This is a genomic window from uncultured Exiguobacterium sp., assembly GCF_964277885.1.
Lineage (GTDB): Bacteria > Bacillota > Bacilli > Exiguobacteriales > Exiguobacteriaceae > Exiguobacterium_A.
In genome coordinates this window covers 55,429-170,771 of sequence record NZ_CAXYJR010000005.1, presented here as the reverse complement: position 1 = coordinate 170,771, position 115,343 = coordinate 55,429, and the positions used below count along the sequence as shown (strand labels likewise).

Sequence of the window (115,343 nt, the reverse complement as noted above, 5' to 3'; positions counted from 1 at the left end):
TATCAATCCCGATTCGGACGATGTAAACGAAAACGTTCGCGATACAGAGCGTCCAAATCCATGGATTCGAGATGACGTACGTTTTAAAGATTTGCCATTTTGTCATGCTTTCAGCAGCGATATTTTCCGGTTCGATCGGTTCTTCGAAAATCTCCTCACTCCGATTCCATCCGAGTTCCTCCGGATCATCCTTCCCGATGAACAGACCGACGATCCCGATGACGAGCGCAATCGCAGCTGGGAAGATGAACATCCCGACGACACTGCCGTTAAAGAAGACGTTCGCTCCCCAAAGGGCGAGACCACCAGCAATCGCTCCACCGATGTTGTGCGAAACGTTCCAGAAGCCGAGGTAGCGTCCACGTTTTTCAAACGGTGTCCAGCGAGCAATCGTCGAATACGACGACGGTCCCCCAACCGATTGGAAAAAGCCACTAAGCCCCCATAAAACCATCAATAAACCGACCGGACTTCCACCGGCACTCATCAACAGTCCCATCGCGGTGACAATTAAAGAAGATAAGATCAATAAGAACGAGATGACACGTTTCGTGTTTTTCCCGTCAACGAAATAACCGAGTAACGTTTTCCCGATTCCGTATGTAATCGAGAAGGCGAAACCGATATATCCGAGCTCCGTCGTCGTAAAGCCAAGTTCTTCCTTCAAGAGCGGTTGCGCTGCCTTGAAGTTGTTCCGGATGAGATACATCGCCATATATGAGAAGAAGACGACTAAGAAGGCCTTTAAGAATTGTTGTAACCATTGTTTGCGTTGTACTTCGATTGGTATGCCGGCATTCGGCAATTTTTTGATGCTGAAGAAGCCCATCTTCCATTTCCCCTATCTGAATCAGAGTCTTCGCATCATTTGTCCTGGAGCTGATTGAATCGACGGAGATAATCTCGGTAATCGGCGACGATGTCCTGTCCAACGTTTTGCTGGATCGGTTGTGTCTTCGCGATCGCATAGGTCGGCGTACCGAACGAGACTTTCCGCAAGATGGCCTGACCGTCTGCTGAAAGCACGAAACGCATGAAGGCGTTCGCCTGCTTTTGTTGCGTCCGTCCTTTCAGCTTTGAAATCGCGTTGATCGAGTACGTATCGAGCGGAATGCTTTTGACCGGATAATACTTTTCGCGCAGCGATTGTTGATCCCCGATGAAATTGACCCCAAGCATCGCTTCCCCACTGGCGACATACGACGTCGGTGCAAAGCCGTTCGCCGTGAATAGTCGTGTTCGCTCGATTAGCTGGCGTAAGACATCTTCCGCTTTCGTTCCGTATCCGTCAAAGACCGCTTGCAGGATCGTCGCACCGGTACCGGAATGGTTCGGATCCGGCAAAATCAACTCGTTCTGATACTGCTTCGCCGTCAAGTCAGCGAGCGTTTTCGGATAAGCTACTGCCCCGAACCGCTCGTTCCAAACGTCTGTATTGATGACGATCGCGAGGCGTTCGACTTCGTAGCCGATCCAGTAGCGATCCGGATCCTGTAGTTCCGCTTGATCCATGTCGCTTGGGAACGGTGTCGACAAGCCACGTTGTTTGAGCGTCTGGTGGGCGTCCCACGTTCCACCGATGATGACGTCGGCGCGCGGATGATCCGCTTCCTTTGTCACACGTCGAACGAGTTCTTCTGTCGAGAGACGCACGAACTCATACGTACAACCCGCCTGCTCACAATATGACGATAGCAAGGCGCGACCGATATCCTCTTTCGCGGAAACATACGCCGTCAAATGCGGGACGGTTTCCCGCGCTGCGCTCCCTTGCTTCGTCTGTTCATTATTGCGGACGATCCAAATGCTCATGAGACAAATGATACTCAGCAAGAAGAGCATTCCTTTTCTCATCGATCTGCCTCCTTCCCGGTCGGCAGGAGTTGTCCTTTTAAATAGAAGGTGTTTCCATTGTCATCATCCATGTACTGAACGCTGAACAATGTCTCGTACACGGTGATGTTCAGCAGATTGGCACGCGTATTCTGCTCATTCTTGAACCGCTGAAGCTTGAGAATGCGCGGCTGCCGCTGACTCGCATCAAGTGCCTGACCGACTTCTTCGTAGTCCGTCATCGGCTCTGCTTGCGCCAGGCGACGCTTGACGTCTTCACGCTCGCGTGCGGTTAGAGTACGCGACCGTCCCGCTGCATACCATGTCACGACTTCCGCCTCAGCAAACTGACGCGCGAGCTGTTCCGGTTCGTGGTAAGCGTTTAAGAACCGTGCTTTTAATGTCGTCGTCTGGGTGCTGGGACGTTTTGCAACACATTGTCCATTCAGTATCATGCTTTCCCCGAGTGAGAACGTCCACGTCGTTCCGTTTAAGAAACGAAGCGTCCCGTTAAATGTCGCAGTATCTGCTGGACAGGTCCCGTTTGTCACCGTCTTCATTTGCTTCAATAGCGTCGTGATGCGCTGGACTTCCGTTCCGTCTTCTACCGTCTGCTCCCCCCATGCCCGGTGACGTAACGTCAACTCCGTCGGCAGCGAGTCATCGGAAGCATTCAGTCGTTTTGGTCCATCGAGGACATGTAAGCGTCCGAAGACCGTCTGCTGAAGCAAAAGAAGACCGAGGGCAAACAAGACTCCCATCAGGAAGAGATAGGCGATGGTCGATACTTTCATGATTCCTCTCCTTGCTTGATTCTTAGATTACGGGGCAATTGTTTCGTAAATCCGGTCGAAATGTTTCGTAAATGTATCATTTGTAAGCGATTACATCATGTTTGGTCGGCTAATCGGAAGGTGAGTGTGATACGTGTGCCACTCGCATCACTTTCCAGTGCAAAATCACCGCCTTGTTCCTGCATCAAACGCCGACAAAGCGGTAGACCAAGTCCATTCCCGCTCGCCGTCGTCAGACTATGTTGCTCCTCCTTCCATTCGGTCAGGACGGCTGGATCCATACCAATTCCGTCATCTGTCATGAGAAGTTGTAAGCTCGTGTCCGTACTGACTACTGCGAACGTCACCGTCATCGCGTCACTGTATTTGACGGCATTCTCGAGAAGATTTAACAAGACTTGTTTCGTCTGATCCGGTTGTCCGAGCACGTAAATAGAAGGAACATCTTGTTCGACTTGAATCCCTTGTCCGTCAAGTCGCAGTTGCATGATGAATAAGGCGTCTGCGAGCAAGGCATCGAGTGCGAACATCGTCGACGTCGCGTGGCGTTCGTTGCGTTGTTGTTTCGCCTGTTCAAGATTGTGTGAGACGAGTCGCAATAAGCGCTGGCTCTCGACTTCGATGTAGTGATAACAGTGTGCCGCTTCGTCCGGCGGTAGTTTCGGGATCAACTCGACATAGCCCATGATCGCCGTCATCGGCGTCCGGAGTTCATGGGTAATGTGATCAATGAACGTCTGTTGGTCGTTTCGTTGTTGCTCCAACTGCCCGATGTTGTGCTGGATCGCGTCAGCAAGCGTCGAGAAGTCCGCTGCCAGTCGATTTAGTTCTTCATATGGATAGGCTGGAAGGGCGTTTGCATAATGTCCTTTCGTCAAGGCATGCGAGACGCTGCGTAAATCGTCGATTGGTCCGATTAACGTCTTCGCCATCCGCCGCGCTGTCCAAACGGCAATCACGATCAACATCAGAAACACACCGGTGAAGACATAAGTGAATTGTCGAAGCAGTTCCGCTTCCGTCCGGAGATCGACGAGAAAGCGGACGGAACCGATGACGTCTGTCTTACCGTACAGCGGGCTTGAAAAGAACAGTACGGGAACATCGGTCTCTTTGAGGAACAGATAACTCGATTTTCCTTTTAAGGCTTGATCAATGTCCCCTGCGAGAAGCGGCAATTGATCGCGCTCCGAATCGGCAAGTAGTTCCGCGTTCGGTCCGAACAACTGGACGCGCGCATCGAACCGGTCTGCTAAGTAGGAAGCAATCGGGACTGCCGTATCAGCGAGCGAATCCGTCTCTTCACTTGCGAGGTAGTTTGTTGTATAGAGTTCCGCTTCTCGACTCAGTTTTTGGACAGACTCGACGGCGTTCTCATAGAGGTTCGATTGGATGAAGGCATAAAGAATCAAGAAGAGGACGAGCAGTGCTGGAACGAGGAGCAAAACGAAGTTTTCCGTGATCACTTGACGTAGCTTCATGCGTCGACCCACTTGTAACCGACACCGTAAATCGTCTTGATCCGCTCCCCTTGCGCTCCGAGTTTCTTCCGTAAGCGCTGGACCATGATATCAACAGCACGGGTCTGACCGGAGAAGTCAAAGCCCCAGACCTGTTCAAGCAGTTCGTCACGCTCAAAGACCCGTTTCGGATGCGCTAAGAAGAGCGCGAGCAACGCATACTCTCGGTATGTCAGTGGCAATGGTTGACCGTCGAGCCGGATAACGCGTTCTTCCGGATCAACCGATAAGAAAGGATCCGTCACGACAGGCATGGGTGGTACGACCGTCTTTACGCGTTTCAATAGATTTTTCACACGTAAGACGAGCTCTGTTCCATTAAACGGTTTCGTCATATAATCATCCGCTCCGAGCTGCAGACCGATGATTTTATCGTTCATTTGATCACGTGCTGTCAGCATCAAGATTGGTAAATCAGGTGTCGTCTTCCGCAGTTTGGGAATCAAATCGAAGCCGGTCGTATCCGGGAGCATCAAATCGAGAACGATTAAATCAAACGTCTTTGTCTCTTGCAATGCGAGTGCCGTTGCCCCGTCCGCTGCCGTCTCGACCGTTTGACCATCGAGCTCAAGTTGAAGTTTGACGAGATGCCGGATGCTCGCCTCATCGTCAATGACAAGAATATGCATAGGAATTCCTTCTTTCTGAACAGGTTTTTCTGTTCCCTAGCGTATCATGGAATCGTTTACACGGTCAGCTCACTTTCATCATAACTATAAATATACTTTGGATAATCAACGTCTCATCACTTGTATAAATGCTTGATAAAACACTCAAAATTTTGATGCTTATTTATACATTTTTAGAACATGTATACGCTCCCTCAAAAAAAGGGTATATAGATTACATCTTTATTATTCGATTAATCATTCCACTCTGTCGAGGTGACTTCGTCCATCATGCCAACCCACACGATGCATTCTCATACCGACTTTTTACTCATCACGTTGTCTTATCTCATTGCAGCGACATCCGCTTACATCGCGATCGAGCTCGCTGGTCGCGTCAAAACGGCAACTAATCGTTCAAAACATGTTTGGCTGATTGCCGGTGGATCGATTTTAGGTCTTGGCATCTGGTCGATGCACTTCGTCGCGATGCTTGGACACGGCACCTTGAAGGATGCGACCTATTCATTCCCGCTCGTCTTTCTGTCCGTCATCATCGCGGTGATTGGATGTATTTTAGGATTTTATCTTGTCTCACGCCAGATGTCCCGTGAGTCATTCGTCCTCGGTGGCTTTTTAATGGGAAGTGCGATCGCGGGGATGCATTATGTCGGGATTGCGGCTTTGCAAGGAATGACGCTTCAATATCACCTAGGATATGTTTTGCTATCGATTTTGATTGCGATTATCGCTTCTTGGACTGCGCTCTGGATTGGCTTTTTCTCTCGATATGCGAAGCAACAGATGATGATTCAGACAAAAGTTTTCTTTGCCTTTATCATGGGAATTGCAATTTTCGGAATGCATCACGTCGGTATGCTTGGTTTAAAATTCCGTATGATTCCATCGTTCACGAGTGATCGAGTGATCGAACCGACAATGCTTTTGACTCTTGTTTCGTTTGTCACTCTGTTTTTGTTCATCGTCTTCTTCGCTTCTGTTTTATTTGATCTCCAGCTACGCAAGCGGGATCTCGTCCAAGCGACGATTCTTGAATCAACCGAAGACGGTGTCGTAACGACGAATCCCGACGGAACAATTCAATATGCAAATTCACTATTCTATCAGTTCTTTCCTGAGCGTCATTTGTACTTAACGGAACATAGTGCTGCTCTATGTCTTGATGTTCCGGATCATACGCGTCAGATACTACACGTCGACGAATGTATTCTTGAAGTCGTCAATCATCCGCTCAAGGGAGAGAACTTGAATCAGACGCTTTGGTTCTTCCGAAACATTACGGATCAAGTAACATCTCAGCGTCAGCTCGAGTATCTCGCCTTTCACGATCGGTTGACGGATTTACCGAATCGAAACAAAGTCTCCCTGTTCATTGAAGAACAAATCAAACAAGCGATTCCGATTTCATGTCTGGCACTCAGTGTAGATCGCTGGCGTTTCCTCAGTGACATGCTCGGACATCAAGGTGTAGAGAGCCTATTACTTCAGATTGCAGAACGATTGCAATCGGTGATTCATGAAAAAGACGTCCTAGCGCGACTCGATTCGTCCGAATTTCTCGTCATCCTCAGCGACGAACGGAGTCAACTCGCGACACAGAAAGCTGAGAAATGTTACGCCGCCTTATCGCAACCGTTTGATATTATGGAACGGTCATCACGCTTACGATGCGAGCTGGCATTAGCCATTACCCGGAAGACACGACAATCGCACAAGAGTTGATCGAGTATGCAAAACTAGCACTGCACGCTTCGTTCAATGAAGCACAACATACGATTAAGGAGTTCAAGATTGAGAATCGAAATGATATTTTGCGAACCGTACAGATTGAAAAATTCATGACTGAAGCACTTGAAACAGAAGCGTTCGAGCTCGTCTATCAACCGAAAATTGCTGTGGCTACAGATCGAATGACTGGTGTTGAAGTTTTAGCACGTTGGACGCACGATGAACTCGGCTTCGTCTCCCCAGCAGAATTCATTCCGGTCGCTGAAAATACTGGAGCGATTCACGCCCTTGGTGACTGGGTGTTACGGACTGCCTGCCTGCGCTGGGTGGCGTGGCAAGACGTCATGCCTGAGTCGTTCTCGATTGCCGTCAACGTCTCACCGCTTCAGTTCGCAAGCCAAAAGTTCCTGAAGCGTGTTGAGGTAATCCTTGCTGAGACAGGGATGAACCCAGCCTACCTCGAGCTCGAAATTACGGAGTCTGCCGCCTTATCGTATGAGACAGCAATTTACGAAAAATTAGCTCGACTGCAACAACTTGGGATTCGCGTCTCATTAGACGACTTCGGTACCGGTTATTCCTCTTTTAAACAGCTTCGCTCATTGCCAATTCAGTTGTTAAAGATTGATCGTTCTTTCATCAGTTCCTTGTTTGAAGAGACGAACCAGCAAGCAATCGTCCAATCGATGATTCAACTGGGCCATAATCTTGATATCGAGGTCTTGATTGAAGGAGTGGAAACAGCTGAACAAGCTGACTGGCTTGCTCGAGAGGGATGTGACTATTTCCAAGGCTATTATTTTAGTCGTCCATTAAAAGAAGAAGATTTATTTCAATATGTAAGAATGCTTCGATCGAATGGAAGTGCATGACTATATTTTTGATTTTCGAAGTTACATTAGAATAGCCATGATCCTTATGAATCAATAGCCAGTACTCATTCACGCAACAAATAAAACATCTTTATTCGTAGACGAATTGTAATATTGAGTGTAACACCTAGCTGAAAACACAAAAAACTCATAACGATCTCGTGTAGAATCGAGTTACCACCCAAATTTTAACAGAGGATTCGTTATGAGCTATGTTCATCTTACAATATCAGAAAGAGTCAAAATAGAAGCTTATCTAGAGATTGGATTTTCAATGCGAAAGATCGCTCAGTATCTTGGACGACAGCCGTCTACGATCTCACGTGAGCTAAAAACGGAATCTTTCCTACAATGCGTAAACACCGAAACCGAAGTACGGTAGCAATCTTCAATTCATTTTTTTTAGATATGCTTCTTCGAGAATATCTTTCAAGTTTTCACCTCTTTTAGAAATAAAGGAAGTCCAAAATTTTTCTCCAATTTCAGCTAGTTGATTTGGAGAGTATGTTTCTTTATCGAACTTACCCCAGCAACCATCATTGGTTAATTTATCCCAAAAAATATAGTCAGCAAATTTTCTGTTTTCTAGAGGCACATCAGAACCCATAGATTCCAGCTTAACTAATTCCGGACATAGCCACATTGCAGCACAAACAGATAATAACCCTGCGTGCATCTCATTGTGGCCTTCTAAATTTACTTCTTCTAACGCTTCTTCCCACGCTAAATAACGATATGTAGTAATTACAAGTAGTTCTGGATATTTGTAGTTCATATGTTTAACGAATGAAGATTCCCAATATGCACCTCCGTGTCCATTACAAAGGACGAACTTTTTAAATCCTTGTCTGTTCAAATTAACGATTATTTCTTCTAGCATTGTTGTTAAAACTGTTGGACTTACTGTAATAGTACCTTTGCAATTGGCATGTTCTTCTGAAGTATTAAATGGAATAGTTGGTAACACATAAGCGTTTAATACTTCTCCGTAGTGTTCGGCATATTTTTCTGCGATCAATGTATCTAAATGCATTGGCAAGTATGGTCCAAATTGTTCTGTCGCTCCAACTGATAAAATAGCAATATCTGTTCCACTGTCACTAACTTCTGTTGTTGAATTTTTAAAACTTAACATAAGTACCCCCGTTGATGATTTTTATAAAAGTCTTATTTAGAAAGACTGAATAATTCGACTATACCACCAAAAAACCATTTATTGTTAATGCGATGCTATATAAATAGTATGGTGTTCTTACATATCTGAATAAAAAATTATCATTCTTTCGTGACATGACAATTTCTCGCAATGTTACAGTTGCTGCAGAATTAAGCACAAAAAAAACGGTCGATCCCGACCGTTTTCACAAACTTTATCTGATTGACTTTTAGTCGATTTCGTTACCTGATTCTTCTAACTCGTTTGCAATTTTGTATTTCCCTGCTCCTGATTCATCATATTCTTTGTAGATAACCCCTGATAGGTCATTAGGGAGATCTACGTCCCCTTTTTTTATGCAACCACATCCTCGATACCAAGTTTTGCTACAAAATATCAATGCTCAAAAATGACATTTTGTCGTGCATATGGTCTTTCTTCTTGGACACTTATAGCTCTTCCTAAATCACATGGAGTTTATAAAATAATAGCAAATCTTGCATCTGAGTGAATGGAAAATTTACTTATAATTGTTTGACCTCTATCTGATTCTTCATGGCAACTTGGCAGCAACTAGAATGCCAATAGTCTTCTCCGTGAGTTTTTCCCAAAGGGAACCAACTTCGGAATGAACAGAACAACAAGACAGAATTAAATCACGCACTTTCTAGAATCAACAATCGACCAAGAAAGTTTTTGGATTGGAAAACTGTATACGAAGTCTTTTCCGAAGAAGTGTTGCGCTTAATTTGACAAACCGTCGTAAAAACGATTCAACTCAGTTGTAACAAGGCTTCGATGTCTTGATTCATCCCTTTGTACAACTCATGAATCGAAGCGACGATTTCATCGTTGCTTGAAAAGGAGTCTTCAATAATTTGATTCGTATTATAGGAGTTCGCTTGAAGATGATTTTTGAATGCAATCAGATAGGATCGCTGCTTTTCATTAAAGTATTCTGGTTGATATCTAACGTGATGTCCTATGCTTTTCACTAAACCATTCATGTCATTCAATAATTGTAGTACGTCCGCTTTATGTACATCTTTCTCATTTAATACAGAAGAAGCGAGAACGTTCTCCACCTGAGCCCTTATTTTTTCATTATATCCTTCATCTTCCGACAGAGTCGGAACATGTGAAGACAATTTTTGAAGATTACTGTGATAACGACTCGTTGTTTGATCCGGATCCACTTCAACATTTTTGTTGATGCTGAGAGCACTGTACGGATACACGTAACGAATAGCTATGGCAGCGACAAATAGTACGATGATTGCGATCACCGTATACCTCATCGTATTCTTTTTCAAAATTTGCACCGTCCTTATTGATATAACTGATAGATTATTCAAAAATATACCATTCTTTCATCACTTAATAAAGCTAACCATGTTAATTTGTTTAAGAAATCATTCCTTCAAGAAATAAACCTATTTTCACCTCGTTCACTACAAAAAAAGCTACCAGACACCATCGATAGATGGCATCCAGTAGACTGATGACGTGTTCTATATTGTGTATTTTCCTTCATCGATCCGTCGCTGAAACACCAAATGCGCGGACATAGCCTTTAGTATCGTAGTCAAACCAAAGTAAGGCTTTTTTACTTACATTGTAATAGTACGTACCCTTTTGTTCGAATCGGAGATATTCTTCTTTTTTAATTTGAAAGCTCATCTTTGCTGGGACTTCATCCTTTTGTAACGTTTCGTGTTGACTCGGTTTCCCGAGTGCCTGTTTGACCTCACTCAGCTTGATTTTACGGTCGTTGAGCTGCGGTAACGTCATCAAGACTCCGACATGCTTCGGGTACTTCGCGCTAAACCGAAAATCGGAATACAGATACGTCCCTTTCAACTTCCCGAAGACGCAACAATCGGTCTGATCGACCCCATAGCTGGCGTCCTTCCCTTTGATCGTGAAACGATCATACAGCTTCGCCTTCGCCTCAAGCAAGGTTCCTTTTTCTGCTGCTGAGAATTGTTTCTTCAAGTACGCGGCATTCGACATCGTTTTCGCATCAACCGTCATTGGAACAAGTAATACAAGCACTAGTAGTAGTGCCATACATCCTTTCATCCATTTCATTCGATGTTCCTCCTTTGTCGTGGATTACCGTTACCCTAACACAACTCCTTCATTTTTCCAAATCCATCCATCTATTCAATTCACATGAATCAACCGTGCCGTCCCTTTTGCGTCAAAGGCGAACTGGCATGTCACTTGTCCGATCCGATATTCGTAGACGCTGCGGATCGCGTACGTCGCGCGTGTCGTTTTGCCTTCGACGACGTGTTGCGAGTAGGACGTCGCATACGTTTCCTTGAACGTTGGTTTCCCGAACACGGCGCTGACTTCTGCTTTCGTCAGCGTCCGTTTCTCAAGCGATGGTGCGAGCGTGACGAGATCAATCCGGTCGATTTGACTGCCGAAGCGCGGATAGCGGGCTACAAAATGACGACCTTTCCACTTTCCGTTGAGGACCTTTTCTCCTGTTTGAACGAGGCTACCGGACGTACCTGTCCACGAGACATAACTAGCTCCGACGCGTGGTGATCCTTCAAATCCTTGCTTCTCTTGCATCGCCTGCTTTTGACGTTTCAACCAACTGCTGTCGGAGACAGTCGAAAGCTTCGGTAACGGGATGACTTTTCCTTTGAGTGTCGCAGTGTAGCCTCCGTAAGATGCTCGTAATGTGTACGTTCCTGCTTTTTTCCCATACAGTTTTCCGGACGAGACGCTCGCGATCGTTGGTTGATCCGAGACCCACTTCACTTTTGCCGTGACTTGTTTTTTCTTGCCGTCTGCTTGCGTGACATTGAGAAGAAGTGGCTCAGGTGATCCGACCTTTACTTCTTTGAAGGAAGACGGGATCGAAAGTGCGACCGGTCGCTCGACTAACAGGCGACCATCGTACATGTTCGTCCGCTCACCACCATCGGCATTCGCGATGAGGTAGCGGGCGCCTTTCGTCATGCCGAGCACCGACGAGTAAATGATGGAATCATCCCGATCCAGTGATGTCTCGATCCGGTGACCGTTTTTCTCAAACAAGGAGAAGTAACCGTCCCGTCCCGTATACAAGGCACCGATGAACTTCCCACTCTCATCGACCGCGATATCTTTATACGTTCCGGTCATCCCCGTGATGAACTGCGAGGAGGTACTTTCCTTGAATTGATGCGCTCCATCATAGACATACAGACGGCGGTCATTCGCCTTCGCGAGTACGAGTGTGCCCTCGCGTCCCATCTCATAGGCGGCGTAGCCGGATGGATGCGCGAGACGTTTTGCGAGCGTTCCGTCTTTCTCGTAGACGTCAACGCTTGTCGCGCGGATGATCGCTAAATAAGCAGTCGACGTCCGGATCGCTTTTGCTCCTGTCGTCTCCTGGACAGAACGGACGGTTGCTGTATCTAAATCGTAGACGGCTGTCTGCTCGACTCCCTCTTGTTTCGCACTCACAGCAAGGAGATGTGAGTCTGGGAAGAATCGAGCATGAGTGAACGATTGGAGCGTTCCTGCAGGTGTCTTGATCTGGTCGATGACGCGCAGTACGTTCCCTGTCGCATCGCGTACCTCAAGCACTTGATCCTTCACAAAGACGAATCGTTGTTGATCGTCCGAGACCGTGAAGTCTTGTACCGGTACCCCCTCTTCAGTCGATAGCACCCGCACGTCGCGCGCTTGCTCGAAATCGAAGAGTCGTGGTGCTTCATAAGTCCCCCAGCGCCAGACACGCGACTCATCCGGAACGACTTGAAAAGCGGATGACGGAGTGAGTGACGTGACGAACGGAATTTTGACTTCTGCCGACGAATGGATCGACGTTGCAGAATACAATACGGTCGCAGCAAGACCGACGATCAATTTTTTCATATGTGGTTTCTCCTTTTTAGTAACGTCTTATTCATAAGTATAATGAAATTCTCAATCTTTCCCTTCTTTTTCCAAAAATAAATCTTTTTTCGAACACGCTCGAGGATAAGTAGAGTTATCCGATACAGAAGTCTGATTTCATGGGGTTTTTCTCGATTAATGAAGAAGATTCTTTCTACATTTAAGTATATACGCATCGTAAAAGATGAGAAAACCGTTGGCACGATTCAAAAAAGTGACGTTGAAAGCCGAGGATAACTCTACTTATACTGAAACTACCGCGGAATACATAGCAGATATGCATATCTCGTCAAAGGACTCCCTCCGATGAATGAACTTCTTCGCAACTGGCTCCCCCTCATCAACTCTCTGCTCTCTCGCCTGTCGATCCACCCGAATGAACAAGATGAATGCCGGCAAGCTGCCTTGCTGCGTCTATGGAAATCGATCGAGGACGGCAAGACATTGACCGTCACCTTCGTTCGGATTCGCGCAAAAGGAGCAATGCTCGATTACCTGGCGACCCGTAACCGGACGCTTGCGACCGAAGTCGTCTCCGACGCGTTACCGGAACGCCCGCGTACCCCGTACCTGTCGTTTACTTATCTTATGAATGAACTCAAGCGAGACTTATCAGCGACGGAGTTCACGTTTCTCGAGTCCTTGATAAACGGGACCGAAGAGACGCTCGGGTACTCGCACGCCCGGCTCCGATCCTTGAAATCCGAACTCCGCAAGAAAGTCGAGTATTTGCTCGGATGATGGTGTTCTATGAAGAACGATTATTAACGTTGATCGAACAAGGACCCTATAGTCCATTGACGAAAAAAGCTTACCGAAGCGACGTCCGTCATCTGTGTCGCAACGTGACCCGAATCGATGTTCCTTCGATGCAACGGTACGGTACCTTGCTGCGAACGTCGTATGCTTCGACGACTGTCGCCCGTCGTCTCCATGCCCTGTCGACACTGTTCGACCAACTCGTCACCGAACGCGCATTAGCACACAATCCCCTCGCGCAAACGAAACGTCCTCACCCGATTGCCCGTCGACGCCTACACTTTTCGTACGATGAGGTCCGGTCCGTCCTCGAACGGATTACGGACGAGACCATTTACGCATTCTGTTTCTTACTGCTCCATACGGGACTTCGTTTCGCCGAGGCACATGCCTTACGCCTGACGGATATCGATTGGGACACCAAGCAACTATTCGTTCGTCACGGAAAAGGAGGACGCATGCGTCACCTTCCGTTACATGACGAATTGTATCGCGTCTTATTGCGTTATCTTGAAACGACGTCCACCCCTTCGCAGGAATTGTTTTCAACGGAAACAGGTCGTCGTTTCCCGGCAGAACGGATTCGTTCGACACTACGCGAAGTGAGTCTAACGCAGCTCGGTCGGATTCTTCGTCCGCATGATCTTCGGGTGACCTTTGCGACTACGCTCTACCATGAACACGAGACGGACGTATTGACGATCATGCGTCTGCTCGGTCATCGGGACGTCCGGACGACCCAACACTATATCCTTCCTTCAAGCGACATTGATCGTGCCTCAGTCAACCGGCTCAAGCCGACAACGTATTGAGGACCTCCCGAATTCGGTTCGTACGACTCCGGATATAGCCGACGGTCGTCGTCGGATGCGCATGACCGAGTAGGCGCTGAATCTCAACGATTGTACAGCCCCCTTCGTGATGCAGATAGGTCGCATATGCAATCCGGAGCGCATGTGGTCGGAGCGGTGCGCCGCTCAAGCGCAGGGCGGTGTCCCGAAGAATCACACGTGCCGTCTGTTCATGCAGATGGCGTCCGGTCACGGACTGAAACAGAATGCCCTCTTTGCGCTCACCGAGGAAATGCAGGAGACGGTGCGACAGCATCATTCCGATCGGAATTGTCCGCAGGCGACGTCCCTTGCCGTAGCGGACGAATAGCGTATGCGTCTTGAAATCAATATCTGTAACAGATAAGAGGCGTGCTTCGGTGAAGCGAAGACCGGTCTGGCAAATCACTTCGAAAAACAAACGGTACACCGGGTCCTCGATGCTGCGGACGATTGACAGCCCTTCCTGTAAGTCATGATAGGTCTCGTCCGGAAAACGTTGGTGCGTAATCGGTGACACGTCGGTCAGTGGATTCTCTTGCAACCTCCCGGCTCGGACAAGCACATTCCCGAGTGAACGCAAGGCATGGAACCGCCGCAGGATCGTCGACGGCTGATAGGTCAGACGCATCTGATCGAAGTAGTGCTGGAGCGACGCGATCGACCACGAGACACCGGCACGTTCCATATGCCGGACGTCACTACGGTAGGCCTTGATCGTCGGTTTTGCGAATGTCGGGTGTGAGATGAGATAGTCGTGCAAGTACTCGCCATGTTGCATCGAAATTCCCCCTTCAGCCAAGTAGTTTCATCTGCTCAATTACATCAGTTTCTGACCTGCTTAGACAACAGGAGTCCATCTAGCAAAAGATGGACTCCTGTATGTATTCATAGTGACGTATGATCTGCGACTTTGAAGGTTTTTTTCTTATAGTCGTAACTCATGATGACCATCTTCCGTCCACCTGTCGAAGTCGGGAAGACATAAGTCTTATAAGATGACTTCTCTGCACCGATCGAAGCAAGTTCCGCTTTCGATTGAATCGACGACCAATCTGTTGCATCGATTCCTGTCCATTCTCCAAGCCCCGTTCCAGAAAGAATCGCATCGAGTTGTTTTGATGTCATACCGACTTTGACTTTCGCACCCTTTGCCAGCTTACGTGTGCTTTCACGCGCACCGGATTTCGTATTTTCACGATAAATATCGAACGTTTTCCCGATCAATCGATACACAGAGCTGTTCTTTTTCGTCATGAAGATGAGTGACGTATCGCTGTTTCCGTTCTTACCGTTCGTGAAGAAGTAGAACTTCGTTTTTTGACCATACGAGATTTCCGTCGATTCAGCTTTTTTCTTTAAAACCGTACTGCCACTCTTTTTCACCAATTGATTTTTGTAATCTTTACCGTATAAGACTTTTGCTGCTTCCGTCATCGTCATACCAGTCTTCAAGTTCGTGTACTGCGTCGTGTACTGCGTTTCCTCTTTCGTAGCAGCCGATGCACTTCCAGCACATACTGTTGCGCCTGCGATCATTGCTGCAAGTACCGTTGTTGTCATACGTTTCATTCGATCATCCTCTTTCTTCTGTTCATTTCATGAATGCATCATTCACACCTTATCTCATTATAATGGATTTAATGGTTTTTTCTATCTATTTTTCCTTTTTAGTTTTTATTTTTACATTTTTATTCAATTTTTATCGTTTTTTCATGACCTTTATTTCGAAATAATACTCAATTCATACGCTGGATGACCGAATTTAGTACTTTTTGAAAATAAAAGAAACAAGTATGTCATATATTTGAAATTTAGACCAAAATTACTATTCATTGAAACTTTATGAGTATATGTTCCTTAAATTGTTGAATATTAATTACATGTTTTAAACTAACCTATACCAATGATTCAGGTCAATTGACCTATATTAGATGCCTAATAAATACCATTTAATATAATTATGTTAAAAATATTACATATTTTCCATAATAAAAGGGTAATTTTATTTTATACACCTGAGATGCACGTTCATCCATGCACACTTTAGTCTATTGATTTAGAGGAGGTTGTATTGATGAAAAAAGGGTTGGCGATTGTTCTGAGTCTTCTTCTCATTCTGTCCTATGGGTTGACCCCATTGGGTGCTTCTGCCGCTTCTTCGAGTAGCGTCAAGACCGTCTACTCACCGAAGTATCTTGTTCACTACGGTGGCGTGAAGTATGCCAAGAAGAAATTGACGTATCCAAAATCCGTTAAGGTCAAGCTTTCGAATGGGAAGTATGCGTATCGATCCGTCAAATGGAGTAAGGTCAGCTTTGATAAGAAGTACATCGGAAAGAAACAGAAGATCAAGGGGGATGTCTACGGTACATCAAAAAATGCGTACTGGTATGTCAAAGTCAAAAACTATCCAGCGAAGGTGCTTGCTCCGAATGTCATGACCGTCGGAAAGAATCAACCAGCGAACTTGCCGACACGTCTTTCAACGATTTTCGAGGGTGGACAACGCTACTCGTATCCGCTCAAATGGAGTAAGGTCTCAACAGCTTCATTCGGTACGAAAAATCTGACGTATTCGACAGTCGGACGCAACCTCGAAATCTACGGGGCTGCTAAGCTAAAAGTATCTGATGTCGTCCAGTCGATGCAGAAGTATTATCTCGTCTCGTACGGGAAAAAGATTCGGGCAACCGGCAAAATTCTTTATGAAGCAAAAGGCGTAAAAAGCTACCTCGTCATCACGGACAAAAAGACGGGTGAGAGCACGAAGATGTACCTCAAACTCGATAAAAAAGGACATTACTACGTGACAAGTCAGGAACTCGCTCCAGGAGACTACACGGTCTACATCCTGTCGGGTTCGAAAAAGACGAAATCCGTCTCGATTACGATCAAAAAACCGGTTACGGAACCAACGGATGAACAAAAACGAGAACTGCTCCAAAAATTACTTCTCGTCATCAATGTCTCGAATCCCCTGTTAAGTGACATCGAGTTCCCAGAAGTCGATGGTGTCTCGTTCTCGGTCGATTCAGACAATCCAGTCGTCTCAAGCAGCGGGAAAGTCATGCGTGGCGCGACCGATCAAACGGTCAATTTCAAAATCAAGGCGACGTTTGATGGTGTAACGGAAAGTAAATCGTTCTCGAACATCCTCGTTCCACGAAAAGACTTATCGGACGAAGAGTTGATTGACTTCACGCTTCAGAACTTCACAATCGCCAATCCACTCAAAACGAATATCACATTGCCAACAGCTGAAGGAATCTCGTTCTCGCTGATTTCTTCGAATGAAGCCGTCGTCTCAAGCAACGGAATCGTTAAACGTGGCCTCGAAGACAAACAAGTCGACTTGACGTTACGCGCGACGAAAGGTAGCTTGACAAAAACGAAGAACTTCCCGAACATCCTCGTCCCGAAAGTCGACAATGCGACAGATAGCCTGTTGCAAGATTATCTCGATAAACTCGATATCAAGAGTCCGGTGACGAAAAATATCGTCCTTCCAGCACTTCCAGGTGCTACAGTCTCGATCACATCGACTAAACCTAGCGTCATCTCAGACACAGGTGTCGTCACACGCGGTATGACGGATCAAACGGTCTCGATCGTCGTCTCGGTCACAAAAGATGGTATCACAAAATCACGCGACTTCTGGAACTTGAACGTTCCAAAACGTGATGACGCGACAGCGATCTCATTGCAAGACTATCTCGACAAATTAACGATCGACAATCCATTAACAAAAGATCTCATGTTGACGCCACCAGAAGGTGCGACAATCGCTATCAGTTCTTCGAACACGAATGTCGTCTCGAATGCCGGTAAAGTCACGCGTGGTCTTACGGATCAAACCGTTTCATTGACGATTTCCGTCTCTAAAGACGATGTCGTTAAAACGCGGACGTTCTCGAACATCAAAGTACCGCAACGTGATGGTGTCACGGAAGAAGCGTTACAAGCGTACTTGGACGCACTCGTCATCGCCAACCCACTGACAACGAATCTCTCTCTTCCATCACTTGACGGTGGAACGGTCACGATCAGTTCTTCTGACACGAAAGTCGTCTCAAATGCAGGTGTCGTCACGCGTGGTGACGCGAACCAAACGGTTTCACTGACGATCATCGTCGCAAAAGACGGCAAATCAAAATCAAAAGTCTTCTCGAACATCCTTGTTCCAAAACGTGATGTCACGACTGGCGAATTACTTGATCTATATCTAGCAGGTCTATCGATCAACAGTCCGTTGACAGCAGATCTTTCACTGACACCACCTGCTGGTGCGAACTTGTCAATCAGCGCGTCGGATCCAAGCATCTTATCTAACACAGGTATCCTGACACGACCTGATGCTGATAAAACGATTTCCGTGACGGTCAACGTTTCTAAAGACGGTGTCACGAAATCACGGACATTCTCGAACATTCTTGTCCCAATCAGTCTCTCGGCAGAACTCGATGCTGCACTAGATGCGATCAATCTCAATCTCATCAACTTAACAGGTAACGTCAATCTGCCAAGTAGTTCTAAAGGAATTGCTGTTCAATGGACTTCGAACAACCCGGACGTCATCTCAAACGACGGTGTCGTAAAAAGTGCATTGAATCTACAAAACTTCTCACTCAAGGCAAGTGTCACAAAAGGTGGCATTACGAAAACGAAAACGTTCGCGGGATCAGTTGCGGCTGATCTTGGTCTATCCCTTAAAACGGATATCGCAAAAATCAAGTCAAGCGTTGGTACGTTGAATGTTGCCTATAACCTCAACCTTCCGACTTCATTGAATGGTTCAGCGATCGATTGGACATCTAGTGCACCATCGCTTCTAAACAATAGCGGGGTGATCCTAAGCGACTCGAGTGCGACACCATTCACACTTACTGCGAAATCTGGAGGAACAACGGAAACGTTAAATCTTGCTATCCAACGTCCTTCTGGTGGTTTGCTAAGCGGCGTCGTTGATTTACTTGGGAATGTATTAAATCCTGTCGTCAACACACTAGCTAGCGGTCAAGGAACAGCAACACTTCCGAAAAGTTACGGTGGTCTTCTTGGTATTGGAGCACGTGATATTACCGGCTGGAGTAGTTCACACCCGGATCTTGTGACAATCCAGGGGTATAACTTAACTGTAAAACGTGATGATGTTGATCACCTCGTCGTGCTCTATGCAGACTATGAGGGTCTCGAGAAACCTGTTCCGGTTCTTGTCAAAATCCCTAAACGTTAATTTTTCAAATCTGCGTTTCTGAATTTCATATGCGATGAATCTGACTTTCCTAATCAGGTTCATCGCATATTTTTCTAACTGATTTTTCTGCTACATACATCATGGGAACTTCAACACCTGAGAGCCAATCATTTGCCTGGACATTACACTTTCTAGGGAGGTTTGGTCATGCGAAAGAGTCTTATCGTTCTTCTCTGTCTGTTGCTTTCCTTCCCCGCCTCATTCCAATCCGTTGCTGCCGCTAAATCAAGCAGCGTCAAAAAAGTATACCGTCCTGCATCAACCGTCCATTATGGCGGCGATGTGTTTGCGGTCAAACCCCTTTCTCCACCAAAGACCGTTCATGTTAAACTTGCGAACGGTAAAAAAGTGAAACGATCCGTGAAATGGAGTAGTGTTCGTTTCGATAAAAAAATCATTGATCGAAAACAAAAAATTAAAGGGAATGTTGCTGGAACTTCTAAAAGTGCCTACTGGTACGTCACGATCAAAAACTATCCGAAATCGATTCTTCCACCTGTCGTTAAAACGGTTGGAAAAAACCAACCGACTAAACTTCCAGAACGGCTATCGACGATTTTCGCTGGTGGGCAGCGCTATTCGTATCCACTGAAGTGGACACGGACGACAACAGCGTCCTTTGGGAACAAAAGCGTGAAGTACACAGCCGTTGGACGCAACGTCTTGATTGCTGGAAAAAATACATTACGCGTTTCAGACGTCAAACATGAAAACGTGAGGTATACGCCGTTTGAAAGTGGTCGCCGACTACTCGTCACCGGTCGCATCCTCTATCCGGCAAAAGGTATGACACATCACCTGTATCTGATCGACGATAAAGACCGTGTATCGATGTATCCACTGAAACGTGATCGACAAGGATACTTCCGAATCGAAACGAATGTATTGCCGGTCGGACGCTATGACGTTTCGATTTTAAGCGGATCGCAAAATGCAGCTCCTTCCACTGTTACGATTCGTAACGTCGTCACGCCTCCAGCACCGGACGACTCACGAAAAATCTTGAAGGCATTGCTTGCAGGAATTACGATTCCAAGTCCGCTCCTACAAGACATTCAGCTTCCGCAAATGGATGGTGTCACATTCAGCATCCGTTCCACGGACGGCAATCTATCGCCTACCGGACAAGTCATTCGCACGGATCAAGAACGGGACGTCGCGTTCACGATCGTCGGGAAATTGAATGGTCTTGAAGAAACGCGCTCCTTCTCGGGCGTTACGATTCCGAAACGTGACCTGACGGACGAGGAGCTGATCGACTTTACTCTCGACAAGTTCAAACTCGGGAGTCCGTTGACGAAGGACATTCAGTTACCGCAAGCAGAAGGTATAACATTCCAATTGATATCTTCAAATGAAAAAATCGTCACACCGGACGGTAAAGTACGCCGTGACCTGACAGATCAACTCGTCACGCTCACGTTGAAGGCTTCAAAAGGTAGTCTTGAAAAAACACGTCTTTACTCGAATATCACTGTCCCGAAAGTCGACAATGCAACGGAGTTGTTCTTAGATGACTACCTGAGTCGTCTGACATTCCCGAATCCCTTACTAAAAGACCTGGTATTGCCTGCCGCATCGGGAACAACGCTCTCTCTGACTTCTTCGCTTCCGGACGTTCTCTCGTCGACGGGGAAAGTGACACGCGGCCTGACCGATCAATCCCTATCCTTCCTTGTCTCGGCGACAAAAAATGGCGTGACACGCACACGTAGCTTTTGGAATTATCAAGTCCCGAAACGAGATACAGCGATTGACGAACTGTTAGCAGATTACTTGAACAAGCTTGATATCCCAAGTACGTTGACGCGTGACGTGACGCTTCCGACTGTCGACGGCATTCGGACGACACTGTCTTCGACCAATACCTCGATTTTATCGAATGCCGGTCAAGTCACACGTGGTCTGACGGATAAGGTCGTCTCCTTGACAGTCATTGCGACAAAAGACGGCGTCACTAAATTGCGCACCTTCTCGAACTTGACGATCCCGAAAAAAGATGGGGCTACGAGTGATTTGCTACAAAACTATCTGGATGGGATCGCTCTTTCGAGTCCGCTTTTGTCGGATATTGTCTTACCGGAAGAGGATGGCATTGTTGTAACACTTTCTTCGGATGACACGTCTGTACTGACAACAAGCGGGAAAATCAAGCGGGGCTTAACGGATAAGACGGTTTCCGTGACGATCATCGCAACGAAAGACGGCGTCTCGCGAACACGGACGTTCTCCGGACTCGTCGTTCCAAAAAAAGAGGGTGCAACGGAAGAACTCCTCGACACCTACCTGAATACTTTATCGATTTCAAATCCGTTGACATCGAGTCTGTCGCTGCCCATCGCTTCGGGAATCACGACGTCGATTGCTTCGGACAACAATGCGATCTTATCTAGTGCTGGAATAGTGACACGCTCATCCGTTGATCAAACAGTGACGTTTACGATTACAGCAACGAAAGACGGCATTTCGCGGACACGGACGTTCTCGAAATACGTTGTCCCGAAAAAAGAGAATGCGACAGTTGATTTGCTCGATGATTATCTGAAAACGGTCGAAATCCCATCACCTTTGACAGCTGATTATTACTTGCCAACCCCGATGACACCGGGAATCGAGACTTCTTTCTTCTCAACGAACACAGCTGTCCTTTCGAATACCGGCAGCGTGACACGCGGTCTGACTGATCAGATCGTCTCTGTGACAGTAACAGCCTCAAAAGACGGAACCATTCGTAAGAAGGAGTTTCCATTGATCACGATTCCAAAACAAGAGGTGTTACCGGATGCCTTGATCGACACTTATTTGAATCAAGTCGAGATTGCTAGTCCGTTGAATCAAAACATTCAGTTACCTCCCGCACCGGAGGGACTGACCGTATACCTGACCTCTTCCCAGCCGGATGTCGTGGGAACGTCAGGCGTGGTTAAACTAGCAGATACTGCTCAATCTGTGACAGTCAGTGTGACAGCTGTGCTCACCGGTGTTTCAAAGACGAAGATGTTTTCAAATCTTTCTGTACCCGCACGTCCTCTGACAGTGACAGAAGAATTGACGAACTATTTAAAAGGTCTTTCAATCACAGGTCCACTCAAAACTAATCTTTCATTGGATCCACCTGCAGGGATAGACGTTCGGATTGAACCCTCGGTTACTTCACTGTTGTCTAGTACCGGCATTCTCACACGCGATATCGTAGATCGAACGACTGATATTACAATAATTGCCTCGAAAAATGGGATATCACTATCGAAACAATTTGAAAGTATTTCAGTACCGAAACGTGCATTGACAGATGCCGAAGAATTACAAAAATATCTCGATCAACTAACGCTTCCTTCTTTACTCACCGAAAAGCTTAATTTAATCGACGAAGCGAGTGCGAAAGGCATTACAGTTACCTTATCGTCCAGCAATACTGCGGTTCTTTTAAATGACGGATCCATCATTCCAGCTTCAACCAACACTAAGTTGTCATTAACAGTGACCGCTAAAAAAGGAGAGGCTACGGAAACCAAAACCTTTGATCAGCTAACGGTTCCGATGAAAGATCCATCTGCTGCTGATATTGTCCAGTCTTATCTTGATAGCCTGAGCATTCCAAACATTTTGACGACTAATCTGGTTCTTCAAGCGCCAACTGGAATCACTGTTTCGATTAAATCCGACAAGCCTTCTGTTGTAGCAAGTGGCGGAGTCGTCACCCAAGGTCTCACTGACGAACTCGTCGATATCACAATAACCGCGACGAAAGATAGTGTTACTAAAAATCGAACGATTACAGGTATCAAAGTTCCCTTGAGTCCAACAAAACTATTAGATAAGGCGTTACAAGATCTCTCCCTCAGTTCACTAACAGATTTGACGTCTTCCCTCAACTTGCCGACTCAAATCAACGGATTACCGATCACGTGGAAATCAAGCAATACGAACATCATCAGTAATACCGGTACCATCATTCCAGCCGTTTCTTCACAGGCGTTCTCTTTGACGGCATGGATTATGAAAGACGGCGTCCTAAAAAGCAAGACATTTGAGGGAACGATTGCTGGGAATCTCAGTCTGATCCTTAAAGAAGATCTCGCGCGCATCGCAGCCGTTAGTCCGACGCTGAACGTCTACCTCGATTTAAAGTTACCGACTACGTTAAACGGATCTCCACTTACCTGGAAATCAAGTAATGAAAGTCTTTTAACGAGTCTCGGTATCGTTAAGAATCGATCACAAATTACGCCGTTCACGCTTTCTGCGACAACTGGTAATACTTCAAGTATATTGTCACTCGCTACGCAAGATACTCAGACATCCTTACTCTCAAGTTTATTGAATGTCCTCGGAGGCATCGTCAATCCGATCGTCGATTCACTCACGTTAGGTAAGTCAGCTTCGCTTCCTCAAAGTTATGGTGGTGTTCTTGGTATTGGATCAAAATCTATAAGTGAATGGAAATCTTCTCATCCAGACATCGTAACGATTCAAGGGAGTCAAGCCGTCGTGACACCAGACAAGTACGAACACCTCGTCGTCTTGTTCGCAAAGTTCGGAGATGTTCCTAAACCGGTACCATTCCTCATAAAGGTTCCAGCAAAAAAATAAGATTTCTTTTCCCTCTGTATGTGTTTCGGTACAGAGGGATTTTTAATTTTCTCTATACTAACGTTTTTTAAAATCTCATTTCTTTATCATTTAAAACTGAAAATATATCCAGTAATTTCCTTGCTATACTACAGAAAAAGGAGGCGTTTTGCGATGAAAAAAAGTATGACATGGACAGCACTCGTGACGCTCGGTCTCAGTAGCGCAGTCTATCTTTCGCCTGTTGAAGCGGCGACGGACGAATTCACAGTAGAAACGAAAAACATCAACACACGGACGGAAGTCTTAAAAGGAAAGGCACCTGCCGGAGCAATCGTCGTTTTACAGTCGGACGACACAGAGGAAGAAGACTTACAAGAAGTCGCTCATGCAAAAGCGGATGCGAATGGGAACTATTCGATCGAGTTACCCGAAGAAGGATTGATCGGCGAGGATTTCTACGACTACCATCAATCTGATTCCGATGAGTATGACTATGATGAAGAGGACGAAGACAGCTCTTCCGACGTCACACCGAACTATTTCCTTGAAGTCGTAAGCGTTGATGATTACACAGGCGATGATGATGGAATGGATGATGGCTGGGACGAGTATTATGTAACGCGTGCCGCTTCTTACGGCGATGACGACGGAGGAGATGACGGCGACGAACCCGGTGATGGTGATGATGATGGATATGACGACGGCGATGAAGGGGACGAGCCGGGAGAGGATGATGGCGACACAACAGAAGAGCCACAAGATCCGATTTCGTATGACTTCGATCCAATCGATCTCACGGTGCGTACGTTCATTCCGAAAGCAGCAACTGTCGATACGAAAACACTGACACGTACGACTCGGACAGTAACCGGATCTGTTTCGAACAAGGATGTCCGTGTCGAAGCTTACGTCTACCATAAGTCGAGCAAATCATGGAAACTACTCGGTAAGGCGAAGCCACGCAGTAATGGTTCGTATAAGATGTCAATTAATAAGAAATTGTACAAGAAAGATGCGAGCGTCGATTTCTACGTCGTCGGGAATCGTGATGCGGACGGTTTCAGTAAAGCACTTCGTAAAAAATACAAGTAATCAAACTATAAAAAGGAAGTGCGACATCGTTACGTCGTACTTCCTTTTTATGACTTAATATAATTTTTCTACATGTGAGCCCATGAAGACTTGTACATTTGTTGTTCCACCTGACACATTCTCAAATGAAGATGGTCCGAGTGGCGCTCCCCAGAATCGGACCTCATCCTCTTCTAAAATATCCCCAGATCCTTTAAACAGAAGCACTTGATAGGAATCTCCCGCATCGTCGATGACATGTAACAACGATACCGTATCTTCGCTCTCTTCAAGCGGCATCTCTTCGATTGAGACGACACTCCCTTCAAACGATACGATCTTTTTATAGTACGGTGTCACATTTTTATTCAACATTTTAACACTGACCGAAGTATCTTCCATCTTCTTCACTTTAGAAATGTCTGCTTTTTCAAAAGCTGGAAACAGAGTGTAATGTTCATGGATATATACATAGGATGTATCGGATAGTTCGAGTGTCTCATCGGTCCACTTCGGTACGAAGCTCTTAGCAAAAGCTGCATACTTCTCTGTCAAATCAATTGTTTCTTCTTCCGTTTCTTTTACTGGTTCTTTTTCTTTTGTTTCAGACTGTGCTGACGTTTTTTCTGATGTTTCGTCATCTGTCGTCAATAATGCGACTGCAATGACGAGGAAGAATAATAACCCAGCGGCCATCAACAACCATTTTATGAATTTTTTCAACTAACTTCCCTCACTTATAAAATATGTTTCTTTTCTTAAATTAAGATACATTATATTACTATTATTTACAATATAATGATCAAATTTCTTTATATTCAAATAATTTATAGTCGCTTATTTTGATATGTATTTAGCTACATCATTTCTTTTCTTCCTACCTCTTTTATATCTAGATTTAAAAGAGTTATCTTAAATGTGAGTTAATCCAAAAACACATTTCCATAAAAAGTTAATCAGAGCCTATAATCAAAGACTTTTTCCTTTAAACTAAAGAAGGTTACATTATTTGGTTTTAAACCGAATTTAATTCCTCAATTTTCTAATTAAAAGGAGCTATTATTCATGAATCGTTTAACGCGTTACCTACCTTCTTTAGCTGTGATTATCTTTAGTATCCTTGTCTTCTTATTACCCTTCCGTTGATTCATTTTTCCCAATGTCAGATACAATAAAAAGCTGTCTCGACATACCGTCGGGACAGCTTTTTATTGTATCTTCACTTTTAAATTACTCTTACTTCACAATTTTTGTGACTGTTTTGTCGGAACGATTTTTCGTAGCATCTTCCGCATAAATGCTGATCGTCTCGCCAGCTTTCCAAGAGCTGATGCATAATACATAATTTCCTTTTGTATCTGCTTGTGTTCGATACGTTTTTTTCTTATAGGTGACGACGACATGTGCTTTCGCTTCTGTCTTTCCAGTAATACGTGTCGATTTTGACGTAATGCGTGAGACCGTTGGGGCTTTCGGTGCGATATCGTCCTTGATCTTCAGCGAGACGATGGACGTTTGTCCGAATGGATCACGTGAATGGATCGTAATCGTCTTCCCGATACGGAGCGCACGATATGCTTTCATCGAAAACTGTTGATCTTGATATAAGACTATCCCAGCTAGGTTCAAATCATTGTCGTCATATGCTTCTACTAAATGATAAGGCTGCGCGATCCCTTTAATCCAACCTGTCTTTGCAGATGCTGTTAGTTTCGTCACCTTCTTATTTTCGTAAGAAGTACGGATCGTCTTTTTCATCGTTGATCGTACCGTGCCATCTGTATTGCGTAACGTTAACTCAACTTGGAACGGTGCCTTCATCTTTGTTGGTAAAGTGAACACGGAACGAGGACGTGTACCTGTCAATTTGATTTCTTTCCCGTTGACCTTAAATGTATAGCGGCTCGGACGAAGATGTGTATCCTGCGTGACGAACCAAACCTTATTCTTTTTCTCATTCCAGTGAATGTCTTGTACCGGATAGTCGAGTGGTTTTTTTTCGATTGTCTTGGTGTCTCCTGCTTCATTTTTGAAGGTAAACGAGATCATATAATCTTCCGGAGCAATCGGACGTTTGAGACGCAGATCCACGATTCCAGATGTATCTGCTGTCGCATCATACGTTTGATTGCCGATACTCGCTTTGACTTTTAAATGTGGCGTTGTTTTGATCCGTATGGTTTTGTCACCATATAGAATTTCCGAAACGACGAGCGACGGGAATGTCGTACTGAGGACCGGCTTCTCGATCCAATCAGAAGTTAAGTTCGCCTTGTTTGTCCCTCGCATCTCAATTTTCGTAATACCATCTTGTTTGAGTGATTTTCCTTCCCAGACATTCGTATAGTAACGATCACTCGTATACCAATTTAACGTCTTTTTAACTGTTTTGATGAGTGTCTGACCTTGATAGTATCGTACTTCTACTGTTTTTAGGATATCGTCCGACTTGTACGAAAATTCACGAATCGTATCACGGATTTTAGGCATCGTAATGGTCGGTGGTGTCTGATCTTCTAGAGGAATCGAATAAGTTAAAGCATCCTGTGTCCCTGGTCGCGTGATATAAATCGTCATCACTCCCGAGTAGTGAACGGCCCATGATTTAGAGTTCGTTGTATAACGGGACTTCAGGACAAACGTACCATCTTTTGCAACCGTTCCTTCGAAGATTTCTGTCCCGTCGTTGACGTGAGACGCATAAGCAATCGGCATTTCGAGTTTGATGGCTGTGCCTGGCTCTCCTGTACCCGTCAGTGTCCGGTCATACGGTCCAAATGGATGTAATGTAATCTCTGTCAATGGCTGTAGTGTTCCCTCAAACGTTGCTTTTCGGACGTTCGTCTCGTCCGTCATCAATGTCATCGTATAACGGTCACCGGGCTTCACACCCTCGATGGAAATCGATCGTGTCTGTTCATAGATTGAACGCTTCAAGAACGTAAAGGACTGAGCATCGAAGCTCCCGTCCGTATGTTCGAGAATGATTTCTCCTTTGACCGTCGGTAAGTCTTTCATCGGATTCGTTAACTCGAGCGTGCTTCCACTTAAGCGCATCGTTGGTCGTAATAAAGGACGCTCATCTTGAATTGTCCACGTTCTTAAAGGATAATCCATCCCATTGAGCGATCGTAAGGAAAGATATACCGTTCCTTTGTATTGCTTCGGTAACGTTGTCGTAAATCGTCCTGTGGCATCTGATGTTAGTGGGAATGACAATCCATCAGCATTGACGTGAAAACGTCGGTTCGGTAAGGTCTTTCCTGAAAGAATTGGATGTTCCGATGAGATCGGACGATCGAGTGTCAAAGGAAAGTCCTGCAGATTTGCAGGCAATTCTACAAGAGTTGATACGGTCTCCTTCTCGCGTTGGAAACTTAATTCATGTAAGGGTTCCGTCATGCCCTGGACATCGCACTCGAAGTAACCAGCAGCATCACTCGTCGCACACATCGTCTCGTCTAGTAAAATTGTCGTATTCGGATAGGTCATCCCTGTGACTTTTTTCTGATCTGATTCAACGATCACATAATACGCGGCGGTGGCACTCGGATGATACGCCGGAAGCGTCGCTGTAGCTTCTACTGAAACCTTCCCTTTACTCACGATACGTAAGGTTTGCTCTTCTTGTAGCGCTTCTAGATTCGATGTATAGTCGAGCGTAAAACGACCCTTCTCATCCGCAAGCGTCGTCCATTCGCCGCCTGCTGCCTCATTCTTAAATGTCAAAATAGCATATGGCCACGCTGTTCCTGTAAATCGTTTCGTTTGAAAGTCGTAAGCATCGACGCTAATCTTGGGAGTCGTCGCTGTGGATAATACGACCGTCTCCCCTTTTATTCCATCGATCGACTTCGCATAGACTCGTAACTCTGTTGCCGTTCCTTTTGGAATCACTAGCTCCTGATTCCCTGTATACAATTTCCCTTCATACACAGCATAGATTGTCGCATCGTACGCCGTCGTTAAATAGAACGATCCATCTTCTGTTTGTCCCACAAAGTTCACTTTCGGGGCAGGACGCATCGCTTCTGTTGTCGGATTCTCAGGTCCGAATGTCATCATGCTCTCTTTATAGCCCCATTGATCCAGTAAGAGGATCGAGACGTTATTCATACCGATTGCTTGCTGAAGCGGTAAGGTGAACCGTCCAGTATCGTCTGCTTGAACAGTATGGATCCGTCCATCGAGATATAAGTAGATCGACTCGTTCGCTTCAGCCGTTCCTTGAAGTACACGATCTTCAATGCGATACGGCGAGAGCATCGGAGACGCTTTGGCCAGCGTTTCATTTGGGAACATGAGGATGACTAGCATCACCCCCAATAAAATTCCCCCTATGTATTGTTTCACTTCATTCGCTCCTTTTTTATGTATGTTGAAATTAATGACTCTAATTGATTTTATTACCATTAAAGGTTTATTTCAATAACATATTAAAAGGATATATTTTTATTTCACTTTAACTGATTTTAGTTTTTATTTTAAGTAAGTCGGGCTTTCAAAAGACAGACTTATTCATACTCTATCAGTGTTTCTAATCAATTCATGCTGTCTCATTTAGAGAAACTCTTAACCGACAAACGTCAAAACCCAGATATGTTATACTTACTGAAATACCTTTAAAAATCCCATATTCAAGGAGTGATCGTATGTCTTCCCAAACAAAAGACTATATCCTTTCCGCCTTGATTGTAGTAATTGCGGAAATCATTATCATTGCTCTTGATTTACCGAAAGGAACGAGTATCGCAGCTATTTTAATCGTTATTATACTATCTATTTTTATGCATAAAATTAAAATCTTAACTGATTAATAAAAGAGATAAGTAGATAGATTCAAGTATTCACATTATATGTAAACTCTCATTTTAATTACGAAATGAGAGTTTTCTGTACGGAATAGTCTTTAAAATACGAGCAAGACATGGATTCTCTTAGGGATTCCAGAATCGTTTTGCAAGCTTTTTAAGTTTTAGGGTAATGAAAGTAAGAATCGTTTGAAGCTTCATTTTTCACTACCCAATAGAAGGTACAGTACATGACTTGCTTTTCTTTCGAGTCTGCGAAAACATATAAGTTTTCGATGCAACGCGCTATTACATCTGTAAGTCTGAAATACTACATTTCGTCTATCGCTTCTTGTCCAAGATGACGAAGAATAAATTTTCTGTGGTCAAAGCTCTTAGTGCGCTTGCGAAAGTAGTGATTTTGTCTGACAAATACAAGGATTAATGCCACACTCTCCATATTTAGCCCCATTTGTCTCCTATAACCGAGTATCTAAGTGTTCTCATAAAGATAACATACATAAAAGAAGTCTTAATTTTTTACTATCCTTTCATTTACCCGTAGCATTTATAAAGCAAGATCGACGAAGACGACGTCGAAAGATCCCATAAATCTTTCTGTGACACTTTAAAGAAGTTAAGGAACAAAGAGACTATCGTAAATATTTCCGAGTTTTAAAACCACTCCAATCAAAATTTGGAATGGATAGAATTGATAAACAGGATCGAAGATTCAATAAATTCAGCTTCGACTTATTAGGCGAAAACACGATAAAAAATGTTCTCAAAGACGTTCATATTCCGAAAGCGACGGACGTAAAAAAATATGGTTCCTTCTCTTATCCAGCACAAGACTTAAAATCAATGTTTAGTCGTATGAGAGGATCACTAAATACATATTGAAGAAGCCATCCTAATTAAAAAGACGTGATTAATGCTAGTTCTAACGGTGTTTTCGCTATATAATTTCTTGACAGCATGACAAATGAAGTCGACATCGAAATTCTCATCGTTTTGTCGGACTAGATTCTCCTGAAGAACTCGTTGTCTCAATGCAACTTTAATCTTTCTTACTCATCGTAAAGAATTTCTTCTTTTCTTACTTAATTTTTAGGTTTTTATACATATAAGAAAAGAGTGAACTGCTCCCCGTCAAGTAGACAGGATAAATAATAAAAATCACTTAAACGGCTTGAGCTCTGTATTCTAATGGAGCCAAGCCGTTTAATCGTTGTTGGTACCGTTCTACATTGTAGAAATGAATATACTTTTGAATCGCAAGCTGGAGTTCGTCGAACTCCGTAAACTTATGTAGATCATAACTTTCGCATTTCAAGGTTCCCCAAAAGGACTCGATCGGACCATTATCAATACATTTACCAACCCGAGACATACTTTGTGTAATGCCTGCCACGCGTGTCATGTGACGGAACGCATGCGACGTATATTGGAACCCTCGATCACTGTGAAGCAAGGGACGGCTTCCCGGTGCGCCCTGAAAGGCGAGTTCGAACGTATCGAACACGAGCTGATTATTGTTAGAGTGTCCTAGAACGAAGGCACGGATGGATCCATCATATAGGTCCAGAATGGCACTCAAATACGCCTTCTGAGAAGCGCCATACTTCAATTCCGTGACATCCGTCACCCATTTTTGATTCGGTCCTGCCGCATTGAAATCACGGTTCAGAATGTTCTCGGCGGTCTGTTGAGGACGATTACGAATGTACAAAGGACGTTTCCGGCGTATGATGCAATGAATACCTGCGACATGCATCAGACGACGGACACGCTTGGCATTAACGTTTCTTCCGAAACGACGTTTTAAGTTCAATGTCATCCGTCGATAGCCATAGATTCCTTTCACCGAAAGGTGAATCTGGTTTATCTCTTCGATGATTTTCATGTTCTCAGTCTCATGTGCTTTCAGTATACCTATACGACGTAACCACTTGTAGTAGGCAGCGCGCGAGATACCCGCTAGATGACATAGAGCGATGATCGGGTAACCGAATTGCTCTACTGATGATTGAATGGCTTCGTATTTATCTTGAAGACGAATTTGACTTAACGTGACCTCCTCTCGATCTCCTCTAACTTTTTTAGGAAGTCGTTCTCCATGCGTAGACGTTCATTTTCTTTCTCCAATCGTTTCAGTTCCAACGCAAAACGCTCTGTATCCGTCAATTCCGCTACCGGCTTCTGACGTCCTCGACGATCCATCAGTGCGTCGAGGACGTCCTTCTCGAACTTCCTTACCCAGCTATAGATTTGTTGATAGGAGACCCGATGGGTCTTCATGATCTTTTGATAGTCTTTCCCATTTTCTATACAGTCCATCACTGCCTGGACACGTTCTTCGAATGTAGTGGCTCTACCTTTAGTCATAGTGAATCGCTCCTTCAATGGTTTCCCTTCTGTACTATGACTAGTATACTTATCAATCCATTTTAGGAGTACACTCATGTTCAAAATATTAAATCGTACCGTAGCACTGGTGACGGATTCCTCTTGATTGAGCACTGCGTGTACAGCTTTCATCTTTAGTGCGTCTGGATAACGTGTCCATTCTGTTCGATTCCGGAGCGCCGAGGAGCCGCCATTACGATATTTTGCCCTCCATCTATTCAACGTTGTGACTGAAAGCTCGAAGAGCGAGGCGATCGATGTTATCGAACCTGTTCCATCCTCGCACATTTTAATGATTCGTAGTTTTTCATCCGGCGAAAACTTAGATTTAGACATAGAAAAGGCTCCCTTCAAAAAGTAGACAGTTTTTGATATTTCAACTGTCTACTTTTTGGGGAGCATATCACAGACGCGTCTCAAGAAAATGATTTTGGACGAACAAAAAAGGGGCTGACTCATAAGTCGCCCTCAGATTAATTAAATGGCCGATGATTCCTGTTCTTCATGGAATCATCGGCCATTTCTATTCAAATTTCATTTATTCGTTATGATTGATCACGTACCTAAGGTACGAATGAAAAAAGTCCTCATTCCTTGTACAATGGAGCTGCGAAACAACCATGAAAGGAATGAGGAACATGCGAGAGCACACCGAAGTAGCCCTCTATCGTCACTATAATACGAACCTTCGTCAGAGCGCAATCGTGCTAGAAGAATATGTGCCTGAAAACCATATCGCACGATTGATCGATATCATAATCGAGGATATGGATGAGCATCTTTTCCTATCACATTGTAAGACGATGGGACGACCTCGTTATCATCCAAAAGTGATGACAAAGATTGTCGTCTACAGTTATGCCGTCGGCATCTATTCTGGACGACGGATGGAACGCCTTCTTCATGAACATCTTCCATTGATGTGGCTCACTGCATTCGAATGTCCTGACGCGAATACGATCAATCGTTTTCGTGTCGGTCCGATGGCTGGGCTTCTCGAGGAGGTCTTCCGCGCTGTGCTTTTTCTTTTGATTGATCGTGGTGAAATAAAGATTGAGGACTATTTTGTCGATGGAACGAAGATTGAGTCTCGGGAGAATCGATATACCTTCACCTGGAAACGAAGCATACACAATTATCAACGTCAGATAGAAGAAAAGTTCGATACATTAATGACGCAGATTTTTGAGGAAGATGACGGACGTATCAATATACCAGAGGCGCTCAATGAAAAACTCGATCTCGGACGTGAATGAATAGGGCAACGTCTCAATGAGGTGCCAAAAGATAAAGAATTAAAGAAAGCTGTCAAAAAGATCGATAGTTGGATTGAGCGACAGGTGCGCTATACCAAACAATTAGCCATCTGTGGTGAGGAACGGAACAGCTTTAGCAAAACAGATCCGGAGGCAACTTTTATGCGGATGAAAGACGATCATATGCGAAACGGCCAACTCAAGCCTGCATACAATATTCAAATGGCTACTGAGAATCAAATCATTCTTTTTTACAGTATTCATCAGCGTCCGACGGACGCTCGTTGTCTCATCCCTCATTTAAAAGAGATGGAAGCGTTTCTGTCGCCGCTCGGACAGCGACCAAGATGTATGATTGCCGATGCAGGATACGGTTCCGAAGAGAATTTCCTTTCCTTATCAGAACTTGGTTATGCGGGTTTAATTAAGTATACCAACTATGAACGCGAGCAAAAGAAACGATACCGTGAGAATGCCTTCGTGACAGAAAGATGGCCATATGATGAAATGAACGACACTCTTACTTGTCCCGCTGGGAAGACTCTTGTTCGCTCGGGAACGCGACAACAACGAACTGCCTCAGGATACATTACCGAGCAACAGCAATATGTGTGCCACGAATGTGCTGATTGCCTCTTCATCAAAGAGTGTCTTCGTCGCCGATCATCAGAAAGATCTTTTGAACATCCACGTAAAATTGTACGTCGTTCATCGAAATGGCTTGATCTAAAACAAAATATGAAAGCAGATCTTGACTCTTCAATCGGTAAGTCCGTCTTCAGCAAGCGAAAAGTCGAAGTCGAGTCGGTGTTTGGATCCATCAAACAGAATTGGAGCTTCCGACGATTTCGACTTGGTGGTCTCGAAGGGGCCAGACTGGAATTTGGGTTGGTAGCCATCGCTCATAATCTCCGAAAATTGGTCAAAAAACCACTTTTAATCTAATGCATCACTTGAATAAAGAAAGAAAAGGGAGGAAGATGATCGGATTTAATCCAATCATCTTCCTCCCTTCGTTCAGTTTAATCAAGAGGCATCCTTACTTTTGAGTCAGCCCCTTTATCTTTAGATACTTTAAATAAAGTCACATATTAATTTAAGTGATCAATATTTAGAGTGCGATGAATTATCAAACATCTCTTTAATAAAAACTTAAGCTTTTAATGCATCTACAGCATCTTTCGCTTTTTTAACTTCAGCTTGTGCTGCAGTTAAAGCTGTTTCCGCTTTTGTAACTTCAGTTTGTGCTGCAGTTACAGCCGCTTCTGCTTTTGTAACTTCAGCTTGTGCTGCAGTTAAAGCTGTTTGTTCATCTGCATTGTCTCCTACAGGAGCAGCATCGAAGTCTGTTTGAGCTTTTTGTTCTGCTGATTTAGCAGCAGTTAAAGCTAATTGAGCATTTTGTTCTGCTGATTTAGCAGCAGTTAATTTATTTTGTGCTAATAGTTCCGCAGCTGTTGCATCAGAAAGGTTTTTTTCCGCAAGAGTTAGCGCTGCAATATTAGAGTAAGCTTGTTTAGCAGTAACTTTCGCAATTGTTCCTGCTACACCTGAAACATTTACACGGACGTTGAATACTGAACCAGCACCAATTTCTTTAACAGCAGCTGTTGTAGTTCCGTTAGATGCAAACGTTACATCTCCAGACACTTTTGTGAATGTTACAGTAGCTTGTTGAGTAACATCAGTTTTAGTAAAAGCAGCAACTTCAGTGTTTTCATTCAATGCAACAGATACTCCATATTGATCAGTAACAACAACATCAGCCAATTGCTCTAGTTCATCAAGATTGAATGCACTAGATTTGTCGAAGGCTGAAACAGTTACTGTATCAACGTCTCCACCTGCGATAAATTCAGCTGCTTTATTGTTTTCAACGAGCTCTACTTTAGTTACTTTAGGAGATTCTTTAGAGAATTTAACTTCTTTAACGAACTCTTCACCAGTACTATTAATTGTAACAGTCACTTTAGCAGTTGCAGTTGAAGCGTCACCGTAATCAACATTTGTTGCATCTGTTGAGTCGATTTCATTATCAGAAAGGTTAACTAAAGTAGTTGACTTTACAGTGTAATCTTTCCCAGCGTCCAATGTTACTTTTTGACCATCTTTAGTAACTGCTTTAACAACGATTTCTTTTGCATATTTGCTATCAATAGATTTGGTTGCTGGAAGATAAATAGTTCCTAGATCAGCTACTTCATAAGAAGAAAACTCAGCATCTGGTACCAAGTTAAACTTAGTATCAAAAGCACTTGTTTTTAATTCAACATCCTCATCCGAGACAAGTGTAAATGTGATATTTTCACTTACTTTTGTAGTAACACCAGCTTTTGCGAGAACTTGAATTGCACTGTCAGTAGTTGTAATCGTTTTATTTCCAAGAGTGATATTAGCATTTTCACCAGCTGTAGCTTTAATTGAATAACCAGCTTTTAATGCATCTGCTAATGCTTCTTTAGACATAACACGACCATATTGGTCTTCGATTTTTAATTTATCATACGTAACATCAAGTGATTTACCAGGACGCAATGATTGAGTTGACAATGTAGTACCTGTAATTACTTTAGGCGCCGCTACCGCTTTAGGGATTACAGTTTGAGTAGCAACTTTGTTAGTCGATGACTGAACTACTACTGTGATTGGAGCATTTTCTTTAACGCTTCCTTTTACAACTTTAACATACAAAGCACCGTCGATTGCGACGATCGTACCATTCCCACTTGTAACTTTAGCACCTTTTACTACATCTGTAGCAACTTTAACGTCAGTGATAGCTTTTCCTTCTTTATCAGTGATACTGATTGGGAAAAGAATTTCTTCGTTTGCTACTACTAAAGCAGAAGGAGCTTGTAAGTTAACAACATCAGAACGCACTGATTCAGACACTTTAACTGAAGATTGTGCTGATTTACCGTTAGATTTAGCAATCAAAGTGACAAATGACTCTCCAACAGTTGCTTTGTTGTCTTTAACACCTTTAACAGGCAAGACTAGAGTATCCACATTGTTGATTTTGATTACTTCAAATGCTCCAAATTCAACTACTGTAGGATTTGCATTATTGAGGAGTACTTCAGAAGTTAATCCATTAAGGCGTTTAGCATCTGTTACAGCATTACCATATTGATCTTTAACAGTTACAGGAAGATAGAAGAGATCTTTTGAAAGATCAGTATCTTCGTTAATTGTTTTACCATCTTTGTTGTAAAGCGCTCCAATTGTTAAGTCAGCGATTTTAGATGAAGCAGAAATAGTAATGGTCTTAGTCACTGATTTTGCAGTAGACGGATGAATTAAAGTAATTACTACTTTATCTCCTTCTTTAAAATCAACATTTCCTGATGGAGTTAATGTGATTTTACCAAGCCCATCAATATCTGCTTTTGCTCCACCAGCACTCTTTTCAAGATTCGTTAATTTTGTAATATCTTCTCCATATTGGTTCACTACTTTGTAACCAACAGTAGCAGTTTTACCAACAGAATCTAAAGGTGCAGTTTCTGAGAGAATTTCGATATTTGAAACTGTTTCATCTTGAGTTACTACTGATCCAGTTAAAGCTGATTGCGTTAAGCCTGATACTGATACTGAGTACTCACCTTTTGTAATTTTGCTTGTAAGTTCGATAGTAGCAGTTTTCTTATCAGCGCTGAAACTGATAGTAGATGAGTTAACTTTAAAGCCATCTTTTTTAACTTCAAACATAGCTTTTGTATCGTCAACAGCCTTGTTAAATGTAACTTTTAAAGATTTAGAAGTTACTGCACTTACGCTCTCAACTTTAGCAGCGTTATCTACTTTGAATTCTTTCGCTGGAGTAACAACATCACCAATTTTGATTGAGTAAGAATGCGTTCCGTCTGGAATCATTTTACCTTCAGCAGTGAACTTACCGCCTTCGAGTTTACCGTCGATTGCTGGAAGTGCTTTGCTTTCGTCTTTACCTGGGAAGATGAGAAGCTGTGCTTTAGCATCTTTCGCTGGGAATTTTACGTCAGCAGAAACTGAAAGGACGTCTTCTTTAACTGAATCCATCACGTTTGTGATTTCAGCAGCTTTGACTTCATAAGCGATTGAACCCTTGATTGAAGAGTTGTTGCCCATGTAGTTATAAGACAATTTCATCAAGCCAGCTTTGTCTGTTTTTTCAGCCGTAAGGTTGAACGATTTAGCAGAACGAGCAACGACTTTACCGTCTTTGTATTTCACGTCGATTGTTGAAGGAAGGTTGAGTTTCTCACCAACTGCGACAGGAGCGAGTTTCGGCTCGATGACGTCAACTGGGTAGTTGTTCAACTTCACTTTGATCGAAGCTTTTTTCGTAGTACCTGAAACAGTACCAGAGATTGTTTGGTATTTACCGATGTATTTAGCGTCGTAAGAGACCTTGCCCCATTTGACTGAACGGTTTTCGTATTTCTTGTTTGAAAGCAATACTTTGACCGTTTTTGGAAGTGACAATTTTTTCACTGCGAATGTGTAACCACCGTAGTGCGAGATTGAAGCTGGGTTTGTAACAGATTTAACTGTGACTTTTGATGCAGCATCCGCCGTAAGGCCTGGTGCTACTGCTGAAGCTGTCACTGCAAGAGCAGCTGCTGCAGCGTATAATTTGTTCGATTTCTTCGTGCCCATGTGTAAAAATCCTCCCTTAATTAAACTACTAGTTGACTTGACGACTTGCCTCCAATAAAAGACAAAAGACAAACTTCAGGATCTCCTTCACCCAGCCTTTTCTCGTCCATACAATGGTAATTGAGTTGCTATTTCTACCAACAAAATTTCAATTGTATTTCAAATCCAAGTCAGATAAAGGAAGAAGTCTTACGTCCTGACGAAAATTGATAATTAGATAAAATAGGTAATATTAGAAACCTAATTTTTCCTTTTCTATCGAATCAGTATGTAATCGTCATTCCATAATTCTTATCGACACCTGATACTCCAATGTTTAACGATTTATCCAAGAAAAATCGTTTTTCATGAATTTGCAGGTTAATCCCACTGTTTACCAGTTGTCTCGACCTACAAGAATAAATATACCGAAAGTGTTTCATTTCAACAACCCTAAATTTGTAACTAAAATGCAATCTAATGGTCTTATTAAAAATTTTTTACATGGTGTCTTATGGAAAATCATTTTCCGGTTACCCTACTGTTAAAAAACACCTTTTTTTCGACAAAAAGTGACACGTTTTCACGACTGGGTGTCGAATGATTTTTTTATCAAAAAAGCTAGACTAACTTCTCTGCTTTTAGTCTGATTTTAAAAAACGCGGAAATGATTCGAAAGTCACGCTCCGATTTTCAATCCAAAAGAGATTAAAAAAATTTATTTTAGATGTTTTTTGATTCTTTCATCGCTTTTCCTCTGATTGTCCCTACTCACAAATTGTGTCGAAATCGTGAAAACGCATTCCTCGTCTGTTAGGAATGCGTTCTTTCTATAGATGATTAGCGCATCACGTATACCTGCTTCGTCGTTTTCCCGTATCGGTTCTCAGAAGAAATCGTAATCGTTGTGCCACGCTGTGCTACTGGGATCGAAATCGTAAAGCGACCCTTTTGATTCGCTTTTTGAGTATACGTCCGCTGATTGATCTTTACTCGTACTGTAGCATTCTTCTCTGTCGTTCCACTGACCTGTCGCGCTCCGGCTTTCACCGGATTGATTTGTAAGACTGGGAACAAGTGACTCGCTGTCATCCGGAAACGATAGTATCCGCTGTAGTACGTACTCCCAATCCGGAAGTAGTAAGTGCCTTTTGGAAGCTCGAGACTGTCCTTCCATCTCCCTGGTGTCTTTTCACTTCCGCTCAGACTCCGGTAATAGAGCGACTTGTTCATCGGATCCGTCCATTCAATCGTCATGGACGGATCGATCATCGTTGAGACGTCGAACGTCACCTGACTCTTTTTCGGCAGCGTCACGCGATAGTAATCGTGATGATCCTGCCACGTCAGCAAACCACTGTAGTCTTGCGCAAACAATAGACGTGTTGCTTCGAGCACTCCGTCATTCGGTTCCTGTTCATTCGTCGTTACCGGTTGCATCGCTGCCTGGACCTGATAACGACCGGTTTGTGTACTCGTCCGTGACAAGGTCAGGAAGTAAGTCCCCGCTTCTACATAAACCGCTCGACGGAATTTTCCCGGCGACTTCTCTTCACTGACAAGATAGCTCGAGAAGACGTTCTCGTTTAAACGGTCCGTTAGACTAATCGTTGCGTTGCCGCGCAGGTATGTATCGATGTCTAGTGACAGTTTGCCGCTTTTTGGGACGTTCAGTTGATAGATATCTTTTTCATCTTGAGCGGACAGCATTCCACGGACCGCTTGCTGAAACGGTAAGACTTGCGCTTCTAACGTACCGTTATTCGGTTCCTGATCATCTGTCGTGATGGTGTCCGCTGTCGCACGAAGCGTATAGGCTGCCGGTCGTTTACTTAAGATGTATTCCGATACAATCAGACGGTAGTTGCCCGGCTCGACGTATTCAGATAGAACAGCTTGTGCCGGTCTGACGCCGTCACTCGTTAAACTCTGATAGAGAACTTGTTTGCTGCGTTCATCCTGTAAGGTCACACGTGTATTTTCACCGAATCCACTGACGTCAACAGTCAGCTTACTCGGACGCGTCACGGTGAGATCATACTTCGCTGACTCGTTGGCTTTTAGTACACCGGACACCGGTTGATCCCATACGAGTGGTCCATCCGCTTCGACAGCGCCACTCAACCAGATGATCAATAGTAAGCTCAGCACACTCGCTCGCCCGATCATACGTATTCCGTTCATCGCTTTCACTCCTCGTTTTTAGGTCATGCCTTCCTCAGTATACGAAACCACCTGATGGAAGATGTTTGTTCTTTTTAGGAGGATGGGAACCGGTTCTTAAAAATCAGCGACAACAAAAAAAGAAAGCCACGCGGGCTTTCTTTTTAAAGTCGACTTTACTAGTGTTCGCCCGAGTACAGCGTTCTGCTCCGACGCGTTGACTACTTTCCACTAGCTTCTTTCTTATAAAGCTCACGGCAAAACATGCATCGACTTTTCTAGTGCTTCAAGAAACGGACGCTCGGCAAAGGCATGGCTTCGTTCTGCTGTGACGACAATCGTTTCTTTGTCGCGTTTAAAACGGACCGGTAGTCCTTCCGCGATCCAGTCGAGCTGGGCTTGCATCTTTTGGCGGATGCTGCCTCCCTTTCGTTCTGCTTCCAGGAACTGACGTATGTACTGCAGGACATAGCCGAATCCGAACTCGATCGGAATTCGGAGTTCCGTTCCCCGTTGACGGATCCGGATCAGCCCTGCCCCGTAATGGACGGCCCGTTCCCACTCTTCGTTCTGTCGTTGATTCCATCCGGGATATAACACGTGTGCCTCGAGTGCTCCTTTGGGACCACTCGGTTGAACCGCGAAATAATCGATCTGCATGTCGCCTCGTCCTTTCGTTTAGCAAAATAGGGATGACACCATGACTGGTCTCATCCCTAATGACAGGTCGCACTTAGCGTTTGTTCGAAAATTCTTTTCCCGGACGTCCGATTGCTTCATAGGCAACGCCTGCCGGGGCATCGACGTACTGCCAACAGTTCCGTCCGTCGATCAAGCGTGGCGTCTGCATGACGCGCGTCAACAGTTCCGGTGCCATCGCCTTCATCTCTGGCCACTCCGTCATGATGACGGCGACGTCCGCTCCGCGTAACGCTTCTTCAAGCGTCGGTTTCTGGTCAAGCAATGTCCGCGCCGCCGGATCATAGCCGACGACGACAACACCGAGTTGCTCGAGCCGTTCCGCGAGGCGTAAGGCCGGTGCGTCCCGTAAATCGTCCGTGCCCGGCTTAAAGGCAAGACCGAGTAGCGCGACACGCATCCCCCGCTCCGGTCGAATCTTCGCGAGGACGTAATCGAGCTGGGCCTCGTTCGTCCGGTCAGCTGCTTCAATGACGTGCAGTGTCGTCTCGTGCGTTCGCGCAAGCGTCGTCAATGCGGCGATGTCTTTCGGGAAACAAGACCCGCCGTAACCGGCACCTGCTCGCAAAAAAGCAGAACCGATCCGAGGATCAAGTCCGATCCCGTGAGCGACTTCCGTCACGTCGGCACCGACTGCGTCCGCTAGGCGAGCGATCTCATTAATGAAACTGATTTTGACGGCAAGGAAACTGTTCGCCGCATATTTCGTCAATTCCGCTGTCGTCGGATCAACGACGACGACCGGAGCTGTCGTTTGAAATAATTGCTCGACCGTTTTTGCAAAAGTGGCATCCGTCGTCCCGATGATCAAACGGCTCGGCTGACGGTTGTCCGCGAGGGCCGTTCCTTCACGCAAGAACTCTGGCACCATCGCAAAGCGTAACGTCGGGTGCTCGTCTTGCAAGCGTGCTGTCGTTCCCGGTGGCACTGTCGACTTGACGATGACACTGGCACCGGGGCGTGTTTCTTCAATCAAGCGTGCGACGGCTTCAACAGCCGATAGATCACAGCTACCGTCTGCCCGTTCCGGAGTACCGACGGCGATCAAGTACAAGTCAGACGCCGGATAGTCCGTAGTGAACGTCAGGCGTTCGCGATTGAGGCGGAGCGCGTCTTCGATTCCTTCTTCGGTGATCGGTGCGATCCCTTGCGCTAACCGTTCCATCCGTTCTGCATTCAAGTCGACACACGTCACCTCATGTCCGTTTTCTGCGAGTCCGATCGCGGTGACGAGTCCGACATATCCTGTCCCAATCACTGTTGCTTGCATCTCCATCACGTCCTTGTCCATTTTTCTCTGTCTTCACTATACGGGAGGAAAGCCGATTTGTGCATCGAAAAAGCTTTCCGAATACGCTATACTGAGTACGGAATGGAGGAATGCATGTGGCGATCATCATTTTTAGCCTCATTTGTCTCTTCGCGTATCGGATCCGTAAGCTTCCAGAAGTCCTGCGGTCGATTTTACTCGTCCTTGGTTTAATCAGTGGATGGTTCGCGTTATTTGAGATCATTGGATATATCGAAGCCAATCCGTACTTGGCGGCCATCCCGATCGCACTCGGGCTCGGCTATTGGTACTGGAAACGTAAACAACGTTCCGTCAAAAAGACGTCTTCGGATCAGTGAAGGCGTCTTTTCCTATGACATACGAAAGCGCACGAGGGAGTTGTCCCTACGTGCGCTTTGGTTTAGGATTGTTGTTTACGTTCCATCGACGCGATCTGTTCCTCAATATCGAGTAACTTCAATTCGTGTTCGAGCTCGAGGCGACGTTTCTTCCGTTTCAAGCGTGCGAGTTCCGCTTCCATCGAAGCTTTCGAGGCTTCCGGTGTTGCCGTCGTTTCACTTGATTGCATCGTCGCTTGGAGCGGATCAAAGACGTTTGACTTCGCGAATTGGGCTGCTTCCGGTCCGAACATATCTTGGATGATCGGGAGAATCTTGTTCAATGCCGTTCCCGGAATCTGTGATTTCTCATCGACTAATCGTTTCAACGCCAATTCATCGACACGATAGCCTTTGCCGTCCTGCTCCGCGTGCAATTCCCCTGTCCGAATCCAGCGCCGAACCGTCTCTTCCGATACGCGTAACAATTCACTGATCTGTTTTGTCGTTAACATCGAATCCCTCTTTCCTATGATTTGATACTACTATTATGCGCATATGTGTGCGTGTGTGTCAATTAACACACATCACTCCATAAAAAAACGCCTCACTCAGGAGACGTTCTATTTAAACCTTATCGTTTTCGGACGAGCAACCATACTCCGACGGCGGCACTCATGCCACCGACGACCGCGAACGGAAACGGCTTGTCTTCCCCTGCTTGCGGTAGACGTTCCGCTGTAATGGCTGGAGTCGACTTAGCAGTATCTGCTTTTGCTGCGACCGGTGCTGTCGATTTTACTGGACTGACGACTTTTGTCGGTGTTTCCTTGACCGGTTTCGCCTGTGGCGCCAGTTCGACGGCAACCATTGTTCCGCCACCATCGCGTGTTAGATCAAGGACGGCGTCGACCGATTGACGCTTCAAGTGTTTTAAGAGATGCGCCTGAGCATCCTTTGCCTCACTCATGTCCTCTTCAAACGCAATGTAATCGAGGTGATGCATCGCCTTGACTGTATAACCGGCAGGCGCTTTGACTTTTAAGATGTATGTGCCGACGGGGAAGCTGTCTCCGCCCGCAAAAGCGTGATCATCTCCTTCGTCTTCAATCGTCCATGCCGTTTCACCCGTGACCGTATCCAGTAACGTGTACGTCATCGGGACGGTCTCTTCTTTTTCCTGCGGCTGTTGGTCCCCATTCGCATCGACGAAGTTCGTCAGCGTCAGGAAGTGCGATGGCTCCGTCATCTCGTCCCCTTCCGTCATGCCGGCATCGATGACCCGGACGTCCCCTGCTTGGATCGTCACGTTCGTTGTTCCGAATCCGTTGACATCCGAATCCTGATGCGGCTTCGTGAACGTATACAAGCCGATGTCATAACCATCAATCTTAACTTGATACGTTCCCGGTGTCACCTGTTCGAATATGTAGTTCCCTTGTTCCGTGATCGCCATGTCCGTGACGTCGCCGCGTGGCGTGATCAAGAAGACACTGACGTCATCAAGAAGGGCTTCCGTCTCTTGGCGAATTCCGTCTTCGTTCGCGTCATACCAGACCGTTCCCGTGATTTGTCCCTTCGTCGCCTTGACGTTCGTCGCCGGAGCTGGTTTTGTTTCTGTGACCGACTTTTCCTTTGTCGGCGTCGTCGGTTTTGGTTTACTCGGTGTAACCGGTTCTGTATCCGGTTTGACGTCTGGTTTAACTTCCGGTTCCGTGACAGGTTCTTCCGGTGTCGCAGGATCATCCGTTGCCGGCTCCTCGGCGTCGACTTTCGGAAACTCAAGGAGGATCGATTGCTGTGTCGTTGGTTCCGTAATGACAATCCGTGGTACCGTCTCCGCTGTAAACGTCACCGTCGGATGCGCAGCGATATCGATGCCGCTTCCCGTCAGCCCGTCTGAGAACGCAAGCGCCGTCTCACTCGTCACATCGACGATGCCTTCTCCTGTGAAGGTCAACGTATACGGTCCTGTCCCGCTTGCTGTCACGTCCCATTTCGATTCGGCTTGGACCGGAGCGATACCCGTTCCACTCCACATCAGGAGTAACAAAAAGATGATGATTTTTTTCATGATGTCTCATTCAGCTCCGTTTCTGTAAGAAAAACATATCTAAATTTTAAACAACAACGTAAAATTAAACCAGATAATTTTGTTTGAACTGTCCTTTTTTTCAACTTTCCACCATTTTCCGTAAAGGTCGTGATTTTTCATGAAACGTATCCTTCCACTCCTACTCGGCGTCAGTCTCCTGACCCCGTCCGCCGCCTCGGCTGCTACGACATCTCTTCCGGTGACGAGTCAGACGTTACGCGGTACATACGATGCATCCGGACGTGCCGTCTTCACGCTACCGTCAGCCCTCTATATCGAACGAGCGACGCATCTCGAGTTCGACTTGGATCGCTCGAAAGGTTCCGTCTATACCTCAAAGACGAATTACAGCAAAGGCGTAACCTACAGCCGGTATCGTCAACTGCAGGATGAAGCGTTGATCTTCCCACTCAGCTGGTCCGGGACACAGTACGTCGTCTTCGAAGGAAAACCGGGGACCCGCTACAAGATTCCCTTCATCCTCCGTAAACTCCAGCCGCTCTTGCCGATGAAGCCAAGTGCGACAACGTCGAAGACCGCGAGTCTCCTCGTCAAGATGAAGCACGGCAGTCTGAAACAATCCGTCTCGACGTCGCTCCATGCGACACGGTCGTCGCTTCCGGGCCTGTCCCTCGAAGAATGGACGTTCAAGACGAAGACCGCCGCAACGCAAGCAAAACGTTACTTGGAACGATCAGCTGCTGTTGACTACGTCGAACATACACAGACCGTCCGGACGGCAAAGGATATGTATCGCCCGTACCAATGGTCGCTCCAGAACACAGGGCAACGAAAAGGAAAAATCGGAGCTGACATCCAGTACGTCGCTGCCTTAAAACGCCTCGCCGGGAAAACGTTACAGCCAACACTGGTCGCTGTCGTCGATACCGGAATCAACTCGACCTATGCCGACTTCGCAGGACGCGTCCGGACCGATCTCGGGTACGATTTCATTCGCGGGAAGACTTCCGTCACCGATCCAGACGGTCACGGTTCTCATGTCGCCGGGATCATCGCCGCGAATGCCGATAATCTGTATGGCATTCAAGGGATCAATCCAGCAGCTTCCTTGATCCCGATTCGCGTCCTCGATGCACACGGGCAAGGCTCCACGTCGGACGTCGCACGTGGTATTCTCCATGCGGTCAAAAAAGGTGCCCGCGTCATCAACCTTAGTCTAGAAATGGATGAAAAATCGCGCGCTATCGAGGATGCGATCGCGTATGCCGATCAGAAGAAAGTCCTCGTCGTCGCTGCTTCCGGTAATGACGGTGCGAAGACGATCAGTTATCCTGCGCGCTACGCCCATGTCCTCTCTGTTGGCGCAACGGACCGAAAAGATCTCCGCGCCCCGTTCTCGAACCGCGGAAAAGGACTCGATCTTGTCGCACCAGGGGTTGAGATTCCGAGTTATATCGGTGACGGTGAACTCGCCTATTCGAGTGGGACCTCGATGGCGGCCCCTCACGTCACGGCTGTCGCGAGTCTCTTGATGAGCTTAAAACCGAGCTTGTCACCGAGTGCGACAGAGAAACTCTTGAAGTCGTCCGCCCGTGATCTTGGAACAAAAGGCTACGACACCTCATACGGCTACGGTCGTCTCGATGCGAACCGTGCCGTCTCGCTCGTCAAATAAACGACAAAGCGCCGATTCCTGTGACAGGAGTCGGCGCTTTGTCGTTCATCGGATGATTTCAAGTGGAATCTCGATCCCACGTCCTGCACCGGCGTCAATGACGAGGACAGGCAGGCGGTTTTCGTTGAAGACTTCCTCTTCAACGGTCGTATCTGAAGTATAGGTGCGAATCTCACCCATTTTTTTAGCGGAAAACGACACGAATGGGAACGGAATCGATTGATTCGAGACCTCTAACCGGATGTCGACTTGTTGATCGTCGAGACGAATGTCATTCGTCGTCTTGATCGTCAACCGCATCCGGTCCTTATTCGTCAAGGAAATCTGAGCAGAAATATTCTCTGTCTGACCGGCCCGTTTGATCGGGTCGACGATGACCGATGGGGAAGCGGTCTCGACCTTTTCAGCACGCTGGCAGCCAGGAATGATCAATAAGGAAATCGCGAGAGGAAGCAACCAGCGTTTCATCTGGTCGTCACTTAATTGCGAATGTCAATTCGGCAGTGCAGGCGACTTCCCCGTCTACCGTCGCTGTGGCACGACCTTTCCCGATAGGTCCACGTAACTTCGTCAATTCGACTTCGAGGCGCAATTGGTCGCCCGGTACGACTTGACGTTTGAAGCGGCAGTTCTCGATACCGGCAAAGAAAGCGAGCTTTCCTTGGTTCGCTTCCATCTTGAGGACAGCGAAGGCACCGACTTGTGCGAGTGCCTCGACGATGAGAACGCCGGGCATAACGTTATAGTCAGGAAAATGTCCGTTGAAGAATTCTTCGTTCGCAGACACGTTCTTCACTCCGACCGCGCGTTTGCCTTCTTCAACCTCTAAAATCCGGTCGACGAGCAAAAAGGGATAACGATGCGGAATGACTTCCTTGATTTGTTCGATTGTATACATATGAAACAGCTCCCATCACTGACAAATTAAGATTTCATCCAAAAATCGGTGATGCGGGTCCATGTGTCGAGCTTTAACACATCCATTGCCTCGCCACCACCAAACGTTGCATACCCTACCATCGCACCGACGACCAATGCGACGATGACGAGAACGAGAACGACCAACAACCGGACGATAATCGGGACACGTCGCGTCGTGTACTTCCGAAGACGTGGTGTTTTCTTGTCAGATGCTCCGGCGTCCTTGCCTTGTTGATGTCGCTTTGAACGTTCACGCGTTGGCTGTTCCGTACCTGCTTGGTCTTGTACCATTTTGATCACCTTTCATTGATTCAGTCTAAGCGTAGTATAGCACATTAGTACCAGGTAACAATATCAGGAATGACTTTGTTTTCTCCTGGTTCCTAGCTAGTGTAACACGAGCGATCGGTAAACATTTAAAAAAAGTTTTCTTTTGTTATATAAGGAAGTAAAAAATTCGCAACACATTATTTCCGTAAATCTCACATTTTTTTAAATCCAAATGTCATCCGTCCGCGTAAGCCTTACAGATTCACAAGCAACACTTACAAGCACAGGATGACACGGGCCCGGTTTCATCCCTCTATTCAAGTTTAGATTAACGCTTCCAAACGTTTTTCATATCAAAAACCAAAGCAAGCGCTCCACTACCTTACAATCGAGAGGATGGATTCAACATGAAACACACTAAAAAATTCGCAGCATCAGCAATGGCAGCAGCACTCGTACTTCCAGGAACAGCAGCATTCGCTTCTGGTGGCGCAGATGACATGAAACAAGAGGCTCCAAAGAACGTCACGGTCAAAACAAAAGCCGCTGACCTTCGTGCTACACTCGATCAGTTACTTTCAGAGCACTTCGTCCTCGCTGTCATGGACATGAAAAAACAATATGACGGTTCAAAAGACGCAGAATATTACGAAGCAGCACTTAAACAAAATGCACTCGATATGACACCGGCCATCGCTTCCGTCTACGGCGACGAAGGCGCGAAACAATTCGAGAAAATCTTCGTAGCACACAATAAATACACAACAGACCTCGTCAAAGCGGTGAAAGCGGACGACCAAGACGGCATCAACGCTTCGAAGAAAGAAACAGAAGAGTTCGTACAAGATCTCTCAAGCTTCCTCGATACAGCAACGGAAGGAAAACTTCCGAAAGCAGCAGCTGAAGAAGTCCTCCGTGCACACGAAGCGGACGTCTACAAGACATTCCAACAATATGCAGCTGGTGACTACGAAGGATCGTACAACACGTTCCGTGAAGGATACAGCCGCATGTACGATATCTCAAAAGCACTCTCAGTCGCGATTACAACACAAATGCCTGAGAAATTCGATAACACGAAAGCAGACTCGAAAGCAGCAGATCTTCGTTCAACGCTTAACAGCCTTGCAGCAGAGCACGTCGCACTTGCGAACATCAGCATGACAGCTGGCGTTGATAAAGCGAAAGATTACGATGCAGCAAACTGGGCTGAAGACATGCACACAGCTGACTTTAAAGCAGCAATCAAATCAATCTACGGTCAAGCCGGTGCAGATCAGTTTGAACAAGTTTGGACGAAAAACCACATCGAAGCTCAAGCGAACCTCGTCACAGCAGCAATCAATGACGATAAAAAATTAATGGGTGACGCACAAGACATGCTCAAAATGTTCTCAAACGATTTCGGTGCATTCCTCGGTGCGGCAACAGAAGAAAACCTTCCAACAAAAGCAGCACAAGAAGCCGTATCAGGTCACGAGACTTACGTCCAAGATACGTTCATGCAATATGTTGAAGGCGACTACAAAGGTTCAGTCGACACATTCCGTGAGTCTTACGCTTACATGTACGGCGTAGGGGAAAACCTCGGTGAAGCGATCGTCAAACAATCGCCAGAGAAATTCATGGATGGTACACCAGGCTCAATGCCGAACACAGGTAACGGTGGTATGAGCGACAACAACACAGCTGCAACAACAGGTGCGATCGCAGTATTCGGTCTCGCACTCGGAGCAGTCGGTCTTGTCCTCGCACGCAAACGTCAAAACGCCTAAGAAATTGGGTATAATCAAAAACAGGATAGCAATCTGCTATCCTGTTTTTACATAGAGAGACCCTTCTCTCGGAAAGGAGTTACACGTCATGCGAAAATGGTTACTGCCGACAAGCATCGTTTTGATGGTTGCTTCTGTCGGAACGCTCTTGTTTCTGCTCTTTAGCACACCGGAACAAGCAGCATCCAACATCACCCAAGGATCGGCGTCACCCAAGACGGTGACTTCTTCCGAGAATAAGAAGGAGGCGCCAGCAGAGGATCCGTTAAAACCATCGGATATCTTCAAAAAAGAGTTCAAGGATCTTTCGACGAATGAAGTCGAATTACCAAAAACTCTCTCAATTCCAGCGCTTGACATCAAAACAAAGGTCGAGCAAGTCGGTCTTGATAAGAATGGCGCCATGGCGACACCAAAGAATGAACAACAAGTCGGCTGGTATCGGTTCGGTCCACGTCCAGGCGATGTCGGAAATGCCGTCATCGATGGACACACCGATACGAAGACGGGACCTGCCGTCTTCTATCAACTACGAGACTTGAAGAAGAAGGATCAAATCAAGATCAAGGATGCTTCCGGACGAACGCTCGTCTTCCGCGTCAAGAAGCTCGTCCAATACGATCACTTGGATGCGCCGCTCCAAAAAATCTTTGGGGCTTCTGAAAAACGGAATCTCAACTTGATCACGTGTATCGGAACGTTTGATCAAAATGCCGGAACGTACGACAATCGCCTCGTCGTCTTCACAGAACTCGATGAAAAAGCATCTGACCCTATCAAAACACCACCGAAACCAGCCACGAACGTTCGTGTCAGCGGTGGATTCGTGAACTGGTATGCTTCTACGGATAAAGAGGTAGCGTCGTATAACGTCTATCAAGAAAAAGACGGTAAACGTAAAAAACTCGGTACAACAGACGTCATCGAACGGAAAGCCTTCCCGCTTCCAGAAGATGCGACGGGTCGTTTCATCATCACCGCCGTCAACAAAGCAGGCATTGAATCGGAAGAAGCTTTCAGTGCCGTACGTCGTTAAAATCCACACAAAAGCCAGAGTCTAGCGACTCTGGCTTTTAACGTTCCTCAATAGCGAATATGCTGTTTGCTCCAGCGAATCGATTCCTTAAACTGACGGACGAGATCTTCTGCCGGTGCCGTTAAATAATAGGCAAGCCCGTGCACTTTCTCCGACATCTGCTGGACGACGAGCCCATCCTCGATTAGCTCCTGCAGCTGTTCGAGGATTTGACCGTGTGACTGATCGATTCGTTGTTCGAGTTCCCCGATCGTCAACGCACCGTCCCGTAAAAGATAGATGATACTCGACTTCAAACTGTTCTCGAAATTATGCTGAAACTTCTGCAATGCGAGTAAATCGGCTTGTTCTTCGGTATGACGTGAATCCATCTGATCCCTGCCCCCTTTTTCTTAACTACTTCTTCAGTATGACGCACTTTTACGTGAATTTCAAAACTCAATCACGCTCCGTGACGATCGTATCGAACGTCTTCTCTTCCTCCGTGATGACCATCTTCTTCTGCGAGCGAAGATGATACAGGCGACGGATGTTCAAGATGACGACCTTCATGACAGCATAGAACGGGACACCGAGTAAGACACCGAAGAATCCGGCGATGTTCCCTGCGACGAGCAAGACGATGATGATCGTTAGCGGATGGACGTCAAGTGTCTTCCCTTGAACGAGCGGTGACATGATGTGCGAATCGATCTGTTGCGCGACCGTCATGACGATGATCGCATAGATCGCAAGGATCGGGTCCTGGATGAACCCGACGATCAATGCCGGAATGACACCGAGCACAGGTCCAAGAAACGGAATGATGTTCGTCAATGTCGCGAACAAGGCGAGCAGCAACGCATAATCAATCCCGATGATCAGGTAGCCGATGTAAGCGATGATCCCGACCCCGATACTGACGATAACCTGACCCCGGATATAACTCATGATCGTCAAGTGAACGTCGCCGAGGATTTTCTTCGTTTCCTTATGATACTCGTATGGCATCAGCTTGACGAGATTGCCTTTGAGCTTATCACCGTCTAGCAACATGTAAATCAACATGATCGGAATGATGACGATCGTCACGACCGTCGTCGTCACGACACTGACGAAGCCACCGACACCGGTGCCGATGTTCTTCAGGAATGTCGAAGCGTACTCCGAGATGTTACCGGAAAACTTATTGAATAGATTATCCGGTCCTGATAGGAAGCGTGAGAAGACCGAACTATTTTCAAGTTGATCCCGGACGTCGATCAATTGACGCTGAAACTGCGTCGCAAGCGTCGGGATCGAATTGACGAACTGGGTGATCTGTTCTGACAGCATCGGACCGAAGATGAAGCCGAGTGTCGTCAAGATTCCGATCAATCCGACAAGGACAATCAAGACGGCAGGTCGCCGCTTCATCTTTTTCTCGAGTAACTCGACGATCGGCAGCAGGACATAATAGAGAATCCCGGCAATCGCAAGTGGCGGTACGACCATCTGCAGTAGAATCGCGACCGGTCGGAACAGAAACGTGACGTGATCACCAATCCAGACGATGATGAGTAACGTCATGATCCACCACGCGAATCGATACCATTTGTTTTCAAACATTTTTTGCATCTAACCACTTCCCTATTTATAGTATGAAGTTCCATATCCCCTATTGTTTCCCTTAAAACACTGCTTCTTAATCCTTATTCTCAGAAAATGTATCGTTTCCTTCTCTTTAACCAATATATGATATATTTGTTTTAATCAACTTTGCAGATTCAGATTTGCCGTACCCGTTGAATGTGCGTAAGATGAGTATATTCGGACTTAAGCAATCTTTCTCATACATGTAAAAATAGAATACGGAGGATACCCCAGTGAAATGGATCAACCATACGATCGGTCGCCAATTGATGTTCGCCTTCTATATGGTGTTCGTCGCACTCAGCATCACGTCTGCGATTGTCTACTTCTATACGGAACAAAAAATCGATCAAGCGAATGCGACGTTCGACGACTTACGCGAACGACGGACGAATGCCAATGCTCTCGCTAGTGAATGGACCGTCGCGCAAAGTAACGTCAAATCCTACTTATTGACAGGTTCAAATGAAACACTCGATCAGGTGAAAACAAATCAGCAAGAAATCAATCGTCTGACGACATGGTTCGAGAAATACGCCGTGTACGAGCAAGGAAAAGAATATGCAATCGCGACGCGCCGTATGTATGACGATTATTTCGGAACAGCGCTTCCGCTCCTCAACGAATACGTCAAAGGAAAAAAAGACGGGAAGATTAACGAAGACTTTGTAAATCCCGACACCCTTGCCGCACTTTCAAACGGGAAGGATCTGTTCACGACGAACGGCACATTACGTGGTTCCGTCAGCCTGTCAGACGCCGATGTCGATATGACACGGATTGATTCGCTACTTGCGGACTATCTGACGTTGATCCAAGGCAAAGAGATCGATGCGAAAAACGCTCTGCTCAGCGAGATGCGTGTCGCACAGTTCATCTGGCTCTCGAATCTCGCTGTTTTGATTCTCGTCCTCTTCTCGCTCGTCCGTCCGTTCATCAGCCGCATTACGAAGCAGGTCAACACACTGTCTCGCGATAGTGCGTTGCTTGCGACAGGGGAAGACATTCAAGCGATTCCGTTACCGAAACGCAAGGACGAGCTGCATACGCTGACGTCGTCATTCAATCAGATGGCGGCTTCGATCGCGGACAATAAAGTTCATATGCTCGCAAAGAACGAAGAGCTCCAAGCGCAACAGGAAGAACTCGTCGCGCAGCAAGAGGAACTTCAGGCCCAGCAGGAAGAACTTGAAGAAGCACTCGATATCACGCTTCGCAGCGAACAGCATCTCAAGTACCGCAATGAACTGACGGAGACGCTTGCTTCTCGCGAGACGTTAACCGCCTATCCGGAAATCATCGAAAAGCTCGTCTCGATCACGCATTCCGAGATCGGTGCCCTGTTGTTCCTCGATCAACAGGAAGTCCGCTCAACGATCGATTACGGGATGACGGAAGAGATGGTCGGTCGTCTCGTCTCTGACGATCAGTCGCTCCTGCACCGGGCACGTCTCTTGAAGCGTCCCGTGCATTCCGCAAAACAGGTCGCGCACGAAAGTCCGCTCCCGTACCCATACTATATGTATGAGGTCGCAGTACCAGTCCTTGATCCGTCGAAAGAGCGGATGATTGCCTGTATCTACCTTGTACGTTATCGTGATGCCTTCACAGCGGAGCAGATGGATGACATCCTGTCGTTCTCGCATCAATTATCGCTCTCACTTCTCCGGATGGGGATCTATGAGGAAATGATTCGTGAGAAGAATAAGACGACCCAGCTGTTGAACTCCATTCGGGAAGCCGTCGTCTATATCGAACACGAGACGGATGAATTGCTCGTCAACGAACCGTTGATGACATTGTTCCCAGAAGTACCGACACAGTTTGAAGACGAAGAACGCTCTGCCTTCGAGCAAGCGATGCAGGCACTCGCTGACATCATTGATGAACCAGCACTATTCGAGCGCTACATTGAACAGATCGTCGAGCTGAATTTACCGAAAGACAGCTTGATCGTCTCGATTCGCAAGCATAGCACCTACATCCAGATTTACGCCGAGAAGATCGAGGTCGACGGCATGTGGGTCGGTACGATGCTCGTCCTCCGTGACGTCACAAAAGAGACGGAAGCCGAGCGGATGAAGGAAGAGTTCGTCTCGACCGTTTCGCATGAGTTACGGACCCCACTCTCTTCGATCTATGGCTTCACGGAGCTGATGCTCAACAAACGATTCGAGGAGGAACGGCAACGGAAGTACCTCCAGACGATCCACTCCGAGACCGGTCGCCTGACGACGCTCGTCAACGACTTCCTCGATGTCCAGCGGATGGAATCGAGTGAACATCGCTACGACATGACGACGTTCGATGTCGTTGAACTTGCCCAAGACTTGATCGAGTTCTATGATGTCTCGCATGAGACGCACAGGATTGATTTCGAGGCCCGTGGACCGATCATGATCGACGGGGACGCGGAAAAGATGAAGCAGTTGCTCAACAACCTGCTCAGCAATGCCGTCAAGTACTCACCGAGCGGCGGGACAGTCTTGATACGAATCTCAAACGAACTCGGTTTCGCCCAAATCCGAATCCAGGATGAAGGCATCGGAATTCCACAAGATGCGCTTCCGAAATTGTTCGATAAGTTCTACCGTGTCGATAACTCCGAGACACGAAAGATCGGTGGAACCGGTCTTGGTCTATCGATCTGTAAGGAGATCGTCAAACACCACAACGGAACGATCGATGTCGAATCCGTCGTCGGTGTCGGATCGACCTTTACGATCCGTTTCCCGATCGCTGTCATCTCGACCATCCTCACGTATGAAGATTAATCAGAAGATCGTCCCCTTGTGGACGGTCTTTTTTTCGTTAGATTCGATCAGGCGTGGGGTATAGTCATAAGCGTATTATTTTAAGGAGGAATCGACATGCAACTTGGATGGATTGGATTAGGACATATGGGGGTACCGATGGCAAAACGTCTGCTTGACGGCGGTCATGACGTGATCGTCTACAACCGGACATATGAGAAGACAGCACCGTTGACTGAACGAGGGGCGACAGCGGTCAAAGAAGCTAAGGACGCAGTGCGTCAGAGTGAGATTATCTTCGTCATGCTCGCAGATGGTCCCGCTGTCGCGTCTGTTCTCGAAAGTATAACAGACGACCTCACAGGTAAGACGATCGTCAACTTAAGTACGATTTCACCCGAAGAGACGAAGAAGATGGCACGTCTCGTCGAAGAAAGTGGCGGCATATATCTCGAATCGCCTGTCTCAGGATCCGTCCCCGTCGCAGAAAACGGTCAGCTCGTTTTGCTGGCTGGCGGTGACGCGGACGTCGTCGCGGCTTGTCAGCCGTATCTTGATCTACTCGGAAAGGAAACGATTCATTTCGGTCCACATGGCTCAGGGAGTGCGGCGAAACTTGCCATCAATCTCTTACTCGCCGTCGTCGGACAAGGTGTCGCGGAGACATTATTGCTCGGAGAAGGTGCGGGACTCGAGAAAGAGAAGCTGATCCAGATGATCAGTGCTTCCGGGATGAACACGCCGCTCTTCACCGGTAAACGGGACATGTATCGCAACAACGATTTCCCGTCTGCATTCCCGCTCCGCTTGATGGCGAAGGATCTCGGTCTCATCACGGCAGAAGCCACACGCCAACAGCGCCACCTACCGCTCGCTCAAGCAGCGGATCGTAGTTATGCGAAGGCAAAACCTGATCATGGGGATGCCGATATGGCCGCTATCTATCAAGCGCTACAAGACTGAACGCAAAAAGCAGATCATCTCACATGTGAGGCGATCTGCTTTTTCATGTTATTTCAGTGACGTGACGATTCCCATCATCTGATCGGTCGTCATCAGTGCTTTCGAATTGAATTGATACGCCCGTTGAATCTGCGTCAAGTTCGTCATTTCAGTCGCCATATCGACGTTCGACGACTCGAGTGTACCAACCGTCAATGGATTGCCACCGACCGCCTGATATTGTTCAGCTGTCGTAAATAAGCCAGAACCATCTTCCGTCAACTGGTTCGGATTGTCGATATACCCGACACCGATCCGCGCGAGGACACGGCGCTCACCATTGACGATGCCCGTGACGTTCCCGTCCTTGTTCAATTCGACGCCCGTCGTGTTCGCCGGCAAGAGGATAGGATCATTTTGATTGTTGATGATCGAGCGACCCGTATCATCTGTCAATCGAATACGTCCATCCGCTTGCGGAGAGAGCTGGAAGTTCCCGTCCCGCGTGAATTTCGTCACGCCATCGCGGTCGATGACACCAAAGAAATGATGCGGATCCGATAAAGCAGCATCCAGTGCCCGGTCCGTCCGTTTGAACGTTCCCATCGAAAAGCGTGTCGCTTCGTTCGCGACATATCCGCCGACGCCGATCCGCAGACCGGCTGGTGTCGATAAGGGTCCCGTCTGCAGAGCAGCCGGTTGATTCTGGATGTTACGCGTCAACAGTTCCTTGAACTGGGCATCGCGACGTTTATATCCGTTCGTATCGACGTTCGCTAAGTTATGTCCGGTCGTATCAAGCTGTTTTTGTAATTGCGCCATCGTACTAGCTGACGTATAGAGTGATTGCATGGTGTTCCCCTTTCATTATCGGACGCGACCGATTTCAGAGACTGCCTTTTCCGCTGTCCGGTCATACGCTTGAATGACTTTTTGATTCGCTTCGAATTGACGTAGACCGGCGTTCATCTCTGCCATCGTCTGTTCAATCGCGACGTTCCCGAGTTCAAGCACCCCTTGATCGACCTTGACGTTTCCTTGCGCTAGTGCTTGCGGTGCCCGGTAGAGTCCGTTCTCGACACGCTCGAGCTGTTCTGTATTATTCGTCGTCACGAGTCCGAGCCGCCCGACTTGTTCTCCGTTCCCCCGCGTCACGACACCTTCAGGTGAGACTTTGAAGTCGTCATTACCGACGTTCATCGCATTGCCATCCTCATCGAGTACCTGATCACCGTCCGTCGTCCGTAAGACGCCATCCCGATCGACCGCGAACTGTCCGTTCGTTGTATACAATACTTCTCCTTCAGGTGCTGTTCCGCCTCCATTACCATGTAGGATCGTAAACATCGGCACGCCTTCCGCCGAGCTGATCTGTAAATCTGTCGCATTCCCGGTCTCCGTGATGGATCCCGGTGCGAAGTTCGGTGTCGTTGCTTGCATGAATACACCGGTAGCGAGTGTACCGACATTCCCCGCTGGTCGGATTCCCGTCCGTTCATTCGTCGCTGCTTGATGGATCATCATTTCCGGAAACGTGCGCAGGGATGCTTGATCGGCACGGAAGCCGGGCGTCCGTGCATTCGCTAAGTTATTACTCAGCATCTCTTGTTGGCGTTGCAGTGCCTGCATCGCACCGGATGCCGTATACATTCCGCGTAACATCTATATTTCATCTCCTCATTGACTTCATGTTCAATTCTATCTTTTAGTATATCGGTCCGTTTGCTTCAGATTATGAGTTTTTTTCAAAAAAAGGGAATAAAATTCTGAGTTGCATCTAAAGTACTACCATTCCTGTCAAAAAATCATTCTCCTTCTTTTGAATTCGTTTCATATTCATAATTATTCCAATTGGGTATAATTAGAAGTAGTCCATATCGACCAGTTGAAACGAGGTGATGACGGTGTCTTTCTTTAAAAGACGTACGAACCAATCGACCACTCCTTCTTTAGATTTCACACTGCTGACAGACATGACTCACTTTCTTGAAAATCATCCGGATGCAGTTTATACGATGGATTTGAAAGGACATTTCATTGCTTTTAATAATAAACTGCCTCTTCTGCTTGGCTACGATGCGGACGCCATACGGCATATGCATTTCAGCGAATTGCTCTCCGATTCCGAAGCGGAGCGGATCGCCCCGTTGAAAAATCGTGTTCACGAAGGCGAGACCCTTCACTTCACGACCGACCTAAAACGAAAAGACGGTCAGATTCTGACTGTCAACGTCACGAACATCCCCCTCTATAATCAGCACGTCATCATCGGACTTTACGGGATTGCGCGTGATGTCTCCCAGCAAAAAGAATTGCGTACCGCCTATAATCGTCTACTCGCCAAGGAACAGTTGACGACGACGCTCGAAGGCGTCACCTTTCTCGAATATGTTCCCTCGACGAAACAATTGACCGCGGACGCTTCACTCAGCCGACTACTCGAATGGTCACAACGTCATGTCGCGCAAATGGATGCCTACGAACTGCTCGACGAAATCCATCCGGACGATCGCGACCTGTTCTTACAACAGAGTACTGCCTTATGTGACGAGCACATCAAGGAATTCTCGATGTCCCTTCGCATGAGTAAACGACTTCACTATACGAAAGTCGTCCGCTGTGACGCCTTGCTTCAGCAAGACTCCTCTCCCCGCTGCGTGAACTTCATCTTGCATGATGCGACGGAGTTGACGAGTCTTGAGCGAGAGCGGGATCATGCCATTCAGTCCTTGAAGGACGTCTTCGGCTCACTGGATACATCCATCTATGAGCACATCTATCATCCACAAACGGTCACATTCCAGTCTGTGGGGTTCTTGGCTCCGTACCAGCACATCCTGAACCGGATCACGAAAGAACCTCAGTTATGGCGGACACTCATTCATCCAGAGGATTTACCGCATTTAGAGCGTTCTTATCCGGAGATCCGTGATGGAAAGGTCGTCCGGCATGTCTATCGGCTTCAACTCCTCGACAAGGTCTTCTGGGTCGAGGAAGTCTGTATCCCAATTCTTAAGAATGACGGAGAGGTCATCGGCCATTACGGCGTTTCTTCCGATATTTCGATCCTGAAGGAACAACAACACACGATTTGGCATCTGTCCATGCATGACTCCCTGACCCATTTGCCGAATCGCGCCTTCTTACTCGAAGAAATCACGAACTTGTTAAAGAGCCGCACCTCGTTTACGTTACTCGCTGTCACCTTTAAACAGTACAATGTCATTCATGAACGATTCGGACACGACGTCGGAGACGAGTGGATTCGTCAGACGAGCGCTGAAATCCGCCGTTTTGCGGATCAAGATCACTTCATCGGTCATCTGTTCGGCGATAAGTATCTCTTCATCATCAAGAAACCGATTGATGAAACCGCCATCGTGAAGCTGAGTCATCAGTTATTGAAGCTGGGTGATAAACGATTCGATGTTCTGTCCTATGAACTATTCACGAATGTCTACATCGGAATCACGTACGTCGTCAATGACAAACTATCCGCCGATGAACTGTTGAAGCAGACATATACGGCACTTCGACGCGCGAAGTCCCGCGCGAAGAGCAACTACCAATTCTACTCGTCGCGCCTCGATATCGATATGTACCGACGTTATGAGCTGGAGCGTGACTTACGCTACGCCATTCAAAACGAACAGCTCATCCTCGAGTACCAACCGAAAGTCGACGGCTGGAACGGCACCATCCATGGAGCTGAAGCTTTGATCCGCTGGGATCATCCGGAATGGGGACGCTTGACGCCAAAGGATTTCCTCTCCTTATCGGAAGAGAGTGAGATGTATTTGCATATCGGTGACTGGGTACTGAATCAGACCTGTCGTTTTCTTAGTGAACTGCGGGAACGACGCCGTTCGAACATCGTTCCGATTTCCATCAATGTTTCTCCGAAACGATTGTTCTACGGTGACTTCGCACAAGTCATCGAACAGTATCTACAGCGCTACCGGGTTCCCGGGCATCTTCTTGAAATCGAATTACTTGAGTCCGATATCTTACTCGAGAGCGATAAGATCCACGAAATCCTGGAGCGGATTTCTGCTTTAGGTGTCCATATCTCTTTGGACGACTTCGGGACTGCCTATTCATCGATTTCTCATGTCCAACGCTATCCGATTAACTGTCTGAAGATCGATCGTTCCCTCGCACAACTGATTGAGCACGATCCGAAAAGTCGTTCCGTCGTCAAAAGCATCCTCTTCATGGCAAAAGAGTTTCAATTGACCGTCATCGCGGAAGGCATCGAGACGATTCCCCAACTCGATTTTTACCGTGAGCTGCAATGCGACCTGATTCAAGGCTATTTATTCAGTAAGCCGGTTTCAGAAGCGATGTTTGAACAGATGTTGATAGAAGGCATGCTGTACCCACAGCATACGGGAACAGCAGCTCCTGTCGATGCGATCTTATCGTTATTCGCTCAAATCACAATCACCCGACTGAACGGTCGTACGATCCAAGTCGGCTCTTCAGATATCCTGATCAACCGATGTACGAATAAGACACTGTTCTTCTACTCTTCGATTCGTCTGCCGATTCATCAAAACATCGAACTGAGCGTGACGCTCACTTCATTGATTCATCCCGAGATTCTTCTCGTTCCCGTATCGATCACAGAACTCGATAACGGTCTGTTCCATTATGCAGCGGACTTCAAGGTACGCGCTCTCTCTTCTCTCGTCCAAGAGCAACTGAAACATTCTCAGCCTTCCTTTTTAGAGGATGTCCTCGAACCGCCTTCTTGATGCAAAAAAACACGTCGACTCCTTCATTCGGGTCGACGTGTTTTGAACTTATCCGTTATTTTTACTGAGGACTGCTGTTTGTGTCCGCTCTAACACCGCATTCGTGATGACGATCAATCCGGTGAAGAGGAATAACGCTTCAAAGCCGAAGTGACCGGCAATCTGTCCACCTGCGAGCGGTCCGAGGAAGTTCCCCATGAATTGCGCGGACTGGTTGTATCCGAAGATCCGTCCAGATGCGTTCGCTGGCGTATTCTTCCGAAGCAACGTTTGGACGGACGGCATCAAGGCAGCTGTCGCAAAACCGATTCCCATCCGTAAGACAATCAGCTGGCTCGTATCCGTGACGAACGCTTGCGGAATCAAGAACGCCGCAAAGATAAGTAAGGCAAAGAACAAGACACGTTCCGCCCCGATCTTATCCGAAAGACGACCGAGTCGCTGTGCCGCGATCAACGCCGCAATCCCAGGTGCAGAGGCAACGATGCCGGACAGTAACGCAAGACGTTCAGTACCCGGACTGAGTTCCCGGACATACAGTGACAGGATCGGACTGATCGATTGGGCCGCGAACTGAATCAGGAACGTAGTCAGGAACAAACTCAAGATCAGTTCCGGATGACGTAAGGACTGAATGATTTCCTTTCCGGAAGCCATCTTTTTGACCTCCAGTGGAACGAATTCTTCTTTAACGAAGAAGTAGGTCACGAGGAAGGTAAGGAAGAGCGGAACGCTCGTAAAGAGAAAAACGGGTCGAAGCCCAACAACGTCGGCGAGGAATCCTCCAATGAGAGGTCCTAGCAATCCACCGGCAATCCCACCGGTCGACAGGGTGCCGAGCGCCCAGCCACTTTTCTCTTTTGGGGTTTGGGAAGCAACCATCGTGATGCCGGCTGAAATGAATCCGGACACGGCTCCCATGACAAGACGTAGGAATACAAGTTGATAGACGTCTTGGACAAAACTAATCAAGAACATGACGATCGACATACCGAGGCTTGCGCGAAGCAACATGAGCTTACGCCCTTTTCGATCGGCGAGACGTCCCCAAATCGGTGAGACGATCGCAGCGACGAGGAAGGTCGCACCAAAGGCGATTCCGGACCAAGTCGTAATGTCTTGTCGGCGGTCGACACCGAGTTCTTCAATGAATAAGGGCAAAAACGGTAAGACAAGACTGAGGGCGGCAGCGGTCAAAAAACTACCGAACCAAATGACTACTAAATTTCTTTTCCACAATGGCATTGTGGCATCACTTCCTTTTATTTGACAATTCGTTTCAATGCAACAACTTTTAATATACACTTCATATTATGAAATGTCTAGCGTTTGAATCGTTTAAGTGTATCTCTCACTGAACGCATCACTTCGATGGTCGAATCATAAAAAAGAAGCATCCTCTTTTGAGAATACTTCTGCTGTCATATTACTTCCCTAAGTTGTCGAGCATAATGCCCGTTCCACGCGCGACACATAACATCGGATCTTCAGCAATCAACACCGGTAATCCGAGTTCTTTTGCAAGTAGTTGATCGATTCCGTCAAGAAGCGCGCCCCCACCTGTCAGGATGATGCCACGGTCAATGATATCCGCTGCAAGCTCAGGTGGCGTTTTCTCAAGCACCCGCTTCGTCGCTTCGACGATTTCCATCGCCGCTTCCGCGAGCGCTTCGTGCATCTCTTCAGATGTCACCGTGATGTTGTGCGGTAAGCCTGTCACGAGATTGCGTCCCCGAATGTCCATCTGTTCGCTCCGTCCGTCTTCTGAAACAGTAGCAACCGTCGTCTTGACCGCTTGTGCCGTCCGTTCCCCGATGATGAGCTTATGTGTATCCTTGATTGAACGGATGATGTCGTGATCGAAACGATCCCCTGCGACCTTGATCGTCTCACCACAAACGATATCACCCATTGAGAGAACCGCGACGTCCGTCGTCCCGCCCCCGATATCAATAACCATGTGCCCGGCTGGCATCCAGATGTCCATTCCGGCACCGACTGCTGCGACCTTCGGCTCGACTTCGAGGAAGACCGTCTTCGCGCCTGACTTCTCACCGGCTTGGCGAATCGCCTTCGCCTCGACCGTCGTAATGCTTGCTGGTGTACAAATCAGCATACGTACTCCACCGAACATCTTACGGACTTCAATCTTATCGATGAAGTGTCGTAACATCGCCTCTGTCATCTCGAAGTCCGCGATGACCCCATCCTGGAGGGGACGAATCGCGACGATATTCCCCGGTGTCCGTCCTACCATCAAGTGTGCTTCCGTTCCTACTGCATGAATCTTACCTGTTGCCTTATCGATCGCGACGACCGATGGCTCATCGAGGACGATGCCTCTCCCTTTGACATGAATGACGACATTCGCCGTCCCTAAGTCGATTCCGATATCTTTTGAAAACATCTCGTGTGCTCTCCTTTACCCGATGGCTATTCTTCCAAAATATAGAACGTCGTTTGGACGTCTAACCCATTTATGTATACATACCTTTCAATTCTAGCACACGGCTCATAGCGAAACGACTTTCTTTTGTGCTTTTCTCATTTCATTGTCATCTTTTTGAAAATACAAAAAAAGCACCATCCCGAAAAACTAGGATGGTGCTGGATGAATGATTGATTAAAGCTTCGTTGCTGCTGTTTCTTCGACGACTGCTACTTCTTCCGTCACACGTTCGACGTCCGCACCGAGTGCTTGAAGTTTGAGGTGGAAGTCGACGTATCCACGATCGATGTGATGAAGGGCACCGACGCGCGTTTCGCCTTCAGCAATCAATCCTGCCGTGACGAGTGCAGCACCTGAGCGAAGGTCTGTTGAAAGAACTTCTGCTCCTTGCAACTGTACGCCACCGTTGATGATTGATGAACGTCCTTCAATCTTGATGTCCGCATTCATACGACGGAATTCTTCGACGTGCATGAAGCGGTTTTCGAAGACTGTTTCCGTGATGACGGATGTGCCGCCTGCTTTGAGGACGAGAGCCATCATTTGGGCTTGAATGTCTGTCGGGAATCCAGGGTGTGGCATCGTCTTGACATCAACTGCTTCGAGTTTCGCTGGACCGATGACACGGAGTCCTTCTTCTGTATCCGTGATCTTAACGCCCATCTCTTCCATCTTCGAGATGAGTGGACGAAGGTGCTCGCGCTCTGCTCCGATGACTTCGACGTCACCTTCAGTGATTGCTGCTGCGATCATGAACGTACCCGCTTCGATCCGGTCCGGAATGACGTAATGTGTTGCACCGTGTAACTTCTCGACGCCTTCGATGCGGATCGTTTCTGTACCTGCACCACGAACTTTAGCGCCCATTGCGTTTAAGAAGTTCGCCAGGTCAACGATTTCTGGTTCTTTTGCGACGTTCTCGATGACTGTCGTTCCTTCTGCGAGCGTCGCAGCCATCATGATGTTTTCCGTTGCACCGACTGACGGGAAGTCAAGGTAGATTTTTGCACCTTTGAGACGACCATCTACATGTGCTTCGACGAAACCGTTTCCGATGATCGTCTTCGCGCCCATCGCTTCGAAGCCTTTCAAGTGAAGATCAATCGGACGTGAACCGATTGCACAGCCACCTGGCATCGCAACGCGTGCACGACCGAGACGCGCGAGCAATGGTCCCATGACGAGAATCGATGCCCGCATCTTCCGGACATACTCAAGTGGTGCTTCGTCTTTGAGATTCGGCTCTGCATTGACCGTCACCGTGTTAGCTTCCGCATCGAATTCGACTTCTGCGTTCAAGTTGCGCAAGACGTTATTGATCGTATAGACGTCTGCTAGACGTGGTACGTTTTGAAGGACGGATTGTCCTTCTGATGCAAGCAATGTTGCAACGAGTGTTTTTAATACGGCATTTTTTGCACCTTCTACTTTGACTGTGCCAGCTAATTTACGTCCGCCTCGGACAACGATTTTTTCCATTCCCCATACTCCTCTGCTTCGTTTCTGTTCTATTTATGATGGCGTGATAAGTGCGTATACGATTCGAGATGAACCGATAGAAGAGAAACTCCCAATAGTTAAAACTACTACGCGACTGTTTCGATGATTGATAAATTGACTGTGTTCTTTCATTAAAGAACAGTGTCCTTTTCCATGGTAATCCAGTTTCACGATACAAGGTTTACAATGAAGTTACAAGTTCAGCTGAATAAGAATTTCAGACGCTGCGCAAAACCGGCATATTCAAGTAAAAAGCGAGCCAGACTGGAACCAAGAGCGACAGCAAGCAGGACACGTAGTAAAACCGCCTGTGGACCTCTAGGATGTTGCAGGAATTTATCCCATTTGATTGGTAACATCACCCACCAAGCAAATAAGATGGCGATCACGTACATGAGCATGCTGATCAGAGCACTAATACCAATTGACGTCACTATCCTCGCACCTCTTCTTCATAATTTCTTCAACTTTACCATGATTTCATAAAATGAATGATTGCGCAAACAAAATGACACAAGCTGCATTTATTTTATCGCATAAAATATATTTATTGAAGAGCAAATAAGGAAAATCATGAGCTTTCTGTTGAAGAAACCGTGAAAACAAGGCATATAATGTACTTTTACATATTTTTCGCTTCCTAAACCTGATTCAAGACGCCTGCTCAGGAAAACGCGGTGTCGCACTCATTCATTGACGCATCGTACAAAAAAAGACCCGATTCCGTAAAGGAATTCGGGTCTTTGGTCGAATCAATCGCGACCGTAGTCTTTCAAGCTGAGACGGTTGATTGCCCGTTTCAACGAAAGCTCTGCGCGTTTGAATTCGAGTTCTGATAGTTTCGTGTCCTGGAGACGACGTTCTGCACGAACCTTCGCAGCTGCAGCACGGTCGTAATCGACCTTATCTGCTTGCTCCGCAGTTTCCGCAAGAACCGTTACAGTATCCTGGCGCACTTCCATAAAGCCACCGCTGATAGCGATCAACGTGCGTCCGCCATCTTCGTGGCGCAACTTCAAGATGCTGATATCGAGTGGAGTCACGAGTGGGACGTGGTGCGGGAGAACCCCGATCTCACCAGAAATCGTCTTCGCAACGACCATACGGATATCGCCATCATACACTTCGCCATCCGGGGTGACGATATTGACATGAAGTGTGTTCATCTCAAGTCCCCCTTATGCTTTGTCACTTAGACAAGCGCCTTCGCTTTTTCAATCGCATCTTCGATCGGACCGACGAGACGGAATGCTTCTTCCGTTAAATCATCGTGTTTACCTTCGAGGATTTCTTTGAAGCCGCGGATCGTGTCCTTAACTGGGACGTATGATCCTTTTTGTCCTGTGAACTGCTCAGCTACGTGGAAGTTCTGCGACAAGAAGAACTGGATACGACGCGCACGGTGTACAGTCAATTTGTCGTCTTCTGACAACTCGTCCATACCGAGGATCGCGATGATATCTTGAAGTTCTTTATAACGCTGAAGTGTTTCCTGAACTTGACGAGCAACACCGTAGTGCTCTTCGCCGACGATTTCCGGTGAAAGGGCACGTGATGTCGAAGCAAGTGGATCCACGGCAGGATAGATCCCCATCTCAGAGAGACGGCGCTCAAGGTTCGTCGTTGCATCTAAGTGAGCAAACGTCGTCGCAGGAGCCGGGTCAGTATAGTCATCGGCTGGTACATAAACCGCTTGGATCGATGTAACCGAACCTTTGTTTGTTGATGTGATCCGCTCTTGGAGCATACCCATCTCTGTTGCGAGTGTTGGCTGGTAACCAACGGCAGATGGCATACGACCGAGAAGGGCTGATACCTCAGAACCCGCTTGAGTGTAACGGAAGATGTTATCAACGAAGAGAAGAACGTCTTGTCCTTGCTCATCACGGAAGTACTCTGCCATTGTCAAACCAGTCAAGGCAACACGGAGACGTGCACCCGGTGGTTCGTTCATCTGACCGAAGACCATCGCTGTTTGTTTGATAACGCCTGAATCCGTCATCTCGTGGAACAAGTCATTTCCTTCACGTGTCCGCTCACCAACACCTGCGAATACCGAGATACCGCTGTGCTCTTGCGCGATGTTGTTGATCAATTCCTGGATGAGGACGGTCTTACCTACACCGGCACCACCGAAGAGACCGATCTTACCACCCTTGATGTAAGGAGCGAGCAAGTCGACGACTTTAATTCCAGTCTCGAGGATTTCAACTTTCGTTGAAAGGTTATCGAAAGTCGGTGCTTTTTTGTGGATCGGAAGACGTTCCACGTCAGCAGCGATTTCTTTTTCATCAATTGGGTTACCAAGTACGTTGAAGACGCGACCAAGTGTCGCTTCTCCGACGGGTACCGAGATTGGAGCATTCGTATCGAGTACTTCCATTCCACGGCGTACTCCATCCGTAGAGTCCATCGCAATGGTACGGACGACGTCGTCACCAAGGTGCAGGGCGACCTCAAGCGTCAAGTCGATAGCCACTTCTTCTACAGTTTGCGGCGTATATTGAATACGAAGCGCGTTGTAGATGTTCGGTAAGTGTCCTTCGAACTTAACGTCGATGACAGGTCCCATGACCGCGACGACGCGGCCTTTTAAACCGAGTTCGTTCATCGTGTTTCCTCCTACCTATCGTTACGCCAGTCGGGATTACTGCTGTGCAGCAGCCCCACTGACGATCTCTGTGATTTCTTGCGTGATCGCAGCTTGTCGAGCTCGGTTGTAGACGAGAGTCAATCGACCGATCAAGTCATCTGCGTTATCTGTCGCACTTTGCATTGCTGTCATACGTGACGCATGTTCTGCTACTTTCGCGTCAAGAAGCGCACCGAAGATCAAGCTCTCCGCATAACGCGGGAGGAGTTCCGCAAGGATTTGTTCCTCGCTTGGCTCGTACTCATAAGTCGTCGAAGACGAAGCTTCGATTTCTCCGAGTGGGAGAAGGGTTTCGACTTTCACTTCCTGGCTGATGACAGACAAGAAGTGGTTGTAGCACAGCTTGAGCTCGTCGATTTCGCCGACCGTGAACGCACTCACTGTGCGCTTCACAATCTCAGCGACGTCGACATACGAAGGAGAATCGTTCAAGCCTGTGATCGCATCCGTGACCGTGATTCCGCGTGAACGGAAGAACTGGACACCGACTTTACCGACCACGAAGAGAACGTAACTGTCCGTAGTATGCTTTTCTTTGATTTCCCGGTAGACTTCACGCAGCACGTTGGCGTTATATGCACCAGCTAAGCCGCGATCCGATGTGATGACGATGTAGCCCGTCTTTTTGACGGGACGTTTCTCGAGCATCGGATGGCTCGCACCTGTCGTGCCATTCGCAATGGTTCCGAGTACCTCTTGCATTTTCAGCATGTAAGGTTGGAACTTCGCGCTATGTGCTTGAGCGCGGTTCAGTTTCGACGCCGAAACCATGTTCATCGCTTTCGTGATCTGTTTCGTACTTTTCGTCGAGTTGATCCGCGTTTGTATCTCGCGCAACGATGCCATTTCGATTCACCACCTTGTTAGTTTCAAGAGCGTTCCGCCGGATTAGACCGTCGCTTGGAACGTTTTCTTAAATTCTGAGATTGCTGCTACGAGCTCTTCGTCTGCTGGAAGGTTACCTGTCTTACGGATCTCATCGCAAAGTTGTTTGCGGTTTTGATCGAGCCAGAGGTTGAGTTCCTTTTCAAAACGACGAATATCCGTTACAGCAACATCATCAAGGTGACCACGAGTCAAGGCATAGATGATGATGACTTGCTTATCGACAGTAAGTGGTTGGTTCAAGTCTTGTTTCAAGACTTCAACTGTCCGCTCACCACGGTTAAGCTTCGATTGAGTCGCTTTATCAAGGTCAGATCCGAACTGTGCGAATGCTTCAAGCTCACGGTAAGAGGCGAGGTCAAGACGGAGCGTACCCGCTACCTTCTTCATCGCTTTTACTTGAGCCGAACCACCTACACGCGATACCGAGAGACCCGGGTTGATCGCGGGACGGACACCTGAGAAGAAGAGATCCGATTGAAGGAAGATTTGACCATCCGTGATCGAGATAACGTTCGTCGGGATGTAAGCCGAGATATCCGACGCTTGTGTTTCGATGAACGGAAGGGCAGTCAAGCTACCTGCGCCAAGCTCGTCGTTTAACTTCGCCGCACGCTCAAGAAGGCGTGAGTGGAGGTAGAAGACATCCCCTGGGTAAGCTTCGCGGCCTGGTGGGCGTTTCAAGAGAAGTGAAAGCTCACGGTAAGCTGCTGCTTGTTTTGAAAGATCATCATAGATGACAAGAACGTGTTTGCCTTGGTCCATGAAGTGTTCACCCATCGCGACACCTGCGAATGGTGCGAGGTAAAGAAGTGGAGCTGGCTGTGAAGCCGCTGCCGAAACGACGATCGTGTAATCGAGTGCACCGTTTTTACGGAGCGTCTCGACGACGCCACGGACTGTTGATTCTTTTTGTCCGATTGCGACGTAGATACAGATCATGTTTTCTTCTTTTTGGTTGATGATCGTATCGATCGCGATCGACGTCTTACCCGTCTGACGGTCACCGATGATCAACTCACGCTGTCCACGACCGATTGGAACGAGGGCATCGATCGCCTTGATTCCAGTCTGAAGTGGTTCGTGTACCGATTTACGCGCCATGACGCCAGACGCCTTACGCTCGATCGGGTTGTAGTGTTCTGTTTCGATTGGACCAAGACCATCGATTGGCATACCGAGTGGGTTGACGACACGTCCGAGGAGTGCGTCTCCTGTTGGTACTTCCATGATGCGGCCCGTACGGCGAACAGAGTCGCCTTCTTTGATTTCAAGGTAGTCACCAAGAATGATGATACCGACGTTGCCTTCTTCTAAGTTTTGCGCCAAGCCCATTGTGCCGTTAGCGAATTCTACGAGCTCTCCCGACATGACGTTGTCGAGTCCGTGTGCACGAGCGATACCATCACCGATTTGGATGACCGTACCTGTCTCGTTCACTTCCATCGTAGAACCGTACTGCGCGATACGCGCTTTAAGCAGGGCGCTGATTTCTTCAGCTCTAATGCTCATGCGTTTCACCCCTATTTTCTTACGCTTTTAACAGCTCACGCTCAAGGCGCGTTAGTTTAGTTTCGATCGTACCGTCATATGTCGTGTAACCGATTTGAACGCGAAGTCCTCCGATGACACTCGTGTCGACGACGTTCTCGACTTCAAGCGTTTTACCTGATTTTTGGCCAAACGTCTCTTTCACTTTCGTGAGTTCCTCGTCTGACAATTTGTATGCACTCGTGACGATTGCCGTCGCGACATTGCGGTGTTCATTCAACAATGCAATGAAGTGTTCCGGTAATGTAACGATCTCTGCCGCCCGGTCGTTTTCGACCATGACGAGCAACGTGTTCAAGACGATCGAGTTGAAGCCAGTGAAGCTTGTTTGAAGAACTTGCTTGAGCTCTTCAGCAGAAATCGATGGGTTATCTAAAACCGAAGCGAGCTCTGGTGTTGCGTGGAGCACTTCGCCGAGCGTCCGCACATCAGCTTCTGCTTGCTCGAGCACATGGTGCTCAAGCGCAAGATCGAAGAGCGCTTTTGCGTAGCGTCCCGCTACGTGATCACGCATTAGTTCGTGCCCTTAGTATCAGCAAGGAATTGATCGACGAGTGCTTTTTGAGCGACTTCGTCCGTCGCAAGCTGTGTTTTCATGACGTGGCGTGCTGCAGCGATTGCTTGAAGAGCGACATCGTTCTTCAAAGCAGCTTGTGCTTCAGCGCGTTCACGTTCGATCGCACGGCGAGCTTCTTCCTTACTCATTTCGGATTCAAGACGTGCCTGCTCCATCGCACGTGCTTGTTCTGCTTCTGCCTGACGGCGTGATGCTTCTAAAAGGTCGCGTGCTTCCGTACGCGCCTTGTTTAATTCTTCGCGTTGTTGTTCTACGTAGACTTCAGCGTCTTTACGGCTCTTTTCAGCCGAGTTGATCTCGCTAGCCACATGCTCTTCCCGCGCTTTCATCATGTTGACGAGCGGGCCCCATGCGAATTTCTTCAAGAGGATGAGGAGCAAGAGGAAAACGACGATCGTGACGATCATGTTGGCGATAAGAGGATGGTTTGATTCCGCTACTCCTTCAGCCGCAAGATACGTTAGATTCATTCGATTACACTCCCCTCGTGGTTGGTTCAACTTCAATATCTACATAAGGGAGCCTAAGCTCCCGTGACGGTTCACTCAAACGTTGAACGAATAGCGCCCTATGTAGTCCGTTCTCGTTAATCGTGGATTAAGAGTTGAGAAGAAGGAAACCGACCGCTACACCGATGATTGGAAGTGCCTCAACAAGACCGATACCGATGAACATTGTTTGACGAAGTTCGTTTTTGAGTTCTGGCTGACGTGCTTGACCTAATACTGTACCGTTTACGATAAGACCGTTACCGATACCTGCGCCGAGTGCGCCGAGTCCGATGATGATCGCTGTTGCAATAAGATTCATGATAAATTGCCTCCCTAGAGTGTGTTCATTGATTTGGTCGTGCTGTTATCGGAAAAGCGAATGCTTTACCTTCGAATTAATGGTCGTGCGCTGCCTTATGTCCGATGTAAACCATCGTCAGGATAAGGAAGATGTACGCTTGGATACCACCGATGAAGAGTGAGAATCCTTGCCAGATCAACATCGGGATACCCGAGATGATTGCGCCGATTGGTCCGAGGAATTGGAAATCGTTCGTACCAGAGACGATACCGATCGAAAGGATGATTCCGATCATGATTTCACCAGCGAAGATGTTTCCGTAAAGACGAAGACCGAGCGTCAACGTGTTTGCAAACTCCTCGATGATGGTAATGATAAACATCGGCGTCATGAATGTTTTCGCATAAGCGCCGAAGCCTCGCATCTTCACACCGTAGTAATGGCTCATGACCACTACCATAGATGAAAGTGCCAGTGTCACGTAAGGATCTGCAGTTGGTGAGTTGAACCAAATGTAGTGTCCCGTCACGACGTTGAATGGGAGACCCATGATGTTGGATACAAGGATGAACAGGAATAATGTCATTCCGAACGTAAGGAAGCGACCCCCTGTTTTCCAGTCCATCGTGCTGCTGATGATACCGCGAACGAATTCGAGGAACATCTCCATCACGTTTTGAGCACCGGTTGGCTTCATCACAAGACGTCGCGTACCGGCCACGGCAATCAAGAAGACGAGAGCAGCAGCAATCAATACTGTGATCAAGTTCGTCCAGCTACCGTACAGAACGAAGTCACCCCAGAGTGGGATTTCGTAAAGTGGCATTTCGTGGTTCATTTGACTATTCACCTCTTTTCCCGCTTGAGTTCGTGAGTCAAGAACTCACAAAATTGTATGACGTGGCCGGCGAGAAGGCCTATTACCACCGCAGTTAATGACAATTCAGTTTGATACTTCAAACCGATCATCACACAGAGTACCGCGACCGCCATGCGTGAAACGGTCCCTCGAGACACCGGCTTTCGCCCCGTCTCGATTACACGATACATCCGATCGACGCTTAATCGTTGAAGCGTCAAGATCAGAAAGCTGCCAGTTCCACCAAGTGCCAGTCCATAAATGACCGGTTCACCGGGGCGTCCGATGAGCAGCAGGACAGCAAGGATCCCGTAAAAGAGTCCAAACCATCGTAAGTACGCACGATACAACGCATCTTGAAGGATGATGTTCATGTCTTCTCCCCTAACAAGTGCCTGATCATGGCGATCATGCAAAGAATGCCGATGAAAATCCCGATGAACACGGCGAACGTCGCACCCATTTTTTCCCACCATTGTTGTTGTTCCCCATAGTTCCCAACCAAAAAGCCAATGACGATCGGTGCAGCCAGTGCCGTCGAAATTTGCGAGGCCATGACCATACTCTTTGCGAGCCCACTTTGGCGCACTAGAGACGACCCCCTTTTTCCCAATTGCGAGTTCTTTTTCTTTCCCACAATTTGCGGATTTTCATACTAGTCAAGAATACAATGAAGCAGCTTTCATAGTCAAATGAATTCACAATAAAAACAGAGCCGAAAAACCTATACATATCAACGAATGATAAGGTTTTCACAGATGTCATCCGTGCAAGTCATTTCACGAAGATGTGAAGAAAATATGTAGTGCTATCAACGGTTAAAGAGATTGTTCATATGGTGAACAAAACCGTTGAATAGTAACGTTATATCGTGCTCGTTAAACCGAAACAAGACCGCTAAAATTGATTTGTGTCGATTTTGTGAAAAAACATTTTTCGTTCACAATTGTAAACGCTTCCGAATCGGGACACAAAAACTGCTCTGACATCTGTTTGTAACAATAGATTTCAACGATTTCCATTTTTCCAATCGTGAGGTGCGTCACAGCTTGAATCGTCAAGGTTTGCTTTCCAATTTCAAGGTCATCTGGTTTTACATTTTCTAAACAAATGGGCTGATTTTAGTGGAAATGGTAAGATTTAAAGATATTATCCCTATAAATCAACCATCTTAATGTCACGAACTTTAAGGCTCGACAAAAAATCGCTCACGTCTCACCTGAAGAAAGCAAGTGAATGTAAGCGATTCGAGAGTGATCATTGTTTTTTATTGTGTGAGTAACGGCGCAGGAGCCTCCCCTTGACCGAAGTGATGCAGGATTGCTTGGACGATGCGTTCGGATGCATGACCGTCGCCATACGGGTTCGAAGCATGCGCCATCTCGTGATAGAGCGTTTCATTCGTTAAGAGTTCTGTCGCCATCTGGTAGATCGTTTCTTCTTCCGTTCCGGCAAGCTTCAACGTCCCGGCAGTGATTCCTTCCGGACGTTCCGTCGTATCCCGTAAAACGAGAACGGGTACACCGAGTGATGGTGCTTCTTCCTGTACGCCACCCGAGTCCGTCAAGATTAAATGCGCACGGCTCGCGAAGTTATGAAAATCAAACACGTCGAGTGGAGCAATCAACGAAATTCGATCATGTCCTTCGAACACGGCTTTCGCCGCTTCCTGGACGACCGGATTGAGGTGGACCGGATAAACGACGTGTGTGTCTGGGAACGCATCGACGAGGCGACGAATCGCCCGGAACATTTGATGCATCTTCTCGCCTTGGTTCTCACGACGGTGTGCCGTCATCAGAATCAGCTTCCGGTCCCCGACTGTCTCAAGCATCGGATGCACGTAATCGGATTGGACGGTCGTCTGCAAGGCATCGATTGCCGTGTTCCCTGTGATGTAGACACCAGTATGACGATTCTCGGATGCGAGATTCGCTGCTGCTTGTGCCGTCGGAGCAAAATGTAAATCTGCGAGCGTCGACGTCAACTGACGATTGACCTCTTCTGGGAACGGTGAGTATTTATTATATGTCCGCAGTCCTGCCTCGACGTGACCGACTGCGATTTGATTGTAATAGGCAGCCAGGCTTCCGACGAACGTCGTCGTCGTGTCGCCATGGACGAGGACGAGGTCCGGCTTGATCTCTTTCATGATCGCATCGAGTCCTTCAAGACCACGCGTCGTAATGTCGACGAGGGTTTGACGTTGCTTCATGATATTCAAATCGTGATCCGGTTCGATTTCGAACAGGGTAAGTACTTGATCAAGCATCTCGCGGTGCTGGGCTGTGATTGTGACATGAACATCAAAAGCAGGGTGTTGCTTCAGGGCGTTGACGAGCGGTGCCATTTTGATGGCTTCCGGTCGAGTCCCGAAAATCGGCATGACTGTAATCGGCATGGTGACTTCCTCCTTTTTTCCTTTTTTCATTAAAGCATATTTGAGCAGTCTTGCGCAGTTTACGAAATAGCAACGAAAAGACCGCAGATCATCGTCTGCGGTCTTTTTGTGTATCTTGCTGTTTTTTTACTTCGTTCCGAAAAGACGGTCTCCTGCATCACCGAGTCCTGGGACGATGTAGCCGTGGTCGTTCAACTTCTCGTCGAGTGCCGCGAGATAGATGTCGACGTCCGGGTGTTCTTCTTGAACGCGTTTGACGCCTTCAGGTGCTGCACAGAGGCATGCGAGCTTGATGCTCTTCGCCCCTTGTTTCTTTAAGGAGGAGATGGCGTCTGCCGCCGAACCACCTGTCGCAAGCATCGGGTCAACGACGACGAAATCACGTTCTGCGACGTCTGTTGGGAGCTTGAGGTAGTATTCCGTTGGCTCGAGTGTCTCCGGATCACGGTACAAACCGATGTGACCGACCTTGACGTTCGGCATCATGCGGAGCATGCCGTCGACCATCCCGAGACCGGCGCGGAGAATCGGGACGATCCCGAGTTTCTTGCCTTCGATCATCTTCTGCGTCGTCTTCGTGACCGGTGTCTCGATCGCGACATCTGTGAGTGGAAGGTCACGTGTGATTTCATATGCCATCAATGAAGCCACCTCGTCGACAAGTTCCCGGAATTGTTTCGTTCCTGTTTCGACCTTACGCATGATCGTCATCTTGTGCTGAATCAATGGGTGATCAAATACATGTACTTTACTCATTGTTTGCATCTCCTCTCCATTCTCTTTTCGCATTGTACTCTAAAAGCGCACTGCTTGGGAACTGTTTTTTCGTCAGTCCCCGAGCGTGCTCTTGCCGGAAAGAATCGCTTTCGCCGCGTAAGACCATTCATTGTCCGGCTGTTGTGCGAGTTCTTGCAAGGTCGCGCGATAATCACCTTTTTTATATTTTTGTTCATAAACGGCTTGCATCCAGAGGACATCACTCATGTAACCCGACTTCGGAAAATCCTCACGGTAAGCGATATAGTCCGCCTGTGTCGTCTTCTTTAACTTACCAGCGGCAATCAATTTATAAAAACGCGCCATCCCTGCCGTCTCTTTATTTTTCAAGACGTCTGCACTCAACAGGTCATTCGCTTTTTGATAATCCTTTGCTTGAACGGCCGCAACCGCTTCTTTTAATGCGGCTTCCGGTTTCATACCACTCGTTTTCGTCGTTTTCTTTTCCTTAACCGGCGACTCTTCTTGTTTTACTTCCGCTTCCGTCTTTTGCTTCTGATCCGTATTTAATTTCTCGTTTTCTTTTTTTAATTGCTCGACTTCCGTTTGTAAGGCAGCCAATTGTTGCGCAATTTTTTGATCGGTCTCTTCTTTCGGTGCAGCATTCTCTGAAGTAGGAGACCACGCTTGAATACCTACGAATAAGAGACCGGCCGCTACCACTCCGGTTGCCGCCATCCACCATTGATTCTGATTCACCGCTTGGCGCCACGGTTTTAATTTGGCATGTTTCTGAATCGCTTCCGGCAGCGCCTTGAATCGCTTCTTCGCAAGACGTCGTCCGCCTGCCTTGGAGGCGATCGCAAGACGATATGTATAATATTCAACCGGCATCGGTAAATGTTTCCATTGCAGAAGCCGTGCATCCGCTTGTTCATAAAAGCCTGCTTGTTGCATGATGATGATCGTTTTGAAATCTTCGTACAGTCGTTTGTATTCTAATTTCGTCGTACTCTTCTTCTCCAACCATTTCAACATCTGGCTTCCTGTCGTCGACGCGAGCTCGGCTTGGGTCAACTTCATAATATTCATAACGCGTAAACTCCTTCATTTCCTTTTTTAAAAAGTATAGCAAATTTTTGGAATGACATCGCCTCCTCTTACAAGATTGAATATAAAAAAAGAATCGCTTTCCATTCTCTCGAAAGCGATCCATTCGTTGTCTTATGCTGTATGGATTTTTCCATCCTCGATCCGCCAAATACGATCACAGACGTCAAGCATCCTTTCATCATGAGTGATGACGATAATCGTCTTGTTCGACTCATGCGCTTGCTGTTGCAATAGCTCCATCACCCGACGCCCATTCGCATAATCGAGACTTGCAGTCGGCTCGTCCGCTAAGACGAGTTGTGGATCATTGACGAAGGCGCGAGCAATCGCGATGCGTTGACGCTCGCCGCCCGATAACGCATGCGGCAAATGATCTTTGCGATGCTCGAGTCCGAACATGGCGAGTGCTGCGACCGTATCCACCGTCCGTCCAGCTTCTTTTGCGACGAGTTCCAGTTGCTCCCGTGCCGTCAAAAAGGGTACGAGATGCGACTCCTGAAAGATGAACCCGACTTCCTCGAGACGTAAGCGACGACGTTCTTCGCCCGATGCTTCACTGACGCACGTATCATCAAAATAGACGGCACCTTTTGTTGGTGTCTGCAATAAACCAAGCAACTGAAGGAGTGTACTTTTCCCACTCCCGCTTGGTCCGACGAGGGCAATCAGCTCACCTGCTTCCGCCTGAAGATTAATGTCGTGCAGGACGGTCATTTCACCATAACTCTGTTCAATCCGTTCTAACTGAATCATCCATTCATTCCTCCCATCGCGTCTGCCGCCTCAAGTTTTTTCACCATTCGTAACGGAACAAGCGCTCCGAGCATCGCCGTTGCAATCAGAATACCGCCGTACATCAGACTCGTCGACCATTCAAATCGGAAGGGAAGATCCGCTGGTAAGAAGCGGCTCGTCAGATAGGTGATAACAACACTGACACCAAAGGCGAGGCTCGTCAGGAGGATGACTTGTACGAGTAGACTCGCACTCATCGTTCGTGTCCGAATGCCAATCGCCTTTAAGACACCAAGCTGTTTCATCTTCTGCATCGTCAAGATATAGAAGAACGCTGTCAGAATCAATGCCCCGATGACGACAAGCGCGACTCGCATCATCTGGAAGGAGTTTTGCTCTGCCGCATAACCCGGTACGTTCTCGACAACCGCTTGTTTCGAAAAGACGGCTTGATCCGTTTGTAACGACTGACCGATGTACGCTGAGACGTATGACGCGCCCATTTTCGATTGCCACGCTTGCCATGATTTATTCGTCATCCAAAGGACCGGTGCGTGACTATAACGACCGTCCGTCACCGTACCGGCAATTCGGAACGTCTCTTTCGTCCGAAAATCGGTAATCGTATCGCCGACAAGTGTTCCGCGTTGGTCCGCGTACGCAGCATCAACGAGCACTTCGCCTTTTTGCAATGATTGCAACTGTTTTGGACCATAATTCGTCGTCTCTGGTAACGCAAAGACTGTCACGTCATCCTTCGTTCCATTCTTCTTCTCAAGCACCATGTTCTGGACACCGAGCGCTTCTGCTCCCTTTGGTGTCTCGTCCGCCTGTAAGAATGAACGGGTCAGCTGTCCTTCCGCATCTTTACTCAGTGCAAACTGCTCGACCGGTAGATTCCGGACGGCAGCCCCATTGTCATAGGCCAGCCCGTCCGCAAGTCCGGTGATCATCAAAATCAATAAGACAATCAACATTGTCACGATCGTCATCCAACTGAATCGTCCTTTCATCCGGACGAGTTCTTTCCATCCTAATTTCATTGCGTGATCCCTCCTGTATGTTCGCTACAGGATTGATGATACGACTGCAATATGAACGGAACATGAACGCACGCATCATACGCGCAAAAAAGTTAATGTCACGGTCAAACCCGAGGAATCGGATGACAAGTTCGCATCCCCACCGAGTTGACGCATTGTCTCTTTAACGATCGCAAGTCCAAGTCCCGTTCCGCGCGATGTCCGAGACGCATCGCCTTGATAAAAGCGTTCGAAGGCATGTTCCATCTGTTCATCCGTCATACCTGGTCCTTCATCCTTGATCCGGACGATGACCTGGTTCGCCTGTTCTTCTGCTTGAACATGAATCGTCGCCCCGTCTGCTGAGACCGATACGGCGTTTCGGATGACATTTTGGAAGACATGTTCGAGTGCACTGGCGTCTGCCTGAATCTGTAGTGCTGGCGATACATCGAGTGCGACGGCGATGCCTTGCTCATCGAGCTGAAAGGCAAGTGTTGCGAGTGTCGTCTCTAGACTCGCGCGCAGATTGAGTGCTTGCCGCTTGAAGCGCCTTCCTTCATCGAGCTTCGCTAAGATCAACAATTGACGTGTCAGCTCCGACATCCGTTCTGCCTCTTGTTGAATGATCGTCCGTTTCCTGACGTCTTCTCCCGTCACGTCGAGTTGCCCCGCGTACCCTGAGATCGTCGTCAGCGGCGACTGAAATTCATGCGAGACGTTTGCGACGAACCGGCGTCGTTCCGTATCAGACGCTTCGACTGCCGCTGCCATCTCGTCAAACCGCCGGGACAGCTCTCCAATCTCATCGCGTGCTTTCGTTCCAACACGGATTCCGTAGTCACCGTCTGCCATCTGTTCCGTTGCTTTTGTCAGGCGCCGGATTGGGCGCACGAGATAACGGATGGAAAAGACAAGCATGAGGAAGCTGATCACGACCAACAATCCGAGAAACAGACCGACGAACAGGTGCAACTCCCGGATTTGCCGACTCAAGTCCGGTCGGACGAAGATCGCATCCGTTCCTTGCGCCGTCTTGACTGACGTGCCGTACGTATTAATGACTTCGTTATCGAATAGTCCAAGCAAGAAGAGGTGGAACGGATACTCACGCATCCCATAGTACGGTTGACCATTTTTCACTTGCTCGACAATTTGACTTGAGAGCGTTTCATCACGAAATGGATTTCCGTAACGCTCCGTTCCATGGTCCGTTTGGACATATAGTTGAAAGCCTGTCGCCTGTAACATCCGGTAAAACGATTCTGTCTTTCCGTCACCGTGTGTCTCGTAATAATCAATCGCTGTCTCGACCGCTTCCTCAACTTTTTGGCTATAGCTGTCCTGCCAAAACGTATAGTAGGCGATGTTACTAATTAATAGAGCGAGTAGTGCGGACACGAGTAGGACGACACAGACGAGTCCGACGATCTTTGTATAGAGGCTCCTCATGCTTCGACCTCCAACCGGTACCCGAGTCCGCGGACGGTCTCAATCTTCACCTGATTCGTCTCCTTTAAGCGTCCACGGAGTCGTTTGATATGGACGTCAATCGTCCGGTCATCCCCCATGAAATCAAGTCCCCAAACGTGCTCGATCAACTCCTCGCGACTGAAGACCCGCCCTGGGAAACTTGCCAACTGATGCAATAATTCGAACTCGCGCCGCGGTAATGTCCACTCAGTCGACTGGATCGTCACGAGCTGACTGCGTTTGTCAATCGTGACGTCCCCAAGATGCAGAACGGGTTGCGCCGCTTTTTGATAGCGCCGCGCCACGGCGTGGAGACGAAACACTAATTCTTCCGGATCAAACGGTTTTGTGATGTAATCATCGGCCCCTGCTGCAAAACCGTCCCGTTTATCCGTCAGCTCTCCGAGCGCCGTTAGCATCAAGATCGGGATGTCCCCGTTTTGCCGTAACCGCTCACACAAGACGAGACCGGTCTGTCCGGGAAGCAGGACGTCGAGTACGGCTGCTTCGAACGTCATCGTTTCAATCCAGGCGAGTGCTTCGTTTCCGTCTGCTGTCGCTCGTACGGCGTGTCCGTCGGCTTGTAACGTCGATACGACAAGTGATTGGATATGCGGGTCATCTTCAACGACTAGAATATACATCGTACGCCTCCTTTTTTAGACAAACAAAAATCCCCTCCCCCTTCTCATAATGAAAAGGACGAAGGGGATGACAGTCATCCGCGCTCTGGGTAGAGTGGGAAACGACCTGTCAACGCAACGACACGCTCACGTGCTTGTGCGAGAACATCTGCTTCTTCTGGGTGGTTCAAGACGAGTTCGATCAACTCAGCGATTTCTTTCATCTCCGCTTCCTTGAAGCCGCGTGAAGTCATGGCAGCTGTTCCGATCCGGATACCACTCGTAACGAACGGGCTTGCTGGGTCGAACGGAATCGTGTTCTTGTTGACCGTGATGCCGGCTTCGTCAAGCGCGTGCTCTGCGAGTTTTCCTGTGATCCCAAGCGGTTGCAAGTCGACGAGGAGCAAGTGATTATCCGTTCCGCCTGAGACGATCCGGAGTCCACGATTCGTCAATTCCTCACCGAGGACTTTTGCGTTCGTAACGACTTGACCGATGTAGTCCTTGAACTCTGGTGCAAGGGCTTCGCCGAACGCAACAGCTTTTGCAGCGATGACGTGCATGAGTGGCCCTCCTTGGATTCCTGGGAAAATGGCTTTATCGATTGCTTTCGCATGCTCTTCTTTGCAGAGGATCATCCCACCACGTGGACCACGCAACGTCTTATGCGTCGTCGTCGTGACGAAATGCGCATGCTCGACTGGGTTCGGATGCTGACCTGCTGCGACGAGTCCGGCGATGTGTGCCATGTCGACCATCAAGTAAGCGCCGACGCTGTCTGCGATTTCACGGAAACGTTTGAAGTCGATGACGCGCGGATACGCCGATGCGCCCGCGACGATTAATTTGGGTTTGTGCTCTTCTGCTAATTGTGCGACGACGTCGTAATCAATCATCTCTGTCTCTTGATCGACACCGTATTCCACGAAGTTGTACTGGACACCGGAGAAATTGACGGGGCTACCGTGCGTCAGATGGCCACCGTGCGAGAGGTTCATCCCGAGGACCGTATCGCCTTGCTCGAGAATCGTGAAGTAAACCGCCATGTTCGCTTGTGCACCCGAGTGTGGTTGCACGTTCGCGTGCTCCGCTCCGAAGATTTCCTTCGCGCGGTCGCGTGCTAAATTCTCAGCGAGATCGACATACTCACAGCCACCATAATAACGACGACCTGGGTAACCTTCTGCGTACTTGTTCGTCAAGACACTGCCTTGTGCTTCCATGACAGCTTGCGAGACGAAGTTCTCGGATGCGATCAATTCGATGTTATCCCGTTGACGACCTAGTTCCTGGCGCATTGCCGAAAAGAGTGCCTCATCTTGTTGTTTCAGATACGTAAGCGGTGTTTGTTCCATCTGAATTCCCCCATTTCATTTCGATAGACCTATCTTAACACGAATGTTTCGTTCCCGGCATCCCTAAAAACAACATCAAAAAAGCAAGGGGTGCGCAACCCCTTGCATCAATCATTCGTATTTAGCACGTGCTCCACCGATTAATTTCGGTCGTGTCACGGCTGCCGTCACGTGTGCCTCACCGATTTCCTTATGCGGCAAGCGCACAGGAATCGCAACAGCCTTCAAGTGCATCCCGATGAACGTGTCACCGATATCAATCCCGGCGTCTGCCTGAATCGCTTCGACGACGACCGGTGCCGAGAAGCGCTGATAGGCAGCACTCGCCATCGACCCACCGGCTTCCGGAACCGGCACGACCGTCACTGGATCAAGCCCGAGTCGTTCTGCCGTTTGCCGCTCAAGCGTCAGCGCTCGATTGATATGCTCGCAGCCTTGGAAGGCAAGATCGACTTGGTGCGAACGACGAAAGGCATCGAAGACGTCAAACAACGCGTCCGCAACTTCCGGTGAACCCGCCTTGCCGATTTGTTTGCCGATGACTTCACTCGTCGAACAGCCAATTACGAGCAATTTTCCTTTTAAGGAAAATCGTTCATCCAGAGCGTTCAGTGCTTCTTCTAAATCGTGCTGGATGCGTGTCAAGTCCATTACTTCACCTCATAATCTGAGATTTTGCAAACGCGGTTCTCATGACGTCCGCCTTCGAATTCCGTTTCAAGCCAAAGTTGTGCGATCTCACGTGCCAGTCCTGGACCGATGACGCGTTCGCCCATCGTCAAGATGTTCGAATCGTTGTGCTGACGCGTCGCTTTCGCGCTGAACGTATCATGGACGAGTGCTGCTCGGATGCCCTTGACCTTGTTCGCTGCGATTCCGATCCCGATTCCGGTTCCACAAATCAAGATACCACGATCAAACTCTCCATTCGCGACTGCCTCAGCGACCGGAATCGCGACATCCGGATAATCGATCGAGTCGGACGAATACGTACCGAAGTCCGTATAGTCGATGCCGAGCTCTTGTAAGAGATCGTTGATTTCTGCCTTTAACTTAAAACCGCCATGATCCGCGCCGATTGCTACTTTCATCTTTACTATTCCCCCGTTTGTTTAGGTTGTTTTTTCGGAAGTTTCCGTGTATCCGGAGCTTTTCTTCCGTTTCCGTTCTGCGTCAATTTTAACACAAGACGGTTGACGAGGGGTTCGAGTTCATTGCGTACTTGCCGGTAGACATTCATCGATCCGCCGTACGGATCATTGATATCCCGTTCAAGCCCTGTCACATATTCATATAAGGTAAACGTCCGTTCCTTCAGTTCCGGATAGCGTTCACCGACTTCTTGCTTGTGCTGACGCGTCATCGTCAAGATGATGTCGGACCAGCGTCCAAGTACATCATCGAAGACTTGCGTATAGTGCTCGAGTTCGATGCCGCGTTCGCGTAACACTTGTAGTGCGTTCTCAGACGCATCGAATCCTTGCATCGAACGTAGGCCTGCTGAACGGACATCGAATTCCTGATCAGCGACTTTCGAGCGTAGTAACGCCATCGCCATCGGGCTACGGCATGTATTTCCTGTACAGATGAATAAAACGCGACGTGTGCTCATCTCCGTATCCTCCTTCTTCAAGGGCGAATGACCCGACCACCTGCTGCTTTATGGAGGCGGTTGCGGACCGCAAGCCCCACCCCTTCTTCTGATAGGTCTCGTACAAAAATCTGATCCACCGTCGTCTGATCAAATCGCCGTAAACAATCGTAAAGACGTTGTGCCGCCGTCTCCATCGAATTACCAAGGGAGCAACGAACATCTGCGTCGACATCCTCCCCATCGAACAGGAGAACGCCCGTCTTGTGTCCGGTTTGTCGTGCATCATCGATGAGTTGCTGTAAGAATGAAAGATCCCCTTCGACGACGGACAGTGTCGCTTCCGGCGCATAGTGGGTATATTTCATCCCGGGTGCCTTCGGTGTAGCATCTTTCATCGATAAAGCAGGATCGAGTGTGACAGGACCGATGACCGACTCGATTTGTTCACGTGTCACGCCGCCCGGTCTTAAAATCGCCGGTGGCGTCATCGTACAATCGATGACAGTCGATTCGACCCCGATGCCCGTTTCCCCTCCATCGACGATCGCAGCGATGCGTCCCGAGAGGTCATATGCGACGTGCGCAGATGACGTCGGTGAAGGTTTTCCGGAACGGTTGGCACTCGGTGCTGCGAGACCCAGCCCTGTCGCTTCAATTAATTGAAGCGCGAGCGGATGGTCTGGCATCCGTAATCCGATCGTATCTAGTCCTGCTGTGACGAGTGTGGATGCGGTTCCGTTCGATTCGAGGATGATCGTCAAGGCTCCTGGCCAGAACGCCTCCATCAAACGTGCCGCGACATCTGGAATGTGCGTGACGAACTGATGTGCCTGTTCTACGGATGCGACATGGACAATCAGTGGATTGTCGGAAGGTCGACCCTTCGCGGCGAAGATTCGCCGAACAGCCGCTTCGTTCGTTGCGTCCCCTGCGAGACCATAAACGGTCTCGGTCGGCATCGCCACGACCTCTCCTTCCTGCAATAACCGAACTGCTTCATCCATCGTCTGTAAGTCAATCATTTCCGTCTTCACGCTGTACAATCCTTTCGTTCCGCATACACGATACGGTCTTTACCGTTTATATCTTTTAAAATACCCGTTTCCGCATTTGGATAACGTTCTTTTAACATCATTTGCACTTCTGGTCCTTGATTGTGTCCAATTTCAAACGCAATCAGTCGGAAATCGTCGCGTAAGACCCGCCCACTCTCCTCGACGAGACGTCGGTAAAAGACGAGACCGTCTTTTCCGCCAAACAGGGCGAGATGTGGTTCATGGTCGAACACGACTTCACTGAGTAATTCTTCTTCCTCGATATAAGGAGGGTTCGAAACAAGCACCCGGACGGAATCGTCCGCGAGCGGTGCGAGTAAATCTCCTTCAAGGAACGTCACGTCTCCACCAAGCGCTGCTTGATTTTGCTTCGCGACCGCGATTGCAGCTGGTGAAATATCGACGGTCGTGACCGGTTGCTCGAGTTCGAGGGCGAGCGTGATTCCAATCGCCCCACTACCGGTCCCGATGTCGACGATCTGTCCCGCCGTGAACGTCTCGTGTTTGAGACGTTCCGTCACGAAGACGATCAACTCTTCTGTTTCCGGTCGTGGAATCAAAACATCCGGTGTGACGCTAAAGTCTCGTCCGTAAAACGGCTGATAGCCGATTAAATGTTGAACGGGCACGCCGTGGACATGGGCAAGTAAGTATTCACTGAACCGTAAATCCTGCTCCGGCGTCAATTCATCGGACAAGCGGACAAGGAGCCCTGTCCGGTCGACTTCTAAGACGTGCATGAGTAACCATTCGGCACTCGAACCCTCGCGTCCTGCTTGTTCCATCATCGTTTTTGCCTCATTTAGACGTTTTGCGATCCGCATCAGTTTGCCGCCTCCGATGCCCGTGCTTGGTACTCCATGACGAGCGTATCGATGACTTCATCCATCTCACCTTGCAAGATTCGGTCAAGCTTCTGAATCGTCAAGCCGATCCGGTGATCCGTCACCCGGTTTTGAGCGAAATTATACGTCCGAATCCGTTCTGAACGGTCACCTGTACCGACAGCCGACTTCCGTTTTTCATCATATTCCGCTTGCTGCTCGCGTTGAATCTTATCGTAAACACGCGCGCGCAAGACCTTCATCGCTTTTTCCTTATTCTTGATTTGCGACTTCTCATCCTGACAGCTGGCGACGATCCCCGTTGGCACGTGCGTGACGCGGACAGCGGACTGTGTCGTGTTGACGGACTGTCCACCTGGTCCACTCGACGTGAACGTGTCGACTCGGACATCCTTATCGTGGATTTCAACTTCAACGTCTTCTGCTTCTGGTAACACGGCAACCGTTGCAGTCGATGTATGAATCCGTCCACCGGACTCCGTTGACGGAACGCGTTGGACGCGGTGTGCCCCGTTCTCGTATTTCAACTTCGAATACGCACCCGTTCCCTTGACGATGAAGATGATTTCCTTATAACCGCCCAGTTCCGTGTAGCTCGCATCGATGATCTCAATCTTCCAGTTCTGTTTCTCAGCAAACTTTGAGTACATCTTGAACAGGTCACCTGCAAATAAAGCTGCCTCGTCTCCTCCTGCCGCACCACGAATCTCGACGATGACGTTCTTGTCATCGTTTGGATCCTTCGGTAACAGTAACGCTTTCAGCTTCACTTCGAGCTCTTTGATCTCCGGTTCAAGCATCGCGACTTCTTCCTTCGCAAGGTCACGCATCTCAGGATCCGTCAACATCTGGCGCGCCTCTTGATAGGCTTCCATCTTCTCGCGGTAGATGCGGTACGTCTCGACGGTCGGGGCAAGTTGCGACTGCTCCTTTGAGACCTCGCGTAATTGATTCGTATCATTAATGATGGCTGGATCAGCCAACATATCATTCAGTTTTTCATAACGGTCCTCTAAGGCACTCAATCGATCCAACATCTCGGTCATCCTTCCTGGCGATTCTTCTGTCGTCAGTATAGCAAATATTTTAATAGAAGGCGTAGCGCTCTTCCTGAAAAGAAACATTGACAGAGCGTTTCTAAATTCCTATAATTGGTGTATTAATTGAATTAGTACACTTAAGGAGGTGAAGAAATGTTCACCGTCGATCCGAAAAGTCCCTTGCCGATTTATGAACAGTTAGTCATGCAAATCATCCGCTCGATTGCCCGTGGTCTACTCCGCTCTGGCGAACAGATGCCATCCGTCCGTGAACTTGCCGGTACACTCCTTGTCAATCCGAACACTGTCTCCCGCGCCTATCAGGAACTCGAGAGCCGCAACTTCATCGTCACGATGCGCGGCAAAGGCTCCTTCATCTCAGACATTCCACTTCATGAAGTCAAACAAGCCGCTATTCAAGATCCACTCATCCGCCTTTGTTCCGTCGCTGACGAACTCTCAATCTCAAACGAAGAACTTTATCAACTCATCTTACACATAAGGGAGGATTCCTCATGTTGACCGTTTCTCATCTAACGAAACAAATTGACCGTACTATGATTTATGAAAATGCATCCTTCACCCTACCGGCAGGAACGATCACTGCCTTGATCGGTCGTAATGGTGCTGGAAAAACGACGTTACTCAAAACACTCGTCGGTGCTCTTGAGCCGACACGCGGAAAGGTCGAATGGAATAATGAATCCATTCACCATGTCCCGCAGACGCGGAAGCACCTCTTCCTCGTTCCGGACTCCGTCTCTGTCTATCGCCAAATGACACTTGGTGAATTGATCAACTTCTATAATGCGTTCTATCCGAATTTCGAAAAGACGTATATCGAAAACTACTGTCGGTCATCGAATCTCGATCGTGGTCGTCGCGTCACTTCTCTATCAAAGGGACAAGCCCAATTATTCCTTCTTCAACTCGCGTTTGCAACGAATGCTCCCGTCCTCTTGCTCGATGAACCGACTGATGGACTTGACCGGATCAACAAACGCGATTATCTGAAACAACTCGTCTCGTTACTGGCGGAGCGCCAGACTGCCGTTCTGATTGCTTCGCATCAACTCGAAGAACTCGATTCCCTTGCCGACCGCGTCATGACGATTGAAAAACATCTCGTCCGCGAACCGAAGGCGCTCGACGACGCTAAAGCCAGTATGCAAAAATGGCAAGTCGTCTATGAGGACGTTCCGGAACTGGCACACGCCGATCTTCACATCTTATCCCAAACCGGTCGAGTCGTGACATTGCTTATCTTATCCGATGCAGGTGCACAGTATCTCGAAACGACAAACCCCTTGTTAAAGGATGCTTTGCCGGTGCAGATGGAAGATTACTTCTTAGGGACATTTGGAGGGAAACGACATGGTTAAGCAATTGATCCGTTATCATATCAAACAAGGCATCTGGCCGCTCGCCTGTTTCATTCTACTCGCGATCTTCAGTTATGGATTCGGTAGTTATACCGTCATTAATGAGTTCGAGAAATACGATGCGTCTCAGCAACCTGATTTAATTAACACTGTACTCGTCAGTCCCTTTTTCGCCGGATTTGCAGCGATCCTGATTGCCGTCTTTGCGATTCTGATGCTCGGTTCTGAGCGTGGAAGTGGTCGTAGTCTGATCTTGCATGCACTCCCCTTCCCGAAGGTCTGGTTATTCTGGATTAAATGGGCAATTGGTGTCGTGACATTGATCGTGTTCCCGATCATCGGCTTTTTTGCTAGTTGGTTATTACTGCAATCATTTGGCATCAATCCGTTTGATTACGTCACGTGGTCGTCACTCTTCCAAGATTTTGGTCTTTTCCTTCTATTTGATGTGACAATCCTGACGATCTTCCTATTCGCCGGAACGATTGCTGGTGACATCATCGGTCAGCTATTGCTCGGGACGTTCTTCTTATTCTTGAACTACTTCACGTATTTCAGCATCTATGCCATCGGTCAACTCGGCTTCGGTGTGACCTATGAGGAGTTAGATAAGCCAACCAGTTTTCTCATGACGATCACGACACCCTTCGCACTCTTTTTCGAAAACAATGTCGATCTGAATCTGACGTATCCTATCTTGTTCTGCTTAGCTTTGACGATCGCCTTACTCTTTTTCGGTAGTCGCTTATATGTCCGAGCAGCCAACGAACGACTCGGTCGTTTCACGATTTTCCCGAAACTACATCCGGCATTGATCATCACCTTCTCGATTTATACGACGATCCTGCTTGCCGGTATCATTGGATTGATTTCGTCTGAGAACCAGTTCCTGTACTGGCTCGCGATTGCGATTCTTGCTTGGCCAACCTTCAGCTCTTATCGCCGCATGATCGGATGGCGTCGCTGACGTATACGATACGGTCCCTTCTGAGATGTGCTTCAGAAGGGATTTTTTGAATTCACCCATTCTTCATAAAGCTTTACAAATGGTCCATATGAATTTCACATTTCCTCCGTAAGGTTGATTTTGTAGGTCGTATCGCCATAACCCATCATCTTTCGAGGAGGAATTTTTATGAAACTGAAACGCCTGATCCCGATTTTCGCCTTATCAACGCTTTCCCTCAGTACGATGTTTTCGCTGCCTGACGCCGAAGCAAAAACCAAACATACGAAGTCGCCAGAGATCCGAAACGTCATCTTCCTGATCGGTGACGGAATGGGTGTCTCGTACACGTCCGCACACCGTTACTTAAAGAACGATCCCTCGACGATGACGGCTGAAAAAACAGCCTTTGATCCCTATCTCGTCGGTCAACAGATGACGTATCCGGAAGATGCGAAGGAGAACATCACCGATTCCGCCTCTGCCGCGACAGCGATGTCGTCCGGTGTGAAGACGTACAATGCAGCGATTGCTGTCGATAACGATAAATCGGAAGTCAAGACCGTGCTCGAAGCGGCGAAAGAACGCGGCAAGTCAACAGGACTCGTCGCAACATCAGAAATCACGCATGCGACACCTGCCTCATTCGGTGCTCATGACGAAAGTCGTAAAAACATGAACGCGATCGCAGACGACTATTTCAAAGAACGTGTAAACGGCAAACATAAGATCGATGTTATGCTCGGAGGCGGGAAATCGAACTTCGTCCGTCCGGATGTCGACTTGACGAAAGCGTTCGAGAAAGATGGCTATAGCTACGTCACCGACCTCGATCAGTTACAAAAGGATAAAAATAAACAAGTCCTCGGATTGTTCGCGGACGGTGGATTGCCAAAACGAATCGATCGTGAGAATTCTGTTCCGTCACTTGCTCAAATGACGAATGCCGCGATCAAACGACTCGACTCGAATAAAAAAGGCTTCTTCCTAATGGTCGAAGGCAGTCAAATCGACTGGGCGGGTCATGACAACGACATCGTTGGTGCGATGAGTGAGATGGAAGACTTCGAACGGGCTTTCAAAGCTGCGATTGCTTTCGCGAAGAAGGATAAACATACGCTCGTCGTCGCAACAGCCGATCACTCGACTGGCGGTTACTCAATCGGTGCGGATGGCATCTACAACTGGTTCGCTGAACCGATCAAAGCAGCGAAGAAGACACCTGACTTCATGGCGCAGCAAATCGTCGATGGTGCGGATGTACGAAAAACATTAACGACATACATCGACCAAGACAAGCTCGCTTTGACGGATCAAGAAATCGACAGTGTTTCCCGTGCAGCTGAATCGAAGACATTACTCGACATCGATAATGCCATCGAAGAAATTTTCAACGAACGCTCGCATACGGGCTGGACGACAGGTGGTCATACGGGTGAAGACGTACCCGTCTATGCGTTTGGACCTGCGAAAGAACGATTCGCTGGTCAAGTTGATAACACGGATCATGCCAAAATCATCTTCGATCTCTTAAAGTCGAAGAAATAAGGAGACGTCTCATGAAACAGATACTTGCTACTTTGATGCTCGGGACGGTGCTTGCTGGTTGTGGCACTTCGACATCGCAAGATACACCAACCGAATCTCCGTCTGCGAAACAGGAGCAGCCGGTATCGCTTGAGAAAACGAGCGCCTATGTTCCGAACCCACAACTTCCAGACGACCGTCGGCTGACGAAAATCAATCAGACCGTGACGGATGACAAGGGCGATCTGACGCTAAAACAATTCAAACTCGTAAACGAAACGCGGAAGATTGGTCCGATCGAAATGACGATCGAAGAGATCAAAGTCTTTCATGCGCGTCCAAGCTATGGCATGATTGACTTCTTCCATGGTTTTACGCATGAGGAGTCCTTTGATCTGATCAAGACACGCGTCACGATTACGAACACCAGTGACGCACCGGTCACGTTCAATCCCGTCGCCCACTTCAAACTGAATGGCGAAGCGGAAAAGACACTCGAAGACGATGTTTACCTCGAGTCACTGGCGAAGACCTATGCTCCGTCTGAAACTCGCAGTGGTAACTTCGGGTTCATCTTGGAACGTCCAGTCAAGTCAATCGAACTCTTGACGAGTGACGTACTCGATGAAAAACAGGATGTCCTTAAAAAGGGAACGACGTATTCGACATCTCTTCGTTAACGATCATTCACGATTCTACGCTCCACCTGTTTTTCGGGTCGTTCCCCGATCATAGGTGGAGCTATTTTGATGCCTGTATTCGTTCCGTGCTACACTAAATGTACTATTTGAATGCAAAGGACGGATTTCATGCCGAAATATGTACAGATTTATCATCAACTCGCGCAACGCATTCAGGAAGGGACATTACCTGCCGAGACGAAGTTACCGTCGGAAACGGAGCTGATGCAGGAGTTCGAAGCAAGCCGCGGAACGGTCCGAAAAGCAATCGATGCCCTTCAAGAGAAAGGCTTCGTTCGTAAACATCAAGGCAAAGGTGTCTTCGTCCTGTCACAGGAAGCGATTGAGTTTCAATTCAACGGTATCGTCAGCTTTTCTGAGGCACACCGTCGAATGGGACGACATATCGTCGAGACCGATGTGATATCGTGCGAAGTGCTCCCCGCCTCTTCTGAGCTCGCTTCATTATTGCATGTGGCGGAAGGAACAGACGTGACACGTATCGAGCGCATCCGTCAGATTGATGGCGAGCGCGTTATTCGTGACGTCAATCACTTCGTGACCGCACTCGTGCCCGGTCTGACTATTGATATTGCTCAAGGGTCGATCTATCAGTACATCGAAGAGACACTCGGACGGCAGATCAGCTATGCGAAACGAAAAATCGAAGCCCGTCCTGCGACACGCGAAGACCAAGAACGACTCGACCTTCACGATATGACACACGTCATCGTCGTTACGAACGATACGTATTTCTATGAAGGACAACACTTCGAGCGGACGGAATCACGTCACCGTCTCGATAAATTTCAATTCACTGATATCGCGCGTCGTTGAATATAGGCTACAAGATGAGGGAATCCGTAGATGACGGATTCTCTCTTTTTCATTCTTTTTTAACTTATCTATATAAGTTCTTGACCAACTTATATAGATAAGTTAAGATAAGTGTGCGCAAATAAGAAAACGTTTTCATTTCAAAAGTGTTCGAGTATGTCACTTCCAAAAAGGAGCATCGAGATGAAACCAAACTATCGTCAGATTGCAGAGCAAATCATTGAGAACATCGGAGGCAAGGAGAACGTCGAGCAGGCAGCTCACTGTGTCACCCGTCTTCGTTTAACGCTTAAAAATCAAGAGCTTGTCGATCAAGAAGCCTTACTTGAAGTTCCACTCGTCAAAGGCGCGTTCTTGAACGCGGGTGTCTATCAAATCGTCATTGGTGCCGGTGATGTCGACCGGGTCTATGCAGAATTCATTCAACTGACCGGCTTACAGGCAACAACGATCGCAGATGTCAAATCGTCTGGTGCTGCTAAGATGAATCCGTTCCAAAAGTTGATCAAAGTCTTTTCTGATGTCTTCATGCCTATCATTCCGGCAATCATCGTTGCTGGTCTCTTAATGGGAATCAATAATCTATTCGGAATCGAGTTCGGTGGCAAGACGATGATCGATCGTTATCCGAACTTACAAGGACTTTGGGATCTTATCAATATGATGGCCAATACGGCCTTCGTCTTCCTGCCAGCACTCGTCGGTTGGTCAGCGACGAAACGCTTCGGTGGGAGTGAGATCCTCGGAATCGTCATGGGTCTGATGCTTGTTCACCCAGATCTCTTAAACGCTTGGAACTACGGACAAAGTGCTCTAAAAGGTGAAATCCCGACGTTCAACATTCTCGGTCTCTTTGAAATTGAAAAAGTCGGTTATCAGGGACAAATCCTTCCGGTGCTCGCTGCCGCTTACGTCCTCAGTACGATCGAACGTTGGCTTAAAAAACAGGTACCGAATGCGATCCAATTACTCGTCGTACCGATTACGACGATCACATTGACGGGCTTTCTCGCCCTTGCCGTCATCGGACCGGTCACGCGCCAAGTCGGTGACTGGATCACGATCGGAGTCGTCAATACGTTCGAAGCTGTTCCGTTACTTGGTGCCTTACTCTTTGGCGCACTCTATGCGCCGCTCGTCATTACCGGCATGCACCACATGTTCATCGCCGTCGACTTACAGTTGATCGGACAAAGCGGAACGACGTTCATCTGGCCGATGATCGCAATTTCGAACATCGCCCAAGGTTCAGCAACACTCGCGATGCTTTTCCTCGCGAAAAACGTCAATGATAAAAACATGGCATCAACGTCCGCTTTATCCGCCTACTTTGGAATCACGGAACCGGCCATGTTCGGGGTCAATCTCCGGTTCAAATATCCGTTTTACGCGGCACTCGTCGGTTCAGCGATCGCGTCAGCTTTCATCGCTGTCAGCGGCGTTCTTGCTCCTGCGATCGGTGTCGGCGGATTACCTGCTTTTATTTCGATCGTACCAGGCTCGATTCTGTCGTTCATCGTCGGCATGGTGATCGCGATCATCGTCCCTGTCGCCTGTACGTTCCTGTTCCACTATGTCTCAACGAAACGCGCAAAAAAAGCTGCCCTGAAAAAAGCAGCGTAATTCTAGAAAGGTGTGTATCTGATGATCACGACAACCGATTGGCGCAAATCCGCCGTTTATCAAATCTATCCGAAGAGTTTTTATAGTCCGGAGGGCAAAGCGACCGGTACATTGCGTGGCGTGACGGCCAAACTCGATTATCTGGCGGATCTTGGTGTCGATTATCTCTGGTTGACGCCGGTCTATGCCTCACCGCAAAACGACAATGGCTATGATGTCAGTGATTATTATGCAATTGATCCATCTTACGGCACGATGGACGATTTCGAAACGTTACTTGCAGAAGCAAAACAACGCGGCCTGTCTGTCATGATGGACATCGTCGTCAATCACTGTTCAACGTCGCATGCCTGGTTCGAAGAAGGACGTCATCCTGACAGCCCGTATCATGACTATTTTATTTGGAGCGATACACCGAACGACTGGATATCAAAATTCGGCGGTCCCGCTTGGTCATTTGATGAGGTAGCTGGCAAGTATTACTTGCACCTGTTCGACAAGACGCAAGCGGATCTGAACTGGGAAAATTCACGTTTACGGGAAGATGTTTACAACATGATGCGCTTTTGGCGGGATAAAGGGGTCAGCGGCTTCCGACTCGATGTCATCAATTTGATTTCAAAGACACCAGGTCTTCCGAACGACCCAGCAGGAGACGGACGTGCGTATTATACGGATGGACCGAACATCCACGACTACTTGCAGGAAATGAATGAACAAGTCTTTGCTGGACATGATCTCATGACGGTCGGCGAGATGTCGTCGACGTCACTTGAGCATTGTCTTCGTTATTCTTCGCTCAAAAATCAGGAACTGAAGATGACGTTCAACTTTCATCATTTGAAGGTCGATTATCCGAACGGTGAAAAATGGACGGCAGCACCATTTGATTTCAAGCAACTGAAACAGATTTTCTCCGACTGGCAATCCGGTATGAACGGACAAGCCTGGAACGCGATCTTTTGGTGTAACCATGACCAGCCCCGCGTCGTCAGTCGGTTCGGTGACGACATCACGTATCGTGTCGAGAGTGCAAAGATGCTTGCGACGACGCTTCACGGATTACAAGGGACACCGTATATCTATCAAGGAGAAGAGATCGGGATGCCGAATCCGAACTTTACGGATTTGTCCGACTACCGCGACGTCGAGACGTTGAACGCCTATCAGGAAGCACGGGATAACGGCATATCGGAAGAAACGATTCTCGCTGCGATCCGTCAAAAATCACGCGATAACGCGCGAACACCGATGCCATGGTCGGACGCTGTCAACGGGGGCTTTAGTACAAGCGAGCCGTGGATCCCGGTCTCGCCGACGTATGAGCAAATCAATGTCGAGTCGGCTGTCGCAGATCCAAACTCGGTCTATCATCATTACAAACGATTGATTCAACTCCGTAAACAGTATGACGTGCTGACAGACGGTTCATACCGTCTGTTGACACCAGACGATTCGTCACTCTGGGCGTACGAACGCGCAACGAACGAGGAAGAGTTGCTTGTCGTTTCGAACTTCTACGGAACAGAGACGACGTTCACGTTACCTCGTGACGGATCGGATTATACGGTGTTGCTTCACAACTACCAGGAGATGCAGACAGAGGGGCACACTTTGATGTTACGCCCTTATGAATCCTTGATGCTTTATCGTAAAAAGTGACTGGTTGAAACGGACATATGCAAAAAAGAGAAGATTGATTTCTAGGATAATCCTTGGAAACCAATCTTCTTTTTTGTTGATGTTGAATAAATATAGAATGTGAATGCCTATTCCTCGACTCCTACAGAAAGAGAAGGCATGGTGCATGCTTTCGTCAGGGAAAGGAAAGACCTGACGAACCTCCCGCCTGTAGAAAGCAAGGATGGCAGAATCATTCGTTTTCAAAAATGATTCTTAGACACTAGTTCCTTCCGAGTCTTTCATTTTCGCATTTTCTACGAAACTTTCCGATTCGCTTCTTCTCGTCTCAACTGTTCGCGGAACAGTCGTGTCTCAGCAATGACAACGCCGGATAATCCAATCAAACCGATTAAGTTCGGAATCGCCATCAATCCGTTGAAGACGTCGGAAATCGCCCAGACCATGTTCAAGTTCGTCGTCATCGCTCCCGCTCCGGCGACTAAGACGAACAGGATGCGGTACGGTAGGATCGATTTTTGACCAAATAGATAATAGATCGATTTTTCACCGTAGTACGACCATCCAAGGACCGTCGAGTAAGCAAACATGACGAGTCCGATCGTGACGATGTATTTCCCAGCAGGTCCGAGGAAAACCTCGAAGCTCGCTGTCGTCAACTCGACACCCTCTAGTTTTGTATCGAGCTGACCTCCCATAACGAGCGTCAGACCCGTAATCGAACAGACAACCAACGTATCGAGGAAGACCTGCGTCATCGAGACGAGCGCTTGACGTCCCGGGAAGTCCGTCTTCGCAGCTGCCGCTGCGATCGGTGCTGAACCAAGACCGGCTTCGTTCGAGAAGACTCCACGCGCGACACCATAACGAATTGCTGCCCCGATTGCGCCACCTGTAATCGCTTCGCTTGAGAACGTGCTGCTGAAGATCGTCGAAATCGCACCTGGAATCAAGTCATAGTTCATGACGAGAATCAGCAATCCACTTCCGACATAAAAGAAAATCATGAACGGAACGAATAGACTAACGACCTTTCCGATAGATTTGACCCCACCGAGAATGACGACACCTGTCAGTACCATCAGTACGATTCCCGTCACGTAAAGTGGTACATCGAACGTTGATTTCATAGCGAGGGCAACCGAGTTCGTCTGGACTCCGTTCCCGATCCCGAACGCCGCGATCGAAGCGAATGCGGCAAACAAGACACCTAGCCATTTCTGCTTCAGTCCACGCTCGAGGTAATACATCGGTCCCCCTGCCATCTGTCCTTTTTCATCAACGACACGATATTTGACGGCAAGGATTGCTTCCGCGTATTTCGTCGCCATCCCGAATAGACCGGACAACCACATCCAAACAATTGCGCCCGGTCCCCCGAGGACGACAGCGGTTGCGACACCAACGATATTCCCCGTACCGACGGTCGCAGCCAGTGCCGTCATTAATGCTTGAAAGTGACTGATGTCCCCTTCCGACTTATCGTCCTGATGCTTTGAAAACGCAAGCTTCAGCGCATAAGGTAATTTGGTAATCTGAATGAAGCCTAGGCGAATCGTCAAGTAAATCCCCGTACCGACCAACAGGATGAGTAACGGTGGTCCCCACACGATATTGGACACCTCACTGATCCAGTCACTAAATGCCTTTCCCACTCATATTACCTCCCCTTAGTAGAGTATGTAGTTCTTTACCATTTTTTCAGAATTTACTGATAATTGTCAAACTATTTTTTCATGATTCGTTTTTGATACTTATTTTTTTCAATAATAAGTAAATTTTTTACTCGCAACAGTATAATCAATAAAACGAATAGTTCATCTCGCAAAACAAAGGAGCGAATTACATGAAGATTAAAACAAAGCTTATCTTATTGTCCTCCATGCTTTTGCTTAGCTTGATTGGCGTCGGGTTATACGGTGGGTTCTCTTTGAGTCGTGTCGACCAAGAGAGTCATACGATCACCTCCTCTTGGATTCCCGGTCTGAACTTGTCCCACGAGACGAATACCGCACTGTCTGATTTACGACGTGTCGAATTGTTACACATTCAGGAAAATGATTCGACGGTTAAGGCCGGATACGACAAGCGTGTCAAAGATGGAATCGCGACCATTGATGCGAACCTCGCTAATTACGAGAAAACGATCTATTTGAAATCGGACCGTCAATTATTCGATGATCTTTCGAAGAAGTGGCAGACGTTCAAAGAAACGACTGATCGCCTGCTTACACTCAGCACACCAGAAACACAAAAAGAAGCCGTCACGTATTACGAAGGCGATAGCCGGGATTCATATTTTGCTGTCTCGGATCAACTGACGAAAATCGTGAAATTCAATAATCAACAGGCGAAGAAAAACGGAGCAACGATTACTCAAGCTGCTAATACCGCTCATCTCATGCTGTTTACGATCATTGGAGTCGTTGGATTACTCGGTGTGATCTTCACTTTCTTGATTTTACGGTCAATCTTCGGCCCCCTTCGTCAACTGGAGGCGAAAACGCATGAACTCGCCACTCAAGGCGGTGACTTGACTGCTCAACTCGACGTCACACGTAATGACGAGATCGGGCAAATCGCCCAGTCGATGAATCAATTCATCGCTCACTTACGAACAATCATCGTTCAAGTCGATGATACAGCAACACACGTTGTGTCGACCTCTCGTCATGTCTCCGGTCGAATCGGTGAACTCGATCAAGAGATGGCCTCCACTTCGCATACGATTGAAAACTTATCTGCTGGTATGCAGGAGACTGCCGCTTCTGCTGAAGAAATGAACTCGTCTGCCGTCGATATGGAAGCGACGATTCATGATATCGTCTCCGGCGCACAAGAGAACGGAAGACGGGCGCAAGAAGTCGGCGGACGGGCTGAATCGCTACAAGTCGTCGCCACGGAAGCAAAACAGACCGCGAATCATATTCTCGCCGAAACGAAAAGTAAACTCGAGGACGCAATGGCACGGGCGAAAGCCGTCAAGGAGATTTCCGTCTTGTCTGACGCGATCCTTGCCATCGCGGCGCAAACGAATTTATTGTCTCTGAACGCTTCGATTGAAGCAGCACGGGCCGGTGAAGTCGGTCGAGGTTTTGCCGTCGTCGCAGATGAGATCCGTAAGCTCGCTGAAAGTAGTCGCGATACCGTCGAACAAATCCAAGATGTTTCACTCTCGGTTATCGAGTCGGTCGAGCATTTGAATACAGCATCTGGTGAGATGCTGTCCTTCATTGATGCGAAAGTCGTCAAGGACTACGACTTGTTTGAAGACGCCTCGATTCAATACCGGAATGACGCACAATTATTCGGTGATGCGGCGGAACATTTTGCTGCTCAAGCTGGTCAGCTCCAGGAACTGACATCAAATATGCTTGGTGTCATCCATGATGTCGCCGTCACCGTCAACGATGGGGCACAGGGCACCCAATCGATGTCGGAACAGATCAACCATTCCGTTCAAGCGTTCCGCGATGTGCATGAACAGACTTCCGTCAGTCAACAGCAAGCGGAAGCACTAAAAGACGTCTTACGTCAGTTCCAAGTCTAAAAAAAGTCCCCTCGTCTTCCTAGAAGAGAGGGGACTTTATCGTTTATTGCGCTGCACCTGTCAGCGGTTTCGCATCTTTTGCTTCCGCTGGTAATTTGATTTCGTTAATCTCATTGAATTTCGAGAACGTCGACGCGTTCTTCATATTGAACTCGGTATCTTTTTCAATCGCGAATACCATATCCATATCGAGTGATTTTGGATAGAATGTTTTTGCGTCATACGTCATCGTGTAATTCATTTTCTTATAATCGATGCTGTCCATAGCGTCTTTCATTTGCGCCATTTGTCCTGTTTGCTCCAGCGAATCCTTCATGAAGGCTTTGAGGTCGTCACCCTTTAGTTTGACGTCGATTTGATAGACGTCACCCTCTTTTTTCGCTGTCCAGTTGTCTTTGTACTTTTTCAATAGCTTGAGATTTTGATCCGTTGATGCCGATGACTCCATCGCTTCGACCATATCGCCTAGTTCCGAGACATCTTGAACGAGCCATTGTCCGTTTTGCGATAAATACATTTTGTTGTCGACGATATAGCTCTCGATCGACATGTCTTTACCGTCCTGTGGATTTTTCATCGTCATCGTCTGGTGCATCGTAAGCGGCTTTTGAATGATATCGGCTGATACCTTCTGATCCACTGCCATCTCACCTGCTTTTGAGTTGACTGTCCCTTCCATATGGAACGATTTAATATCTTTTTGAGCGGCTGTTGCTTTATTCAGTAATTCCGTATTCGAGAGTTCCCCCGACTTCGTCGAACCAGACCCACTGCCACTGCCCGAATCTGTCTGTCCATCTTGACATCCAGCCAGTCCAATCGATGCTGCGACAATCCCAGCTGCTACCCACCTTGTTTTCTTCATATTCATTTCCTCCTTTATACGCGTTACCCTGATTTACGAAAAACATTGGAAAATGTTTCAAAGTTTCTTTATTACATCATTACCTTTCTTCTTGAGAACGAATCCTCAAATTTTAAATCTACGATTCTTTTTTTGAAATTTGATTCAATCTTCAAGGGATTTTCGTAAAAAAAACAGGCTGACGGAAGCTTCCGTCAGCCTGTTTTTGTTTCATTAGATCGTCCGTAAGAGATTCGCCATTTCGATTGCAGAAACGGCTGCTTCGTAGCCTTTGTTTCCGGCTTTCGTACCAGCACGTTCGACCGCTTGCTCGATTGAATCCGTCGTCAAGACACCAAAGATGATTGGAACGCCTGTGTCGCGTGACGCACTCGCGACACCTTTCGCGACTTCGTTACACACATAATCATAATGTGACGTCGCTCCACGGATGACGGCACCGAGTGTGATGACGGCGTCATACTTGCCGCTTTTCGCTAACTTTTCTGCGACGAGCGGAATTTCGAACGCTCCCGGAACCCACGCCGTATCGACAGCATCCGCCGCGACACCGTGACGACGGAAAGCGTCGTTCGCTCCTCCGACGAGTTTTGATGTGATCAGTTCGTTAAAACGTGCTGCGACGATTGCGACGTGTAGTCCTTCTCCTGTTAAGAAACCTTCGTAGATCATGATGTGTGTCCTCCTTGGATATCGAGCCAATGCCCGAGTTTCGTTTGTTTGGTTTTCAGGTAACGCTGATTTTCCGGCTCAACCGGTACTTGATGGGGAACACGCTCGATGATTTCAATTCCCTCTTGCTCAAGCACTCGTTGTTTGTCCGGATTATTCGTCATCAAGCGAATCTTCGTTACGCCAAGATCCCGCAACATGTTGGCTGCGACCGTGTAGTCCCGCATGTCCGTCGGATAACCGAGTGCATGGTTCGCTTCGACTGTATCGAGTCCTTGTTCCTGTAACTCGTACGCTTTTAACTTCGCCATTAGACCGATGCCGCGTCCTTCCTGACGTAAATACAAGACGGCTCCACCTTCTCGTTCGATCCGCTCAAGTGCCGCATCGAGTTGTGGACCACAATCGCAACGTTTCGAACCGAAGACATCCCCCGTCAGGCATTCCGAATGTAGACGGACAAGCATCCCGTCGTGCGCTTCACCGGATAAGACGGCGACATGTTCTTTTTTATCTTGTGTCGTATAGCCGATCATTCGGAAGGCTCCGAACGTCGTCGGAAGCAACACTTCCGCTTCCCGCGTCAATGGACGCTCGAGATAGGCGACGAGTGCCTCAATCGTGATCAGTTTTAAATCATGCTCTTCCTTATAAAGAAGCAAATCATCCACCCGAGCCATCGTACCGTCTTCCTTGATGATTTCACAGATAACGGCGATTTCTTCACTTCCGGCAAGACGAGCAAGGTCAACGCCCGCTTCCGTATGTCCGCGTCGTTCCCGGACACCGCCTTCTTTTGCGATCAACGGGAAGATATGCCCTGGTCGTTTGAAACGCTCTGGTCCATCCGTCAACATCCGCTGGATCGTCAGCGAACGTTCTTCAGCACTAATACCGGTTTTCGCGTCTTCATGATCGATGCTGAGCGTGAATGCCGTCCCATGCGGATCGGTATTATTCGCTGTCATCGGAGCAAGTTCGAGTCGCTGTGCGATCCGCGGACTGACTGGGACACAGACGAGTCCTTTTCCATGCGTGATCATGAAGTTGATATTTTCCGATGTCGCGTGTTCTGCGAGCATGATGAGGTCACCCTCATTCTCACGGTCCTCGTCATCACAGACGATGATCGGCCGTCCGCTTTTTAAATCTTCTATTGCGTCTTCAATCAAGTCGAATCCGTTCATTACATGTCGCCTCCTAAGAATGCTGCCCAGTCCGTCTGCTTCTCATGCTGCGTGAAATGATAAAGATGTTTCGCCATCATGTCACACTCGATGTTAACGACTGCGCCGCTTGCCAATCGATCAAACGTCGTCACTTGACGTGAGTGCGGAATCAATGAAATCGAGATCGTTTCCGGCGTGACGCGTTGCAACGTCAGGCTCGTGCCGTTGATTGCAATCGAGCCTTTCGGAATACAATACTTTTGCCACGATCCGACATCAAACGTGTAGACCATCGCTTCTCCATCCGGTCGCCGACTAATCAGCCGTGCCGTTCCGTCGATATGCCCACTGACGAAATGTCCACCGAAGCGACCGTCTGCCGGCATCGCTCGTTCGAGTTGCAACGGGCTTCCGACGCGGTACGTACCGAGGGCTGTTGAACGGATCGTGTCATGGACGGCATCTGCCGTGAAACCGGTCGGGCTCATCGACGTGACTGTCAAACAAATCCCATCGACAGCGATGCTATCACCAATCTTCGTTCCTTCGAGCACCCGGTGCGCTTCAATCTCAAGCGCTAATCCATTCGGTCGCGGAATCTTTCGTTTTAATGTCCCGACTTCTTCAATCAATCCGGTGAACATGTCGTCTCCCCCTTTCGGATATACGTCAGATGGAGATCCGGTCCGACCGTCTCAATCTGGTCGATTTGAAAACGATCTTCGATGTCGTGTTGACCATTCCACGCAGCTCCTTCAAAAATCGACGGGGCTTGGTAGACTTCAATCCGGTCAACGAGATCCGCTTCAAGGAATGCACCTTGAATCGTTGGTCCGCCTTCAATCAAAACACTACGGATGTCTTGTTCGAATAACCGTTGTAAAATCGCTTCCGGTGTCTCATACTCACCGACAAGGACCGTCACTTGATCGTGACTAACACGCGGTACACTTGTTAGCCAGTAGGTCGGATTTTTACCATCGCGGAAGACTTGTGCCGTCTCCGGAACCCGACCTCGACGGTCGACGATCACCCGAATCGGCTCGATGCCTGATGCCTCGCGTAACGTCAGTGCTGGATCATCGACGAGCACCGTCTCACTTCCGACGAGAATCGCATCATGACGACCACGCAAGGCGCGACCATTCGCTCGTGCCTCTTCTGATGTGATCCAGCGCTGTTCACCCGTCGCAGCAATGCCGTTCATCGTCTGTGCGATTTTGACGGTCACGGTCGGGCGTTTTCGTTCGATCGTCTTCCAGAATTCCGTGTAGAGGGCTTCCGCCTCATGTCGTAACAAACCGACCTCGACTTCGATTCCCGCGTCCTGTAGCCGTTTGATACCAGAACCAGCGACGATCGCATGTTTGTCTTCCGTTGCGACGAAGACTCGTTTGATTCCGGCTTGTAGAATCGCTTCCGTGCACGGCGGTGTCTTACCGTGATGATTGCATGGCTCGAGCGTCACGTAGAGATCAGCGCCACGAGCCGCTTCTCCTGCCATCCGTAAGGCTTCGACTTCCGCGTGCGGACCACCGGCAAACCGGTGTGCACCAAAGCCGATGATGCGTCCTTGTTTGACGATGACACAGCCGACACTTGGATTCGGACTTGTTTGTCCGTGTAACATATGTGCTAATTGCATGGCATAACTCATCATCTGTGACATCGCGTTCACTCCTTTCAAATGAAAAAAGACGCCCCTTAAAAAAGGGGCGTCTGTATAGAAGGGTTCACGAAATACACGGTTCGCTCCCTGCATTTTTGCATGCAGAAAGAGACCATCTCCTGAAAACATTTTTTCAGAGAACGGCTTGAATCGTGTCGTTTCGTTCTTCTCCCATCCGGACTTTACCGTCGGCCTTGGAATCTCACCAAGTCAGCCATGATGCGTACATCACAGGTCGCGGGCTCGTCGATCGATTGATCGCATCACCGCCGGTTGGGATTTTCACCCTACCCCGAAGAACTGGATTATTGAGTTATACAAGTTTAGCCTAGCATATCTTTTTCAAGAAAACAAAGCGCAAATGCTTCGGTCTTGTCTTCTTTTAAAATCGGATACCACTTCTGGATAAAGTCTCCTGACTGAATTCTCGTCATATAAAAAACGACCGAGCTGCTTGATTCAGGCAGCTCCGGCCGTTCGTTTCGACTTATACGTATCCGTTTTTCCGGTCGTGGAATTCTTGGGCGATCGCCCCGCGCGTCCGTTCATCCGCGAGGACGCGAAGTGCTGTCCGCGCAAGGATTTTTGCCCCTGTGATCAATGCTTCATCTCCTGCTGTTGAACGGGCCGCCTCTTTGAAGGCTTCCGTATGGGCGACGAGATCGTCCGGACCAATCTTGATATACGGATGAATCGTCGGAATGACTTGACTGATGTTACCGGCATCCGTTGAACCAAGACCCGGTCGTTCGTCTAAGTGGACTTTTTCACCGAGCGCCTCCGCTTCTTCTTGGAACAGTCGGTCGAACGTCCGGTTGAAGACGAGATTGTCGACTTCATTTTGGAAAGCGATGACGTCAAGCGTCGCCCCGGTCGCAAGTGCCGCGCCTTGGGCAACGGCTTTGACTTTTTCCGTGACGGCATTCAGCCGTTCCCGTGTCGTCGCCCGGATGAAGAAACGTGCTTTTGCGTATTCCGGAATGATATTCGGCGCATCGCCTCCATGCGTGATGATGCCGTGGATTCGGACATCGTCTGGTAATTGCTGACGTAAGGCATTGATGCCGTTGAAGAGTTGGATGACAGCATCAAGGGCATTGATGCCTTCTTCCGGTGACGCTGCGGCGTGAGCCGGACGACCGGTAAAGGCAAAGTCGAGTGGATCGACCGCAAGGGAAGAACCCGTGATCCGTGTTTGTCCCGATGGATGGACCATCAAGGCTGCATCAATTCCTTCGAGCAACTGATGTTTGACGAAACTACCTTTCGCACTGCCGTTCGGTCCACCTTCTTCGGCTGGAGTTCCAAGGACAACGACACTCCCGCCAACTTCATCGAGCACTTTACTGAGCGCGATCGCTGCCGCGACACTCGTCGTGCCGATGATATTATGACCGCATGCGTGACCGATGCCTGGCAACGCATCATACTCAGCAAGAAAGGCAATCGTCGCGCCTGGTCGGTCGCTCGATTTTTTCGCAAAGAATGCGGTCTCGTGCCCCGCGACGCCAAGTTCTACCGTAAAGCCCTCTGCCGTCAGACGCTCCGCATGGAGCCGCGAAGCAAAGAATTCCTCGTTCCCGATTTCTGGCGTCGCATGAATCCGATGACTCGTCTCAAGATACGATTCCCGTTTTTGTTCGATATCTTGTTCAATCGTCTCTACCCATGTCGTGCGTACTGGTGTCGTCATGCTATCCACTCTCCTTTTGAAATTATTCGCCGATGTCGCTTAGTGGAACGAACGTCGGGATCGTACTGCCTTTGTATTCTTTTTTGATGAAGGCCGCGACATCTTTTTGTTGATACAGCGACGCGATCTTTTTCAGTTCTTTTTTATTCTTGTCTTCTGTCCGTGTTGCGATGATGTTGATGTATGGTTTTGCTGTCTCGTTCTCATGAACGATCGAGTCTTTGATTGGGTTGAAGCCAGCGTCAACGGCAATGCCATTGTTGATGATTGATGCCGCGACATCCGGTAAGACGCGTGGTGTCTGTCCAGCGACGATCGGAACGATTTTCAGCTTCTTCGGATTCTCGACGATCTTATCGAGCGAACCGTTGCCGTCGAAGTCGTCCGGTAACTTGATCAGACCGGCTTCTTGTAGTAACAAGAGGGCGCGCCCCATGTTCGTCGCTTCGTTCGGAACGGCAATTTTTCCACCAACCGGAATGTCTTTGACGTCCTTGTATTTATCTGAGTAAATGCCCATCGGTGCGATGACAGTCGTCGCGATCGGCGATAGCTTCAAGTTATGTTCTTTCTTGAAAGCGTTGAAGTAAGAAATCGTCTGGAAGGAATTGGCGTCAATTTCGCCTTCAGCCAGCGCCATGTTCGGTTGGACATAATCGGAGAACTTGACGAGCTCGATTTTGATGCCCTCCTTCTCTGCTTTTTTCGCGACATAATCCCAAACTTGTGTGTCCGAACCGCTGACACCGAGCTTAATCGTCTTTTCGTCTTCTCCTGATGCTGCGCATCCGGCAAATAAAATTGTTGTTAATGTTGCTCCAATTGCTACTGCTTTTTTCATGGCTGAATCGCTCCCTTGATTAATGTCTTCTGATTTTTCGTGCGACGATGTTGCCTGTCGTCTGTAAGCCTTGAACTAAGATGACGAGAATTCCAACCGTGATGATCATGACTTTCGTATCGAATCGTTGATAACCGTAAGTAATTGCTAAGTCACCCAAACCGCCACCACCGATGGCGCCTGCCATCGCCGACGCCCCGATCAAGCCGACCGTCGCGATCGTTAAGTTCAGGATGAGTGAACCGAGTGCTTCCGGTAGGAGGAAGCGGAAAATCGTTTGAAACGGTGTCGCGCCCATCGCTTCTGCTGCTTCAAGAACGCCTTTATCGACTTCGAGTAAAGAACTCTCAATCAAACGTGCCATGTACGGTGCGGCATAAAAGACGAGCGGGACGATGGCGGCTTCGGTTCCAATCGACGTCTGGACGATCAAGCGCGTCAACGGGATGATCGCGACGAGTAAGATGATGAACGGAATCGAGCGGAAGATATTGACGATACTGTTGAAGAACGTAAACAACGGGACATTTTCAAGCAATGCTCCTTTTCGCGTCACGACAAGCAGGATACCAAGCGGTAAGCCAATCAAGGTCGAGAACAAGAGCGAAACGGATACCATCGTCATCGTCTGCAAAAATGCTGTCCAAATATCACTGTAGTTAACTAGCATCAGCGAGCACCTCCTCAACGGTTACCTGTGCCTGATCGATGTAGTGTAAGGCACGTTTCACTTCTGTCGTCTCACCGATTAATTCTACGAGCAGAGTGCCAAACGGTGTCTCCTGCAACTCTGTGATGCTCCCGTGCAGGATATTAACATCGACGTCAAAGCGTTTTGCGACTTGCGATAAGAGTGGTTGTCCGGTGTGATGTCCGAGGAAGTGAATCTTATAGATCGGATGCGCACGCGACTCGATCAGCTGGCGAATCGATGCTGGAATCTCGTCATGCATGACAGACCGAACAAAGTTTTTTGCCGTCTCGGTCTGCGGGTTTGAAAAGACATCAAAGACCGTTCCTGACTCGATCAGTTTCCCAGCTTCGATGACGGCGACACGATCGCAAATCTCCCGGATGACACCCATCTCGTGGGTGATCAAGAGAATCGTGATCCCGTACTCCGCGTTGATCCGTTTTAATAACTGGAGAATATGATGCGTCGTCTGGGGATCAAGCGCTGACGTCGCTTCGTCACATAAGAGGACGGAAGGTTGCGTCGCGAGTGCCCGGGCGATACCAATGCGCTGTTTCTGCCCACCCGACAATTGATCTGGATAATGATCCGCCTTGTCCGCGAGATCGACGAATTCGAGCAACTCCATCACCCGGCGTCGAATCTCATCTTTCTTGACGCCTGCAAGAACGAGTGGTTTTGCGACATTTGTAAAGACCGTGTTCGCATTTAATAGATTGAAGTGCTGAAAGATCATCCCGATCCGTTGTTTTGCTTGACGCAATTTTTTCGGAGACAGTTGCGTTAAATCTTCCCCATCAACCGTCACCGTCCCTGACGTCGGTCGTTCTAACAGATTGACACAGCGGAGCAGTGAACTTTTCCCGGCACCGCTAAAGCCAATGACACCAAAGATTTCGCCTTTTTCGATCGTCAGGTCGACACCATCGAGCGCTGCGATCGTCTGATCTTTCGTGACGTACGTTTTTTTGACTTGATGAAATGCAATCATTCCGTTTTCCCCCTTCATTCAACAAAAAAGGTCCCTTCTTGAGAAACAAGAAGAGACCTGGATCCGCACAGTGGCAGAATCCACTCCACTCATCTCTCAGACATCTGTCTGATGGAATTGGCACAGTGCTCATAATGAGTCTGTTGCCGAGGTTTCGTAGGGCCAGTCCCTCCACCTCTCTGGATAAGTATTGCGGTATGAAATTCGTATGTGTGTTGTTGCGTTGTTGCTTATGTCGTAAAACTAATTTTTACATTACGGGTCGGAACTTTAAAAGTCAACCAACTTTGCAAAAATAATCCATTTGGCGCATATCGATGGATCAACAAGTTATGAGTTAGCTTACTGAACGGATCATGATTCGTCAATAACGATTTGACAAGTCATTTTCGAACGTGCTACCATCGTTTCAATGATTAATCCGACAATTCCAATATGATATTTATCAAGAGTGAACGAGAGACCTGGCTCTATGACTTCACGGCAACCTGCAATCTGTAAGGTGCTCCGACCAGCAAAGCGCGGCTTTGGATGATACGGTGAAAAACTCGTGGGCGTCCAAGCAGTGACGTCGACGAGTTTTTTTCATGAATGGAGGAAAAAGAGTAATGATGAACTATCCTGTATTGACTGGTGCCGAAGCATTTTATCTTCAAGGTGGACCGATCGGTATTCTGATCTGTCATGGTTTTAATGCCACACCGCAAAGTGTTCGAGACGTCGGTGAGGCATTTGCTGCTGAAGGTTTTACCGTCTATGCCCCGCGCTTACGTGGCCACGGAACGAACGTCCGCGAGTTCGAACAATCGACTGCTCGATGTTGGAAACAAAGCCTGCAAGACGGCTATGCACGTCTACAAGAAACATGCGATCAAGTTTTCGTTATCGGCCAATCAATGGGTGCGACGCTTGCGCTGTCACTCGCTGCTGACGGGATTCCGTTCGCCGGCATCATTACAATCAATGCTGCACTCTCCGTTCCGTCCTATGAATCACTCTCGTTCGAGGACGGGCCACAGTATTTACCGGAAGGGGCACCGGATATCAAACGGTCTGCCTTCGAAATCATCTATGACCTCGTTCCGAGCCGTTGTGCATTCGAACTCGTCCGCTTGATGGATGAAACGAAAGGACGCTTGGGATCGATCCTTCTACCGACCTTGATTCTTTACTCAGCGACCGATCACGTCGTTCCGCCGTCGAGCTCGGATTATCTGCATCAGCACATCGGAACAAATGATAAACGAAGCTACTGTTTACTCAACTCGTATCACGTCGCGACACTCGATCATGACCAGGATCTGATCGTCCGTGAATCGATCCGCTTCATCGAACGCTCGAGCCGGTTCTCACAGGAAACAGGATAATAAAAAAGCAGCTATTCGTCTTCACTTAGAATCGAATAGCTGTTACATCAAAGGACGACCATCATCGGTACGTCTTTTTTTAATTTTCTTGGTGTTGCACCGATTGGAGCGGCTTCGGTTTTCCAGGCACTTCATGGCAATGGCGGCACCGTGGCTCATACGATTCCGACGCTCCGACTAGGATGATCGGATCATCGTAGTTCGCTGGTTTCCCATCAATCAACCGTTGTGTCCGAGAAGCCGGATCACCACACGAAAGACAGATTGCCTGTAGTTTCGTCACAAATTCTGCCCGTGCCAGTAATTCCGGCATCTTACCGAATGGCTCTGCTCGGAAGTCCTGATCGAGCCCTGCACAAATGACGCGTTTTCCGTCTTGTGCGAGTGCTTCGATGACTTGTACGATCTCATCATCAAAGAATTGAACTTCATCAATGCCAACGATTTGTGTCTCTTCTGCTACTGCCGCATAAAGGTCTCGACTCGTCGCCATCGGGATGGCTACGACGGAGTTACCTACATGAGAAACGACATGTTCTTCATGGTACCGGTCGTCGATTGCCGGCTTGAATACTTGAACAGGCAGTTTGCCGTACTGCGCCCGTCTGACACGACGAATCAACTCTTCCGATTTCCCGGAAAACATACTGCCACAAATTACTTCGATCCAGCCGTACTGATTTATTACATGCATCATCGTCCGACACCGTCCTCTAAAAATAGTCACTTTAACGAGTATAGCTCGAAACGGTATCGAGAAAAAGGGTTGACTTCCGGAAATCAAAATTCATTTTTTCTTTCCCTAGAATTTTTGTCCTTTCATTCCAAGTGTCCCCTATTTCCTGTACACTGAAGAAGAAGATTCTCACGAAAGAAGGTGTCCCCGATTCATCATCTCTTACACGACATCCTGCACCAATATGGTGCGCTTGGTCTCTCCGTTCTTCTCGCAGGTGGTATCGTGGGATTACCGGTTCCTGATGAGACCCTACTCGTTTTGTCCGGATTTTGGATGCATCAAGGCAATCTACCGCTCCTCGGTACGATTCTTGCCGCTTATGCCGGAAGTTGCATCGGAATGACAATCAGTTATGTACTTGGTTTAAAACTCGGGATGCCTCTACTGCATCGCGTCGGACCGAAAATGCGCATCTCAGAAAAACATATTCTCTCCGCTGAAGCCGGATTTCGTCGTTACGGAAAGTCGGTCTTGATCATCGGTTACTACATACCGGGTCTTCGTCAGCTCTCTGCTTTTTTTGCGGGTGTCTCAAAAATGCCGTTTCGCGTTTTTGCGAGCTATGCGTATACAGGTGCCTTGATTTGGATCAGCGTATTTTTAGGCGCCGGTTACTTCGTCGGTCGTCATATCTCGTTCCATAAAATCGTCGACTACATCTTGGCGCATCCGGATATCCTGCCGTACTTGATTGGGATTGTTGGTGGAATTGCTTTCTCATTCGTCTTGAAGACGTATCTTGCGTATCGTTCGCAATTCAGCCTATACAAAAACAGCCTGCTTCCGTAAAGGAGGCAGGCTGTTTTTTAAGAACCGGCAAGTGATTACTTGCGGCCGTATTTTTTGTTGAAGCGATCGACACGACCATCTGCCGCGTTGAACTTTTGACGACCTGTGTAGAATGGGTGCGAGTCTGAAGACACATCCACACGGATGAGTGGGTACTCGTTACCATCTTCCCAAGTGATCGTTTCGTTCGAAGAACGAGTAGAACCGCTTAAGAATTTGTACTCAGTCGTTGAATCCATAAATACTACTTTGTTGTAGTTAGGGTGAATTCCTTGTTTCATGGTTGATTTCTCTCCTTCCGCCCTGGTCCATTTGCTGAGCCAGAGTAAGTTACCTTCCTATACTAAACGATTTTTTTACGCGTCGCAATAGTTATTTTTCCGTCGTCGTTTCCTTCTTGACGGTACGCGGTTTAGCCGGCGCGCGTCGAACCGTCTTCTTCTGTTCTTTCTCGAGTTCAACGAAAAATTCTTCATTATTTTTCGTATCGCGAATCTTACGCAGGAACGTATCGACGAACTCATTCGACTCGGTCATCGTCCGGCGAATCGCCCAAAGCGCATCAAGCTGCTCTTTCGGAAGCAAGAGTTCTTCCTTTCTTGTACCCGATTTGCGAATGTCGATCGCCGGGAAGATCCGGCGTTCTGACAGCTTACGATCGAGATGTAGCTCCATGTTTCCTGTTCCTTTGAACTCCTCATAGATAACGTCATCCATGCGCGATCCCGTCTCGACGAGTGCCGTCGCAAGAATCGTCAAACTGCCACCATGTTCAATGTTTCGCGCCGCACCAAAGAACCGTTTTGGTTTGTGGAACGCAGCTGGATCGATCCCCCCCGAAAGCGTCCGCCCACTTTGAGGCACCGTTAAGTTATAAGCCCGTGTTAGACGCGTGATCGAATCCATCAAAATGACGACATCCTTCTTGTGTTCGACGAGTCGCATCGCCCGCTCAAGGACAAGCTCAGAAATCCGGACGTGGTTATCCGGTGTTTCGTCGAACGTCGAACTGACGACGTCTGCTCCCGGGACCGAACGCTCGATGTCCGTTACTTCCTCTGGTCGCTCATCGATCAAGAGAATGATCAGCTCAACGTCTGGGTGGTTCTCCTGGATTGAATTCGCGATCTCTTTAAGTAGTGACGTCTTCCCTGCTTTGGGTGGTGCGACGATCAAACCGCGTTGTCCAAATCCGACCGGTGCGATCATATCCATGACACGAACCGATAAATGACGCGGTTCTGTCTCAAGACGCATCAAGCGATCCGGATAAATCGGCGTCAGTGCCGGGAAGAACAGACGATTACGGGCTGTATCCGGTGCTTCACCGTTGACGGCTTCCACACTCAGCAATCCTTGGAACCGTTCATTTTCCTTTGGAGGACGGACTTTTCCTGTGACGACATCACCATTACGTAAGTTAAAGCGTCGGATTTGAGAAGCGGCGATATAGATATCTTCAGAGGATTGGGAATAATTGATAGGACGAAGGAAGCCGAAGCCACCATCGTTTTGCATTTGTGGATTACCAGGGATGACTTCGAGTACCCCTTCGAGGAAATACAGACCAGTCGATTCAGCCTGTGCTTTTAAAATCTTGAACATCAACTCACGCTTACGAGCCTCCCGGTACTGCGGAACATTCTTCGTCTTTGCGATTTCGTAGAGTTCTTTTAATGTCAGTTGACTCAATTGAGCCAGTGTATAGGAACGTTCTGGTTTATCTTTTTTATCAGTTGTTGGCATGTTCTTCACCTATTCTTTATAAATTCAACTGCATTCAGTATACTTCCATACATACATCAGGAGGTATGTAATTTCTTTCGTGAACTAAAGGTATCATATTTTTTTGAATTCGTCGTCAACAATCCTCTGCGTTTCTTACTTTGTAATATTCAAGGATATTATTTCAGTTATGTTACAAAAACATCTGTTTTGTCTTCTAACTGAAAAAACGTTTTCAAGTGCGCGCATGCTAAGATATTCCTGCAGACAAAATTCTTACACAGTTGTAAGGTTTACTGCTTAATCACACACTTAATGATTTCATCATATAACTTACGGACGCAACACACTACATTAAACGGAGGAATTCTTAACATGAAACGTTTTCTAGCATCGATCGCGACAGCAGCTTTAGTGGTTTCAGGTTTCACATCAGTGGGTACAGGTAAAGTTGAAGCAGCGACAGTCACAAAGGTCAAGATCACGGACAACGGTCTTCGTGTTCGGACAGCACCTTCTACGAAAGCAAGCATCGTCGGGAAAGTCAATGCTGGTCAAGTCTTTACATACAAAGGCAAGTCAGGCAGCTGGACAAAAATCTCATACGGCGGAAAAACACGTTATGTCTTCTCACAGTACACAAAGACATACAAATCATCTTCAAGCGCTAAAAAAACAACGAGCACATCTTCTAAACGGACAAAAATCTTAAGCGAAGCAGCAAAACACAAAGGTACACCATACGTATGGGGCGGAACGACGACTCGTGGATTCGACTGCTCTGGTTTCACAAGCTACGTTTACAAGAAAGCGGCTGGTAAAACATTGCCACGTACGTCTTCTTCACAATATTCTTCTTCTAAGAAAGTCAGCGTTTCAAAAGTACAACCAGGAGATCTTGTCTTCTTCTCACACGGTAGCGGCATTCAACACGTCGGAATCGCAACAAGCAAGTCAAGTATGGTCAACTCAGAAACAGGCGGCGTTAAATACTCGAGCTTCAAATCAGGGTACTGGGGTTCACGCCTTGTCGGCGCAGGATCTTACCTATAATTCATCATCTCAAAGCGGTTGAGCATTGGCTCGATCGCTTTTTTCATCTATTCCATTATATGAGGAGGAAATAGGATGCATGTTTTAATCACAGGGGCTTCAAGAGGCCTTGGTCGTGAATTCGCTTATCTCCATGCAAAGAAAGGGGATCACGTCCTGCTCGTCGGACGTGATGCGACGGCGCTTTTCGAAACGAAGTTCCATGTCGAACGACTCGGGGGAACGGCAACTGTCTTCCCTTACGATTTAACGCAGCAAACGCATCGCCTGGCACTATTTCGCGCAACGGAACAGATCCCAGTCGACTGTGTCATCAACAATGCTGGAATCGGTGTCTTCGGTTCCTTCCTTGAGACTTCTTTTGAGGATGAGTCTCGAATGATTGCTTTGAACATCGAAGCGTTGACGCACGTAACGAAGGTCTATGCCTCGCGCATGAAAGCACACGGAACAAAAGGACGCATCGTCCATCTTGCGTCAACGGCTGCATTTGAAGGCGGTCCATGGCTAAGTGTCTACTACGCAACAAAAGCCTATGTCCTTCATTTCTCGGAAGGCTTGACGGAAGAACTCGCACAAGACGGAATCCAAGTCAGCGTTGTCTGTCCGGGCGCGACACATACCGGTTTCGAATCGGCAGCAAACCTTGAACAGTCGCGGCTATTCCTGCGACCTGGTGTCATGGATGCTCCGACGGTTGCGCGCATCGCCTACCGTGGTTACATGAATGGAAAAACGTTCATCGTTCCTGGCTTCGGGAATGCCTGGTACATCTTTTCGACGCGTTTTCTACCGCGTCGGTACGTCACCCGACAAGCAGGAGAAGTCCAGCGTCCGCGGTAATCGCCAAATAACGATTCATTTACCACTCAAGGTTCATCTCCTCACTTTCCTCAGGCGGGAGATAAGCCGCGACATCTCGCAGCTTATACGAAATACCGGGTCTTACTTTACTTAGCACGTTTCCTTTTCCTGTAGAAGTTGAGGATGAACGTCTTGATTCCTAGACACATATCAAAAAAGAGTTGGCATTCCGGAGATCATCCGCAACGCCAACTCTTTTTATGTGGATCCAGACGTCCTTTTTGAAGAGTCATCCTGTTTTACTTAATAACAAGCTTCGGTTTCTTCTTGAACGAGTGGATACCCTCGACAAAACGCACCGTTCCTGATTTCGCACGCATGACGACAGAATGTGTCTGACCGCCTTGTGCCGTGAACTGAACACCTTTCATCAACTCACTGTCCGTGACACCTGTCGCAGCGAAGATACAATCATCTCCTGCGACGAGGTCGTCCATCATGAGAATCTTCGATGGATCTTCGATGCCCATCTTTTTGCAACGTGCGATCTCGGCATCGTCTGCTGGTAACAAGCGTCCTTGGAGCTCACCACCGAGACATTTCAAGGCAACGGCAGCAAGAACGCCTTCCGGTGCGCCACCTGAACCGAGCAAGATATCGATCCCTGTATGCGGGAACGCCGTATTGATCGCAGCAGCGACGTCACCGTCACCGATCAAGCGAATCCGCGCCCCTGTCGCCCGAATCCGTTGAATGATTTCTTCGTGACGTTCACGATCCAGGATCGAGACGACGACGTCTTCGATTTCCTTATTCTTCGCCTTCGCGACGGCTGCGATGTTTTCTTCGATTGTCGCATCTAGACTGATGTGTCCTGCTGCTTCCGGACCAACCGCGATCTTATCCATGTACATGTCCGGTGCGTGAAGCAAATCGCCCGCATCCGCAACTGCTAGAACAGCGAGTGCACCCCATGTTCCTTTTGCGACGATGTTCGTTCCTTCCAGCGGATCGACAGCGACGTCGAGTCGTGGTCCATACCCATTTCCTAGCTTTTCTCCAATGTAAAGCATCGGTGCTTCATCCATCTCGCCTTCCCCGATGACGACGGTTCCTTTCATCGGAATCGTATCGAAGACGTCACGCATTGCGCTTGTTGCCGCATCATCCGCTTCATTCTTCAATCCTTTCCCCATCCAACGTGCAGAGGCAAGCGCTGCTGCCTCCGTAACGCGTACCAGTTCCATTGATAGACTTCTCTCCATGTGTATGTCCCCTCTCCCTTGTTACAAATCGGTCAAATCGTTTCACGCCATACGAGGGCGCCAAGTTCTTTCAACTTCTGATCAAATCGTTCGTAACTCTGGTCAAGCACTTCTGCATGGTGCAACGTCGTCTCCCCTGAAGCGAGAAGTCCCGCCAAGACAAGCGCTGCGCCACCACGTGGATCCGGTGCCTCGATTTCTGTACCAAGTAAGGATTCCCCACCACGAATGATGATCGAGGCGTCTTCATGTGTGATCCGAGCGTTTAAACGTCGTAACTCCTGCACATGCCGGAAACGTTGTGGGTATAACTTATCGACGACGATACTCGCTCCCTTTGCTTGCAACAACGCTGCCGAGATGACAGGTTGTAGATCGCTTGGGAATCCGCCATAGTGGAAGACACGAATATCGACCGGCTTCGCCTCCTGAAACGTTGCTGTGACGGAATCATCCGTTGCTTCGACCATCGCACCGTACCGTTCGAGTTTTTGGATGACACTCTCGAGATGAAGCGGAATGACGTTGTCGACGGTGACGCGTCCAAGTGCCGCCCCCATCGTCAAGAACGTCCCTGCCTCCATTCGGTCTGGAATCAAGGTATGCCGGCAACCACTTAGTCGTGAGACACCTTTGATTCGAATCTCGTCCGTCCCTGCCCCTTTGACACTCGCCCCCATGTTCGTCAGCATCGTGCTAACATCGATGACTTCCGGATCATAGGCGGCGTTTTCAATGACAGTCGTTCCTTCGGCAAAGACGGCGACGAGTAAGGCGCTGATCGTCGCTCCGAATGATGGGAGATCGAGATAGATCCGGTTTCCGACGAGACGGTCGACGCGCATGTAATGAACGCCTTGTTCGTTACGTACGGAAACACCGAGACGCTCGAGTGCTTTGATGTGTAAATCGATCGGTCGTGGTCCGATGGTATAACCTCCAGGCAGACCAACGACTCCTTGTCTGAATCTGGCTGCCAGAACGCTCATGAGGTAGATCGATCCACGTAACTTGCGCGTCTCCGCACCAGTCAACGGCATCGATTCGACCCGACTTGGATCAATCGTCACCATATCGCCTTGACGTGTCACGACCGCGCCGAGCGTCTCCAAAATCTCGATCATCGTCGCGACGTCGCCAATTTCCGGCACGCCTTCTAGAACGACCGTCTGATCCGTCAGGAGGGCTGCAGCAAGACACGGGATGGCGCTTTGCTTCGAACCACTGATTGATACGGTTCCTTCTAGGCGTTGTTGCCCTACGATATGCAAAATGTCCACGTTCCATCAACCTTTCTCTTCGCTACGATTATTG

At 47.9% G+C, this 115,343-nt stretch carries 102 protein-coding genes and 3 riboswitches (2 of these 105 only partly in view); of the genes, 31 read left to right on the top strand and 71 right to left on the bottom strand.

What is annotated here, in order from left to right; genetic code table 11:
* The 5 genes from uhpT to ACHWTJ_RS02655 all read right to left on the bottom strand — a co-directional run.
* Positions 1-829, bottom strand: partial view of a hexose-6-phosphate:phosphate antiporter gene (gene uhpT / locus ACHWTJ_RS02675; RefSeq protein ID WP_223040859.1) — the 5' portion only. The gene continues 581 nt to the left of window position 1, outside the view; only the first 829 of its 1,410 coding nucleotides appear in the window; it begins with the start codon at positions 827-829; its stop codon lies off the left edge, out of view.
* 35 nt (positions 830-864) lie between these two features.
* On the bottom strand, positions 865-1,854 hold the full coding sequence (locus tag ACHWTJ_RS02670; RefSeq protein WP_394679068.1) for an ABC transporter substrate-binding protein: 990 nt from the start codon (positions 1,852-1,854) through the stop codon (positions 865-867).
* Positions 1,851-2,627 (bottom strand): DUF3919 family protein, encoded by a 777-nt coding sequence (locus ACHWTJ_RS02665; RefSeq protein WP_394679067.1) that lies wholly within the window; start codon positions 2,625-2,627, stop codon positions 1,851-1,853. The genes ACHWTJ_RS02670 and ACHWTJ_RS02665 overlap by 4 nt, the downstream gene beginning before the upstream one ends.
* A gap of 95 nt (positions 2,628-2,722) precedes the next feature.
* Positions 2,723-4,108, bottom strand: a complete 1,386-nt coding sequence (locus ACHWTJ_RS02660) for an ATP-binding protein (RefSeq protein WP_394679066.1) — start codon at positions 4,106-4,108, stop codon at positions 2,723-2,725.
* Positions 4,105-4,776: a response regulator transcription factor gene (locus tag ACHWTJ_RS02655; RefSeq protein WP_294740271.1), complete on the bottom strand. Its 672-nt coding sequence runs from the start codon at positions 4,774-4,776 to the stop codon at positions 4,105-4,107. Before ACHWTJ_RS02655 ends, ACHWTJ_RS02660 begins: the two co-directional genes overlap by 4 nt.
* A 270-nt stretch (positions 4,777-5,046) precedes the next feature.
* Here ACHWTJ_RS02655 and ACHWTJ_RS02650 point away from each other — a divergent pair, with 270 nt between their 5' ends.
* The 3 genes from ACHWTJ_RS02650 to ACHWTJ_RS02640 all read left to right on the top strand — a co-directional run bounded on the left by ACHWTJ_RS02650 (position 5,047) and on the right by ACHWTJ_RS02640 (position 7,758).
* A complete protein-coding gene (locus tag ACHWTJ_RS02650; protein ID WP_394679065.1) occupies positions 5,047-6,498 on the top strand; it encodes an MHYT domain-containing protein in 1,452 nt (483 codons plus the stop codon).
* Positions 6,444-7,376, top strand: a complete 933-nt coding sequence (locus ACHWTJ_RS02645; RefSeq protein WP_394679064.1) for a putative bifunctional diguanylate cyclase/phosphodiesterase — start codon at positions 6,444-6,446, stop codon at positions 7,374-7,376. Before ACHWTJ_RS02650 ends, ACHWTJ_RS02645 begins: the two co-directional genes overlap by 55 nt.
* A 205-nt stretch (positions 7,377-7,581) precedes the next feature.
* Entirely contained in the window at positions 7,582-7,758 is a 177-nt protein-coding gene (locus tag ACHWTJ_RS02640; protein WP_394679063.1) for a helix-turn-helix domain-containing protein, read from the top strand.
* Between the two features lie 6 nt (positions 7,759-7,764).
* Here ACHWTJ_RS02640 and ACHWTJ_RS02635 read toward each other — a convergent pair whose 3' ends face one another.
* The 4 genes from ACHWTJ_RS02635 to ACHWTJ_RS02620 all read right to left on the bottom strand — a co-directional run bounded on the left by ACHWTJ_RS02635 (position 7,765) and on the right by ACHWTJ_RS02620 (position 12,414).
* Complete coding sequence (locus ACHWTJ_RS02635) at positions 7,765-8,511, bottom strand: creatininase family protein (RefSeq protein WP_394679062.1); 747 nt, start codon at positions 8,509-8,511, stop codon at positions 7,765-7,767.
* 794 nt (positions 8,512-9,305) lie between these two features.
* Positions 9,306-9,818, bottom strand: coding sequence for a hypothetical protein (locus tag ACHWTJ_RS02630; RefSeq protein WP_394679061.1), 513 nt, complete (start codon positions 9,816-9,818; stop codon positions 9,306-9,308).
* Positions 9,819-10,062: 244 nt separating this feature from the next.
* Positions 10,063-10,623, bottom strand: coding sequence for a hypothetical protein (locus tag ACHWTJ_RS02625; RefSeq protein ID WP_394679060.1), 561 nt, complete (start codon positions 10,621-10,623; stop codon positions 10,063-10,065).
* Positions 10,624-10,698: 75 nt separating this feature from the next.
* The gene (locus tag ACHWTJ_RS02620) at positions 10,699-12,414 is read right to left on the bottom strand and encodes a hypothetical protein (RefSeq protein WP_394679059.1); all 1,716 of its coding nucleotides are present in this window, start codon (positions 12,412-12,414) and stop codon (positions 10,699-10,701) included.
* A 327-nt stretch (positions 12,415-12,741) separates the two neighbouring features.
* On the opposite strand from ACHWTJ_RS02620, the gene ACHWTJ_RS02615 reads away from it, so the two are divergent.
* Both ACHWTJ_RS02615 and ACHWTJ_RS02610 read left to right on the top strand, forming a co-directional pair.
* Positions 12,742-13,176, top strand: a complete 435-nt coding sequence (locus tag ACHWTJ_RS02615) for a sigma factor (protein WP_394679058.1) — start codon at positions 12,742-12,744, stop codon at positions 13,174-13,176.
* Positions 13,173-14,006, top strand: coding sequence for a tyrosine-type recombinase/integrase (locus tag ACHWTJ_RS02610; protein ID WP_394679057.1), 834 nt, complete (start codon positions 13,173-13,175; stop codon positions 14,004-14,006). The genes ACHWTJ_RS02615 and ACHWTJ_RS02610 overlap by 4 nt, the downstream gene beginning before the upstream one ends.
* Here the strand turns inward: ACHWTJ_RS02610 and ACHWTJ_RS02605 are convergent.
* Positions 13,987-14,805, bottom strand: a complete 819-nt coding sequence (locus ACHWTJ_RS02605; protein ID WP_394679056.1) for a tyrosine-type recombinase/integrase — start codon at positions 14,803-14,805, stop codon at positions 13,987-13,989. The genes ACHWTJ_RS02610 and ACHWTJ_RS02605 overlap by 20 nt on opposite strands.
* 107 nt (positions 14,806-14,912) lie before the next feature.
* The gene (locus ACHWTJ_RS02600) at positions 14,913-15,596 is read right to left on the bottom strand and encodes a hypothetical protein (protein WP_294740263.1); all 684 of its coding nucleotides are present in this window, start codon (positions 15,594-15,596) and stop codon (positions 14,913-14,915) included.
* Positions 15,597-16,101: 505 nt separating this feature from the next.
* On the opposite strand from ACHWTJ_RS02600, the gene ACHWTJ_RS02595 reads away from it, so the two are divergent.
* The 3 genes from ACHWTJ_RS02595 to ACHWTJ_RS02585 all read left to right on the top strand — a co-directional run bounded on the left by ACHWTJ_RS02595 (position 16,102) and on the right by ACHWTJ_RS02585 (position 24,948).
* On the top strand, positions 16,102-19,260 hold the full coding sequence (locus ACHWTJ_RS02595) for an immunoglobulin-like domain-containing protein (RefSeq protein ID WP_394679055.1): 3,159 nt from the start codon (positions 16,102-16,104) through the stop codon (positions 19,258-19,260).
* Positions 19,261-19,428: 168 nt separating this feature from the next.
* On the top strand, positions 19,429-23,874 hold the full coding sequence (locus ACHWTJ_RS02590) for an immunoglobulin-like domain-containing protein (RefSeq protein WP_394679054.1): 4,446 nt from the start codon (positions 19,429-19,431) through the stop codon (positions 23,872-23,874).
* Between the two features lie 153 nt (positions 23,875-24,027).
* Entirely contained in the window at positions 24,028-24,948 is a 921-nt protein-coding gene (locus ACHWTJ_RS02585) for a hypothetical protein (RefSeq protein WP_394679053.1), read from the top strand.
* A 54-nt stretch (positions 24,949-25,002) separates the two neighbouring features.
* On the opposite strand, the gene ACHWTJ_RS02580 is transcribed toward ACHWTJ_RS02585, so the two are convergent.
* Positions 25,003-25,650: a hypothetical protein gene (locus ACHWTJ_RS02580; protein ID WP_394679052.1), complete on the bottom strand. Its 648-nt coding sequence runs from the start codon at positions 25,648-25,650 to the stop codon at positions 25,003-25,005.
* Positions 25,651-26,163: 513 nt separating this feature from the next.
* Entirely contained in the window at positions 26,164-29,244 is a 3,081-nt protein-coding gene (locus ACHWTJ_RS02575; protein ID WP_394679824.1) for an Ig-like domain-containing protein, read from the bottom strand.
* A gap of 335 nt (positions 29,245-29,579) precedes the next feature.
* Here ACHWTJ_RS02575 and ACHWTJ_RS02570 point away from each other — a divergent pair, with 335 nt between their 5' ends.
* The gene (locus ACHWTJ_RS02570; protein ID WP_394679051.1) at positions 29,580-29,744 is read left to right on the top strand and encodes a hypothetical protein; all 165 of its coding nucleotides are present in this window, start codon (positions 29,580-29,582) and stop codon (positions 29,742-29,744) included.
* 1,156 nt (positions 29,745-30,900) lie between these two features.
* Here the strand turns inward: ACHWTJ_RS02570 and ACHWTJ_RS02565 are convergent.
* A protein-coding gene (locus tag ACHWTJ_RS02565) for an IS3 family transposase (RefSeq protein WP_394679050.1) occupies positions 30,901-32,462 on the bottom strand; the annotation gives its coding sequence in 2 pieces (ribosomal slippage) (positions 30,901-31,823 and positions 31,823-32,462; 1,563 coding nt in all).
* A gap of 302 nt (positions 32,463-32,764) precedes the next feature.
* On the opposite strand from ACHWTJ_RS02565, the gene ACHWTJ_RS02560 reads away from it, so the two are divergent.
* On the top strand, positions 32,765-33,382 hold the full coding sequence (locus ACHWTJ_RS02560; protein ID WP_394679049.1) for a transposase: 618 nt from the start codon (positions 32,765-32,767) through the stop codon (positions 33,380-33,382).
* 21 nt (positions 33,383-33,403) lie between these two features.
* Positions 33,404-34,327, top strand: coding sequence for a transposase (locus tag ACHWTJ_RS02555; RefSeq protein ID WP_394679048.1), 924 nt, complete (start codon positions 33,404-33,406; stop codon positions 34,325-34,327).
* A 207-nt stretch (positions 34,328-34,534) separates the two neighbouring features.
* Here the strand turns inward: ACHWTJ_RS02555 and ACHWTJ_RS02550 are convergent, their stop codons facing one another.
* From ACHWTJ_RS02550 to ACHWTJ_RS02535, 4 genes are all read right to left on the bottom strand, one after another.
* Positions 34,535-38,023 (bottom strand): Ig-like domain-containing protein, encoded by a 3,489-nt coding sequence (locus ACHWTJ_RS02550; RefSeq protein ID WP_394679047.1) that lies wholly within the window; start codon positions 38,021-38,023, stop codon positions 34,535-34,537.
* An 819-nt stretch (positions 38,024-38,842) separates the two neighbouring features.
* On the bottom strand, positions 38,843-40,186 hold the full coding sequence (locus tag ACHWTJ_RS02545; RefSeq protein WP_394679046.1) for an Ig-like domain-containing protein: 1,344 nt from the start codon (positions 40,184-40,186) through the stop codon (positions 38,843-38,845).
* 231 nt (positions 40,187-40,417) lie between these two features.
* The gene (locus ACHWTJ_RS02540; RefSeq protein WP_394679045.1) at positions 40,418-40,825 is read right to left on the bottom strand and encodes a hypothetical protein; all 408 of its coding nucleotides are present in this window, start codon (positions 40,823-40,825) and stop codon (positions 40,418-40,420) included.
* A gap of 73 nt (positions 40,826-40,898) precedes the next feature.
* Entirely contained in the window at positions 40,899-42,134 is a 1,236-nt protein-coding gene (locus ACHWTJ_RS02535; RefSeq protein WP_394679044.1) for a UDP-glucose dehydrogenase family protein, read from the bottom strand.
* 110 nt (positions 42,135-42,244) lie between these two features.
* Here ACHWTJ_RS02535 and ACHWTJ_RS02530 point away from each other — a divergent pair, with 110 nt between their 5' ends.
* A complete protein-coding gene (locus ACHWTJ_RS02530) occupies positions 42,245-42,493 on the top strand; it encodes a hypothetical protein (RefSeq protein ID WP_394679043.1) in 249 nt (82 codons plus the stop codon).
* Positions 42,494-42,555: 62 nt separating this feature from the next.
* Here ACHWTJ_RS02530 and ACHWTJ_RS02525 read toward each other — a convergent pair whose 3' ends face one another.
* Positions 42,556-43,005: a helix-turn-helix domain-containing protein gene (locus ACHWTJ_RS02525; RefSeq protein WP_394679823.1), complete on the bottom strand. Its 450-nt coding sequence runs from the start codon at positions 43,003-43,005 to the stop codon at positions 42,556-42,558.
* Positions 43,006-43,106: 101 nt separating this feature from the next.
* Positions 43,107-44,546: an SdrD B-like domain-containing protein gene (locus ACHWTJ_RS02520; protein ID WP_394679042.1), complete on the bottom strand. Its 1,440-nt coding sequence runs from the start codon at positions 44,544-44,546 to the stop codon at positions 43,107-43,109.
* A gap of 139 nt (positions 44,547-44,685) precedes the next feature.
* Here ACHWTJ_RS02520 and ACHWTJ_RS02515 point away from each other — a divergent pair, with 139 nt between their 5' ends.
* A complete protein-coding gene (locus ACHWTJ_RS02515) occupies positions 44,686-46,203 on the top strand; it encodes a S8 family peptidase (RefSeq protein WP_394679041.1) in 1,518 nt (505 codons plus the stop codon).
* Between the two features lie 45 nt (positions 46,204-46,248).
* Here the strand turns inward: ACHWTJ_RS02515 and ACHWTJ_RS02510 are convergent, their stop codons facing one another.
* Genes ACHWTJ_RS02510 through ACHWTJ_RS02500 form a run of 3 tightly spaced genes read right to left on the bottom strand, consistent with a single transcriptional unit; the run spans position 46,249 to position 47,415 of the window.
* Positions 46,249-46,671 (bottom strand): hypothetical protein, encoded by a 423-nt coding sequence (locus ACHWTJ_RS02510; RefSeq protein WP_294740250.1) that lies wholly within the window; start codon positions 46,669-46,671, stop codon positions 46,249-46,251.
* A 7-nt stretch (positions 46,672-46,678) separates the two neighbouring features.
* A complete protein-coding gene (gene fabZ / locus ACHWTJ_RS02505) occupies positions 46,679-47,101 on the bottom strand; it encodes a 3-hydroxyacyl-ACP dehydratase FabZ (RefSeq protein WP_023469477.1) in 423 nt (140 codons plus the stop codon).
* 26 nt (positions 47,102-47,127) lie between these two features.
* The gene (locus ACHWTJ_RS02500; RefSeq protein WP_294740249.1) at positions 47,128-47,415 is read right to left on the bottom strand and encodes a DNA-directed RNA polymerase subunit beta; all 288 of its coding nucleotides are present in this window, start codon (positions 47,413-47,415) and stop codon (positions 47,128-47,130) included.
* A 386-nt stretch (positions 47,416-47,801) separates the two neighbouring features.
* On the opposite strand from ACHWTJ_RS02500, the gene ACHWTJ_RS02495 reads away from it, so the two are divergent.
* Positions 47,802-49,169 (top strand): copper amine oxidase, encoded by a 1,368-nt coding sequence (locus ACHWTJ_RS02495; RefSeq protein ID WP_294740248.1) that lies wholly within the window; start codon positions 47,802-47,804, stop codon positions 49,167-49,169.
* 88 nt (positions 49,170-49,257) lie between these two features.
* The gene (locus tag ACHWTJ_RS02490; RefSeq protein ID WP_394679040.1) at positions 49,258-50,205 is read left to right on the top strand and encodes a sortase domain-bontaining protein; all 948 of its coding nucleotides are present in this window, start codon (positions 49,258-49,260) and stop codon (positions 50,203-50,205) included.
* 47 nt (positions 50,206-50,252) lie between these two features.
* Here the strand turns inward: ACHWTJ_RS02490 and ACHWTJ_RS02485 are convergent, their stop codons facing one another.
* Both ACHWTJ_RS02485 and ACHWTJ_RS02480 read right to left on the bottom strand, forming a co-directional pair.
* Positions 50,253-50,576 carry a helix-turn-helix domain-containing protein gene (locus tag ACHWTJ_RS02485; RefSeq protein WP_023469481.1) on the bottom strand — a complete coding sequence of 108 codons (324 nt, stop codon included), beginning with the start codon at positions 50,574-50,576 and terminating at the stop codon, positions 50,253-50,255.
* A gap of 67 nt (positions 50,577-50,643) precedes the next feature.
* On the bottom strand, positions 50,644-51,801 hold the full coding sequence (locus ACHWTJ_RS02480) for an AI-2E family transporter (RefSeq protein WP_087681501.1): 1,158 nt from the start codon (positions 51,799-51,801) through the stop codon (positions 50,644-50,646).
* A gap of 248 nt (positions 51,802-52,049) precedes the next feature.
* Between ACHWTJ_RS02480 and ACHWTJ_RS02475 the strand changes: the two genes are divergently transcribed.
* Positions 52,050-54,590, top strand: coding sequence for an ATP-binding protein (locus ACHWTJ_RS02475; protein ID WP_394679039.1), 2,541 nt, complete (start codon positions 52,050-52,052; stop codon positions 54,588-54,590).
* A gap of 96 nt (positions 54,591-54,686) precedes the next feature.
* Entirely contained in the window at positions 54,687-55,532 is an 846-nt protein-coding gene (locus tag ACHWTJ_RS02470; protein WP_294750255.1) for an NAD(P)-dependent oxidoreductase, read from the top strand.
* 48 nt (positions 55,533-55,580) lie between these two features.
* Here ACHWTJ_RS02470 and ACHWTJ_RS02465 read toward each other — a convergent pair whose 3' ends face one another.
* Positions 55,581-56,363 (bottom strand): flagellar hook-basal body protein, encoded by a 783-nt coding sequence (locus ACHWTJ_RS02465; protein ID WP_294740244.1) that lies wholly within the window; start codon positions 56,361-56,363, stop codon positions 55,581-55,583.
* A gap of 15 nt (positions 56,364-56,378) precedes the next feature.
* Positions 56,379-57,173 carry a flagellar hook-basal body protein gene (locus ACHWTJ_RS02460; protein ID WP_294751498.1) on the bottom strand — a complete coding sequence of 265 codons (795 nt, stop codon included), beginning with the start codon at positions 57,171-57,173 and terminating at the stop codon, positions 56,379-56,381.
* 242 nt (positions 57,174-57,415) lie between these two features.
* On the opposite strand from ACHWTJ_RS02460, the gene ACHWTJ_RS02455 reads away from it, so the two are divergent.
* Positions 57,416-60,268 carry an EAL domain-containing protein gene (locus ACHWTJ_RS02455; RefSeq protein WP_394679038.1) on the top strand — a complete coding sequence of 951 codons (2,853 nt, stop codon included), beginning with the start codon at positions 57,416-57,418 and terminating at the stop codon, positions 60,266-60,268.
* A 48-nt stretch (positions 60,269-60,316) separates the two neighbouring features.
* Here the strand turns inward: ACHWTJ_RS02455 and ACHWTJ_RS02450 are convergent, their stop codons facing one another.
* From ACHWTJ_RS02450 to prfA, 28 genes are all read right to left on the bottom strand, one after another.
* Positions 60,317-61,513 (bottom strand): multidrug efflux MFS transporter, encoded by a 1,197-nt coding sequence (locus tag ACHWTJ_RS02450; RefSeq protein ID WP_294740241.1) that lies wholly within the window; start codon positions 61,511-61,513, stop codon positions 60,317-60,319.
* 181 nt (positions 61,514-61,694) lie between these two features.
* Entirely contained in the window at positions 61,695-62,675 is a 981-nt protein-coding gene (gene mreB, locus ACHWTJ_RS02445) for a rod shape-determining protein MreB (RefSeq protein WP_023469490.1), read from the bottom strand.
* A gap of 216 nt (positions 62,676-62,891) precedes the next feature.
* A complete protein-coding gene (gene murA, locus ACHWTJ_RS02440; RefSeq protein ID WP_294740240.1) occupies positions 62,892-64,196 on the bottom strand; it encodes a UDP-N-acetylglucosamine 1-carboxyvinyltransferase in 1,305 nt (434 codons plus the stop codon).
* A gap of 221 nt (positions 64,197-64,417) precedes the next feature.
* Entirely contained in the window at positions 64,418-64,651 is a 234-nt protein-coding gene (locus tag ACHWTJ_RS02435; RefSeq protein ID WP_023469492.1) for a DUF1146 family protein, read from the bottom strand.
* A gap of 318 nt (positions 64,652-64,969) precedes the next feature.
* Positions 64,970-65,383, bottom strand: coding sequence for a F0F1 ATP synthase subunit epsilon (locus ACHWTJ_RS02430; protein ID WP_053454400.1), 414 nt, complete (start codon positions 65,381-65,383; stop codon positions 64,970-64,972).
* Positions 65,384-65,409: 26 nt separating this feature from the next.
* A complete protein-coding gene (gene atpD, locus ACHWTJ_RS02425; RefSeq protein WP_023469494.1) occupies positions 65,410-66,828 on the bottom strand; it encodes a F0F1 ATP synthase subunit beta in 1,419 nt (472 codons plus the stop codon).
* A 36-nt stretch (positions 66,829-66,864) separates the two neighbouring features.
* The gene (atpG, locus tag ACHWTJ_RS02420) at positions 66,865-67,716 is read right to left on the bottom strand and encodes an ATP synthase F1 subunit gamma (protein ID WP_035410620.1); all 852 of its coding nucleotides are present in this window, start codon (positions 67,714-67,716) and stop codon (positions 66,865-66,867) included.
* A gap of 42 nt (positions 67,717-67,758) precedes the next feature.
* Positions 67,759-69,267 carry a F0F1 ATP synthase subunit alpha gene (gene atpA / locus ACHWTJ_RS02415; RefSeq protein ID WP_035395863.1) on the bottom strand — a complete coding sequence of 503 codons (1,509 nt, stop codon included), beginning with the start codon at positions 69,265-69,267 and terminating at the stop codon, positions 67,759-67,761.
* 19 nt (positions 69,268-69,286) lie between these two features.
* On the bottom strand, positions 69,287-69,820 hold the full coding sequence (locus ACHWTJ_RS02410; protein ID WP_023469497.1) for a F0F1 ATP synthase subunit delta: 534 nt from the start codon (positions 69,818-69,820) through the stop codon (positions 69,287-69,289).
* On the bottom strand, positions 69,820-70,353 hold the full coding sequence (gene atpF, locus ACHWTJ_RS02405; RefSeq protein ID WP_056064215.1) for a F0F1 ATP synthase subunit B: 534 nt from the start codon (positions 70,351-70,353) through the stop codon (positions 69,820-69,822). Before atpF ends, ACHWTJ_RS02410 begins: the two co-directional genes overlap by 1 nt.
* Before the next feature lie 127 nt (positions 70,354-70,480).
* Positions 70,481-70,693 carry a F0F1 ATP synthase subunit C gene (gene atpE / locus ACHWTJ_RS02400; RefSeq protein WP_023469499.1) on the bottom strand — a complete coding sequence of 71 codons (213 nt, stop codon included), beginning with the start codon at positions 70,691-70,693 and terminating at the stop codon, positions 70,481-70,483.
* A gap of 76 nt (positions 70,694-70,769) precedes the next feature.
* Entirely contained in the window at positions 70,770-71,513 is a 744-nt protein-coding gene (gene atpB, locus ACHWTJ_RS02395) for a F0F1 ATP synthase subunit A (protein ID WP_035410629.1), read from the bottom strand.
* A gap of 8 nt (positions 71,514-71,521) precedes the next feature.
* Positions 71,522-71,908 (bottom strand): ATP synthase subunit I, encoded by a 387-nt coding sequence (locus ACHWTJ_RS02390; RefSeq protein WP_294744692.1) that lies wholly within the window; start codon positions 71,906-71,908, stop codon positions 71,522-71,524.
* On the bottom strand, positions 71,905-72,123 hold the full coding sequence (locus ACHWTJ_RS02385; RefSeq protein WP_023469502.1) for an AtpZ/AtpI family protein: 219 nt from the start codon (positions 72,121-72,123) through the stop codon (positions 71,905-71,907). The genes ACHWTJ_RS02390 and ACHWTJ_RS02385 overlap by 4 nt, the downstream gene beginning before the upstream one ends.
* Before the next feature lie 678 nt (positions 72,124-72,801).
* Positions 72,802-73,935, bottom strand: coding sequence for a non-hydrolyzing UDP-N-acetylglucosamine 2-epimerase (gene wecB, locus ACHWTJ_RS02380; protein WP_394679037.1), 1,134 nt, complete (start codon positions 73,933-73,935; stop codon positions 72,802-72,804).
* Between the two features lie 126 nt (positions 73,936-74,061).
* Positions 74,062-74,691, bottom strand: coding sequence for a uracil phosphoribosyltransferase (gene upp / locus ACHWTJ_RS02375; protein ID WP_023469504.1), 630 nt, complete (start codon positions 74,689-74,691; stop codon positions 74,062-74,064).
* Positions 74,692-74,763: 72 nt separating this feature from the next.
* Complete coding sequence (locus tag ACHWTJ_RS02370; protein WP_394679036.1) at positions 74,764-75,744, bottom strand: hypothetical protein; 981 nt, start codon at positions 75,742-75,744, stop codon at positions 74,764-74,766.
* 132 nt (positions 75,745-75,876) lie between these two features.
* On the bottom strand, positions 75,877-76,518 hold the full coding sequence (locus ACHWTJ_RS02365) for an ABC transporter ATP-binding protein (protein WP_394679035.1): 642 nt from the start codon (positions 76,516-76,518) through the stop codon (positions 75,877-75,879).
* The gene (locus ACHWTJ_RS02360; RefSeq protein ID WP_394679034.1) at positions 76,515-77,543 is read right to left on the bottom strand and encodes an ABC transporter permease; all 1,029 of its coding nucleotides are present in this window, start codon (positions 77,541-77,543) and stop codon (positions 76,515-76,517) included. The genes ACHWTJ_RS02365 and ACHWTJ_RS02360 overlap by 4 nt, the downstream gene beginning before the upstream one ends.
* A 75-nt stretch (positions 77,544-77,618) precedes the next feature.
* Positions 77,619-78,974, bottom strand: a complete 1,356-nt coding sequence (locus ACHWTJ_RS02355) for a sensor histidine kinase (protein ID WP_394679033.1) — start codon at positions 78,972-78,974, stop codon at positions 77,619-77,621.
* Complete coding sequence (locus tag ACHWTJ_RS02350; RefSeq protein ID WP_394679032.1) at positions 78,971-79,639, bottom strand: response regulator transcription factor; 669 nt, start codon at positions 79,637-79,639, stop codon at positions 78,971-78,973. Before ACHWTJ_RS02350 ends, ACHWTJ_RS02355 begins: the two co-directional genes overlap by 4 nt.
* A gap of 74 nt (positions 79,640-79,713) precedes the next feature.
* A complete protein-coding gene (glyA, locus tag ACHWTJ_RS02345; RefSeq protein WP_023469510.1) occupies positions 79,714-80,973 on the bottom strand; it encodes a serine hydroxymethyltransferase in 1,260 nt (419 codons plus the stop codon).
* A 111-nt stretch (positions 80,974-81,084) separates the two neighbouring features.
* Positions 81,085-81,624: a TIGR01440 family protein gene (locus tag ACHWTJ_RS02340; RefSeq protein WP_023469511.1), complete on the bottom strand. Its 540-nt coding sequence runs from the start codon at positions 81,622-81,624 to the stop codon at positions 81,085-81,087.
* The gene (gene rpiB, locus ACHWTJ_RS02335; RefSeq protein ID WP_294740232.1) at positions 81,624-82,064 is read right to left on the bottom strand and encodes a ribose 5-phosphate isomerase B; all 441 of its coding nucleotides are present in this window, start codon (positions 82,062-82,064) and stop codon (positions 81,624-81,626) included. Before rpiB ends, ACHWTJ_RS02340 begins: the two co-directional genes overlap by 1 nt.
* A gap of 5 nt (positions 82,065-82,069) precedes the next feature.
* Positions 82,070-82,585 (bottom strand): low molecular weight protein arginine phosphatase, encoded by a 516-nt coding sequence (locus tag ACHWTJ_RS02330; protein ID WP_023469513.1) that lies wholly within the window; start codon positions 82,583-82,585, stop codon positions 82,070-82,072.
* Between the two features lie 17 nt (positions 82,586-82,602).
* A complete protein-coding gene (locus ACHWTJ_RS02325) occupies positions 82,603-83,601 on the bottom strand; it encodes an L-threonylcarbamoyladenylate synthase (RefSeq protein ID WP_294740231.1) in 999 nt (332 codons plus the stop codon).
* Entirely contained in the window at positions 83,598-84,446 is an 849-nt protein-coding gene (gene prmC / locus ACHWTJ_RS02320) for a peptide chain release factor N(5)-glutamine methyltransferase (RefSeq protein ID WP_394679031.1), read from the bottom strand. Before prmC ends, ACHWTJ_RS02325 begins: the two co-directional genes overlap by 4 nt.
* The gene (prfA, locus tag ACHWTJ_RS02315) at positions 84,446-85,504 is read right to left on the bottom strand and encodes a peptide chain release factor 1 (RefSeq protein WP_394679030.1); all 1,059 of its coding nucleotides are present in this window, start codon (positions 85,502-85,504) and stop codon (positions 84,446-84,448) included. The genes prmC and prfA overlap by 1 nt, the downstream gene beginning before the upstream one ends.
* 156 nt (positions 85,505-85,660) lie before the next feature.
* Here prfA and ACHWTJ_RS02310 point away from each other — a divergent pair, with 156 nt between their 5' ends.
* The 8 genes from ACHWTJ_RS02310 (at position 85,661) to treC (ending at position 94,164) form a co-directional block, all read left to right on the top strand.
* On the top strand, positions 85,661-86,029 hold the full coding sequence (locus ACHWTJ_RS02310; RefSeq protein ID WP_294744672.1) for a GntR family transcriptional regulator: 369 nt from the start codon (positions 85,661-85,663) through the stop codon (positions 86,027-86,029).
* Positions 86,023-86,889 (top strand): ATP-binding cassette domain-containing protein, encoded by an 867-nt coding sequence (locus tag ACHWTJ_RS02305; RefSeq protein WP_394679029.1) that lies wholly within the window; start codon positions 86,023-86,025, stop codon positions 86,887-86,889. Before ACHWTJ_RS02310 ends, ACHWTJ_RS02305 begins: the two co-directional genes overlap by 7 nt.
* Entirely contained in the window at positions 86,882-87,856 is a 975-nt protein-coding gene (locus ACHWTJ_RS02300; protein ID WP_294740226.1) for a hypothetical protein, read from the top strand. Before ACHWTJ_RS02305 ends, ACHWTJ_RS02300 begins: the two co-directional genes overlap by 8 nt.
* A 168-nt stretch (positions 87,857-88,024) precedes the next feature.
* Complete coding sequence (locus tag ACHWTJ_RS02295) at positions 88,025-89,383, top strand: alkaline phosphatase (RefSeq protein WP_294740225.1); 1,359 nt, start codon at positions 88,025-88,027, stop codon at positions 89,381-89,383.
* Between the two features lie 11 nt (positions 89,384-89,394).
* Positions 89,395-90,042: a hypothetical protein gene (locus ACHWTJ_RS02290; protein WP_394679028.1), complete on the top strand. Its 648-nt coding sequence runs from the start codon at positions 89,395-89,397 to the stop codon at positions 90,040-90,042.
* A 129-nt stretch (positions 90,043-90,171) separates the two neighbouring features.
* Complete coding sequence (gene treR, locus ACHWTJ_RS02285) at positions 90,172-90,879, top strand: trehalose operon repressor (protein WP_294744663.1); 708 nt, start codon at positions 90,172-90,174, stop codon at positions 90,877-90,879.
* Positions 90,880-91,062: 183 nt separating this feature from the next.
* Positions 91,063-92,502, top strand: coding sequence for a PTS system trehalose-specific EIIBC component (gene treP / locus ACHWTJ_RS02280; protein ID WP_294740222.1), 1,440 nt, complete (start codon positions 91,063-91,065; stop codon positions 92,500-92,502).
* 21 nt (positions 92,503-92,523) lie between these two features.
* Complete coding sequence (gene treC, locus ACHWTJ_RS02275; RefSeq protein ID WP_394679027.1) at positions 92,524-94,164, top strand: alpha,alpha-phosphotrehalase; 1,641 nt, start codon at positions 92,524-92,526, stop codon at positions 94,162-94,164.
* Between the two features lie 275 nt (positions 94,165-94,439).
* Here the strand turns inward: treC and ACHWTJ_RS02270 are convergent, their stop codons facing one another.
* The gene (locus ACHWTJ_RS02270; protein WP_294740220.1) at positions 94,440-95,798 is read right to left on the bottom strand and encodes a sodium:alanine symporter family protein; all 1,359 of its coding nucleotides are present in this window, start codon (positions 95,796-95,798) and stop codon (positions 94,440-94,442) included.
* Between the two features lie 191 nt (positions 95,799-95,989).
* On the opposite strand from ACHWTJ_RS02270, the gene ACHWTJ_RS02265 reads away from it, so the two are divergent.
* On the top strand, positions 95,990-97,693 hold the full coding sequence (locus ACHWTJ_RS02265; RefSeq protein ID WP_394679026.1) for a methyl-accepting chemotaxis protein: 1,704 nt from the start codon (positions 95,990-95,992) through the stop codon (positions 97,691-97,693).
* A 43-nt stretch (positions 97,694-97,736) separates the two neighbouring features.
* On the opposite strand, the gene ACHWTJ_RS02260 is transcribed toward ACHWTJ_RS02265, so the two are convergent.
* The 9 genes from ACHWTJ_RS02260 to ACHWTJ_RS02220 all read right to left on the bottom strand — a co-directional run bounded on the left by ACHWTJ_RS02260 (position 97,737) and on the right by ACHWTJ_RS02220 (position 106,287).
* A complete protein-coding gene (locus ACHWTJ_RS02260) occupies positions 97,737-98,558 on the bottom strand; it encodes a DUF6612 family protein (protein WP_294740218.1) in 822 nt (273 codons plus the stop codon).
* Positions 98,559-98,771: 213 nt separating this feature from the next.
* Positions 98,772-99,230 (bottom strand): 6,7-dimethyl-8-ribityllumazine synthase, encoded by a 459-nt coding sequence (ribE, locus tag ACHWTJ_RS02255; protein WP_294751409.1) that lies wholly within the window; start codon positions 99,228-99,230, stop codon positions 98,772-98,774.
* Positions 99,227-100,417 carry a GTP cyclohydrolase II gene (gene ribA, locus ACHWTJ_RS02250; RefSeq protein WP_394679025.1) on the bottom strand — a complete coding sequence of 397 codons (1,191 nt, stop codon included), beginning with the start codon at positions 100,415-100,417 and terminating at the stop codon, positions 99,227-99,229. The genes ribE (ACHWTJ_RS02255) and ribA overlap by 4 nt, the downstream gene beginning before the upstream one ends.
* Positions 100,417-101,043 (bottom strand): riboflavin synthase, encoded by a 627-nt coding sequence (ribE, locus tag ACHWTJ_RS02245; protein ID WP_029342770.1) that lies wholly within the window; start codon positions 101,041-101,043, stop codon positions 100,417-100,419. The genes ribA and ribE (ACHWTJ_RS02245) overlap by 1 nt, the downstream gene beginning before the upstream one ends.
* Positions 101,028-102,068 (bottom strand): bifunctional diaminohydroxyphosphoribosylaminopyrimidine deaminase/5-amino-6-(5-phosphoribosylamino)uracil reductase RibD, encoded by a 1,041-nt coding sequence (ribD, locus tag ACHWTJ_RS02240; protein ID WP_394679024.1) that lies wholly within the window; start codon positions 102,066-102,068, stop codon positions 101,028-101,030. Before ribD ends, ribE (ACHWTJ_RS02245) begins: the two co-directional genes overlap by 16 nt.
* Positions 102,069-102,227: 159 nt before the next feature.
* Positions 102,228-102,372: riboswitch (FMN riboswitch) on the bottom strand.
* A 183-nt stretch (positions 102,373-102,555) separates the two neighbouring features.
* The gene (locus tag ACHWTJ_RS02235) at positions 102,556-103,761 is read right to left on the bottom strand and encodes a M20 family metallopeptidase (RefSeq protein WP_294740214.1); all 1,206 of its coding nucleotides are present in this window, start codon (positions 103,759-103,761) and stop codon (positions 102,556-102,558) included.
* 22 nt (positions 103,762-103,783) lie between these two features.
* On the bottom strand, positions 103,784-104,602 hold the full coding sequence (locus ACHWTJ_RS02230; protein ID WP_394679023.1) for a MetQ/NlpA family ABC transporter substrate-binding protein: 819 nt from the start codon (positions 104,600-104,602) through the stop codon (positions 103,784-103,786).
* 19 nt (positions 104,603-104,621) lie between these two features.
* Positions 104,622-105,272, bottom strand: a complete 651-nt coding sequence (locus ACHWTJ_RS02225) for a methionine ABC transporter permease (protein ID WP_023469541.1) — start codon at positions 105,270-105,272, stop codon at positions 104,622-104,624.
* The gene (locus ACHWTJ_RS02220; protein WP_294744645.1) at positions 105,262-106,287 is read right to left on the bottom strand and encodes a methionine ABC transporter ATP-binding protein; all 1,026 of its coding nucleotides are present in this window, start codon (positions 106,285-106,287) and stop codon (positions 105,262-105,264) included. The genes ACHWTJ_RS02225 and ACHWTJ_RS02220 overlap by 11 nt, the downstream gene beginning before the upstream one ends.
* Before the next feature lie 86 nt (positions 106,288-106,373).
* A riboswitch (SAM riboswitch) is annotated at positions 106,374-106,477 on the bottom strand.
* A gap of 249 nt (positions 106,478-106,726) precedes the next feature.
* Positions 106,727-106,828, top strand: a riboswitch (SAM riboswitch).
* Positions 106,829-106,895: 67 nt separating this feature from the next.
* On the opposite strand from ACHWTJ_RS02220, the gene ACHWTJ_RS02215 reads away from it, so the two are divergent.
* A complete protein-coding gene (locus ACHWTJ_RS02215; protein WP_394679022.1) occupies positions 106,896-107,654 on the top strand; it encodes an alpha/beta hydrolase in 759 nt (252 codons plus the stop codon).
* Positions 107,655-107,733: 79 nt separating this feature from the next.
* Here ACHWTJ_RS02215 and ACHWTJ_RS02210 read toward each other — a convergent pair whose 3' ends face one another.
* Positions 107,734-108,348, bottom strand: coding sequence for a thymidine kinase (locus ACHWTJ_RS02210; protein ID WP_041255579.1), 615 nt, complete (start codon positions 108,346-108,348; stop codon positions 107,734-107,736).
* Positions 108,349-108,531: 183 nt separating this feature from the next.
* Here ACHWTJ_RS02210 and ACHWTJ_RS02205 point away from each other — a divergent pair, with 183 nt between their 5' ends.
* Positions 108,532-109,182, top strand: coding sequence for a DedA family protein (locus ACHWTJ_RS02205; RefSeq protein WP_294740210.1), 651 nt, complete (start codon positions 108,532-108,534; stop codon positions 109,180-109,182).
* 35 nt (positions 109,183-109,217) lie between these two features.
* Here the strand turns inward: ACHWTJ_RS02205 and ACHWTJ_RS02200 are convergent, their stop codons facing one another.
* Positions 109,218-109,463, bottom strand: coding sequence for a type B 50S ribosomal protein L31 (locus ACHWTJ_RS02200; RefSeq protein WP_023469546.1), 246 nt, complete (start codon positions 109,461-109,463; stop codon positions 109,218-109,220).
* A gap of 91 nt (positions 109,464-109,554) precedes the next feature.
* Positions 109,555-110,928 carry a transcription termination factor Rho gene (gene rho, locus ACHWTJ_RS02195; protein WP_294740209.1) on the bottom strand — a complete coding sequence of 458 codons (1,374 nt, stop codon included), beginning with the start codon at positions 110,926-110,928 and terminating at the stop codon, positions 109,555-109,557.
* Between the two features lie 354 nt (positions 110,929-111,282).
* Here rho and ACHWTJ_RS02190 point away from each other — a divergent pair, with 354 nt between their 5' ends.
* On the top strand, positions 111,283-111,960 hold the full coding sequence (locus tag ACHWTJ_RS02190; protein WP_023469548.1) for a C40 family peptidase: 678 nt from the start codon (positions 111,283-111,285) through the stop codon (positions 111,958-111,960).
* 75 nt (positions 111,961-112,035) lie between these two features.
* A complete protein-coding gene (locus tag ACHWTJ_RS02185) occupies positions 112,036-112,803 on the top strand; it encodes an SDR family oxidoreductase (RefSeq protein ID WP_294744643.1) in 768 nt (255 codons plus the stop codon).
* A gap of 260 nt (positions 112,804-113,063) precedes the next feature.
* On the opposite strand, the gene glpX is transcribed toward ACHWTJ_RS02185, so the two are convergent.
* The 3 genes in view from glpX to fsa are tightly spaced (at most 32 nt apart) and all read right to left on the bottom strand, a layout consistent with a single transcriptional unit that may run on beyond the window.
* Positions 113,064-114,029: a class II fructose-bisphosphatase gene (glpX, locus tag ACHWTJ_RS02180; protein WP_294740207.1), complete on the bottom strand. Its 966-nt coding sequence runs from the start codon at positions 114,027-114,029 to the stop codon at positions 113,064-113,066.
* Positions 114,030-114,061: 32 nt separating this feature from the next.
* Complete coding sequence (gene murA, locus ACHWTJ_RS02175) at positions 114,062-115,309, bottom strand: UDP-N-acetylglucosamine 1-carboxyvinyltransferase (RefSeq protein WP_294744641.1); 1,248 nt, start codon at positions 115,307-115,309, stop codon at positions 114,062-114,064.
* Positions 115,310-115,337: 28 nt separating this feature from the next.
* A protein-coding gene (fsa, locus tag ACHWTJ_RS02170; RefSeq protein WP_023469552.1) for a fructose-6-phosphate aldolase crosses the window boundary here: on the bottom strand, positions 115,338-115,343 show its final stretch. It continues 642 nt past the right edge of the window; the window shows 6 of its 648 coding nt (coding positions 643-648); its start codon lies beyond the right edge, outside the window — the gene reads right to left on this strand; it ends in the stop codon at positions 115,338-115,340.

Bases quoted from the DNA above. Each gene is read 5' to 3' on its own strand.
- ACHWTJ_RS02670 (WP_394679068.1), bottom strand. From the start codon at position 1,854: ATGAGAAAAGGAATGCTCTTCTTGCTGAGTATCATTTGTCTCATGAGC.
- ACHWTJ_RS02665 (WP_394679067.1), bottom strand. From the start codon at position 2,627: ATGAAAGTATCGACCATCGCCTATCTCTTCCTGATGGGAGTCTTGTTT.
- ACHWTJ_RS02660 (WP_394679066.1), bottom strand. From the start codon at position 4,108: ATGAAGCTACGTCAAGTGATCACGGAAAACTTCGTTTTGCTCCTCGTT.
- ACHWTJ_RS02655 (WP_294740271.1), bottom strand. From the start codon at position 4,776: ATGCATATTCTTGTCATTGACGATGAGGCGAGCATCCGGCATCTCGTC.
- ACHWTJ_RS02650 (WP_394679065.1), top strand. From the start codon at position 5,047: ATGCCAACCCACACGATGCATTCTCATACCGACTTTTTACTCATCACG.
- ACHWTJ_RS02645 (WP_394679064.1), top strand. From the start codon at position 6,444: ATGCGAGCTGGCATTAGCCATTACCCGGAAGACACGACAATCGCACAA.
- ACHWTJ_RS02640 (WP_394679063.1), top strand. From the start codon at position 7,582: ATGAGCTATGTTCATCTTACAATATCAGAAAGAGTCAAAATAGAAGCT.
- ACHWTJ_RS02635 (WP_394679062.1), bottom strand. From the start codon at position 8,511: ATGTTAAGTTTTAAAAATTCAACAACAGAAGTTAGTGACAGTGGAACA.
- ACHWTJ_RS02625 (WP_394679060.1), bottom strand. From the start codon at position 10,623: ATGAAATGGATGAAAGGATGTATGGCACTACTACTAGTGCTTGTATTA.
- ACHWTJ_RS02620 (WP_394679059.1), bottom strand. From the start codon at position 12,414: ATGAAAAAATTGATCGTCGGTCTTGCTGCGACCGTATTGTATTCTGCA.
- ACHWTJ_RS02615 (WP_394679058.1), top strand. From the start codon at position 12,742: ATGAATGAACTTCTTCGCAACTGGCTCCCCCTCATCAACTCTCTGCTC.
- ACHWTJ_RS02610 (WP_394679057.1), top strand. From the start codon at position 13,173: ATGATGGTGTTCTATGAAGAACGATTATTAACGTTGATCGAACAAGGA.
- ACHWTJ_RS02605 (WP_394679056.1), bottom strand. From the start codon at position 14,805: ATGCAACATGGCGAGTACTTGCACGACTATCTCATCTCACACCCGACA.
- ACHWTJ_RS02600 (WP_294740263.1), bottom strand. From the start codon at position 15,596: ATGAAACGTATGACAACAACGGTACTTGCAGCAATGATCGCAGGCGCA.
- ACHWTJ_RS02595 (WP_394679055.1), top strand. From the start codon at position 16,102: ATGAAAAAAGGGTTGGCGATTGTTCTGAGTCTTCTTCTCATTCTGTCC.
- ACHWTJ_RS02590 (WP_394679054.1), top strand. From the start codon at position 19,429: ATGCGAAAGAGTCTTATCGTTCTTCTCTGTCTGTTGCTTTCCTTCCCC.
- ACHWTJ_RS02585 (WP_394679053.1), top strand. From the start codon at position 24,028: ATGAAAAAAAGTATGACATGGACAGCACTCGTGACGCTCGGTCTCAGT.
- ACHWTJ_RS02575 (WP_394679824.1), bottom strand. From the start codon at position 29,244: ATGCTAGTCATCCTCATGTTCCCAAATGAAACGCTGGCCAAAGCGTCT.
- ACHWTJ_RS02570 (WP_394679051.1), top strand. From the start codon at position 29,580: ATGTCTTCCCAAACAAAAGACTATATCCTTTCCGCCTTGATTGTAGTA.
- ACHWTJ_RS02560 (WP_394679049.1), top strand. From the start codon at position 32,765: ATGCGAGAGCACACCGAAGTAGCCCTCTATCGTCACTATAATACGAAC.
- ACHWTJ_RS02550 (WP_394679047.1), bottom strand. From the start codon at position 38,023: ATGGGCACGAAGAAATCGAACAAATTATACGCTGCAGCAGCTGCTCTT.
- ACHWTJ_RS02545 (WP_394679046.1), bottom strand. From the start codon at position 40,186: ATGAACGGAATACGTATGATCGGGCGAGCGAGTGTGCTGAGCTTACTA.
- ACHWTJ_RS02540 (WP_394679045.1), bottom strand. From the start codon at position 40,825: ATGCAGATCGATTATTTCGCGGTTCAACCGAGTGGTCCCAAAGGAGCA.
- ACHWTJ_RS02535 (WP_394679044.1), bottom strand. From the start codon at position 42,134: ATGCAAGCAACAGTGATTGGGACAGGATATGTCGGACTCGTCACCGCG.
- ACHWTJ_RS02530 (WP_394679043.1), top strand. From the start codon at position 42,245: ATGCATGTGGCGATCATCATTTTTAGCCTCATTTGTCTCTTCGCGTAT.
- ACHWTJ_RS02520 (WP_394679042.1), bottom strand. From the start codon at position 44,546: ATGAAAAAAATCATCATCTTTTTGTTACTCCTGATGTGGAGTGGAACG.
- ACHWTJ_RS02515 (WP_394679041.1), top strand. From the start codon at position 44,686: ATGAAACGTATCCTTCCACTCCTACTCGGCGTCAGTCTCCTGACCCCG.
- ACHWTJ_RS02510 (WP_294740250.1), bottom strand. From the start codon at position 46,671: ATGAAACGCTGGTTGCTTCCTCTCGCGATTTCCTTATTGATCATTCCT.
- fabZ (WP_023469477.1), bottom strand. From the start codon at position 47,101: ATGTATACAATCGAACAAATCAAGGAAGTCATTCCGCATCGTTATCCC.
- ACHWTJ_RS02500 (WP_294740249.1), bottom strand. From the start codon at position 47,415: ATGGTACAAGACCAAGCAGGTACGGAACAGCCAACGCGTGAACGTTCA.
- ACHWTJ_RS02495 (WP_294740248.1), top strand. From the start codon at position 47,802: ATGAAACACACTAAAAAATTCGCAGCATCAGCAATGGCAGCAGCACTC.
- ACHWTJ_RS02490 (WP_394679040.1), top strand. From the start codon at position 49,258: ATGCGAAAATGGTTACTGCCGACAAGCATCGTTTTGATGGTTGCTTCT.
- ACHWTJ_RS02485 (WP_023469481.1), bottom strand. From the start codon at position 50,576: ATGGATTCACGTCATACCGAAGAACAAGCCGATTTACTCGCATTGCAG.
- ACHWTJ_RS02480 (WP_087681501.1), bottom strand. From the start codon at position 51,801: ATGCAAAAAATGTTTGAAAACAAATGGTATCGATTCGCGTGGTGGATC.
- ACHWTJ_RS02470 (WP_294750255.1), top strand. From the start codon at position 54,687: ATGCAACTTGGATGGATTGGATTAGGACATATGGGGGTACCGATGGCA.
- ACHWTJ_RS02465 (WP_294740244.1), bottom strand. From the start codon at position 56,363: ATGCAATCACTCTATACGTCAGCTAGTACGATGGCGCAATTACAAAAA.
- ACHWTJ_RS02460 (WP_294751498.1), bottom strand. From the start codon at position 57,173: ATGTTACGCGGAATGTATACGGCATCCGGTGCGATGCAGGCACTGCAA.
- ACHWTJ_RS02450 (WP_294740241.1), bottom strand. From the start codon at position 61,513: ATGCCATTGTGGAAAAGAAATTTAGTAGTCATTTGGTTCGGTAGTTTT.
- mreB (WP_023469490.1), bottom strand. From the start codon at position 62,675: ATGTTTTCAAAAGATATCGGAATCGACTTAGGGACGGCGAATGTCGTC.
- murA (WP_294740240.1), bottom strand. From the start codon at position 64,196: ATGGAAAAAATCGTTGTCCGAGGCGGACGTAAATTAGCTGGCACAGTC.
- ACHWTJ_RS02430 (WP_053454400.1), bottom strand. From the start codon at position 65,383: ATGAACACACTTCATGTCAATATCGTCACCCCGGATGGCGAAGTGTAT.
- atpD (WP_023469494.1), bottom strand. From the start codon at position 66,828: ATGAACGAACTCGGTTTAAAAGGCCGCGTCGTCGCGGTCATGGGACCT.
- atpG (WP_035410620.1), bottom strand. From the start codon at position 67,716: ATGGCATCGTTGCGCGAGATACAAACGCGGATCAACTCGACGAAAAGT.
- atpA (WP_035395863.1), bottom strand. From the start codon at position 69,267: ATGAGCATTAGAGCTGAAGAAATCAGCGCCCTGCTTAAAGCGCGTATC.
- ACHWTJ_RS02410 (WP_023469497.1), bottom strand. From the start codon at position 69,820: ATGCGTGATCACGTAGCGGGACGCTACGCAAAAGCGCTCTTCGATCTT.
- atpF (WP_056064215.1), bottom strand. From the start codon at position 70,353: ATGAATCTAACGTATCTTGCGGCTGAAGGAGTAGCGGAATCAAACCAT.
- atpE (WP_023469499.1), bottom strand. From the start codon at position 70,693: ATGAATCTTATTGCAACAGCGATCATCATCGGACTCGGCGCACTCGGC.
- atpB (WP_035410629.1), bottom strand. From the start codon at position 71,513: ATGAACCACGAAATGCCACTTTACGAAATCCCACTCTGGGGTGACTTC.
- ACHWTJ_RS02390 (WP_294744692.1), bottom strand. From the start codon at position 71,908: ATGAACATCATCCTTCAAGATGCGTTGTATCGTGCGTACTTACGATGG.
- wecB (WP_394679037.1), bottom strand. From the start codon at position 73,935: ATGCCGATTACAGTCATGCCGATTTTCGGGACTCGACCGGAAGCCATC.
- upp (WP_023469504.1), bottom strand. From the start codon at position 74,691: ATGAGTAAAGTACATGTATTTGATCACCCATTGATTCAGCACAAGATG.
- ACHWTJ_RS02370 (WP_394679036.1), bottom strand. From the start codon at position 75,744: ATGAATATTATGAAGTTGACCCAAGCCGAGCTCGCGTCGACGACAGGA.
- ACHWTJ_RS02365 (WP_394679035.1), bottom strand. From the start codon at position 76,518: ATGATTCAGTTAGAACGGATTGAACAGAGTTATGGTGAAATGACCGTC.
- ACHWTJ_RS02360 (WP_394679034.1), bottom strand. From the start codon at position 77,543: ATGAAATTAGGATGGAAAGAACTCGTCCGGATGAAAGGACGATTCAGT.
- ACHWTJ_RS02355 (WP_394679033.1), bottom strand. From the start codon at position 78,974: ATGAGGAGCCTCTATACAAAGATCGTCGGACTCGTCTGTGTCGTCCTA.
- ACHWTJ_RS02350 (WP_394679032.1), bottom strand. From the start codon at position 79,639: ATGTATATTCTAGTCGTTGAAGATGACCCGCATATCCAATCACTTGTC.
- glyA (WP_023469510.1), bottom strand. From the start codon at position 80,973: ATGGAACAAACACCGCTTACGTATCTGAAACAACAAGATGAGGCACTC.
- ACHWTJ_RS02340 (WP_023469511.1), bottom strand. From the start codon at position 81,624: ATGGACTTGACACGCATCCAGCACGATTTAGAAGAAGCACTGAACGCT.
- rpiB (WP_294740232.1), bottom strand. From the start codon at position 82,064: ATGAAAGTAGCAATCGGCGCGGATCATGGCGGTTTTAAGTTAAAGGCA.
- ACHWTJ_RS02330 (WP_023469513.1), bottom strand. From the start codon at position 82,585: ATGAGCACACGTCGCGTTTTATTCATCTGTACAGGAAATACATGCCGT.
- prmC (WP_394679031.1), bottom strand. From the start codon at position 84,446: ATGCGGATCGCAAAACGTCTAAATGAGGCAAAAACGATGATGGAACAA.
- prfA (WP_394679030.1), bottom strand. From the start codon at position 85,504: ATGTTGGATCGATTGAGTGCCTTAGAGGACCGTTATGAAAAACTGAAT.
- ACHWTJ_RS02310 (WP_294744672.1), top strand. From the start codon at position 85,661: ATGTTCACCGTCGATCCGAAAAGTCCCTTGCCGATTTATGAACAGTTA.
- ACHWTJ_RS02305 (WP_394679029.1), top strand. From the start codon at position 86,023: ATGTTGACCGTTTCTCATCTAACGAAACAAATTGACCGTACTATGATT.
- ACHWTJ_RS02300 (WP_294740226.1), top strand. From the start codon at position 86,882: ATGGTTAAGCAATTGATCCGTTATCATATCAAACAAGGCATCTGGCCG.
- ACHWTJ_RS02295 (WP_294740225.1), top strand. From the start codon at position 88,025: ATGAAACTGAAACGCCTGATCCCGATTTTCGCCTTATCAACGCTTTCC.
- ACHWTJ_RS02290 (WP_394679028.1), top strand. From the start codon at position 89,395: ATGAAACAGATACTTGCTACTTTGATGCTCGGGACGGTGCTTGCTGGT.
- treR (WP_294744663.1), top strand. From the start codon at position 90,172: ATGCCGAAATATGTACAGATTTATCATCAACTCGCGCAACGCATTCAG.
- treP (WP_294740222.1), top strand. From the start codon at position 91,063: ATGAAACCAAACTATCGTCAGATTGCAGAGCAAATCATTGAGAACATC.
- treC (WP_394679027.1), top strand. From the start codon at position 92,524: ATGATCACGACAACCGATTGGCGCAAATCCGCCGTTTATCAAATCTAT.
- ACHWTJ_RS02265 (WP_394679026.1), top strand. From the start codon at position 95,990: ATGAAGATTAAAACAAAGCTTATCTTATTGTCCTCCATGCTTTTGCTT.
- ACHWTJ_RS02260 (WP_294740218.1), bottom strand. From the start codon at position 98,558: ATGAAGAAAACAAGGTGGGTAGCAGCTGGGATTGTCGCAGCATCGATT.
- ribE (WP_294751409.1), bottom strand. From the start codon at position 99,230: ATGATCTACGAAGGTTTCTTAACAGGAGAAGGACTACACGTCGCAATC.
- ribA (WP_394679025.1), bottom strand. From the start codon at position 100,417: ATGAACGGATTCGACTTGATTGAAGACGCAATAGAAGATTTAAAAAGC.
- ribE (WP_029342770.1), bottom strand. From the start codon at position 101,043: ATGTTCACCGGATTGATTGAAGAAGTCGGGACATTAAAACGAAAGATT.
- ribD (WP_394679024.1), bottom strand. From the start codon at position 102,068: ATGTCACAGATGATGAGTTATGCCATGCAATTAGCACATATGTTACAC.
- ACHWTJ_RS02235 (WP_294740214.1), bottom strand. From the start codon at position 103,761: ATGACGACACCAGTACGCACGACATGGGTAGAGACGATTGAACAAGAT.
- ACHWTJ_RS02230 (WP_394679023.1), bottom strand. From the start codon at position 104,602: ATGAAAAAAGCAGTAGCAATTGGAGCAACATTAACAACAATTTTATTT.
- ACHWTJ_RS02225 (WP_023469541.1), bottom strand. From the start codon at position 105,272: ATGCTAGTTAACTACAGTGATATTTGGACAGCATTTTTGCAGACGATG.
- ACHWTJ_RS02220 (WP_294744645.1), bottom strand. From the start codon at position 106,287: ATGATTGCATTTCATCAAGTCAAAAAAACGTACGTCACGAAAGATCAG.
- ACHWTJ_RS02215 (WP_394679022.1), top strand. From the start codon at position 106,896: ATGATGAACTATCCTGTATTGACTGGTGCCGAAGCATTTTATCTTCAA.
- ACHWTJ_RS02210 (WP_041255579.1), bottom strand. From the start codon at position 108,348: ATGCATGTAATAAATCAGTACGGCTGGATCGAAGTAATTTGTGGCAGT.
- ACHWTJ_RS02200 (WP_023469546.1), bottom strand. From the start codon at position 109,463: ATGAAACAAGGAATTCACCCTAACTACAACAAAGTAGTATTTATGGAT.
- rho (WP_294740209.1), bottom strand. From the start codon at position 110,928: ATGCCAACAACTGATAAAAAAGATAAACCAGAACGTTCCTATACACTG.
- ACHWTJ_RS02190 (WP_023469548.1), top strand. From the start codon at position 111,283: ATGAAACGTTTTCTAGCATCGATCGCGACAGCAGCTTTAGTGGTTTCA.
- ACHWTJ_RS02185 (WP_294744643.1), top strand. From the start codon at position 112,036: ATGCATGTTTTAATCACAGGGGCTTCAAGAGGCCTTGGTCGTGAATTC.
- glpX (WP_294740207.1), bottom strand. From the start codon at position 114,029: ATGGAGAGAAGTCTATCAATGGAACTGGTACGCGTTACGGAGGCAGCA.